Annotated in this window: 110 protein-coding genes, 2 tRNA genes and 4 pseudogenes (2 of these 116 running past the window's edge); 43 read left to right on the top strand and 73 right to left on the bottom strand. The window is 50.8% G+C overall.

What is annotated here, in order from left to right; genetic code table 11:
- The 4 genes in view from GUC46_RS12910 to GUC46_RS12895 are tightly spaced (at most 1 nt apart) and all read right to left on the bottom strand, a layout consistent with a single transcriptional unit that may run on beyond the window.
- Positions 1–612, bottom strand: partial view of an amino acid ABC transporter permease gene (locus tag GUC46_RS12910; RefSeq protein WP_119174180.1) — the 5' portion only. Its footprint begins 66 nt before the window's first position; the window shows 612 of its 678 coding nt (coding positions 1–612); the start codon lies at positions 610–612; its stop codon lies beyond the left edge, outside the window.
- Positions 602–1,387, bottom strand: a complete 786-nt coding sequence (locus tag GUC46_RS12905) for an amino acid ABC transporter permease (protein ID WP_160180258.1) — start codon at positions 1,385–1,387, stop codon at positions 602–604. The genes GUC46_RS12910 and GUC46_RS12905 overlap by 11 nt, the downstream gene beginning before the upstream one ends.
- Positions 1,387–2,205: an amino acid ABC transporter ATP-binding protein gene (locus tag GUC46_RS12900; protein ID WP_160180256.1), complete on the bottom strand. Its 819-nt coding sequence runs from the start codon at positions 2,203–2,205 to the stop codon at positions 1,387–1,389. Before GUC46_RS12900 ends, GUC46_RS12905 begins: the two co-directional genes overlap by 1 nt.
- A 1-nt stretch (position 2,206) precedes the next feature.
- Positions 2,207–3,040 (bottom strand): ABC transporter substrate-binding protein, encoded by an 834-nt coding sequence (locus GUC46_RS12895; RefSeq protein WP_003029319.1) that lies wholly within the window; start codon positions 3,038–3,040, stop codon positions 2,207–2,209.
- Positions 3,041–3,345: 305 nt separating this feature from the next.
- On the opposite strand from GUC46_RS12895, the gene GUC46_RS12890 reads away from it, so the two are divergent.
- Positions 3,346–4,239, top strand: coding sequence for a LysR family transcriptional regulator (locus GUC46_RS12890; RefSeq protein WP_160180254.1), 894 nt, complete (start codon positions 3,346–3,348; stop codon positions 4,237–4,239).
- 50 nt (positions 4,240–4,289) lie between these two features.
- Here GUC46_RS12890 and GUC46_RS12885 read toward each other — a convergent pair whose 3' ends face one another.
- On the bottom strand, positions 4,290–4,430 hold the full coding sequence (locus GUC46_RS12885) for a hypothetical protein (protein ID WP_160180792.1): 141 nt from the start codon (positions 4,428–4,430) through the stop codon (positions 4,290–4,292).
- Between the two features lie 93 nt (positions 4,431–4,523).
- Complete coding sequence (locus GUC46_RS12880; protein WP_130714698.1) at positions 4,524–5,255, bottom strand: FadR/GntR family transcriptional regulator; 732 nt, start codon at positions 5,253–5,255, stop codon at positions 4,524–4,526.
- A 193-nt stretch (positions 5,256–5,448) separates the two neighbouring features.
- Between GUC46_RS12880 and GUC46_RS12875 the strand changes: the two genes are divergently transcribed.
- The 6 genes from GUC46_RS12875 to GUC46_RS12850 all read left to right on the top strand — a co-directional run bounded on the left by GUC46_RS12875 (position 5,449) and on the right by GUC46_RS12850 (position 12,788).
- Positions 5,449–6,348 carry a 2-dehydro-3-deoxygalactonokinase gene (locus tag GUC46_RS12875; RefSeq protein WP_130714697.1) on the top strand — a complete coding sequence of 300 codons (900 nt, stop codon included), beginning with the start codon at positions 5,449–5,451 and terminating at the stop codon, positions 6,346–6,348.
- Positions 6,341–7,003 carry a 2-dehydro-3-deoxy-6-phosphogalactonate aldolase gene (locus tag GUC46_RS12870; RefSeq protein ID WP_130714696.1) on the top strand — a complete coding sequence of 221 codons (663 nt, stop codon included), beginning with the start codon at positions 6,341–6,343 and terminating at the stop codon, positions 7,001–7,003. The genes GUC46_RS12875 and GUC46_RS12870 overlap by 8 nt, the downstream gene beginning before the upstream one ends.
- A 19-nt stretch (positions 7,004–7,022) precedes the next feature.
- Positions 7,023–8,393 carry an MFS transporter gene (locus GUC46_RS12865; RefSeq protein WP_130714695.1) on the top strand — a complete coding sequence of 457 codons (1,371 nt, stop codon included), beginning with the start codon at positions 7,023–7,025 and terminating at the stop codon, positions 8,391–8,393.
- Complete coding sequence (gene ilvD / locus GUC46_RS12860) at positions 8,390–10,105, top strand: dihydroxy-acid dehydratase (protein WP_086504217.1); 1,716 nt, start codon at positions 8,390–8,392, stop codon at positions 10,103–10,105. The genes GUC46_RS12865 and ilvD overlap by 4 nt, the downstream gene beginning before the upstream one ends.
- Complete coding sequence (locus GUC46_RS12855) at positions 10,102–11,004, top strand: dihydrodipicolinate synthase family protein (protein WP_130714694.1); 903 nt, start codon at positions 10,102–10,104, stop codon at positions 11,002–11,004. The genes ilvD and GUC46_RS12855 overlap by 4 nt, the downstream gene beginning before the upstream one ends.
- A 302-nt stretch (positions 11,005–11,306) precedes the next feature.
- Positions 11,307–12,788: an APC family permease gene (locus tag GUC46_RS12850; protein ID WP_121571709.1), complete on the top strand. Its 1,482-nt coding sequence runs from the start codon at positions 11,307–11,309 to the stop codon at positions 12,786–12,788.
- A gap of 21 nt (positions 12,789–12,809) precedes the next feature.
- On the opposite strand, the gene GUC46_RS12845 is transcribed toward GUC46_RS12850, so the two are convergent.
- Entirely contained in the window at positions 12,810–13,508 is a 699-nt protein-coding gene (locus tag GUC46_RS12845; protein ID WP_003029308.1) for a cache domain-containing protein, read from the bottom strand.
- 24 nt (positions 13,509–13,532) lie between these two features.
- The gene (locus GUC46_RS12840) at positions 13,533–14,258 is read right to left on the bottom strand and encodes a FadR/GntR family transcriptional regulator (protein ID WP_003029304.1); all 726 of its coding nucleotides are present in this window, start codon (positions 14,256–14,258) and stop codon (positions 13,533–13,535) included.
- A 315-nt stretch (positions 14,259–14,573) separates the two neighbouring features.
- On the opposite strand from GUC46_RS12840, the gene GUC46_RS12835 reads away from it, so the two are divergent.
- From GUC46_RS12835 to GUC46_RS12820, 4 genes are all read left to right on the top strand, one after another.
- Positions 14,574–16,001, top strand: coding sequence for a gamma-aminobutyraldehyde dehydrogenase (locus tag GUC46_RS12835; protein WP_160180251.1), 1,428 nt, complete (start codon positions 14,574–14,576; stop codon positions 15,999–16,001).
- Positions 16,002–16,012: 11 nt separating this feature from the next.
- On the top strand, positions 16,013–16,486 hold the full coding sequence (locus tag GUC46_RS12830; protein WP_058842634.1) for an ester cyclase: 474 nt from the start codon (positions 16,013–16,015) through the stop codon (positions 16,484–16,486).
- 89 nt (positions 16,487–16,575) lie between these two features.
- Positions 16,576–18,468 (top strand): FAD/NAD(P)-binding protein, encoded by a 1,893-nt coding sequence (locus tag GUC46_RS12825; RefSeq protein ID WP_130714693.1) that lies wholly within the window; start codon positions 16,576–16,578, stop codon positions 18,466–18,468.
- A 3-nt stretch (positions 18,469–18,471) separates the two neighbouring features.
- Positions 18,472–19,680, top strand: coding sequence for a cytochrome c (locus GUC46_RS12820; RefSeq protein ID WP_160180249.1), 1,209 nt, complete (start codon positions 18,472–18,474; stop codon positions 19,678–19,680).
- 43 nt (positions 19,681–19,723) lie between these two features.
- Here GUC46_RS12820 and GUC46_RS12815 read toward each other — a convergent pair whose 3' ends face one another.
- Positions 19,724–21,199 (bottom strand): PLP-dependent aminotransferase family protein, encoded by a 1,476-nt coding sequence (locus GUC46_RS12815; RefSeq protein ID WP_058842637.1) that lies wholly within the window; start codon positions 21,197–21,199, stop codon positions 19,724–19,726.
- A gap of 106 nt (positions 21,200–21,305) precedes the next feature.
- Here GUC46_RS12815 and puuE point away from each other — a divergent pair, with 106 nt between their 5' ends.
- From puuE to GUC46_RS12795, 4 genes are all read left to right on the top strand, one after another.
- Positions 21,306–22,568, top strand: coding sequence for a 4-aminobutyrate transaminase (gene puuE / locus GUC46_RS12810; RefSeq protein ID WP_049002810.1), 1,263 nt, complete (start codon positions 21,306–21,308; stop codon positions 22,566–22,568).
- Positions 22,569–22,748: 180 nt separating this feature from the next.
- A complete protein-coding gene (locus GUC46_RS12805) occupies positions 22,749–23,804 on the top strand; it encodes an ABC transporter substrate-binding protein (protein WP_048233656.1) in 1,056 nt (351 codons plus the stop codon).
- Positions 23,791–24,795 carry an iron ABC transporter permease gene (locus GUC46_RS12800; protein ID WP_130714691.1) on the top strand — a complete coding sequence of 335 codons (1,005 nt, stop codon included), beginning with the start codon at positions 23,791–23,793 and terminating at the stop codon, positions 24,793–24,795. Before GUC46_RS12805 ends, GUC46_RS12800 begins: the two co-directional genes overlap by 14 nt.
- Entirely contained in the window at positions 24,792–25,544 is a 753-nt protein-coding gene (locus GUC46_RS12795; RefSeq protein WP_003836510.1) for an ABC transporter ATP-binding protein, read from the top strand. The genes GUC46_RS12800 and GUC46_RS12795 overlap by 4 nt, the downstream gene beginning before the upstream one ends.
- Here GUC46_RS12795 and GUC46_RS12790 read toward each other — a convergent pair.
- The 12 genes and pseudogenes from GUC46_RS12790 to GUC46_RS12735 all read right to left on the bottom strand — a co-directional run bounded on the left by GUC46_RS12790 (position 25,531) and on the right by GUC46_RS12735 (position 35,445).
- The gene (locus GUC46_RS12790; RefSeq protein WP_160180247.1) at positions 25,531–26,253 is read right to left on the bottom strand and encodes a substrate-binding domain-containing protein; all 723 of its coding nucleotides are present in this window, start codon (positions 26,251–26,253) and stop codon (positions 25,531–25,533) included. The two genes, GUC46_RS12795 and GUC46_RS12790, sit on opposite strands and share 14 nt — an antisense overlap.
- Before the next feature lie 170 nt (positions 26,254–26,423).
- Positions 26,424–26,500: transfer RNA gene (locus GUC46_RS12785), tRNA-Val, on the bottom strand.
- Between the two features lie 4 nt (positions 26,501–26,504).
- Positions 26,505–26,581 (bottom strand) — tRNA-Val (locus GUC46_RS12780).
- Between the two features lie 199 nt (positions 26,582–26,780).
- Positions 26,781–27,258: pseudogene (locus GUC46_RS12775) on the bottom strand (glutathione peroxidase).
- A gap of 212 nt (positions 27,259–27,470) precedes the next feature.
- Positions 27,471–28,481 (bottom strand): type I glyceraldehyde-3-phosphate dehydrogenase, encoded by a 1,011-nt coding sequence (gene gap / locus GUC46_RS12770; protein WP_016150174.1) that lies wholly within the window; start codon positions 28,479–28,481, stop codon positions 27,471–27,473.
- A 78-nt stretch (positions 28,482–28,559) separates the two neighbouring features.
- Positions 28,560–29,540, bottom strand: a complete 981-nt coding sequence (locus GUC46_RS12765; RefSeq protein ID WP_049002808.1) for a GlxA family transcriptional regulator — start codon at positions 29,538–29,540, stop codon at positions 28,560–28,562.
- 72 nt (positions 29,541–29,612) lie between these two features.
- Positions 29,613–30,395, bottom strand: a complete 783-nt coding sequence (locus GUC46_RS12760) for a DUF1120 domain-containing protein (RefSeq protein ID WP_032941311.1) — start codon at positions 30,393–30,395, stop codon at positions 29,613–29,615.
- A gap of 4 nt (positions 30,396–30,399) precedes the next feature.
- Positions 30,400–30,951 (bottom strand): hypothetical protein, encoded by a 552-nt coding sequence (locus GUC46_RS12755; protein ID WP_130714690.1) that lies wholly within the window; start codon positions 30,949–30,951, stop codon positions 30,400–30,402.
- Positions 30,948–33,281 (bottom strand): fimbrial biogenesis usher protein, encoded by a 2,334-nt coding sequence (locus GUC46_RS12750; RefSeq protein WP_229235663.1) that lies wholly within the window; start codon positions 33,279–33,281, stop codon positions 30,948–30,950. The genes GUC46_RS12755 and GUC46_RS12750 overlap by 4 nt, the downstream gene beginning before the upstream one ends.
- A gap of 202 nt (positions 33,282–33,483) precedes the next feature.
- Positions 33,484–34,188: a fimbria/pilus chaperone family protein gene (locus GUC46_RS12745; protein ID WP_130714689.1), complete on the bottom strand. Its 705-nt coding sequence runs from the start codon at positions 34,186–34,188 to the stop codon at positions 33,484–33,486.
- Positions 34,189–34,287: 99 nt separating this feature from the next.
- On the bottom strand, positions 34,288–34,992 hold the full coding sequence (locus tag GUC46_RS12740) for a DUF1120 domain-containing protein (RefSeq protein ID WP_003836491.1): 705 nt from the start codon (positions 34,990–34,992) through the stop codon (positions 34,288–34,290).
- A 225-nt stretch (positions 34,993–35,217) separates the two neighbouring features.
- Positions 35,218–35,445, bottom strand: coding sequence for a helix-turn-helix domain-containing protein (locus GUC46_RS12735; RefSeq protein ID WP_229235683.1), 228 nt, complete (start codon positions 35,443–35,445; stop codon positions 35,218–35,220).
- 736 nt (positions 35,446–36,181) lie between these two features.
- Here GUC46_RS12735 and GUC46_RS24250 point away from each other — a divergent pair.
- The 3 genes and pseudogenes from GUC46_RS24250 to GUC46_RS12725 all read left to right on the top strand — a co-directional run.
- A pseudogene (locus GUC46_RS24250) lies at positions 36,182–36,355 on the top strand (DNA methylase); the annotation flags it as partial.
- A gap of 134 nt (positions 36,356–36,489) precedes the next feature.
- On the top strand, positions 36,490–37,179 hold the full coding sequence (locus GUC46_RS12730; RefSeq protein WP_130714688.1) for a YafY family protein: 690 nt from the start codon (positions 36,490–36,492) through the stop codon (positions 37,177–37,179).
- Between the two features lie 70 nt (positions 37,180–37,249).
- On the top strand, positions 37,250–37,996 hold the full coding sequence (locus GUC46_RS12725; protein WP_003029256.1) for an SDR family NAD(P)-dependent oxidoreductase: 747 nt from the start codon (positions 37,250–37,252) through the stop codon (positions 37,994–37,996).
- A gap of 420 nt (positions 37,997–38,416) precedes the next feature.
- Here GUC46_RS12725 and trpS read toward each other — a convergent pair whose 3' ends face one another.
- The 11 genes from trpS to GUC46_RS12670 form a co-directional block, all read right to left on the bottom strand.
- Positions 38,417–39,421, bottom strand: a complete 1,005-nt coding sequence (gene trpS, locus GUC46_RS12720) for a tryptophan--tRNA ligase (protein WP_130714687.1) — start codon at positions 39,419–39,421, stop codon at positions 38,417–38,419.
- A gap of 201 nt (positions 39,422–39,622) precedes the next feature.
- Positions 39,623–41,407: a diguanylate cyclase gene (locus tag GUC46_RS12715; RefSeq protein WP_130714686.1), complete on the bottom strand. Its 1,785-nt coding sequence runs from the start codon at positions 41,405–41,407 to the stop codon at positions 39,623–39,625.
- A 119-nt stretch (positions 41,408–41,526) separates the two neighbouring features.
- On the bottom strand, positions 41,527–42,636 hold the full coding sequence (locus GUC46_RS12710) for an AI-2E family transporter (protein WP_130714685.1): 1,110 nt from the start codon (positions 42,634–42,636) through the stop codon (positions 41,527–41,529).
- 165 nt (positions 42,637–42,801) lie between these two features.
- On the bottom strand, positions 42,802–43,284 hold the full coding sequence (locus GUC46_RS12705; RefSeq protein ID WP_106107334.1) for a glutathione peroxidase: 483 nt from the start codon (positions 43,282–43,284) through the stop codon (positions 42,802–42,804).
- Positions 43,285–43,368: 84 nt separating this feature from the next.
- Entirely contained in the window at positions 43,369–45,333 is a 1,965-nt protein-coding gene (locus tag GUC46_RS12700) for a bifunctional diguanylate cyclase/phosphodiesterase (protein ID WP_130714684.1), read from the bottom strand.
- 17 nt (positions 45,334–45,350) lie between these two features.
- On the bottom strand, positions 45,351–45,845 hold the full coding sequence (locus GUC46_RS12695) for a molybdopterin-dependent oxidoreductase (protein ID WP_003029241.1): 495 nt from the start codon (positions 45,843–45,845) through the stop codon (positions 45,351–45,353).
- Between the two features lie 408 nt (positions 45,846–46,253).
- Positions 46,254–46,895, bottom strand: coding sequence for a transcriptional regulator (locus GUC46_RS12690; RefSeq protein WP_003029239.1), 642 nt, complete (start codon positions 46,893–46,895; stop codon positions 46,254–46,256).
- A gap of 127 nt (positions 46,896–47,022) precedes the next feature.
- The gene (locus GUC46_RS12685; protein ID WP_048233674.1) at positions 47,023–47,991 is read right to left on the bottom strand and encodes a threo-3-hydroxy-L-aspartate ammonia-lyase; all 969 of its coding nucleotides are present in this window, start codon (positions 47,989–47,991) and stop codon (positions 47,023–47,025) included.
- Between the two features lie 27 nt (positions 47,992–48,018).
- Positions 48,019–48,414, bottom strand: a complete 396-nt coding sequence (locus GUC46_RS12680; RefSeq protein ID WP_003029233.1) for a RidA family protein — start codon at positions 48,412–48,414, stop codon at positions 48,019–48,021.
- A gap of 222 nt (positions 48,415–48,636) precedes the next feature.
- The gene (locus GUC46_RS12675) at positions 48,637–48,945 is read right to left on the bottom strand and encodes a monooxygenase (protein WP_003836470.1); all 309 of its coding nucleotides are present in this window, start codon (positions 48,943–48,945) and stop codon (positions 48,637–48,639) included.
- A 36-nt stretch (positions 48,946–48,981) separates the two neighbouring features.
- Positions 48,982–49,773, bottom strand: coding sequence for a PhzF family phenazine biosynthesis protein (locus GUC46_RS12670; RefSeq protein ID WP_054528350.1), 792 nt, complete (start codon positions 49,771–49,773; stop codon positions 48,982–48,984).
- Positions 49,774–49,902: 129 nt separating this feature from the next.
- Here GUC46_RS12670 and GUC46_RS12665 point away from each other — a divergent pair, with 129 nt between their 5' ends.
- The gene (locus GUC46_RS12665) at positions 49,903–50,601 is read left to right on the top strand and encodes an RluA family pseudouridine synthase (RefSeq protein ID WP_130714683.1); all 699 of its coding nucleotides are present in this window, start codon (positions 49,903–49,905) and stop codon (positions 50,599–50,601) included.
- Positions 50,602–50,640: 39 nt separating this feature from the next.
- Here the strand turns inward: GUC46_RS12665 and mdtK are convergent, their stop codons facing one another.
- Positions 50,641–52,014 (bottom strand): multidrug efflux MATE transporter MdtK, encoded by a 1,374-nt coding sequence (gene mdtK, locus GUC46_RS12660; protein WP_003029224.1) that lies wholly within the window; start codon positions 52,012–52,014, stop codon positions 50,641–50,643.
- Positions 52,015–52,231: 217 nt separating this feature from the next.
- On the opposite strand from mdtK, the gene GUC46_RS12655 reads away from it, so the two are divergent.
- The gene (locus GUC46_RS12655) at positions 52,232–52,879 is read left to right on the top strand and encodes a riboflavin synthase subunit alpha (RefSeq protein WP_160180244.1); all 648 of its coding nucleotides are present in this window, start codon (positions 52,232–52,234) and stop codon (positions 52,877–52,879) included.
- A 41-nt stretch (positions 52,880–52,920) separates the two neighbouring features.
- Here GUC46_RS12655 and cfa read toward each other — a convergent pair whose 3' ends face one another.
- Positions 52,921–54,069: a cyclopropane fatty acyl phospholipid synthase gene (gene cfa / locus GUC46_RS12650; RefSeq protein ID WP_003836458.1), complete on the bottom strand. Its 1,149-nt coding sequence runs from the start codon at positions 54,067–54,069 to the stop codon at positions 52,921–52,923.
- A 290-nt stretch (positions 54,070–54,359) separates the two neighbouring features.
- Positions 54,360–55,565 (bottom strand): purine nucleoside transporter PunC, encoded by a 1,206-nt coding sequence (punC, locus tag GUC46_RS12645; RefSeq protein WP_003836456.1) that lies wholly within the window; start codon positions 55,563–55,565, stop codon positions 54,360–54,362.
- A 113-nt stretch (positions 55,566–55,678) separates the two neighbouring features.
- On the opposite strand from punC, the gene punR reads away from it, so the two are divergent.
- Positions 55,679–56,611, top strand: coding sequence for a DNA-binding transcriptional activator PunR (punR, locus tag GUC46_RS12640; RefSeq protein WP_003029215.1), 933 nt, complete (start codon positions 55,679–55,681; stop codon positions 56,609–56,611).
- Here the strand turns inward: punR and purR are convergent.
- Entirely contained in the window at positions 56,608–57,633 is a 1,026-nt protein-coding gene (gene purR, locus GUC46_RS12635; protein WP_003029211.1) for an HTH-type transcriptional repressor PurR, read from the bottom strand. The two genes, punR and purR, sit on opposite strands and share 4 nt — an antisense overlap.
- Positions 57,634–57,930: 297 nt before the next feature.
- Between purR and cydH the strand changes: the two genes are divergently transcribed.
- Together cydH and GUC46_RS12625 are read left to right on the top strand one after the other, a co-directional pair.
- Positions 57,931–58,020 (top strand): cytochrome bd-I accessory subunit CydH, encoded by a 90-nt coding sequence (gene cydH, locus GUC46_RS12630; protein ID WP_003029209.1) that lies wholly within the window; start codon positions 57,931–57,933, stop codon positions 58,018–58,020.
- A gap of 175 nt (positions 58,021–58,195) precedes the next feature.
- Positions 58,196–59,365 carry an MFS transporter gene (locus GUC46_RS12625; protein WP_130714681.1) on the top strand — a complete coding sequence of 390 codons (1,170 nt, stop codon included), beginning with the start codon at positions 58,196–58,198 and terminating at the stop codon, positions 59,363–59,365.
- 39 nt (positions 59,366–59,404) lie between these two features.
- Here the strand turns inward: GUC46_RS12625 and sodB are convergent, their stop codons facing one another.
- Together sodB and GUC46_RS12615 are read right to left on the bottom strand one after the other, a co-directional pair.
- Positions 59,405–59,986 carry a superoxide dismutase [Fe] gene (gene sodB, locus GUC46_RS12620; protein ID WP_003029205.1) on the bottom strand — a complete coding sequence of 194 codons (582 nt, stop codon included), beginning with the start codon at positions 59,984–59,986 and terminating at the stop codon, positions 59,405–59,407.
- Between the two features lie 127 nt (positions 59,987–60,113).
- Positions 60,114–60,944 carry a C40 family peptidase gene (locus tag GUC46_RS12615; protein WP_032935840.1) on the bottom strand — a complete coding sequence of 277 codons (831 nt, stop codon included), beginning with the start codon at positions 60,942–60,944 and terminating at the stop codon, positions 60,114–60,116.
- A 334-nt stretch (positions 60,945–61,278) separates the two neighbouring features.
- Between GUC46_RS12615 and grxD the strand changes: the two genes are divergently transcribed.
- Positions 61,279–61,626: a monothiol glutaredoxin 4 gene (gene grxD, locus GUC46_RS12610; protein ID WP_003832760.1), complete on the top strand. Its 348-nt coding sequence runs from the start codon at positions 61,279–61,281 to the stop codon at positions 61,624–61,626.
- Positions 61,627–61,679: 53 nt separating this feature from the next.
- On the opposite strand, the gene rnt is transcribed toward grxD, so the two are convergent.
- From rnt to GUC46_RS12590, 4 genes are all read right to left on the bottom strand, one after another.
- Positions 61,680–62,327 (bottom strand): ribonuclease T, encoded by a 648-nt coding sequence (gene rnt / locus GUC46_RS12605; RefSeq protein WP_003029200.1) that lies wholly within the window; start codon positions 62,325–62,327, stop codon positions 61,680–61,682.
- 95 nt (positions 62,328–62,422) lie between these two features.
- Positions 62,423–62,830 (bottom strand): lactoylglutathione lyase, encoded by a 408-nt coding sequence (gloA, locus tag GUC46_RS12600; RefSeq protein ID WP_003029198.1) that lies wholly within the window; start codon positions 62,828–62,830, stop codon positions 62,423–62,425.
- Positions 62,831–62,927: 97 nt separating this feature from the next.
- Positions 62,928–64,025 carry an alkene reductase gene (locus GUC46_RS12595; RefSeq protein ID WP_003029197.1) on the bottom strand — a complete coding sequence of 366 codons (1,098 nt, stop codon included), beginning with the start codon at positions 64,023–64,025 and terminating at the stop codon, positions 62,928–62,930.
- A 54-nt stretch (positions 64,026–64,079) separates the two neighbouring features.
- The gene (locus GUC46_RS12590) at positions 64,080–64,679 is read right to left on the bottom strand and encodes a TetR/AcrR family transcriptional regulator (protein WP_044712345.1); all 600 of its coding nucleotides are present in this window, start codon (positions 64,677–64,679) and stop codon (positions 64,080–64,082) included.
- Positions 64,680–64,780: 101 nt separating this feature from the next.
- Here GUC46_RS12590 and GUC46_RS12585 point away from each other — a divergent pair, with 101 nt between their 5' ends.
- The 3 genes from GUC46_RS12585 to sodC all read left to right on the top strand — a co-directional run bounded on the left by GUC46_RS12585 (position 64,781) and on the right by sodC (position 66,572).
- Positions 64,781–65,020, top strand: a complete 240-nt coding sequence (locus GUC46_RS12585; protein WP_160180242.1) for a DUF1289 domain-containing protein — start codon at positions 64,781–64,783, stop codon at positions 65,018–65,020.
- 49 nt (positions 65,021–65,069) lie between these two features.
- Complete coding sequence (locus GUC46_RS12580; protein ID WP_044712347.1) at positions 65,070–65,966, top strand: aldo/keto reductase family oxidoreductase; 897 nt, start codon at positions 65,070–65,072, stop codon at positions 65,964–65,966.
- 81 nt (positions 65,967–66,047) lie between these two features.
- Positions 66,048–66,572, top strand: coding sequence for a superoxide dismutase [Cu-Zn] SodC (gene sodC, locus GUC46_RS12575; RefSeq protein WP_003029187.1), 525 nt, complete (start codon positions 66,048–66,050; stop codon positions 66,570–66,572).
- On the opposite strand, the pseudogene GUC46_RS12570 reads toward sodC, so the two are convergent.
- The 3 genes and pseudogenes from GUC46_RS12570 to GUC46_RS12560 all read right to left on the bottom strand — a co-directional run bounded on the left by GUC46_RS12570 (position 66,548) and on the right by GUC46_RS12560 (position 69,687).
- Positions 66,548–68,588 (bottom strand): annotated as a pseudogene (locus GUC46_RS12570) (FUSC family protein). The gene sodC and the pseudogene GUC46_RS12570 sit on opposite strands and share 25 nt — an antisense overlap.
- On the bottom strand, positions 68,585–69,448 hold the full coding sequence (locus GUC46_RS12565) for an HlyD family secretion protein (RefSeq protein WP_003836440.1): 864 nt from the start codon (positions 69,446–69,448) through the stop codon (positions 68,585–68,587). The pseudogene GUC46_RS12570 and the gene GUC46_RS12565 overlap by 4 nt, the downstream one beginning before the upstream one ends.
- Positions 69,449–69,450: 2 nt before the next feature.
- Positions 69,451–69,687 carry a DUF1656 domain-containing protein gene (locus tag GUC46_RS12560; RefSeq protein ID WP_003029180.1) on the bottom strand — a complete coding sequence of 79 codons (237 nt, stop codon included), beginning with the start codon at positions 69,685–69,687 and terminating at the stop codon, positions 69,451–69,453.
- 192 nt (positions 69,688–69,879) lie between these two features.
- Between GUC46_RS12560 and slyA the strand changes: the two genes are divergently transcribed.
- Positions 69,880–70,320 carry a transcriptional regulator SlyA gene (gene slyA / locus GUC46_RS12555; protein WP_019076732.1) on the top strand — a complete coding sequence of 147 codons (441 nt, stop codon included), beginning with the start codon at positions 69,880–69,882 and terminating at the stop codon, positions 70,318–70,320.
- 46 nt (positions 70,321–70,366) lie between these two features.
- Here the strand turns inward: slyA and slyB are convergent, their stop codons facing one another.
- Complete coding sequence (slyB, locus tag GUC46_RS12550; protein WP_003029175.1) at positions 70,367–70,834, bottom strand: outer membrane lipoprotein SlyB; 468 nt, start codon at positions 70,832–70,834, stop codon at positions 70,367–70,369.
- A gap of 274 nt (positions 70,835–71,108) precedes the next feature.
- On the opposite strand from slyB, the gene anmK reads away from it, so the two are divergent.
- The 5 genes from anmK to pdxY all read left to right on the top strand — a co-directional run bounded on the left by anmK (position 71,109) and on the right by pdxY (position 75,689).
- Positions 71,109–72,230 carry an anhydro-N-acetylmuramic acid kinase gene (gene anmK, locus GUC46_RS12545; RefSeq protein WP_003029171.1) on the top strand — a complete coding sequence of 374 codons (1,122 nt, stop codon included), beginning with the start codon at positions 71,109–71,111 and terminating at the stop codon, positions 72,228–72,230.
- A gap of 87 nt (positions 72,231–72,317) precedes the next feature.
- The gene (mliC, locus tag GUC46_RS12540; protein ID WP_003836435.1) at positions 72,318–72,647 is read left to right on the top strand and encodes a C-type lysozyme inhibitor; all 330 of its coding nucleotides are present in this window, start codon (positions 72,318–72,320) and stop codon (positions 72,645–72,647) included.
- 59 nt (positions 72,648–72,706) lie between these two features.
- Entirely contained in the window at positions 72,707–73,363 is a 657-nt protein-coding gene (gene pdxH, locus GUC46_RS12535; RefSeq protein ID WP_003029169.1) for a pyridoxamine 5'-phosphate oxidase, read from the top strand.
- A 126-nt stretch (positions 73,364–73,489) separates the two neighbouring features.
- Positions 73,490–74,764, top strand: a complete 1,275-nt coding sequence (gene tyrS, locus GUC46_RS12530; protein WP_003029168.1) for a tyrosine--tRNA ligase — start codon at positions 73,490–73,492, stop codon at positions 74,762–74,764.
- A gap of 64 nt (positions 74,765–74,828) precedes the next feature.
- The gene (gene pdxY / locus GUC46_RS12525; RefSeq protein ID WP_003843540.1) at positions 74,829–75,689 is read left to right on the top strand and encodes a pyridoxal kinase PdxY; all 861 of its coding nucleotides are present in this window, start codon (positions 74,829–74,831) and stop codon (positions 75,687–75,689) included.
- A gap of 83 nt (positions 75,690–75,772) precedes the next feature.
- Here pdxY and gstA read toward each other — a convergent pair whose 3' ends face one another.
- The 12 genes from gstA to blr all read right to left on the bottom strand — a co-directional run bounded on the left by gstA (position 75,773) and on the right by blr (position 86,125).
- A complete protein-coding gene (gene gstA / locus GUC46_RS12520; RefSeq protein WP_003029164.1) occupies positions 75,773–76,378 on the bottom strand; it encodes a glutathione transferase GstA in 606 nt (201 codons plus the stop codon).
- A 104-nt stretch (positions 76,379–76,482) separates the two neighbouring features.
- Positions 76,483–77,988, bottom strand: a complete 1,506-nt coding sequence (gene dtpA, locus GUC46_RS12515; RefSeq protein WP_003843542.1) for a dipeptide/tripeptide permease DtpA — start codon at positions 77,986–77,988, stop codon at positions 76,483–76,485.
- A 613-nt stretch (positions 77,989–78,601) separates the two neighbouring features.
- Positions 78,602–79,237, bottom strand: coding sequence for an endonuclease III (gene nth, locus GUC46_RS12510; RefSeq protein ID WP_003029161.1), 636 nt, complete (start codon positions 79,235–79,237; stop codon positions 78,602–78,604).
- Positions 79,234–79,929 (bottom strand): electron transport complex subunit E, encoded by a 696-nt coding sequence (locus tag GUC46_RS12505; protein WP_003843545.1) that lies wholly within the window; start codon positions 79,927–79,929, stop codon positions 79,234–79,236. Before GUC46_RS12505 ends, nth begins: the two co-directional genes overlap by 4 nt.
- Before the next feature lie 3 nt (positions 79,930–79,932).
- Positions 79,933–80,553: an electron transport complex subunit RsxG gene (rsxG, locus tag GUC46_RS12500; protein ID WP_130714678.1), complete on the bottom strand. Its 621-nt coding sequence runs from the start codon at positions 80,551–80,553 to the stop codon at positions 79,933–79,935.
- 9 nt (positions 80,554–80,562) lie between these two features.
- Entirely contained in the window at positions 80,563–81,615 is a 1,053-nt protein-coding gene (gene rsxD / locus GUC46_RS12495; RefSeq protein WP_003029152.1) for an electron transport complex subunit RsxD, read from the bottom strand.
- Positions 81,616–83,733 carry an electron transport complex subunit RsxC gene (gene rsxC / locus GUC46_RS12490; RefSeq protein WP_160180240.1) on the bottom strand — a complete coding sequence of 706 codons (2,118 nt, stop codon included), beginning with the start codon at positions 83,731–83,733 and terminating at the stop codon, positions 81,616–81,618.
- Positions 83,726–84,304: an electron transport complex subunit RsxB gene (gene rsxB, locus GUC46_RS12485; protein WP_003029148.1), complete on the bottom strand. Its 579-nt coding sequence runs from the start codon at positions 84,302–84,304 to the stop codon at positions 83,726–83,728. The genes rsxC and rsxB overlap by 8 nt, the downstream gene beginning before the upstream one ends.
- Complete coding sequence (gene rsxA, locus GUC46_RS12480) at positions 84,304–84,885, bottom strand: electron transport complex subunit RsxA (RefSeq protein ID WP_003029144.1); 582 nt, start codon at positions 84,883–84,885, stop codon at positions 84,304–84,306. Before rsxA ends, rsxB begins: the two co-directional genes overlap by 1 nt.
- 76 nt (positions 84,886–84,961) lie before the next feature.
- Positions 84,962–85,402, bottom strand: coding sequence for a DUF2569 domain-containing protein (locus GUC46_RS12475; RefSeq protein ID WP_003832803.1), 441 nt, complete (start codon positions 85,400–85,402; stop codon positions 84,962–84,964).
- Positions 85,403–85,493: 91 nt separating this feature from the next.
- Positions 85,494–85,709 carry a transcription modulator YdgT gene (ydgT, locus tag GUC46_RS12470; protein ID WP_003029138.1) on the bottom strand — a complete coding sequence of 72 codons (216 nt, stop codon included), beginning with the start codon at positions 85,707–85,709 and terminating at the stop codon, positions 85,494–85,496.
- 290 nt (positions 85,710–85,999) lie between these two features.
- The gene (blr, locus tag GUC46_RS12465) at positions 86,000–86,125 is read right to left on the bottom strand and encodes a division septum protein Blr (protein WP_003029134.1); all 126 of its coding nucleotides are present in this window, start codon (positions 86,123–86,125) and stop codon (positions 86,000–86,002) included.
- Between the two features lie 240 nt (positions 86,126–86,365).
- Here blr and GUC46_RS12460 point away from each other — a divergent pair, with 240 nt between their 5' ends.
- Positions 86,366–87,406, top strand: coding sequence for an oxidoreductase (locus GUC46_RS12460; protein WP_003836419.1), 1,041 nt, complete (start codon positions 86,366–86,368; stop codon positions 87,404–87,406).
- Between the two features lie 101 nt (positions 87,407–87,507).
- On the opposite strand, the gene add is transcribed toward GUC46_RS12460, so the two are convergent.
- The 3 genes from add to malX form a co-directional block, all read right to left on the bottom strand.
- On the bottom strand, positions 87,508–88,509 hold the full coding sequence (gene add / locus GUC46_RS12455; protein ID WP_130714677.1) for an adenosine deaminase: 1,002 nt from the start codon (positions 88,507–88,509) through the stop codon (positions 87,508–87,510).
- Between the two features lie 100 nt (positions 88,510–88,609).
- The gene (locus tag GUC46_RS12450) at positions 88,610–89,782 is read right to left on the bottom strand and encodes a MalY/PatB family protein (RefSeq protein ID WP_160180238.1); all 1,173 of its coding nucleotides are present in this window, start codon (positions 89,780–89,782) and stop codon (positions 88,610–88,612) included.
- A 10-nt stretch (positions 89,783–89,792) separates the two neighbouring features.
- A complete protein-coding gene (gene malX, locus GUC46_RS12445; protein ID WP_003843555.1) occupies positions 89,793–91,385 on the bottom strand; it encodes a maltose/glucose-specific PTS transporter subunit IIBC in 1,593 nt (530 codons plus the stop codon).
- Between the two features lie 169 nt (positions 91,386–91,554).
- Between malX and GUC46_RS12440 the strand changes: the two genes are divergently transcribed.
- Entirely contained in the window at positions 91,555–92,583 is a 1,029-nt protein-coding gene (locus tag GUC46_RS12440; protein WP_003843556.1) for a Mal regulon transcriptional regulator MalI, read from the top strand.
- 47 nt (positions 92,584–92,630) lie between these two features.
- Here the strand turns inward: GUC46_RS12440 and GUC46_RS12435 are convergent, their stop codons facing one another.
- Together GUC46_RS12435 and manA are read right to left on the bottom strand one after the other, a co-directional pair.
- On the bottom strand, positions 92,631–94,139 hold the full coding sequence (locus tag GUC46_RS12435; RefSeq protein WP_160180236.1) for a YdgA family protein: 1,509 nt from the start codon (positions 94,137–94,139) through the stop codon (positions 92,631–92,633).
- 106 nt (positions 94,140–94,245) lie between these two features.
- A complete protein-coding gene (gene manA, locus GUC46_RS12430) occupies positions 94,246–95,421 on the bottom strand; it encodes a mannose-6-phosphate isomerase (RefSeq protein ID WP_160180233.1) in 1,176 nt (391 codons plus the stop codon).
- 262 nt (positions 95,422–95,683) lie between these two features.
- On the opposite strand from manA, the gene fumB reads away from it, so the two are divergent.
- Together fumB and fumC are read left to right on the top strand one after the other, a co-directional pair.
- Positions 95,684–97,330 (top strand): class I fumarate hydratase, encoded by a 1,647-nt coding sequence (gene fumB / locus GUC46_RS12425; RefSeq protein WP_003028969.1) that lies wholly within the window; start codon positions 95,684–95,686, stop codon positions 97,328–97,330.
- A 142-nt stretch (positions 97,331–97,472) separates the two neighbouring features.
- On the top strand, positions 97,473–98,876 hold the full coding sequence (gene fumC / locus GUC46_RS12420; RefSeq protein ID WP_057101511.1) for a class II fumarate hydratase: 1,404 nt from the start codon (positions 97,473–97,475) through the stop codon (positions 98,874–98,876).
- Here fumC and tus read toward each other — a convergent pair.
- The 3 genes from tus to GUC46_RS12405 all read right to left on the bottom strand — a co-directional run bounded on the left by tus (position 98,873) and on the right by GUC46_RS12405 (position 101,909).
- On the bottom strand, positions 98,873–99,802 hold the full coding sequence (gene tus, locus GUC46_RS12415; RefSeq protein ID WP_044699878.1) for a DNA replication terminus site-binding protein: 930 nt from the start codon (positions 99,800–99,802) through the stop codon (positions 98,873–98,875). The two genes, fumC and tus, sit on opposite strands and share 4 nt — an antisense overlap.
- A gap of 73 nt (positions 99,803–99,875) precedes the next feature.
- Complete coding sequence (gene rstB, locus GUC46_RS12410; RefSeq protein ID WP_048241640.1) at positions 99,876–101,177, bottom strand: two-component system sensor histidine kinase RstB; 1,302 nt, start codon at positions 101,175–101,177, stop codon at positions 99,876–99,878.
- A 213-nt stretch (positions 101,178–101,390) separates the two neighbouring features.
- A complete protein-coding gene (locus GUC46_RS12405) occupies positions 101,391–101,909 on the bottom strand; it encodes a membrane protein (protein ID WP_003028960.1) in 519 nt (172 codons plus the stop codon).
- A gap of 234 nt (positions 101,910–102,143) precedes the next feature.
- On the opposite strand from GUC46_RS12405, the gene GUC46_RS12400 reads away from it, so the two are divergent.
- A complete protein-coding gene (locus tag GUC46_RS12400) occupies positions 102,144–102,488 on the top strand; it encodes a DUF1294 domain-containing protein (protein ID WP_058842716.1) in 345 nt (114 codons plus the stop codon).
- Positions 102,489–102,514: 26 nt separating this feature from the next.
- On the opposite strand, the gene GUC46_RS12395 is transcribed toward GUC46_RS12400, so the two are convergent.
- Complete coding sequence (locus GUC46_RS12395; protein ID WP_003028958.1) at positions 102,515–103,306, bottom strand: MBL fold metallo-hydrolase; 792 nt, start codon at positions 103,304–103,306, stop codon at positions 102,515–102,517.
- Positions 103,307–103,496: 190 nt separating this feature from the next.
- On the opposite strand from GUC46_RS12395, the pseudogene GUC46_RS12390 reads away from it, so the two are divergent.
- Both GUC46_RS12390 and GUC46_RS12385 read left to right on the top strand, forming a co-directional pair.
- Positions 103,497–104,339: pseudogene (locus GUC46_RS12390) on the top strand (aminoglycoside phosphotransferase family protein).
- A gap of 115 nt (positions 104,340–104,454) precedes the next feature.
- Complete coding sequence (locus GUC46_RS12385; RefSeq protein ID WP_003836393.1) at positions 104,455–105,483, top strand: HoxN/HupN/NixA family nickel/cobalt transporter; 1,029 nt, start codon at positions 104,455–104,457, stop codon at positions 105,481–105,483.
- 52 nt (positions 105,484–105,535) lie between these two features.
- On the opposite strand, the gene GUC46_RS12380 is transcribed toward GUC46_RS12385, so the two are convergent.
- On the bottom strand, positions 105,536–106,876 hold the full coding sequence (locus GUC46_RS12380) for an L-cystine transporter (RefSeq protein ID WP_057101509.1): 1,341 nt from the start codon (positions 106,874–106,876) through the stop codon (positions 105,536–105,538).
- 246 nt (positions 106,877–107,122) lie between these two features.
- Positions 107,123–107,866 (bottom strand): two-component system response regulator RstA, encoded by a 744-nt coding sequence (rstA, locus tag GUC46_RS12375; protein WP_170926231.1) that lies wholly within the window; start codon positions 107,864–107,866, stop codon positions 107,123–107,125.
- Positions 107,867–107,983: 117 nt separating this feature from the next.
- On the opposite strand from rstA, the gene GUC46_RS12370 reads away from it, so the two are divergent.
- Complete coding sequence (locus GUC46_RS12370) at positions 107,984–108,319, top strand: GlpM family protein (RefSeq protein WP_003028950.1); 336 nt, start codon at positions 107,984–107,986, stop codon at positions 108,317–108,319.
- Here GUC46_RS12370 and folM read toward each other — a convergent pair.
- The 3 genes from folM to ydgH all read right to left on the bottom strand — a co-directional run bounded on the left by folM (position 108,316) and on the right by ydgH (position 111,647).
- Complete coding sequence (gene folM / locus GUC46_RS12365; RefSeq protein ID WP_054528360.1) at positions 108,316–109,038, bottom strand: dihydromonapterin reductase; 723 nt, start codon at positions 109,036–109,038, stop codon at positions 108,316–108,318. The two genes, GUC46_RS12370 and folM, sit on opposite strands and share 4 nt — an antisense overlap.
- A gap of 36 nt (positions 109,039–109,074) precedes the next feature.
- Complete coding sequence (locus GUC46_RS12360; protein ID WP_003843569.1) at positions 109,075–110,457, bottom strand: amino acid permease; 1,383 nt, start codon at positions 110,455–110,457, stop codon at positions 109,075–109,077.
- Between the two features lie 245 nt (positions 110,458–110,702).
- Complete coding sequence (ydgH, locus tag GUC46_RS12355; RefSeq protein ID WP_003028946.1) at positions 110,703–111,647, bottom strand: DUF1471 family protein YdgH; 945 nt, start codon at positions 111,645–111,647, stop codon at positions 110,703–110,705.
- Between the two features lie 525 nt (positions 111,648–112,172).
- Here ydgH and pntA point away from each other — a divergent pair.
- The gene (gene pntA / locus GUC46_RS12350; RefSeq protein ID WP_016150210.1) at positions 112,173–113,702 is read left to right on the top strand and encodes a Re/Si-specific NAD(P)(+) transhydrogenase subunit alpha; all 1,530 of its coding nucleotides are present in this window, start codon (positions 112,173–112,175) and stop codon (positions 113,700–113,702) included.
- 10 nt (positions 113,703–113,712) lie between these two features.
- Positions 113,713–115,101 (top strand): Re/Si-specific NAD(P)(+) transhydrogenase subunit beta, encoded by a 1,389-nt coding sequence (gene pntB, locus GUC46_RS12345; RefSeq protein ID WP_032935797.1) that lies wholly within the window; start codon positions 113,713–113,715, stop codon positions 115,099–115,101.
- Positions 115,102–115,147: 46 nt separating this feature from the next.
- Here pntB and GUC46_RS12340 read toward each other — a convergent pair whose 3' ends face one another.
- Positions 115,148–115,343 carry the end of an AI-2E family transporter gene (locus tag GUC46_RS12340; RefSeq protein WP_130714673.1) on the bottom strand. It continues 839 nt past the right edge of the window, so 196 of the gene's 1,035 nt are visible here — the last part of the coding sequence; its start codon lies beyond the right edge, outside the window — the gene reads right to left on this strand; it ends in the stop codon at positions 115,148–115,150.

Here is a 115,343-nt window from a genome sequence, read left to right as displayed (position 1 = left end):
TCCGGTAAAGATAAAAATGGCTGCCGGGTAGATTTGCACCCGGCTGTTAACCTGACCGGCAACCGTCGTGAGTTCCGGTACGTTAACGATAAATGCCAGTGACGTGTCCTTCAGTAGCCCAATGAAAATCCCCGTCAACGACGGCAGTACGTTACGCAGCACCTGCGGCAGCAAGATAAGCCACAGGGCCTGATCCCGGCGAAACCCCTGAACGACTGCCGCTTCATATTGCCCACCAGGCAGTGCGCTAATTCCAGCATACACCGAGTGCATCACCGAAGCGGTGGTGAACCATGCCAGCGCCAGCGTCACGGTAACGGCACCGGGCAGATCGCTTCCGGTCAGCATGGGTAGCAAATACCACATCCAGAAAATCACAAAGATGAGCGGAATGCCGCGAATAAATTCCGCCCAGATAAACAACCCGTTGCGAACCGCGCCAGGAAATCGCCAGGCGCAGCAGGCAAGAACGATCCCGCCAGGCAGCGCCAGCAAAGCCGCACCGATAGCCATCAGCAAAGTGAGCAGTACACCGCCGGGTTGCCCCTCAGCTACACGTCCCCACAGGAGATAGTCAAGATTGTCGGTAATGACCGAAATATTAGCGATCATGCAGTATGCTCCTGACGCTGAAGATGCGCATTCTTAGCTTTGACGATTTACCCGCCGCCGGCCGCGGGCCAAGACGCGTAAGCAACATACCCAGCACGATGCCGGTAAACAGATAGAGTGCGGTGCCAACGGCAAAGGCTTCCAGCGCGTGCGCGTTGTAGCTCTCAATTTGCCGTACCTGGTAGGTGAGCTCAGCAAATCCAATACCGCTGGCAAGCGAGGAAAGCTTCATCAGGTTGAGATATTGCCCAACAATGGGTTGCCAGGCGTTTGCCAGTCCCTGAGGCAGTAGAATGTGACGAAATATCGCCCAGGATGAAAACCCCTGCGCCACGGCAGCCTCGCGTTGTCCGGCAGAAACTGCCTGTAAACCTGAGGCGATCTCTTCGACCAAAAATGCTGAGGTAAATACGCCCAGTCCCCATGCTGAACAGATAAACTCCGGCGTTAACCACCAGACATCACCCGGCAGAATTGACCATGGATGATCAGCATTGATGAAGCTAATGACGTCACGGGGAAACCAGTTCCATGCGGCAAAATACCAGAACATCAGTTGCACCAGTAAAGGGGTATTGCGAAACACCGAGACCCACACCCCGACCATCGTTTTAGCGAGACGATTGCCCGTCAGTCGCAGGCTGAGCAGTGAGATGGCAATGAGCGTTGCGAGCACGATACCTGCCAGCGTCACCCAAAGCGTGGTAAGAAAACCAGAAATTATCCATTGCAGGGGTTGCCCGCTCAGCACTCCCTGCCAGTCCATTGCATGCATTATGATGATGACTCCTGGTGTAACGGGTCGAGCACTTTTTTCAGGAAACGCTGGGTTCTCGGGTGCTGTGGCTGGACGAAAAAATCCTCCGGCGGGGCCACTTCAAGAATATCGCCACCATCGATGAAAACCACACGATCGGCAATCTCGCGGGCGAAATGCATTTCGTGGGTCACGACGATCATGGTGATACCGCTGTGGGCGAGATTTTTCATCACCTGCAATACCTCGCCGATCATTTCAGGATCCAGCGCGGAGGTGGGCTCATCAAACAGAATAATTTGCGGTGATGAAGCCAGTGCGCGGGCGATGGCCACGCGCTGCTGCTGTCCACCGGACAACTGTGCGGCATAGGCATTGGCTTTTTCCGCCAGTCCCACCTTTTCCAGCAACTCAAGTGCCCGACGATCTGCTTCCGTCTTATTCCAGCCGTGAACATATTCCAGCGCCAGCGCGATGTTTTGCAGTGCAGTCAGATGCGAATAGAGATTGAATTGCTGAAATACGAAACCGATACGGCTGCGTAGCTGGCGTAATGCCGCCCCGCGCAACTGGCTAATCGGTTTACCATCAATGAAGATTTCGCCATCGCTGAGCGACTCCAACTGGTTGATAAGACGTATAAGAGTGGACTTTCCAGAACCGGAAGGTCCCAGAATGGTCACCACTTCACCGGGCTCAACTGCCAGGTTGACGCCGTTAAGTACAGTTTGAGCGCCATACTCTTTAACCACATTGCGTAGTTCGACGCTCGCCTGATGCAAATGGGTAAAATCCGCAGCCGAAGCTGCGGATCGATGAAAAAGGGCTGAGAGCATATTATTTGGCTTCTATTTTAAAGGCGCGGGCTTGTGGATTTTTGGTTTCAGGACCAAACCAGACATCATAAATTTTGGCCGCCTGCCCGGTAGATTCCAGCTTCAAAAGTTCATCGTTAACGGCTTTTAACAACGCTGGCTCACCTTTTTTCACCCCCACGCCAATCTCTTCTTTGCTCAACAGGTCCGGTAGAATTTTGAAATCTGCTTTATCCGGCGCACCGCCTAATAAACCGGCCAGAATCGTACTGTCCTGGGTGATGGCCTGAACATTGCCGTTGCGCAGTGCGGTTAACGCCAGCGGGATATCGTCATAGGCCAGTACGCGCGACTGCGGGAAGCGCTGATGCAGTGCCTGTTCACCAGTAGTGCCTTTTACCGCGCCGATGCGTGCTTTGCTGTATTGATCGAGCTTATCCGGAGATTTTGCTGGCACAAGGAACTGCTGGCCGGTAACAAAATAGGGGACGGAGAAATCTATTACCTGCGACCGCTCAGGCGTGATCGTGATATCCGCAACGATTAAATCGGCTTTACCAGATTGTAATAACGGAATTCGGTTTGCCGGATTGGTCGCCACCAGTTCCAGTTTTACACCAAGAGATTTGGCCAGCGCTTCGGCAAAATCGACGTCGTAGCCGACAATCTTATGCGTTTTGGCATCGATGGAGCCAAACGGCGGGTTCGCGTCAAATGTTGCGACTTTTACTACGCCTGCGGCTTTGATATCGGCCAGTTGGTCAGCCTGAGCCTGCGAGACGGTAAGTCCAGAGGCCAGCAGCACGCCGAATGCCAGCAGTGTTTTTTTAGCGCGGTAAGTTTTCGTAGCCATCATTGTATGAAATCCCTGTAGTTTTTGGTTTGTGCTTTTTACGCTCCCATAACTTACGGTTGGGACAAAATAAGAAAAAATTCTTATCTATATACAAAATGTTATTAGTGAAGGATGTGTTAATAGCGGGTAAAAATAATGCATGAGTGAAAGGTAAAATAGTGCATAAGCCTGATAATAATTTGCATTTTGTTTATGTTTGAGGGCACGCTTGAATAAGATTGAGTTGTGCTAATGTCCAGAAGGTTTACTGGAATACCCTCCAGACCTGTACCATATGTCACAACAGGTTTGGATTGGGGATAAGCATGCTGCGTGATAATTTTAACGATCTCTATTATCTCATTATCGTTGCGCGCGAGCGTAGTTTTACCCGGGCAGCGGCAAAACTTGGGGTTTCGCAATCCGCGCTAAGCCATGCGATTCGCGGGCTTGAAGAACGGCTGGATGTACGGCTTCTCACCCGCACCACGCGCAGCGTTGCGCCGACCGAAGCCGGAGAACGGCTTATCAACAGTATCAGCCCGCGTTTTGATGACATTGAAACAGAGCTGCTGGCATTAACCGATGTCCGTCAGCGGGTGGCTGGTAACATACGGCTGACGCTGGGCGAACATGCATTGCAATCTACCGTCTGGCCCGCGCTGGAGCCGTTTTTGCAGACATACCCTGATGTGAATGTGGAAATGACCATCGACAATAGTCTGACGGATATTGTGACTGGCCGCTATGACGCGGGTATTCGGCTTGGCGAGCAGGTAGAAAAAGACATGGTCGCCGTCAGAATTGGCCCGGACTGGCGCATGGTAGTGGTGGGGGCACCGACGTATTTTGCTCGCCATGGCAAACCGCAAACCCCTCACGACCTGCAAAACCACAGCTGTATTAACATGCGTATGCCGACGCTGGGCGGATTATACGCATGGGAGTTTGCTAAAGACGGACAAGATTTGCGCGTGCGGGTTGAAGGACAGCTTATTTTTAACAATCTACCCCCGCGAATTAGCGCAGCGATTGCCGGAAGGGGGCTGGCTTTTGTGCCGGAAGATACCGTCGAGCAGGCTGTTGCAGAGGGGACGTTGGAAAAAGTTTTGGAGGACTGGTGTGAACCTTTTCCTGGCTATTATTTGTACTATCCCAGCCGAAAACAGCATACCGCTGCCTTTGCGCAACTGATTGAGGCCTTACGGTATACGGGCTGAAGTGGGGGGGGAACAGGCAATAAAAAACCGGCATTGCGCCGGTTTGGAAATCAGATTTTGCAGGCGTCGCCGCAGTCATTATCAGCAATAATTTCCTGCGCTTTCTTGTCTGCATCTTTCAGACGTTCAGCGTTACGTTCTTGCGCTTCTTCCAGTCCATCAAAGACCAGATTATCGAGATCAATTTCCATCATTCACCTGCTCAGGTTCAGCGTTTAACATCGCGTTATTATATTGCAAAAATGTTGCTTAACAGCAGCGATTCTTGCTACTTAGCATCGTCCCTAAATCAGTTGCGTATATTTTTCCGGCAGCGTGGTCCACAAATGGCGGTTTGCCGCGCTAAGTATAATATCGCGCATGCATTCACGCGCCGTAACGCCCTGGCGTAGGCGTATTGCTTCCAGTAACAGGCGATGCTGCTCAACGGCGTGTTCTGTTTCCCGCACTGATGACTCCTGCGTCTGTTTAAACGACAGCATCATGGCTGCTGAAAGTGCGTTGCCAATCGACATCAAAAATGGGTTATGACAGGACTTGAGTAGTGCGGTGTGAAAGGCTAGATCGCCTTCCTCGAATAGCGCAATCTGATCCTGCTGCTGTCCGCGTAACATCAGGGTCCAGGCTTCTTCAATGGCAGCCAAATCGCGGGCTGTCGCGTTGGCGGCGGCCAGAAAGGCGGCGTTAGGCTCAAACATCAGGCGCGTGACCACCAGTTGCTCGGCGACATCAGGTGAAATACCCACTTCCTCCATCCAGCCCAGCACGTCCGTATCCAAAAAACTCCAGAGTTCGCGCGGATTGACCGTACTGCGCCGCTTAGCCTGAATGGACAGCAAACCTTTTGCTGACAGGACATGCAGCGCGTTTCGTACAGAGGTCCGAGATGCCGAATATTGCACGGCAAGCTCATTTTCGCCGGGGAGCATCTCCCCATCGCTCAAGGTTCCGCGGATGATTTTCATCGCCAGATCGCGGGTGATCGTTTCAGAGATGGTGGCCAGGGAGGTCGTCATAGTCAGCCTTGAAAATTTGAAAGTTCCTCATTGTACGCACAAAACAAAGCGTTACGAATACAAAACAACAATTCTTGTTCTTTCAGATTGCGAAATAAAACGTTTTGTTTCACTTCACGATCGCGCTCACAGATCGCTCAGGTAAAATTAACTACATTCTTGTCATACAAGATTTCATAATTGAGGTTACAAGATGAAAGGGGAGTGGATCGCAATCGACTGGGGAACGTCGAATTTCCGCGCATGGTTAATGGCAGGAGATGATGTGCTGGACAAACGCAATGCCAGCTACGGCCTTCTCCATGTCGAGCCGGGGCAGTTTGATGCGACGTTAAAAATGTTACTTGGTGAGTGGATTGCTGAGGGAACGCCAATGGTTGCAATGGCTGGGATGGTGGGTTCGCAGCAGGGCTGGTATCAAGTTGACTATTGTTCGGTACCCGCCAATGCCGATAGCCTGCTTGCGCACAGTAAAAGTTTCACGACTTCTTGGGGCAGCAAAGCATGGATTATTCCTGGATTGCGTAAATCCTCCCGTGGTGACATGCCTGATGTAATGCGCGGTGAAGAGGTTCAGCTACTGGGACTGTCTTTACTCGAAGGCATCGATAATTTCCAGGCGATTCTACCCGGCACACACAGTAAACACGCCCGGATGCAGCAGAGACAGATCGTTGATTTTTCGACTTATATGACCGGCGAGCTTTTTCAGGTGATGATTTCGCACTCGCTGCTTGGTCGTGGCCTTCCTGATGCGGCGGCTGATGACAGCGCATTTTTACTCGGGGTGGAAGCATCCCGACGCCACGCGGCGCTAAGCCAACTCCTTTTTTCTACCCGAACGTTGCGTCTATCGGGGGAATTATCTGCTGAATCAGTCAGTGACTATCTCTCCGGTTTGCTGATCGGATTGGAGTTTTCCACTGACAACATCAGTCCTGTCTGGCTGGTGGGTAGTGCGGCATTAACTCGTCGCTATCAGATGGCTGCCAACGCATTTGGTATTCAGACACGCTGCGTAGAGGGCGATCGCTGTTTTATCGCCGGAATGCAGTCTCTTCAACAACGTCTAACAGAGAAACGCTATGGATAGTTTTGACTTTGCCACGATGTGGCAGAAAACGCCGCTTCCGATGATCGCGATTTTACGCGGTCTGAGGCCAGGGGAAGCTGCGGAAATTGGTGATGTATTGCTGGAGGCAGGCTTTACCTGGCTGGAAGTACCGCTAAATTCACCGCGCGCGTTGGATTCTATCTCGCTGCTACGCGAACGCGTCGGCATGCGTGCTATCGTCGGAGCGGGTACGGTACTGACGACAGAGCAGGTTGATAGCGTCGTCGATGCGGGCGGGCAGGTAATTATCTCGCCAAATATGAATCCCTCAGTGATCCGCCGTAGCAGAGATCGAGGAGTTATCAGTTTACCGGGCGTCGCCACGCCGAGCGAAGCGTTTACTGCCCTGGAAGCTGGGGCCAGCGGTCTGAAATTTTATCCTGCGGAAATGATCTCCCCGGACATACTGCAGGCTATGTGCGTGGTATTGCCGCCTCACGTAGTTTGCATGCCGGTCGGTGGTGTTTCTGCCGAGGCACAACAATTACAAAGATGGTGCGAGGCGGGAGCGAAAGGTTTTGGTTGTGGCGGCGGCTTATACCGTGCGGGCACAGAGTGCGAACAGGTTCGGCATAACGCGTTGGCCTATGCTCAGGCATGGCAACAGGTTAATAGCAGAGCGCAGCGCCAATAACAACTTAAGAGGCTGAAAGATGAATACGCGTACCCTCGATATTGAAAATAAAAATGCGGTTTATCGTAAAGTGACCCGACGGCTGATCCCGTTTTTAATCCTGTGCTATTTTTTCGCATATCTCGATCGTGTAAACGTGGGCTTCGCCAAACTCCACATGCAGGATGCGCTTAATCTTAGCGATACAGTGTATGGAATTGGCGCAGGTATCTTTTTTATCGGTTACTTTATTTTTGAAGTACCAAGCAACTTGTTGATGCAGCGTTTTGGTCCCCGTTTCTGGATTGCGCGCATCATGGCCAGTTGGGCAGTGTTGTCGGCACTGACGATGTTCGTTACCACGCCAACACAGTTCTACGTTGTGCGTTTTTTACTTGGTGTAGCAGAGGCCGGTTTCTTCCCTGGTATTGTTTACTATTTAACCCTGTGGTTTCCCTCATGGCGTTCGGCGCGCACGCTCGGGCTGTTTATTCTGGTGACGCCGCTATCCACAATTATCGGTAGTCCGCTCTCAGGCCTGATCCTGAAAATGTTTGAAGGTGTAGGCCATCTGCATAACTGGCAGTGGTTATTCCTGGTAGAGGCAATCCCTTCATTCCTGTTGGCCTTCGTGGTGCTGCGTTATCTTGATAACGACGTGAAATCGGCGAAGTGGTTATCTGATGATGAAAAAGCGTTGATTGAGCAAGATCTGCAAAAAGATCAGCTTGATAAAGTCGCCGCTAACGCGGGAATGCCGCAGCATAGTTTGTCCGCCATGTTCCGTAATCGCTTCGTCTGGCTGCTGGCGCTGATTTTCTTCAGTTTCAACATTGGCTATTACGGTATTAATTTCTGGCTTCCGTCGATTATCAAAAGCTCTGGCGTACAGGATGATTTTGCTATCGGTCTGCTGGCAGCGGTGCCCTATATCTTCGGTGCGGTCTGTATGTTGTGGAATAGCCGTCACTCCGATCTGAAACAAGAACGCCGCTGGCACATTGCGATTCCGGCGATAGTCGGGGCCATTGGTCTGACGTTCAGCGCGCTAAATGAAGGCTCCACGTTCTGGATGATGGCATGGATTTGCGTAGCCATGTCCGGCACGTTATCGCTGATTCCCACCTATATAAGCCTGCCAGGTACATTGCTTTCCGGTACGGCAGCGGCGGCAGGTATCGCGTTAGTAAACTCTATTGGCAATCTGGCTGGCTTCTTTGGTCCAACCGTTCTTGGCTGGCTGAAAGACACTACCGGCAGCACCAGCAGCGGACTGTATATTCTGGCGGGATTTCTGGTGCTTTGCGCACCGCTTATTTTCCTCATTCCGGCACGATTGATTAACCCTCGCGATCGTCAAGCAACGAAACCGGCAGAAAACAACGTATTAACGAAAAGAGGTCATATATGAGCAGCTGTGGCAGCGGGTGTGCAGGTTGCGGTGGCGAACACTTCAATCCGATCCTCAGTGGTGATGACGGTGCTTTAAAGCGCGCCTTGTATAAATCGATGGGTCATACGGACGAGCAGTTGCGTCGTCCCGTAATTGCTGTAGTGAATAGCTATACCAATGCGACGGCAGGACACGCCAATTTGAATGAACTGACCGCACATGTGTTAAAAGGCATTGATGAAGCAGGTGGAGTGGGGATGGTGTTTGGCACCATTGCCCCTTGCGATGGCATTGCCGAAGGACACCTTGGTATGCGCTATATTCTGGCGGCACGCGAAATCATCGCCAGCTCGATCGAAGTAATGATGCGGGCCCACCGCTTCGATGGCATGGTGTTGCTGGGATCGTGCGACAAAATTGTCCCCGCTATGCTGATGGCTGCTGCGCGCCTTGATATTCCTGCTATTTTGGTAAACGGTGGGCCAATGTATCCCGCCGAATACAAAGGTAAACACTGGGACGGCAATATCGTCACCGAAGCAATTGGCTGGAAACGTCGCGGTGAAATTGATGAGGCCGAGTTCCGTCATATTGAAGATATTGCCGAACCGGGGCACGGCTCCTGCACGATGTACGGAACCGCCAATACGATGTGCTGTATTGCGGAAGTGCTGGGTATGAGCTTGCCTGGTAGTAGTATGCTGCCCGCAATTTCACGCGAACGCCGCGAGTGCGCCTTTGCGACAGGAATGACCGCGGTGGATCTGGTAAAGCGCGGTGTGAATGCGCGACAAATTATTACACGCGAATCAATCCGCAATGCGATGGCCTATCTGTTGGCGACAGGCGGCTCCACCAACGCCATTCTCCATCTGCAGGCTATTTATTATGAAGCCGAGCTGGGTCATCTGCCGCTGGCTGAATTTGATGAGCTGAGTCATCAGGTGCCACTGGTTGCTTCGCTCTATCCGGCATCTGAATACGATATGATCGATTTTTGGGAGGCAGGGGGTGTTGCGGCAGTTGAAAAAGAGATCGCTAATTTACTGGATCTCAATTGCCTGACGGTTAACGGACAGAAAAAAGGGGAATGGCTAATGAATGTTCCCTCTACTCGGCGCCCGGAAGTTATTCATACTCTGGCCATTCCTGTACGTAATGAGTCGGGGGTTGCTGTGCTACACGGCAACCTGTCACCGATGGGTTGTGTAGTGAAACCCGCTGCTGTTCCGGACCATTTAATGGTCTTTACCGGGCCTGCGGTGGTGTTCAACAGCGAAGATGAGGCCGTTGAGTCCATTCTCTCCGGTGATATTCAGTCGGGTAGTGTATTGGTTCTGCGCTATGAAGGACCAAAGGGCGGACCGGGTATGCCGGAGATGTACAAACCGATGAAATTCCTTGAAGGAATGAATCTCTCTGACTCCTGTGCGTTGATCACCGATGGGCGTTTTTCCGGTTCGAACCGCGGGTTGTTCGTGGGACATATTTCTCCAGAAGCCAGCGACGGCGGGGTACTGGCATTGGTGGAAACGGGTGACTCAATCAGTATTGATATTCCGCAGCGTACATTAACGTTGAATGTAGCGGATGCTGTGCTGGATGAGCGTCAAAAAAGCTGTCACCTGGTGCATAAAGAGGTACCTCGTGGATTCTTGCGACTTTATCGTCGTTGGGCGCTACCGGCGGCGCAAGGCGCGGTACTGGCGGACAGAGAGGATTTGTCATGACAACGGTTACAAAAATTCAGGGCGTTAATCCCATTGTAGCAATGCCGTTTACGCCACAGGGTGAAGTCGATTTTACGAGTTTTCGCCGTCTGCTGGCCCACCTTTCGGACGTGGGTGTTAACGGACTGACGCTGTTTGGTATTGCCAGTGAGTTTCCAAAGCTCGACGACAGCGAACGGTTGCAGTTGGCGGAAATTTTTATTGCTGAATTAGCGAATAAAAGAGTATTTCGTACGCTGTCGGTCACCGACCACAGCACCGATCTGGCTGTTCGCCGTGCGCGGCGGTATCAGAGTATGGGGGCCGACGCACTGATGCTGCTTCCGCCGTTCTTCCTTCAGCCGTCTCTTGCCAGCGTACAGGCGCATATCGCGGCAGTGCTGGAGGCCGTGACCATTCCTGTAATGGTGCAGTATGCGCCGGGAGAAACCGGATTTCCGGTCACCGCAGCTCAACTTGCTGAGATGGCTAAACGCTATCCACATGCAGTGTTTAAGATTGAATGCAATCCACCAGTGGATTACACCCGTGAGTTTCTGCAGCAGGCACCAGAGGCCCATGTGCTAAACGGTTATGCCGGTTTGTATATGCTTCAGATGCTTGAGGTAGGGGGCAAAGGTGTAATGCCTGGCTGCTCATTTAGCGAAATTTATGTGCGAATTTATCGTTACTGGCTGGCAGGGGAGCATCAACAGGCGGCGCAATTACATGAGGCACTATTACCGTACATTCAGCGCTGGATGCAGCACTGTGAGTATATTATCCAGGTTGAAAAGACAATATTACAACGACGCGGGATTATCGCTGATGATTATTGCCGAAAGCCGGGTTGGTCATTAACGAATGACGATGTAAACCACATCGATAACTTCATTTCACAGTTCAATTTATCGGCATGAGTAATACGAAATAGAGGTATGAGCAAAACGTTTTAACCATATGCTATGCACCGGATCTAAAATCTTGATCCGGTGCAACTGTACTATGCCTAAAAGCATCATTTCTGTGTCTTCACCACCTCTCACATCAAATCCAATTGTTAAATATATGTTTACGTTTTATCGCAAGCTCCAGATTTTGTAGCAATGTGATGCGCGATCATTTTTAACAAATCTGCGACAAAATCACTATACATATAACTTAATATCTTTTATACATTAATTGTTCAACCCTGCGACTATTCCACAAAAGAGAAAGCTATATGGAACAGATACCTGATAAGAAAAACGATAATTTTCAAAAAGATGGCAAAGAACAGTTCAATAGATCGATCGGTTTAATTTCAAACTTTGCGTTGGGTTTTACCTACCTGTCGCCGCTTACCGCCGTCTATTCGCTGTTTGCGCTGGCCGTAACGCTGGCGGGGCCGCCTGCAGTATGGTGGATTTTAATCGTCGCATGCGGGCAACTTTTGGTGGCGCTGGTGTTTGGTGAGGTCGCTTCCCAGTATCCGATAACCGGCGGACTTTACCCTTGGGCCAGAAGGTTGTGGGGCAAGAAATATGCGTGGATTGCCGCCTGGATCTACCTGTGGGCACTGGTGGTCACCATTACGTCGATCGCGGAATATACATCAACGTTTGTTGAATCACTCTTCCACTATGGTCAGACTCCAGCCACGATGTTGGTGACTTCCGTTCTGCTGCTGCTGTTGATGATGGCGGTTAATATGTCCGGGACTAAAAATCTGGCCCGGGTGGCGAAAATTGGTTTCTGGTGTGAAATTGTCAGCGTGATCGCGCTGGGGATTTATCTGCTGATTTTCCACCGTTCGCAGCCGTTCTCTGTAATTTTTGACTCGATGGGTGTGCTGGCTCATGACGGCAGCTATTCCACCGCATTTATGTCTGCTGCGCTGATGGGACTGTTTATGTTCTTTGGCTTTGAGGCCTGCGGTAACGTTGCGGAAGAGGTGCAGAATCCCAGTAAAAAGATCCCAGTGGCGATGATTTTAAGCATCGTATTCGGCGCGATTTCCGCCATTATTTCTGTTATGGGTTATCTGCTGGCTTCACCGAATCTGGTCAGCATCGTGAATGGTAAAACGTCCGATCCGATCCCGGCAATCCTTAATGAAGCTCTGGGCGAAACCGGCGCGACTGTCTTTATCGTCGTCGCGATTATCGCCATGTTGTCGTGCATTTTGTCTCTCCAGGCTGCGTTAAGCCGTCTTATCTTTTCTTTCTCCCGCGACAGAATGCTGCCGGGAAGTGAATGGATGGCCAAAATCTCTAAAAATGGTGTTCCGGATAATGCCATGGTCGTCAGTTGCCTGTTGCCAGTGATCATCTGTGTTTGGGTTTATTTCCAGCCAGATAACCTGTCACGTATCACCGCGTTTGCTGTTATCGGGATTTACATCTCGTTCCAGATGGTTGTGCTTGCCGCGTTGCGTCAGCGCCTGAAAGGCTGGAAACCGGCGGGGGAGTGGACCATTGGCGGTTGGGGGGTAATCGTGAATGTGCTGGCGTTAGCTTACGGATTGTGCGGGATCTGGTTACTGGCGCAACCGGCAGACAGCAGCGACTTCATTGACCGTTGGACGGTCCTGTTCGGCCTGGCGATTGTCGTTGGCTCGGGACTTATTTATATGTTCCTGACCCGTCCGTTTGGTCGTTCAGCGGCGCCGGAAAACGATGCCATTGCATACGCCAGTAAGCTCAATATGGGGCAGGATAACTAAAAACTAAGGGCCTTCGGGCCCTTAGTTTTGATAGTGATAAAGGATAAAGTAGTCGCTCTGATACACCACGGTACTATTTGCAGGTGACAGCAATTCACCCACGCGAAAACGTGGCCAACTGGAGAAAATGATCCTGTTTTCCAGATTGGTCAGAATCACATAATCAGGATGAGCGCAGGAGAGCAGTTCGGCTTCTATCTGACTGACCAGCAAATCGACCGCGGCAACACCGAGAAACTGGTCGTTGTAGTAGACCGGGACGGCTGACGTTAGGGTATAGGAAATATTGCAAATATAGTCGACGTAGGGACCGTGGATATAGGCTTTGCCAGCCGGAGGAGAATGCTTAAACCACTCAAAGGTTCTGAAATCCAGTCGTTGTTGCGTGGCCTGATCCAAATCCAGATGCGCCTGGCTCAAACCGTTATCTTTCTTATACCACCACTCCAGCAACCAGTACTCTTTTGTGTTTGCGGTGCTCTCAATATGGCTGGCGAATCCCGCCCCTGAACAGTAATGGTTGTCACTGAGCGTGCGCTTGATGTGCTGTTGAACGGTGGATCTTACTGATGGGTCGAGGACGACCTCGGCTGAGGCCTTTTGTACCCCTGAAATCGCCTCATGGATGCTCCTCGCTAGCGCAACGGTAGAATCTACGGTAGAAACAGTAATGTCATCAATTTTACGGATTAATGCGCTTAGGGATGTCGAAGAGCTCATTGTCTGTCCTGCCTTCACTGATTGTCAGTTCGAGTTATATTTCAGCTTTTTTTCAATAAGGTAGTAGGTAAACGTGTCGATGATCCGTGTGGCAAACTGTACTGACTCTGCCTCGTTGTGAGCAGCCAGTGCATCGGCCAGCGCTGAATAAAGCGCGATAATTTCCGCATGAATACTGTCTGTGCGATAAAGTATCGCCACAAGTGATGCCCATTCAGCCTGAACTTGCAGCTCCTGATTGGCCAGTCGCGCTGAATGCGAACTGGCAGCAATCGCCAGCAGACAACGCATATCGGCCTGGGTCATCAGCTCAGGTGAGTTTGCCTTTCTGAGTACCTCGACAAACTCGCGAAATTTGGCGATATCCGCACCGGTCATCCGTCGGGAAGCCAGCCTCGCGCTATGGCTAATAATGGCGCAATGCATTTCACCCAGATCAGACAGATAATCCGTACTGATCGCTTTGAACGGGTGCAGGGCGCTATTTTTGCCATCGATATTTTCGCAAACGAAGCTCCCGCCATTACGACCACGAACCGTATGGATAAGATTATTAGCCCGAAGCGTGTTTAGCGCTTCTCTGATAGTGATATGTGAGACACCCATCATTTTTGCCAAATCAGTTTCGTTGGGAAGCTGTTCTTTTGGCTCCAGCAACCCCGTGATAATGGCATTTGAAAGGCGCTGGACTATCTGGTCTGAACGACTGACCTGCCCGATAGGCGCAAATATGACCGCGTGAGTAATCATAATCTTTTCTGTACTCAATTCCCTGAAACAACGACCATTTTTAACACATGCCCGTCGGGCAAGGAAGGTAAGAATGGCCGAGTTATTTTACATGCCTGGGCGCAACGTCACTGCACAAGCGGATGTGTGTCCCGATAACCTCATGATGAGCTGAGCATAACGCGTCAGTTGGCAATGAAAAGCCTTACCATGCAAATGTGAAAATTAAGTTAAAAATGCGAGGCTTATCATAGTGTCAATGTTGCGCATTTGAAAAAATTTTACAATATATATATTACATAAGATTCTTTATGTATTAATTGGCAGGAGACAAACATGAAAACCCTGAAGCATTTTATTAATGGGCACTATGTAGCAGGCAGTAGCGAAGATAGCTTCGAACTGGTGAGTCCGGTTGATGGTGAAACATACGCAATTTCTCCCAACGCTAACGAGGCGGAGGTAGAGCAAGCCTACTCAGCAGCGGAGGCGGCGTTTAGCATCTGGAGAAAATCGACGCCAGCACAGCGGCAAAAGGCGTTATTGCTGCTAGCTGATGAGATTGAACGCAACGTTGAGCGACTGGTAACCGCGCAGAGTCAGGAAACCGGTCAGCTTCGCCATTTTATTGAGAAAGAGGAGATTGCGGCATCCTGCGATGCCATCCGTTTTTTTGCTGGCGCGGCGCGCTGTCTTGAAGGGAAGGCGGCCGGAGAATATTCCGCCGGGTTTACATCGACCATCCGTCGTGAACCGCTGGGTATCGTTGGGCAAGTTACGCCGTGGAACTACCCGTTCATGATGGCGGTGTGGAAGATTGCACCAGCGCTGGCGGCAGGCAACACGGTCGTGTTAAAGCCAAGCGACACCACACCAGTCAGTACGCTGCTGTTAGCTGAACTGGCAGCACCATTGTTCCCGAGAGGGGCGTTTAACGTCGTGTTGGGCAAAGCCAGCACCGGTTCGCTGGTGGTTTCAAACCCGAAGGCTTCACTGGTTTCGATTACCGGTTCGGTCCGCGCGGGTTTGCAGGTTGCGGCTTCGGCGGCGGCAAACCTGACCAGAGCACACCTGGAATTGGGTGGAAAAGCGCCTGCAGTCGTGTTCGCCGATGCGGATATGGATAAGGCGATTGCGACAATCACTACGGCAGGCTTTTTCAATGCCGGGCAGGATTGCACAGCGGCTACGCGGATCCTGGTAGAGCAATCCATCTATGCTGAGTTTCTGGAAAAACTGATCCAGAAAACAAAAAGTATCAAATTTGGGCCGCCAGAAGATCAGCATGCGCTGTACGGCGCATTGAATAGCCGGAATCAACTGGAGCAGGTGAAAGGTTTTATTGAGCGTTTACCGGCACATGCAAAAATTGAAACCGGTGGGCTCGCCGGGCCAGGTCCGGGCTTCTATTTTGAGCCGACGATTGTCTCCGGATTGCATCAAAATGATGAAGCTATTCAGCATGAAGTATTTGGTCCGGTAATGACCATTCAGTCGTTTTCTACTGACGAAGAGGCACTACACAAAGCGAATGATGTGGAGTATGGTCTTGCCGCCAGCGTCTGGACCCGTAACCATGGTCGCGCGCAGCGCTTCAGCATTGACCTCGATTTTGGCACGGTGTGGATTAACAATCACATTCCTCTGTGTGCCGAAATGCCGCACGGCGGGTTCAAAAAATCGGGTTATGGCAAAGATCTCTCATCCTATTCACTCGAAGAATATACTCGGGTGAAACATATCATGTGTGACATTTCTGAATAGAGAGGATTACGATGAAAACAGTAAAAATTGCGGTGCTTTCATTAGTGATGCTCTCGGGCTATAGCCTTGCAGAAAGTACATCACTGAATACCGTAAAAGAATATATGGCGGCGTGGAATGCGCATGATGCTTCGCGAGCCGCTCAATATCTTGCGGATGATGCGGTTTATTATGATGCCGCCGCGGGTGAACCGGTAAACGGGAGAGAAAAAGCGGAAAAAGAGGTTATCGGCGCTTTTATTAAGGCGGTGCCAGATCTGAACTGGAAAATGGTTGGCAAACCCGTCTACGACGAAGACACCGTGGCCTTTCGTTGGGAATTTTCAGGCAAAAATAGTGGTGAATGGGCAGGGAGTCCGCCGACAAATAATCCGATCAAATTTGAAGGCGTAAGCTATATTCATGTTAAAGCAGGAAAAATCACCTGGCAGGGTGATTATTATGATTCTAAAAAACTGGATGAAGAGTTAAAGCCAGTGAAGTAGTCGGTTGTACCCCTTTATAAATAAGAAGGGGGTATTTCTCTTATTTGTGTCGTATTAAAGGCAGTGTGTAGCAATAAGGAAAAAAGTTAATGGCAATTACCAGACGTGATTTTCTCAACGGCGTCGCGGTGACTATTGCGGCGGGACTTACCCCGCTGGAGTGGGTCAGGGCGACAGGAAAGGGAAACGCATTTATAGATGGAAATTATTATCCTCCTGCGCTGACAGGGCTGCGGGGTAATCATCCTGGATCATTTGAAATGGCGCATGCGCTAGGCCGCGAGCAGAAGCATTTTGATTTAAACGCTCTGCCCGTTGAGGAAGAGTACGATCTGGTGATTGTTGGGGGCGGGATTAGCGGGTTAGCTGCCGGTTGTTTTTGGCGTCAAGTTGCCGGGCAAAATAGCCGGATCCTGATCCTCGATAACCATGACGATTTTGGCGGACACGCCAAACGTAATGAATTTACCAGCTCGGGCAAGAAATTACTCGGTTATGGCGGCAGCGAAGCATTCCAGTCACCCGCGCATAATTTCAGCCCTGAAGTACAAAAACTGATGGAAACCGTGGGCGTCAGCGTCACGCGGTTAAAAGAGAGTTTTGACGTAAACTTCTACCCCGACTGGCAGCTCAGTCGCGGGGTTTTTTTCGACAAGAAGAATTTTGGCGTAACAAAAATCGTCAGCGGCGATCCGGGCCGCGCGGTATCTGATGATATTCCGCCGGACAGGCTCAATGGCCGTAAAATTGAAGACTTTATCAATGATTTTCCGCTAGGTGAGAACGACAGAAAAGCGCTGATCGACCTGCATGTACGCCCTGGCGATTACCTTCCGGGGATGACGGTCGATGAGAAAATGGAATGGCTGGATACCCACAGCTACAGTGAATTTTTAGCAACAAAAGTGGGTTTGAGCAAAATGGCGCTGCTCTATTTTCAGCAGCGTTCCAATGACTTCTTTGCCATCGGCATTGAAGGCATCTCCTGCAGCGATGCCAGGGCGTGCGCCTTACCCGGCATGGAAGGGATGGGGTTACCTCCGTTGGACGGAGAGTCGCTGGCCGACCTCGAAGAGCCGTATGTTTACCATTTCCCGGACGGTAACGCCGGTCTGGCCCGACTGTTAGTCAGGTATATGCTGCCGGATGCGCTACCGGGTAACACTATGGAAGACTCTGTTCTCGCCAGATTACATTATGAAAAGCTGGATCTACCAGAAAACACCACGCGCCTGCGCCTGAACAGCACAGTGATTAATGCGGCCAACGTGCAGGATGGCGTTGTGGTGACCTATCTGCGTGACGGTAAAATGCACCGTGTGCGCGGTAAGAACACCATCATGGCAGGTTATAACATGATGATCCCGTATCTGGTGCCTGAGATGCCGGAACAGCAGCAGGCCGATCTCAAACTGAACGTCAAGGCTCCGCTGGTGTACACCAACGTGATGGTCAAAAACTGGCAGGCGTTCAAACAGCTTGGCGTACATGAATTTTATTCTCCAGCTGCACCTTACAGCCGGGTTAAGCTCGACTATCCGGTCAGTATTGGTGGGTATCAACATCCGGCCTCCCCGGACGATCCGATGGTCATTCACATGGTCTATGTGCCGACCTATCCGGGCAGTAACCTATCGGCCAGAGAGCAGTTCCGCCTGGGACGAGCCTATTTGCTGGGGACCACTTTTGCGGCGCATGAGGAGATGATTCGCTCCCAGTTGCAGGAGATGTTTGGCTCAACAGGCTTTGATAATCAACGCGATATCTCCGCCATTACCGTTAACCGCTGGGCGCATGGCTATGCGTACTACGCCAATTCACTGTTCGATGATATGGATAAAATGCCAGAAATTATCGAGCGGGCGCGTCAGCCAGTCGGTCGCATTGCCATCGCTAACTCCGATTCTGACTGGAGTGCTTATGCCCACACAGCAATCGATCAGGCATGGCGTGCGGTTAATGAACTCAAGGATATGGGGTGATCTATGCGTAACGAAACCATTCTCGCCGCCTGTTTATTTACCGCTTCGGTAAGCGCTGCTGAATCTAACGGTGAATACATCGCGCGAATTTCAGACTGCGTCGCCTGTCATACCTCTGAAGGTGGTGCAGCGATGGCGGGGGGCAAAAAGTTTCCTACTCCGGTGGGGGATATTTATTCGACCAACATTACCCCGGACAAGGCACAGGGTATTGGTAATTACTCATACGAGGATTTTGAAAAGGCGGTACGCCAGGGAATTGCCAAAGACGGTCATCCGCTCTATCCGGCCATGCCTTATCCCTCTTATGCAAAACTTTCTGACGAGGATGTTCAGGCGCTGTATCGCTATTTTATGCATGATGTCACACCGTCTGCGCAACCCAATAAAGAGAATGCCATTCCGTGGCTACTCTCCGCCCGCTGGCCACTGCATATCTGGAACTGGCTGTTTACCGACGCGCCAGCGACGACAGTAGATAGCGCGAAACCAGATGACAACGCAGCCCTGGTAAAACGGGGCGCTTATCTGGTGGAAGGTCCCGGGCACTGCGGTTCTTGCCATACACCGAGAGGTATGGCGATGAATGAAAAAGCCTATACCCATGCAGATGCCGAGTACCTGAGCGGAGCGATGATTGACGGCTGGTATGCACCTTCGCTGCGGGGCAGCGGAATGTCTGAGCAGGCGTTAAAATCGCTGTTGCTGACCGGTAAGAGCAAGCATGCTGCGGTTTCAGGTTCGATGGCTGAAGTCGTCACGCAGAGTACACAGTATCTGACCGACGAAGATGCCACGGCGATCGCCCAATATCTGCTGAGTCTGAAAAGCGCGAAGCCTGAAACGGTGCGTGCTGCTGCGACTACAGCATCCTGGTCGAATTCACCTGAGGCGGGCAAAGTGACCTATAACCGTTACTGTTCGACTTGTCACGGTCTGGAAGGGAAAGGTACGGATGATAACGCACCTTCTTTGGTCAACAATCCGCTGGTCATGGTTGATGACCCGACGCCGCTGTTCAGAGTGATTGCCCACGGCGCAGAAACACCGACAACGCGCGGCAGCATCTCCTTCAAGATGCCCGCCTACGGAGGCATGTTAAGTGACAACGAAATGCGCGACGTGATTAATTACGTGCGTAAGACCTGGGGTGAAGGGAATGGCGAAGTAAGCCATGAAGATCTGGCTGGGATTAAAAAAGCATCACATTAAACAGTATGCCGGATAAGGTGCTTGCATCGCAATCCGGCAGTGCTTACACGGTGTTTACCCTGATAATATCCGCGAGTCGGGTAAACGCCGCCGTCATTTCATGCTCTTCAATACTTGCAAACCCCAGCAACAGGCCGCTGCGTTTCTCTTCATTCACGTAGTAGCGTGACAGCGGGCGCACCAACAACCCTTGCGCATTCGCCTGTTGGGCAATGACCGCGTCATCGCTCCCTGCGGGTAACTGTAAGATCATATGCAGCCCGGCGTTGCTGCTGAAGGAACCAAGATAATGTTCACCAAGCTGGCGGTTGATAAGCTCTACCAGCATCTGGCGACGACGACTGTATAGTTGGCGCATTTTCCGAATGTGCGCTGCGTAATAACCCTCGCGAATAAACTCCGCCAGCGCGGCCTGAATCAACAGATGTCCACCACGATAGAGGTCGTTATGAACCTTTTTCAGCGGAGCGGCTAACGATTTAGGTAGCACGACATACCCGAGTCGCAGTGCGGGATAGAGTGTTTTACTGAATGTCCCGATGTAGATGACCGGTGTCTCTTCTTCCAGCCCCTGCAAAGAGGGGATCGGCTGGCCGGAAAAGCGGAACTCACTGTCGTAATCATCTTCCACTATCCAACTTCGCGTTTCACGTGCGCGAAAGATAAGTTGCCGGCGGCGACTGAGGCTCATCACCGAACCGAGAGGGTATTGATGTGACGGTGTCACAAAAATAAGTTTTGGCGGTGTTTCGCCTGCATCCGGCGGGACCATACCTTGTTCATCAACAGGAATAGCCGAAAAATTTACCGCATTGATACGCAGAATATTTTTGATTCCCCAGTAGCCCGGCTCCTCAATCCAGGCGTGATCGCCCGGGTTGCATAACGTTCGGGTCACCAGATCCAGCGCCTGGTGAATACCTTCGGTAATCAGAATTTGCTCCGGCGAACACCGCACGCCGCGAGCGGTGCGCAGATAGTCTGCCAGCGCTTCTTTCAGCTCATTCACACCGCCTGCGGCATCGTAAGTGAGAAACTCCGGGCGCAATCGTCTTGCCAGCCTGTCCTGAATTTTTTTGAGCACCCGGTGCGGAAAATGCTCTACATCAGGTACGCCTGGAATAAACGCGCCCCACTGACGGGGACTGGCGCTGGCATTACCTAACAGCTCAAGGCAGCGGGCAGATAAGCGGGTGTGATCCTCCAGAGCGGCAGCAACAGGTTCTTTATTGGGACGCAGGTTGAGATTGTCCAGCACGCTGTCAGTGACAAATGTGCCGCTACTGGTACGCGCAGAAATATAACCTTCGGCCTGCAACTGCTCGTAAACCCGCAGGACGGTATTGCGCGATAGCGCCAGCTCTCCTGCCAGGTCACGCGACGGAGGCATTCGGGTAGCCGGTTTCAGGCTACCTTCGAGGATGCAACTACAAATGGCGGCATACAGGCGGCGATGTAGTTTTTCGTCAGTCTGCTGACTAAATGCATGCTTGATCACATCTCCGGCAAGTGAACGCATTTGGATCCTTAAAATAAAACGATTTGGCTCTCGATTAAAGTACCAGACGGCGTCTAAATTTAAAGGGTAATTCAACCGAAATGTATTAATGGACAAGGTGTAGAGAATGAACAATAAAAACCTGCAACAACGTCGTCTGGATGCCACCCCGCGTGGCGTGGGTGTGATGTGTGATTTTTATGCCCAGTCGGCAGAAAACAGCACGATTACCGATATCGAAGGCAATCAGTACATTGATTTTGCCGCCGGGATTGCCGTGCTGAACACCGGACACCGCCATCCTCGCCTGGTGCAGGCAGTCGAAGCGCAACTTCAGGCTTTTACCCATACGGCTTATCAGATTGTCCCGTACGAAAGCTATGTGTCTTTGGCTGAGAAAATCAACGCCGTCGCGCCAATCGATGGCAAGCGTAAAACCACATTCTTCACCACCGGGGCTGAAGCGGTAGAAAACGCGGTGAAAATTGCACGCGCACATACCGGGCGTCCTGGCGTTATCGCATTTGGCGGTGGTTTTCATGGTCGTACTTACATGACGATGGCGTTAACCGGCAAGGTGGCACCCTATAAAAAAGGTTTCGGTCCGTTCCCTGGCTCTGTTTACCATGCTCCATATCCTTCTGAATTGCATGGTATTTCCACGGAGGATTCCCTAAAAGCGATTGAGCGTCTGTTTAAAGCCGATATCGATCCAACCCAGGTTGCGGCGATTATCTTCGAACCCGTCCAGGGCGAAGGGGGCTTCGTGGTGGCACCGCCGGAATTTGTGGCTGCCATCCGCCGTATTTGCGACGAGCATGGCATCGTGATGATCGCCGATGAAGTACAAAGCGGGTTTGCCCGTACGGGCCAGCTGTTTGCGATGGATCATTACGCCGATAAAGCGGACCTGATGACCATGGCGAAAAGCCTCGCGGGCGGTATGCCGCTGTCTGGCGTCGTGGGCAAAGCCGAAATCATGGATGCACCTGCGCCGGGTGGTCTGGGTGGAACTTACGCCGGGAACCCGCTGTCGATCGCGGCGGCCCATGCAGTACTGGACATTATTCATGATGAACAGCTGTGCCAGCGTGCGGCGGCCCTCGGCGAACAGCTGCGCGCCGCTCTGACAGATGCGCAAGCAGGGTGTCCTGAACTGGCCGAAGTGCGTGGTTTAGGTTCTATGATTGCTGCTGAATTCTGTGATCCAGTGACAGGGGAACCCAACGCTTCCGCCGCACAACGCGTGCAGAAGAAAGCCCTTGAGCAAGGACTGCTGCTGCTGACCTGCGGTCAGTATGGCAACGTTATTCGTTTCCTTTACCCGCTGACGATTCCGCAGGATCAGTTCGCCAAAGCGCTTCAGATCATCAAAGCGGCGACGAAATAGTCCCGTATACCGCAGAAAAGACATAAAGCCGACGGTTGTCATCACCGTCGGCTTTATTATTGCCGGCATAAATTGATCTTCCTCGTGTGTAGTGCGGTATTTATCGCGAATGGGTTGCCAGTTATTGCGTTATATAATTTAATGCATATCGTTTTTACTCCTCTATTCAGATGGTATCCCATGTTAACTTTCCGCTCTTTTGTGCTGGTATGCGCCAGCATGTTGTTTGCGTTTTCTGCTCAGGCCGACCGTACGATCACCGATCAGCTTGGTCGTCAGGTCACGATCCCTGACCATGTGGACAAAGTCGTCGTGCTGCAACACCAGACGTTGAATATTCTGGTCCAGCTCAATGCCCAGCAGGACATTGTTGGCGTTATGTCGAGCTGGAAAAAACAGCTCGGGCCTGAATTTGCGCGCTTTATGCCGACGATTACTACATTGCCGACGCCGGGTGATCTCACCAGCGTGAACATCGAAAGCCTGCTGGCAATTCATCCACAGGTGGTGTTTGTCGCCAACTATGCGCCCGCGGAGATGATCCAGCAGATTCAGAACGCCGGTATTCCGGTCGTGGCTATCTCATTGCGCAAAGATGCCGGCGGGCAACAGAATAAAATGAACCCGACTATGGCCGATGAAGAGCAGGTCTACAACGAAGGGTTGAAGCAGGGTATTCGCCTGATTGCGGATGTCGTGGGGCGTAAACCGCAGGCTGAAACGTTAATCGACTACGTTTTTGCGGCACGAGCAAAATTCAATGCGCCGGTCGCAAACATCCCGGATGCGCAAAAAGTCCGTATTTATATGGCTAACCCCGACCTGATGACTTACGGCTCCGGGAAGTACACAGGACTGATGATGCAGCACGCGGGGGGATTAAACGTGGCGGCTGCCAGTGTGAAAGGGGCCCGTCAGGTTGCGCTGGAGCAGGTATTAGCGTGGAACCCGCAGGTGATTTTTGTCCAGGATCGCTATCCGCAGGTGGTAACTCAGATCCAAAACGATCCGAACTGGCAGGGGATTGATGCGGTGAAAAATCATCGTGTCTGGTTGATGCCTGAATACGCCAAAGCCTGGGGCTATCCGATGCCGGAGGCGTTGGCGATCGGTGAACTGTGGATGGCCAAAAAACTGTATCCGGATGCCTATAAAGATGTGGACGTTGATGCGCAGGCGCAAGATTACTATCAGCGTTTTTATCGTGTGAACTGGCAGTCTGATGCAGCTAAGTAACCGTTTTTTGCCCCAGCAACCGCTCTTAATCGTTATGGTCCTGTTGCTGGGCGTCAGTTCGCTATGCCTCGGACAATATCCGCTGTCGTTAAGCGAGGTGTTTTACCACCTGACGCACTATAGCGACGTTGGGGGAATAGCCAGCCAGGTGATCTGGACGGTCAGATTACCGCGTATTCTGATGGCACTGCTGGCGGGGGGCGCGCTGGGGTTATGCGGGGCGACGTTGCAAGGAGTATTTCATAATCCGCTGGTCGACCCGCATATTATCGGTGTGACGTCGGGGGCGGCCTTTGGAGGAACGCTGGCCATCCTGCTCGGTCTTTCACCCTTGCTGATGATGGGGTCAACGTTTTTCTTCGGTCTGACGGCATTGATCCTGGTGTATGTCATTGCTGCGTTACAGGGGCTGGAGAATACGCTGGTGTTGATCCTGTCAGGTATCATTTTGAGCGGCTTTTTTGCCGCGCTGGTGAGCCTGATCCAATATCAGGCTGATACCGAAGAGACGTTACCTAATATTGTGTTCTGGCTGCTGGGCAGCTTCGCGACGGCCAACTGGAATAAAGTACTGCTATTGGCGGTTCCGGTCGGTATCGCCGCGACGGTTTTGTTCCAGCTACGCTGGCGGATAAACCTGTTATCGCTCAATGACAAAGATGCCAGAGCACTGGGTGTGGCGGTAGTTCCTCTGCGACGCAGCGTTTTGGTGTGCTGCGCATTTTTGGTCGCCGCTCAGGTGGCGGTCAGCGGCAGTATTGCCTGGGTTGGGTTGGTTATTCCGCATCTGGCGCGTTTGCTGGTGGGCGTTGATCATCGTCGTCTACTGCCGTGTGCCTTCTGGTTGGGGGGCGGTTTTATGATTGTCGTGGATGATATTGCCCGCACCCTGATGCACGCGGAGATACCGCTGGGGATCATCACCGCATTGTTCGGTGCGCCGTTGTTTGCTTTCTTGCTCATTCGTACCAACTGTCGGGAGAATTCATGATACCTGCCGCACTGCGCGTAAATCAGCTTTCTTATGGGTATCGCGCGCCGCTATTTGAGCCGCTAACGTTCTGTTGCCAGAAAGGTGATATCTGGGCCGTGCTTGGACGTAACGGTCTGGGTAAAAGTACGCTGCTTGATACGCTAACCGGCACGCTGCCTGCTTTAGGCGGGAGTATTGAAAATAACGGTGGGATAGGAATTGTGGCACAGCATAGCCATCTACCGTTTCCTTATACGGTCAGCGACGTGGTATTGATGGGGCGGGCACAGCACGTGAAGCTTTTTGCGCAACCCAGCCAGCAGGATCAACAAAGAGCAATGCAGGCATTAGAGCAGTTGAGTATTGCGCATCTTGCCTCCAGCTCATTTGGCTCACTTTCTGGCGGGCAGCAACAGTTAGTGATGATTGCCCGGGCTCTGGTGACTGAGTGTCAAACGTTGTTACTTGATGAACCGTGTTCCGCGCTGGATCTCGCCAATCAGCAGGTGGTGCTCCAGCTCATCAGCGATTTGGCCCATCAACAGGGATGCAGCATTCTCTTTTCGACCCACGATCCGCTTCATGCGTTACAGGTTGCTTCCCATACTTTGCTGCTACTCCCTGAAGGTAAATGGCGGGCAGGGCCAACGGACAGCATTGTGACCGAAGAGAATCTGTTTCTGGCCTATGGCTTACCGCTGCGAAAACTTAGCGTGGAGAATCACCCTACGCCATTTATCGCACCGTTGTTTTCTATTCGTCGTTAAGCGGTAAGAATCCTGCGGCGGTAAGGAACGCCTGACCGCTGCGGGAAAGTATGAATTCAACCAGCGCCATGACTTCTTTGGAGGCTTCAAGCACCGCCAGTTGGTATTCGCAGCGAATATTGTGCTCGTCCGGAATAGCCACGTAATGTACGTCGGTCATCGCGTGCAGCGCGTGTGCGTAATGCGCGTAACCGATAAACAGATCGGCCAGCCCCTGGCGCAGGATCCAGGCGCTCGCCAGTTCTCCTTGCGGGATTTTTATCGTATCACGGCCACCAACCAGTGGGATAGCGCGCGCCCGAAGTTGCCGCCCGAGTCCTGGTTCCAGTACATCCATATTGTCGAAAAATGCCCAGGTATAGTCTCCGGAAGGGTCGCAGCCGGGCGTTGATGTACCTGGTCGCAGCGTTGGGTCGCGGAGTAAATCCAGCCAGGTTCCGATTCGGTTGCTGACAAGGCTCAGTTTGTTCCAGCAAAAGGTGTGCGTTGAGACGGCTTTATTACGTACCAGCAGGTTTTGCGGATGTTCCCGGTTGGCGGAGGCAAAGAGCGCACACGGTTCACCCGTTTCAATACGCTCGCGCAGTAAACCGGCCGGACCATATTCAATCTTGACGTCTATTCCACTCATGCGCGTTAACTGGCTTATCAGCGGGGTAAATGCTGGGCGTAAACTGCCCGCGGCGAACAGGAGGATGGAAGAGGGCATGGTATCCGGGCTCTGACGAAAGACATTATACGAAGAATATGAATGATACGCGTTGAGCATGGAATTTAGAATGATTTAACGCATTGCTATTGTAGCAACGTAGGAAATGATAAAACCGAAGATAAAACGATAGTTTTGAAGGGAAATAGCACCAAATCGAAGAGATGATTTGGTGCGTCCGAGTGGACTCGAACCACCGACCCCCACCATGTCAAGGTGGTGCTCTAACCAACTGAGCTACGGACGCAAGATGGTGCGTTCAATTGGACTCGAACCAACGACCCCCACCATGTCAAGGTGGTGCTCTAACCAACTGAGCTATGAACGCAACGTTGTAGGTGACAACGGGGACGAATATTAGCGGCACAGACCGAATGAGGCAAGAGGGAAATGGCATTTTTCTTCCTGATCTCACGCGATTGCAGAGTAATTAAGCAAGTTGATTATATTTTGTTGATTTTGCAGCGTGTTTTTTATTCATGCAGCAGGCAGGGGCATAATGGGAACGGTTTGAATGACATGAGCACTCAGTCTTTTAGCGTTGCAAGGATCGTGGCTTCTATTTTCTCTTGAGTCGTGTAGGGGGCAAAACGCTTAAGCGGCTTACCGTCGCGCCCGATCAGGAATTTAGTGAAGTTCCACTTGATCCACCCAGCACGCCGGGTAATTCATCTTTCAGGAAACGAAACACTGGATGCGTCCCAGCGCCGTTGACGTCCACTTTCTCAAACATCGGGAAGCTCACACCGTAGTCGATGTGACAGGTTTGTGCGATTTCATCGGCTCCACCAGGTTCCTGTTTACCGAACTGGTTGCAGGGGAAACCCAGCACCACCAGACCCTGTGCGGCGTACTTCTTATCGAGCACTTCGAGGCCTGCTATTGTGGCGTGAATCCACAATGACTGGCGGTATTAACCACCAGCACCAGTTTGCCAGCGTAATCGGCCATCGAGATGGGTTGGCCATTGAGACTGGTGGCAGTAAGTTGATGAAAGGTGGTCATACCGGAATCCTCAATTAAGTTCACATTACTCATATTGCCTGCGGGTTATAGGCTTCGCTTAGTGACTTTTTATTATGGTAGCAACCGTAAGATTAATAAAATGACTAAGTTGAGAGGAATTGCTCCGCCATCAAACTCACATTTAATCTGCCGTGGCAGAGTTAAAAAATCCACGCCAGGCGTGGATTTTAAGAGGGCGTGGGAAGCAGGAGTTAGCGCTCGTTTTTTGCCATTAACAGCGCCAGGTCGACGAGCCGATTGGAGAATCCCCATTCGTTATCGTACCAGGCGAGAATTTTGACCATATTGCCACCAATTACCAACGTTGACAGGCCGTCGATAATGGATGAACGCGGGTCACCCTGGTAGTCGCTTGAAACGAGCGGTTCATCGCTATAGCCCAGGATCCCTTTCAGCGGCCCCGTCGCGGCGGCGTTACGAAATGCATTATTGACTTCTTCTTCCGTTACATCCCGCTCAAGCGTGACGGTCAGGTCGACAATTGACACTACCGGAACTGGTACGCGCAGCGAATAACCGGTTAAGCGACCATCCAGCTCAGGGATGACTTTGCCAAGCGCCTTTGCAGCACCGCTTGAGTAGGGCACTATCGACAATGCAGCGGCGCGGGCGCCACGAAGATCTTTTTCCGGTTGGTCGTGCAGCGCCTGGCTGTTGGTGTAGGCATGGGTGGTGTTCATCAGACCATGCTTAATACCGAAATGTTGGTGCAAAACCTGCGCGGCAGGTGCCAGACCGTTGGTGGTGCAGCTACCGTTGCTGACGACAAAGTGTTTATCCGCCGAGTAGAGATGATCGTTAACGCCCATCACGATGGTTAAATCATCGTTTTTACCTGGAGCAGAGATAATTACGCGCTTTGCGCCACCGCTGTGGATATGTACTGCCGCCTTGTCTCGTTCAGTGAAGAAGCCGGTTGCTTCAATGACAATATCGACTTCACGTTGACGCCAGGGGATTTTGGCTGGGTCGCGTTCGCTAAAAACAGTAATGGAATTACCGTTAACGACCAGTTGCCCCTCACTGGCGGCGACGTCGGCATCGAGTTTACCCAGCAGCGAATCGTATTTCAGCAGGTGCGCCAATGTTTTACTGTCAGTCAGATCGTTGATTGCCACAATCTGAATATCCGAGTTACCCAGTGCAGCACGCAGTACGTTACGTCCGATACGGCCAAAACCGTTAATACCGACCTTTACCATGATCAACTCCTTATCTGTTGTCTCTGGCATAAATTTAGGCCGATCACTGCTTGGCGTAAACGACAAAAAAGGATCACTTTAGGCCATTTTACGACAATGAAAACGCTGGCGATATTCGCCCGGGGTCAGGTGAAGCTGTTTTTCGAATAGTCGTCGCAGGTTGATGCTGCTGCCGAATCCCGTTTGTTCGGCAATACGCTCCAGCGTCTCGTTGGTCAGCTCCAGACGCTGCCGGGCTGCGGCCAGACGAGCTTCAGCTACATAGCGCGCCGGTGAAGCTCCTGTTTCCCGGGTAAACACGCGGGTGAAATTACGTGGACTCATGGCGACTTTTTCCGCCAGTTTATCCACGCTGAGGTCGGCGGTGAGGTTCTCAAGCAGCCAGACCAGCAGATCGTTAATCGGGCCCAGAGTACTGGTATGCTGAAGGTTGTAGCGGCTAAACTGCAGCTGGCCCCCAGGACGGCGCAGGTACATGACGAAGTCTTGAGCGACGTCGCGTGCCAGACTGAAACCATAATCCTCTTCAACCAGCGCTAGCGTTAGATCAAAGCCGGAGCTCACGCCACCCGATGTCCAGATGTGTTCGTCCTGAATATAAAGCGGACCGCTTTCGACGCGCACCTGAGGGAATTCTGCCTGCATGGTTTCAAGTAGTTTCCAGTGGGTGGTGGCTCGTCTGCCGTCCAGCAGCCCGGTTTGTGCCAGCAGCATCGCACCGCCGCAAATGGATGCAATGCGGCGGGCATGGGGAGCGGCAAGGCGCAGCCAGTCAACCACAGCAATTCCTTCCTGCGGATTTTGACCTCTGCCGGTGATAATGATGGTATCGAGAGGTTCGCGAGGATCTATCTCATGCAGGCGATGATCTGCCAGTAGGTTCAGGCCGGACTGACCATGGATCACCTGATGTGGTTGCGTTGTGGCTAACTGAACCTGATAACAGGTTTCCGTAGCGCTTTTGGGATGCAGGCGGTTGGCCTGCATCATGATGTCGGCAATACCGGCGGATTCAAACAGCATGCCGCCATCGGGAACAATGATGAGTATCTTCTTCATGTCCTGAAAAGTAGTCTTTTTACAAAATAAGTCAACAGACATGTGTTGCGGGATACTATTCTTGTCCCAATATTACAAATAAATCAGGCTGATTGTGGCCTCGCCCTGTAACTCAGTCTCATCCTGTAAGCTCAGGCCATCGGAGGCAATAGCGGCAGAGATCCTGAGGGGGATTGTCAACTGACGAATTGCCACGGGATTATTTTTCGCATCCACCGGAGTCAGTCTCATGATGCCTGAAATCAGTGTTAGTGCTGTCCCGGCTGATTGCCACATGCTCCGTTCTTGTTCCCCCGTCTGATACCCCCATGACGCGATATCGCCTTCCACGGCGCTCTCCCCGGCTAATGCGGTTATCAGGTAGCCACCAATCGGTTTTTGACCTGAGGTAACACCCAGTCCAAAGAGGGTGTCAGATGAATGCCGACCAGATGTCTTATCATCGTGAGAGTCAATTATCAGGTTACGGACCCGGGTTTCCGCTTTTTCATCATTGACCATCCATGCCACCTGTCGCAGGCTCTCGCACTGTATATGCAAGCCGATAACACGTGGCGTCAACAGATAGGGAGATGAAGAACGGATCGATGAGAGACTCAGCGTACCGTAATCCACAGTGCCGCCATTATCCAGCGATACCCGGCATGCCGCCGGGATCATTTCAGCTGAAAAGCTCACATCCACCGTATTTTCCGCATACGCCTTCGTAATCAACAGGCAAAATATCCCCCCGGCACAACAAAGCCACCGATGTATCCGGCTTTTAATAAGCGAAATCAGGCGCATCTTTCCTGTAACACTTGACTGGTGGTATATAACACGCTGAAAAATTTCCTTGAACCAAAATGAAATCATCGAGTTATTCTCTCTCTGGTACGGTCATACGTAATGACAATGTTGACGCCTGCTGATCTGAAACCTGAAAGCTGCGGGCCTGTACACGGGGAATAACCGTAAGCAGGAAAGTGGCCGACATCCCGTTCACGGGCTGATGATGCTGCTGGAGCTCAACTGTGTCTCCGTTGAGAACAGCAATAGGGGTCTGCGACCGTGATTCAGACGATTTATTAAGCTCGTGGTGAATAACGAACTGGCTGCTCTTATTATCGACAAACGCTTCACTGAACATCACCGTTGCCCGTCCCTCCTCACCGAAACTGAAGTCGAGTCCTCGACGGTCATTGTCATCAAACCGGATGTGTATGGGTTGAGGAACATCACACCGCACCTGTACCTGTACCAGGCGGGCGGGCAACTGCTGCCATTGTACCTGCCCGGTGGGCTCAGTATCCTGAAACCGGACTTTGCCGTATTCGTGGCGCAACTGGCTGGCAATAATATTGCACTGCGCTTGAACGACCGGACTGACAATAAAATAGATGCCGCAACATAATGATATTAAACGAATCATTCGCATACTCCCGTTAACTCTTCATATAAACCATCCTGAGGTGGTGTTGGGGGCAGGGAATACTGTAGCTGGCACATGGGGCTACCGTTGTCATCCCCCACAAAGAACGACTCACCGGGCTGCAGGTTGCTAAAGAAAACCAGGCCTTTTTCCAGAGAATTCGTCACGTACTGCCCATCGCTGTCTACGATCCCTTTTCCTTTAGACAGAAGCTTTCCGTTAGTACGTCTGACTGTCATGAGTACCCTGCGGGTGTCTGATACCCTGAATTGTGTGAATGCGACGGCTCCTCGCGAAACGGTAAGCTCCGCGGCACCATTGGTTAAGTCGACATGTCTGGGCAACGTTTTAACATCAATATTGAGACGAGAGGGCTGCCACGGTGTTAAGCCGGGAACCAGCGCTTTGCCGCGATAATCAGTCCAGACAGGGCCCTGCGGGGTAGATACTTTGATCCCGGAAAGCGGAGAATTTAATGAAAGCGCGCCGTATGATTCCTGAATCGCATAAGGTGAAAAAAGTATCCCTTCCTGATTAACGGAAATCCCACCGCTTAGCGAACCGCCATACCCCCAATAATTGGCGGTCTGGCTGGCATACCCACTCATCTGGGCATAATGCAAATTCTGCCCAAAACTGCCGCTGATGGTATTTTGGGCATTTTGCCAGTCCCGTCCTGCCGATAGCGAATATGACATATCGTCCCATTGTCCGCTGGTCTGAACATCGTTATAAGTCCGGGAGCCCTGTCGACGAAGGGACAGATTTACGCGATCGTGTCCCAGAGGCAGCCCAAGTCGGATATAAAAAACATCATCGTCACGTTGCGTACTCGTCCGGGAGCCAGAAACACGTTGCCATGTGGCCGAAAGGTTAATCTGACCATGTCCAGCCCAGCGCCAGTTTTTTGACCATGAGGCATACCATGATTTCGGTGTGGCGGCATGGTCACGCGCGGAGGAGGTCGAGTAACTCAGCGAAAACAGACCTAAATGTTCATGAGCCCAGTTACCTCCCACATTGTAGTAACTGTTCGCTGTGGAAGTCGTATGATTTACAGCGTCGCTGAGCTCACGAAATCCCGCAGATGTTGTGGTCCAGGCCGCCTGAATACTGGCGGAAGGGTTAAGCTGGTAGCGGAGACTGAGGCTTTCCTTGCTGCCCGCATGATGCGTGTACTGTTCCTGTGCCATCGTGGTTTGCAGCGACAGTGACCATGCCGGTATCGGAATAAAACTCAGGGATGCCGCCGCGGATTGATACTGTGCTGAGGCCAGAGCGCTACCGCTTAGCGTTGCCTGTCGGGAAATCCGCATTCCCTGACTTCCGGTAATGAGCCAGGGGGCCGATTCATCGCTGGCAACTGTCTCGCGCACTTTACCGAGTGCCACAGAACCATAAAGGGGAGCGTCGGCCGGAGTTTGTAAGGCCGTGACAGGTACTGAAAACGTTGTTAACTGACCATCCTGTTCCGTCACTTTCACATCCAGCGGAAACTGCGTGCTGAGCATGGAAATGTTATCTAATGAAAACGGTCCTTCAGGAACCTGTGTTGCCTCGATTAACTGTCCGTTTTGATAAACCTCAACACGAGCCTGCGCGGAACGCGCTATTCCCTGAACAGAAACGCCGCTACGAGCAGGACGCAGTGCACTATCAGGAAACAGTTGAAGCCCCGTTAATCCAGGAATGGCGAGTAGCGTCTGACGAGCGTATATCTCTCCTGCCTGAAAGGTCTGTTGTAGCGACTGAAACGTCTTCTGGACATAAGTATATAGTCGCTGAGAACGACGTGTTCCGTCACTGTACGATACCGTATGACGACTGCGAAGCAGCCAGTCATTCAGATTCAGTCCTGATTCAAATAGTCCCAGTTGATAAGTTTCGTGCTTTCCGGACTGAACTGTGGTTGACGACTGCAGATTATAATTAAGCAGCCCCGATGTGCCTCCCTGAATAATATCCTTCCGTAATAAGATGCTTTCTGGCGTCAGCGCAGATGTCGGAACTGTAATACTAATCTGATTTTTATACGGGTCTGCCGTTAACTGTGCTGCGGGATAAAGCGTCTGATAATCCAGACATCCTTGATTAAACTCATACGCAAGTCCGAGATTTCGGGATGTTTCAGGGGTTATACAGGGTTCGCCCTGCGCATTAAATCGCGTCATAAGCTGACGTTTATTGCGCCCGTTAATCACCCAACTAACAGGATATTCGCCTGGTGAAAAACGTGCGGCGTGAGAAAAATAATGACTCAGACCAGCATCCAGTCCACGGTTTTTTAATCTTCCGTCATCAAATAGTAAAGGTTCGGCGGATAACATCATACTGTAACTACCAAGTAGACCGAGAAATAAATAATATGCATACCTGTGAACAGGCAATGTTCTGATTAAATTAAAGGGCATTTATTAACCTTATAGCTATCCTTGCAGGAGCTCGGATATAAATCGTTCTGATGCGAAATAGGTTTTTATAATAAATATTCAGCGTTGAAACCTGACATCCGGTCTGGCGCTAAAGTTTCTTTCAATTTAGCGAAGCAATAAACTCCGACATCTGAACACCGTAACGGCTGACTGGAACAAAACGTACTTCGTTATCAGCCGTAAGCGAGGATGCTGATGATAAGGTTATATGCTGGCCCGGCAGTAAATACGTTCTCCCGAGGTCAAATTGTGTCTTCGACGGTAGTGTGACAAACTGCTGGGCCAGGCGGACGACATAGGGGCCTGGATTAGTAACTTTCAGCTGATTGCCTTCTTTATGCCATGTAAGTAACGTCCAGGGATCTTTTCGTTCCGGTAATCCTTCTGGATGAATAAGTACGGGTAAATTCTGACGTATGGTAATACCAATTTTGTTACTACCGGGAATTTTTGGGGGGATACCTTCGAAAATGACACGTTTAAGATGCTCAGTAATTAGCGGCTTTTCCGTTTTAAGAATAAATCGAACTTGCTGAGTCTTACCTCCTTCAACCCGGACTACCGGCTGAGTCGGCAGGAGTTTAATCGTGTCATCCTCACCGTCAACATTAATGACCTGTGTGTAAAGCAGGGAAGGGATATTGTCTGTATTGGTGACATTCATGCTGCCTCCGCTTTCCTTTTCCTGGATCAGTAAAAGGGAACTGTCAGGCTGCATTCCGGTGGCCATACTAACCTGTGGGACGCATATCAGGAAAAGTGAAAGAATGAAAAGAACTTTCCAGAAGAAAAATGGCTGACGCATTGTAGTTATTCCAGTATATTTACCGGGCCATTAGAACATGGCCCGGTAATAAACAGAGTCGATAAAATTGATTTTATCGTATTAATTTACGGGAGATTATCAGAGATAAACCAGAGAAATCGTTGCCTCACCGTCGAGATTCGTTTCATCCGTAATCTTAAGGTCTTCCCCTTTGCGAAGAACTCCTTTAATAGATAATGGAATTTTCAATTCAGAGAAAGCTGCCGGGGTTAATGTATCAGGATTTCCTAAGGTGTGTAATCTGGCCGCAACATCCACGCCGTTTACGGTGCTGCCAGAAGTCGTGCGTGACCAGTCGTCGCTGTTACCTTTACTTCCGATAAACACCAGATTGTCAGCGCTACCCGAATAAGTCATATCAGGGAACCAGTTAATAACAGTATATGCCCCCAGTCTTGCTTCACCGTCGTTCGTAAGCCCCAGACCAAATTGATTGCTGCTTGCGGGTATATCGCTGCCATCAACGGTGGCATTTTTAATCACACCATTATAAAGAGAATCTCTACGTTCATCATGAAGGGTATACGCAACAAGTCGTTCGGAATTGCATTTAATACCCATATTAATACGTTTTTCCGGCAGTTGATTGTCTTCAGTTGCAGACAGGTTCGTCATTAACATTGTTCCGTAGTCAACAATACCGGCGTTATCCAGATTGACGGCGCATGCGCCCGGCACTAATTTTCCTGTGACTTTAAGCGTGGCCGTGTCTCCACCTGCCGCAAGGACTGAGCCGGAAATAAAAGTAAGTGATAAAGCAACCAGTAGTTTATTTAATTTCATTTAAGTAATATTCCTAATTATGGATTTAAAAATACAACGCCTGTGCAGCGCCATGTTCACTTTATTCAAGTAAACATGGCGATGCGGAGCATGACTTTCTTCACGTAGCAGGTTTTAGATATTCACACCTGGTAAAAATTAGAGAAATACAAAAGCAATATGTTGTATTTAGTTTCTCTTGAAGAATATTGTCCAGTAAATGCTGTTTTTAAAAAATCAAGCTCGTTAATTAATGGTCTTAGTCATTGAATTGTTTTGGATAATGTTTCTGGCCTTGCTAAATACCTGTGAATCCTCATAGAAAACTTCACTGACAAGATGACTCAGTCTTATGTTAAAAACGTTCAGAATTCGCAGAATAAACTCTAACGTAAAAGCGCACTGCCCCCGTTCAAACCGTGATACATGCTGCTGACATATATTTAACTCAACAGCTAACTCTTCTGCGCTCATATTCATTTTTTGTCGGTTGCTACGAACGAATCGACCGATTCTGGCGTTAACGTTAGATATATTGTATTTCAAGTGCATTAGCGACTCCGTTTACTATTTGTTTATGTTGATTTATTTGTTGACATATATTTCGACCATAAAAGTATTGCAAACATCCTTTACTCTTAAAACAAGTTAATATCGATCGGTCAGTAAATCATCAATAGAATAAAGCTATCAAAACAGGTTAAACGATTGTTTCAATAAATTAAATGAATTTGAGGTTTGATTGTATCTTCATGAAATATAAAGATAATATATGATAACGATCTACTTATCTCACAGTCATGAATACACTAATAGTTTCACGCGCAATCATAATTGCTATTATTTAGTTACTCCGTGAAATATATAGTTACACGTTACACCAATAAGGAGTAAATTACAGATGTGTTCTATAAATATCAGAGGGTATCTGGTGCTGAAAATTAGAAATAAAGCCTGTAATGACCATTGTCAGGTCTCAACAATAATATTGATGATTAAAGGGGACTCATAATTTATAGTTCAGAGTAAAAATTGCGGTGATATCTGCCCGTTGCCTGAATTCACTCACACCCACAGCACGATATACTATCCGAAAAGCTTTACGAATGTTTTGTAATGACGCCTTGCGGTTCCATGTCCATATCGCGTGATGCGTAAGGATATCCATTGTTGGCTCCAGTGTACCGCGCCTGAGTGGACACAGGACGGGCTGCTTTTCCGCTTCTTTCCGGATCGTGCCGTTGATTTCATCCCCCACAGATCCCCCGCAGTTGGTCGGAGTCCGTGGCCTTTCCGACACAGTATTGCCGGCGACAAAAGCGATGAATGGCTACAACCCACCTGCAATGAGATGAAATGTGTCCTCAAAACAGACGCACTGATGAACGCATTACGAACTTAGCGCGGTATCAGACCTTGGGGCAGTTCAACTTAGCCATCTACACTTGCTTTGTACTAAGATGCTTATCTAATAGATGCTTTAAGAAATCGTCTCAGGATCATGATGGATTTATCACTATGACTAGAACAGAAAGGCTTCTCGAATTACTACAGATATTAAGGGCACAAAGATATCCGATCACTGCATCCACACTCTCAGAAAGATTAGGGATAAGTGTGCGTTCCCTTTACAGAGATATAAAAACGCTACAGCATCAAGGGGTATGCATTGAAGGTGGTGCTGGAATTGGTTATATCGTTAAATCTGATTTTCATTTGCCACCCTTAAACCTGTCTCATGAAGAAGTCAATGCTATTACGCTTGGATTGAATTGGGTCTCTCATAATACGGACCATGATTTCAAAATTATCGCTAAGAATGCACTTGCCAAAATACATACCGTCATTTCCGGTGAGTTGAAAAATCTTATTGAAAGTCAATCCTATCTGATTGGTCCTTCAGAAAAAAATGAGATGTTTTTTGAAGATATTCGCAATGCTATTAAAAAGCGAAAGAGAATCAAAATAAAGTATTGTGATAAGAAAGACTCTTACTCTTCTCGAGTCATATGGCCCATTGGGTTGGTATACATGGAGTCATGTTGGCTTTTGGTTGCATGGTGTGAGATGAGAAATGATTTTCGCCACTTTAGGACTGACAAAATTAAGGGAATTGAGCAACTGGATTCCTTTTATAGTGAAAGCAGGGCGGTTTTATTGAAAAAATGGAGAGTAAAAGAAGGGATTAGCGAGGAGAAAGAGTACTGACAAAAACTGTCACAGCTCATTTGTATACTAACCCAGATGAAAGGTTCAATTCTACATCTTTGGGGGGAGTATGAATTTCCAAAATAAAATTGCTGTGATAACAGGAAGCACTACAGGAATAGGTGAGGCCGTCGCAAAGCAATTACACATACATGGTGCTAAGGTCATTATTGTCGCCCGTTCGTCAGAGCAGGCTAAACAAAAAGCGAAACAATTATCTTCACAGGGTCAACAAGCGATGGGGATCGGATGTGATGTATCACAGCCCGAACAAGTACGACAAATGATCGATGAGGTTATCGAACGCTTCGGCAGACTTGATTATGCTGTAAATAATGCAGGCTTAACAGGTGATCATGGTAAAAACATAACAGAGCAAACAGTTGAGAACTGGGATAAGGTTATTGCCACCTCATTGAGCGGAGTTTTTTACTGCCTAAAATATGAAATACCTCAGATGATGAAGTTTGGTGGCTCAATAGTGAATTTATCTGCTGTAAATGGCCTGGTTGGCATTCCTGGATTAGCGCCTTACACCGTGGCTAAGCATGGTATAATTGGTTTAACCCAAACCGCAGCGCTAGAATTTGCATGTCAAGGAATTCGAGTAAATGCAGTCGCTCCTGGTTATGTCCAGACCCCGCGAATGAGTGCACTTCCTGAAAATATCGTACATAGCTTCGCCAATAGCCACCCTATGAAAAGGATGGCAAAAATGCAAGAAATAGCAGACTTCATCTTGTTTTTGCTATCAGACAAATCCGCATTCTGTACCGGAGGAGTTTATCCAATTGATGGTGGATATTTAGCCGAGTAAATTTCTCTAACGTTTTAAACTATAAGCATTACCTAACCAAAGCGGTAGGTTCAATAGGAGCGTTATAATATATTTAATGCTCCTATTATAGGGGTAATGATAACAGCATCTCCAGTTTGAACTAATATGAGAATAAATGATCGACTTTCCATTGGTTTAACTCACATTGAAAAACGGGCATCTTTGTCTGTAGATACAGATGAAATGCTTCCTTTTGCCACTCGTTGAGTAGCATAGTCTCTTCGGCGACAATCCATGCCTTTTCTCAGAGGGGCCATCGCCTGAAATGAGGTTTTGATTTCGAAATAAAACATTAGTGCATTTTTCTGATAAAACGTGGGGAAGATTCTGAAAGCTCCCGGCGAAGGTAACTCGTTGGGAGCTGTCTTTATTTATTGGGCCGACTGTAATAGGTCGAGTTCAGAACACCGGCAAACCCAGCCCTTGCTTCACTTCTCTTAATGTCTGCTGCGTGATCTCGTGCGCCTGTTCGCTGCCTTTTTTGAGCATTGCCATCAGCATGCCTTTATCCTGAATGTAGGTGGCCCGCAGCTCGCGCATTGGGGCGATGAGTTCCTGCAAGCACACCTCCAGCTCGTTTTTGCATGTCCGGTCACCCAGTCCACCCCGTTGGTAATGCGCTTTCATTTCCGCCACTTTTGCTTTATCCGGATGAAAAGCGTCGAGGTAAGTGAATACCATATTGCCGTCGATTTGCCCCGCGTCGGATACTTTCAGATGATTGGGGTCGGTGTACATTGCACTGACCGCGTGATGAATGGTTTCTTCGCTGGCTGACAGGAGCAATGTGTTACCAAGCGATTTTGACATTTTGGCATTCCCGTCAATCCCTGGTAGGCGGCTGGTTTCACTCAGCAGCGCTTTGCAGTGCGATAAGACGGGGGCCGGTAACAGGCTATTCATCTTGTGCACGATTTCATTAGTCTGTTCAATCATTGGCAACTGATCGTCGCCGACGGGAACCACTTCGGCTTTGAAGGCCGTAATATCTGCCGCCTGACTGATGGGATAAACCAGAAAACCAACCGGTAACAAGCGGGCAAACCCTTTCTGCGCAATTTCGTTTTTAACCGTAGGATTACGCTCTACGCGAGCCACGGTGACGATATTCATATAAAGCGCGGTCAGTTCCGCAAGGGCAGGCAGGGCCGATTGCAAACAAATAGTGGTCAGTGAAGGATCTATTCCTGCGGCAAGATAGTCGGCAAGTACCTCGGGAATATTGTTGCGGATCTTTTGCGGTGTGCTGCCGTTATCGGTTAGCCCTTGCAGGTCAGCCACCAATATAAACTGCTGATAATCATGTTGCAGCGCGGCGCGCTGGCGCAATGACCCCACATAATGGCCAAGATGCAGCGGGCCGGTGGGACGATCGCCAGTGAGGATGATGGTTTTATTGTTCATGTAAGACTCCTTAGTCATAAAACCGAAAGGGGTCTCTAAATGCAAATAACCGCCTTTCGGCGGTTATCTAAAAATGGTAAAAACACATTTTGACCGCCTTTAAGAAGGCAGCCACCACAGGTTGTAATTAAAAGCGGTGATATCGTGTTTTGTGTTCATTGAATTAACATATCACCGCCTGGCGTTGAGGTAAAGCCATGTTCAACTGGCCTCCAGCATGCCAAAGCTCACGATGCGCGAACGTCCCAGCTCTTTAGCGCGATACAGTGCCACGTCTGCAGCACGCAGCAGGTTGTCGCTCTGGGCGTGCTGCGGATAGCTGGCTACGCCAATAGAAACATCGACGTGACCAATTTCAGAGACGCCAAAGCGCAGCGACAGTTCGCGTACGCCGTTATAAATATCCGTCGCAAGGCGGTTGGCGGCCTGTTCATCCGTATTGGCCAGCAGCACCAGAAACTCCTCACCGCCATAGCGGAAGGCCATGCCGCTGTCGTGAACCACGCGCTGAATGGTGGCGGCGATACTTTTTATCACGCTGTCTCCCGCCTCGTGACCAAAGCGATCGTTAATATTTTTAAAATGGTCAATATCGATCATCAGGCAACTGATCGGCTCCTTGTTGCGTACGGCCTGGCTCATCTGAGTGCGTAAGGTATCTTCCAGATGATGACGGTTGCGTAGACCAGTTAGCGGATCGTAGAGCGCTTTCTCCAGCAGGGCGTCACGCAGACGCTGGTTGGCTAATGCGAGGCCGAGTGCTTCTGCCATTAGCTCCAGATACGCACGAGAGGGGGCGGAATCATCGCTAAGGTTCTGGAATGAGAGCAGACCGATGGCTTCTCCCTGGGCAATCAGTGGAACGCACAGGGTATGCTGCTGGCATGAATCCGGCAGATGGTAGCAGGCGATATCGGGTTCACCTTGTACCGGAGGGTGGCTCTGGCCGCGGCGCACAGCCCAGCATTCGTCCGGGTGGAACGCATCCGCTTTACCCTGCGGTGAGAGCCATTGTGCAACGCAGCGCATTTGCCAGGGTTCCCGGTCCAGTATGTAAAGCCGCCCGGCAATACCTGGGGCAATATTCGGTGCAAACAGTTCCGCCACATTGATGACATCGGCAAAATTCTCGCAACCCTGCAGGCGCTGCGTCATACGTGCCAGCAGATCGCGGATTGCCCAGTCGGCATCTCGCTCCTTCTCCAGTCTCTGACGAGCCAGACCGTTCTCGCGGAAGATCCGGATCGCCTGTGCCATGTCGCCTATTTCGTCTATCTGGTTAAAGCTGGGCGTCTCAACGGCATAATCCTGCGATGCGAGACGGTTTACGACATCGCTCAAACGCACGACGGGGCGCAGGACACGACGCTTTAAAATGAAACCGAGAACGAATAAAAACAGCAGCGCCGTCAGACCGACCATCACTTCGGAAGCCGTCCGCAGCATGCGGGATGACTGGGTTGCATCTTCAATCGTGTTGCGTACGCGGCTATCGAGTAACTGGCGGAAATGATCTATACGGTCCTGGGCTCGCTCCAGTTCCTGTTCATAGGCTTTCCCGTACAGCAGGGTGATGGCCTGCGACTCTTCTCCACGCGCGACGCTGGTAAGCGCCTCGGCCTGCTCATCCTGCAGAGCATCCACAATCTGCAGCCCTTCGTGCAATAGCGCCAGCTCTTCATCCGTTGCACCAAGGTCTTTGAGCTTCGACAGACGATGCTCAACGGCTTTCATCGACGCTTCTTTCTGACGGTAGGCGTTGAGCACCTCAGGATCTTTTGCAATAACATAGTCGCGCGCCAGGTCGGACAGAGACCAGGCGTCAAGCTCCACTTCTTCGGTCAACTGATCGAATTGATAACGCTGCTCTACCACCTGGCGTTCGGTGTTATCGGCGCTGGATGCCATCAGCATGACAATACCGGAGGCGATGGTCAGACATACCGTCGCGCTATAGGCCCAGTTGGTGATTGTGGCAATTCGCACTGATTAGTTCCTTCTGCGACGATTAATGAATACGCATGATTGAAATTATAGAAAACGTATGATTTTGCGTGAAAATAAAAAAGGCGGTACGAAGACCGCCTTTTGTTATCGTCCGGCCATCACAGATCTGGAGGATTTTTTCCTTCTTCCATAAAGGCTTCGTCAATTCCTTCCACGTTACCTTCATGGTCACGCCCGGAAAACAGGTTCCAGCAGGTAATGAATAGCGCGGCAATCAGTGGGCCAATCACAAAGCCGTTAATACCGTAGATCTCCATTCCACCGAGGGTGCTTATCAGGATCAGGTAATCAGGCATTTTGGTGTCTTTACCTACCAGCAGCGGGCGCAGGATATTGTCCACCAGCCCAACGATAATCACAAAGAAGCCAACGATAAACAGCGCTTGCCATAGCTGATGGGTGGCGAACAGAAATATTGCTGCTGGTACCCAGACGATCGCTGAACCGACGGCGGGCACGAGGGAGAGAAACGCCATCAACGCGCCCCACAGAACGCTACCGTCGATATCTACAATCGCAAACGCGATGCCGCCAAGAATACCCTGAACCAAAGCGACGACCGCCGTGCCCTTGACCGTTGCCCGCGTCACGCCGACGAATTTTGCAAACAGGTGCTGTTTGGCAAAATCAGAAAGCGGTAATGAGTCCAGAATCTGGCGCACCAGGTACGGTCCGTCCTTCAGTAAGAAGAACAGTAGATACAGCATGATGCCAAAGCTAATAGCAAAGCCGAATGTTCCTTTACCAATCAGGAACGCGCTGCCGGCGAGGTACTGTCCACCCTGCAGCACGACATCGGACAGTTTTTTCTGGATCTGCGCGACATCATCCAGATTGTGTTCTGCCAGAAAACCTCTGGCCCAGTCAGGAAGATACGAAAGAACAGAAGCGACGACCTCCGGGAACTGCGTGTCATTCTGTTGCAGTTTGGTGTACACCACGTTCAGTTCAATGGCCAGCGATGACAGGATTACCATCAGCGGGATAAAGACAATCAGACAGATAATGACGATGGTAATCAACGATGCCAGTCCGTTGCGTTCGCCAAGCGCGCTGCGCAGTCTGTTTTTTATCGGGTTAAAGATAGTCGTTAATATCGCGGCCCACAAAATGGCGGAAAAGTAGGGGGACAGCACATCGAAGAACGCCCAGGTCACGAGGGCAAGTATGAAAATGAAGAAACCTTTAGTCAGTCCGTTAAATCGCATTAGTGAACCCTGTAATGAAAAGCAGTCCAGACTATAGAACCGTTCAGGGGATTTACCAACTTTAGCTGAAGATTGCCGCTTATTTTGGCTAAAACGGTGACTTACTGAAGATAAAAACCAATGAATATCCACAGTATTAATGTGATATTCGAATGACAGCAACCATTAGATTTTTAGTGCATCAAAGATGACGGTTTCTATTTTTTCTGGAGTGGTGAAGGGGGCAAAACGCTTAAGCGGTTTTCCGTCGCGTCCGACCAGGAATTTAGTGAAGTTCCACTTGATCCTCCCACCCAGTATGCCGGGTAATTCATCTTTCAGGTAACGAAATACCGGGTGTGTAGCGGCACCGTTAACCTCCACTTTCTCAAACATTGGAAAACTCACGCCGTAGTTGACGTAGCAGGTCTGCGCGATTTCGTCCGCCCCACCGGGTTCCTGCTTACCAAACTGGTTGCAGGGGAAACCAAGCACCACCAGGCCCTGTGTGTCGTATTTCTTATACAGTGCTTCAAGGCCCGCATATTGTGGCGTAAAGCCACAATGGCTGGCGGTATTAACCACCAGTACCAGTTTGCCTGCATAGTCGGCCATTGAAATAAGCTGACCATTCAGGCTGGTGGCGGTAAGTTGATGAAAAGTGCTCATTTTTTAAACCTCAGGTTAGGGTGAGTTTAGCGTCGACATTGCCACTCAGCGCGTTACGGGCAGTTGAAGCCTGATAGAAAATCTTCATGGCATCGTTTTTCTGTTGTTTATTGGCACAACTTGACCATTTCTGATTTCCTCATTGACACAAGGTTGAGGTTTACCAAACAGATATCCTTGGGCGAAATCGCAGCCCAGCGCCTGAAGGCTTTTTAGTTGCTCCTGCGTTTCAACACCTTCAGCAACAGCCTTCATATTGAGGGATTTCGCCATGCCCGTGATCAGTTTGATGATATTAAGCGCATCTTCATGTGTGGATATTGAATGCACAAAAGACTTGTCTATTTTAATTTTATCGAAGGCAAGCTTGCTCAGGCGCGAAAGAGAAGAATATCCGGTACCAAAATCATCGATGGAGATTTTTACGCCCAGGGCTCTGAGCTTATTAAGCGTATTCATCGGCGTCGTACTCTCAGTGAAGAGAGAGGACTCTGTTACTTCCAGTTCAAGACGATCGGCTGGGAGTCCAGTTTCTTTCAGAATAGACAGTACGATACCGACAAAGGCTTTGCTGCTTAGCTGGACAGGAGAGACATTTACTGAAATTTTAGCAGGAACCGCCCAACAAGCAGCTTCCCTGCAGGCAATTTCAAGCACTGCTTTCCCCATCTCATTAATCATTCCGGTTTTTTCAGCAACAGGAATAAAGTTATCCGGCGACAGGATGCCCTTTAGAGGATGGAGCCAACGAATTAGGGCTTCATAGCTATAAATTTCTTGGCTGAAGGAGTCAACAATGGGCTGATAATAAACCACGAATTCTTTGTTCACTATTGCCAAAGCCATATCATGCTCAAGCGTTCTGCTTTCTTGTAGCTTTTCTAACATTCGTTGTCGGAAGACTTTTATCTTACCTGAGCCTTCACCTTTGGCTTCATAAAGGGCCAGATCAGCAAATTTATAAAGATAGTCGGAACGACGTTCAGTGTCTGAGATAACAATGCCAACACAGGTGGTTATGTTGATAATCGTGTTATAAATAGTGTAGGGCTGGCTGATAAATTCACATATTTTCTGGGCCCGCGAAACGGCGTGGCTTTCTGTCAGGCCACTTGAGAGAAACGCAAATTCATCTCCACCCAGGCGATACAGCGTATCCGAAGTAAGACTCATTGAAACCAGTCGGTCTGATATCTGGCGTAGCAACATATCACCGGCATCATGACCATACGTATCATTTACCTCTTTGAATCGATCTAAATCAAACAACATCACAGTCACAGAATCGTGATTTTTTTCTGCTATCTCAATTGTTTTATTTAAATCGCTCCAGAATAGTTGACGATTATTCATCTCGGTAAGAGAGTCATGGTAGACGTCATATTCCAGTTTAGCATTCTGGATTTGCAGCTTTTCTTTAGATTTCTGCAGTTCTTCGGCAAGACTCTTGACCTGCAGGTGCGCCCGCAGAATATTTCTGTTTTGATAGAAAATGAGCACTCCCAGAATCGCACTCAGTATTATCAGCAGCACCGAGGTTGCTGAGTAAATATAGTACAGCGTTTGAATTTTTTGGTTGGCGTTATTGATCGAGTTAACATCTTTGTTTAACGCACCAGATGAAAGACGACCCAGTGGCGCATCCAGAGTATGCATTTTTTTCAGATAAGCCTGGAGTGCTGAACGGTTCATTTTCTCTAGATTAACATCCAGAAAACTAAGGGTGTTTTCAAGTTTTACCGCCAGCTCACGGTGGGCTATATTGCTTTCTATGTAGCGCCCCAGGTCACCTTCTTTTATTAAATCACTCTGGCTGAGCATAATGTCGAGGCGCATGCGTACATCATCGAGATTCATCGTATCATCGATAGTGTAAAGACCCAGCAATGACTCGAATCGGTAATATTGTGATACCAGCTGAGCAGCAGACCAGGAATCGGTGTAATGAGTCAGTTTCTGTAACTCTTGTTGCCGTTCATGCACGAGGAAAGAGATATATCCGGTAGATATAAAAAGAAAAAAGATGATGCCAGCCAGTATTCTGTTCATGATGTTCCTCTGAACGCTTACTCAATATCCATACTACTGACCTGCCATGCAGACCTTGAATAATAAATCTGATTATTCAGTTCCGGCATGCTGTCATAGGGGTACACAATGAATAAAGGACCTTTATCACGGATGCGCATATATTTTCCGTTGATTTTTAACGCAAGGATGGCATTGTATTTTTTGAAATCACTGAGAGGGATTACGGTGGTGTAGTCATTGAGCGCAGTGACCTTTACAACCGAGCCGCTCGCGCCGACGTAATCCATGAGCTTTTGTAGTGGAATACCCGTAAAAGTAGTGCGTCCATTATACCAGGGGGAGGTGGTCTGGAAACTGACCATGCCCAGCTTCTCAAGGCTGGCGGTATCAAAAACGGCTTTCCCGTCTGCATTTGTATTTTCAATATTACCGGACAGCGTTAAAAGAACTGTACCGGAAGGCTGGGGAAGTTCACCTGCCCAGAGCTGGGTGGTGAGCACAAAGCTTACTAACATTACGATTAACCGCATTCTTACCTCACCAATCAGCCGGATGTAAAAGAATTATAATTTAGATATCACTCTATTTATATATATTGCATAGGTATTATTGATGCAATAAATTCAGCTTTATTTTTATTCCTCTAAATCAATGGGTTAGATTTTGTCTGTTTTATTATGATGTTTAATCAATGCTGATGGTGTTATTTGAGGAAAACGTAATCTCACTATGTATGTACAAAAATAAATCATTTATTGACTCAGTGCCAATAAATGCCTACGAAAATAAAGGTTTATTTTTCCCAGCGGCGGGGCGTTGTTTACTGGTTGGTGGCTATATCGGATACGAAGCGGGCCAAAGTATAGCGGGAGCGCTTCGTGTCGGTAATCAAAATCAGACTTTTTATGCTGCGGCTGGTGCAGTTCAACTGAACCCGTTTATTCACCCGCCTGAACTGACTGGCGGGCATACAGGTAGGCGGTGGCCCTTGATACGCCCAGATGCTGTGCCACCGTATCCATAGATTTGCGTACGTTCAGCAAACCGTCCTGGCGTAATTGTTGAATCAGCAGCTTACGGTCTTGAGGTTTAAGGGCTCGGGCCGTCGTAGCGCGTTTAGCGGCAAAGTCATCAATACGCTGGCGGATGACTTCGTTACTGCCGGGATCGATATGTTCCTTAATGGGGGAGTTTTCGGTTTCAGTAAAACGCGCAAGAGCACTCTGCATGCCACGAAACAGCGTCATATCTACATTCAGACAGAGAGCTGCTACGTATCTGCCTTCTTCATCCTTGATGCCAATTGAGGTACTTTTCACCGGGCGACCATCGGCAAACTGATTACTGTAGTTCGCAATGATGCTGGGAAAGTCAGGCGATGCGATTCTCGCCAGGCCAAGCTCGGTTGCTGGCTGGCCGGGTTGACGTCCGGACAGATTATTATGGATGGATAAAATGGCATGTTCAGGATTTTTGAGGTCATGAACCACCACTTCGCAAAACGGAGAGAAGGTCTCACTCAATCCCCTGGCGATAGTATCAATTTGGCTGAGAAGCGAGTTATTGTCGGTTTTTGGCATGCCAGTCTCCTGCGGTGATGCCTGTTGCCATGATTGCGAGCAGTTTACAGTGACCTGGGATCGTTTTTCCAGACGGCAATGTACAGACAGTAACATTAGGGTATCTGCATGACAGATACCCTGTTTATCATCTGGCCAGAAATTCACTGTAGCGGCTGATATCCACGTTTCCGCCGCTGATGATAATGCCGACTTTCTTGCCGCGAAGTTCAGCTTTGCGCGCTCTGGCCGCAGCAAAACCCAGACACCCGGTCGGCTCAACGACGATTTTCATGCGTTCAGCGATAAATTTCATTGAGGTGATTAACTCAGCGTCTGAAACCGTCAGAATATCGTTCACGTTTTGCTGGATAATCTGAAACGTATAGTTCCCGAGATGTTGGGTCTGAGCACCGTCAGCAATGGTTTTGGGCGTATCGATATGAACAATTTTTCCGCTACGAAACGACTGTTGACCATCGTTACCCGCTTCAGGTTCGACACCATAGACGATGCAGTCAGGAGACAGATGTCTGGCCGCCAGAGCGGATCCTGAGAGCAGGCCGCCACCGCCCAGACAAACGAAAAGGGCGTCTAACTGACCCACTTCTTCAATCAGCTCTTTTGTGGCGGTGCCCTGGCCTGCAATCACGTGCGGATGGTCGTAAGGGGGGATCAGCGTTAACCCCTGTTTCTCTGCCAGGTCCCGACCAATTTTTTCACGATCTTCAGTATAGCGATCGTAAGTTACCACCTTTCCGCCATAGCCTTTTGTTGCTGCAACTTTAGCTACCGGAGCATCATGCGGCATGATAATTGTTGCTGGAATCCCCAATAATTTTGCCGACAGTGCAATGGCCTGCGCATGGTTACCGGAAGAAAACGTCACGACACCCGCAGCACGTTGTTGTGGTGTGAACTGGCGTAGCGCATTCATAGCGCCGCGAAATTTGAAGGCGCCCATTCTCTGGAAATTTTCGCACTTAAAGAAGACTTCCGCGCCAAATTCTTCATTAACCGTTCGGGATGTCATCACCGGCGTTTTGTTAGCATAATCTGCGATGCGCGCTGCCGCAGCGGCAACATCGTTATAATCAGGCAGTGTCATTTCAGTCATTGTTGTTCACCTGTATGTTGTTAAATGTCACGCTTGCGGGGCCAACGCCATAGCTTCAACTTCCAGCGCAAAACCATAATGAAGTTCCGCAACACCGGCTACAGCACGGGATGGACGGAAATCACCGATCCACTCCCCATAGATTTTGTTAAACGTCGGCCACTGATTCATATCCGTCACATAGACGCGAACTGACACCAGATGCTGGCGGGAAACTCCAGCACCCGCCAGACAAGCATCAATATTCTGTAGCACCAGCCGGGTTTGATCTTCAAAAGAGGCATCCGCTTTTTTCTCGCCGTCGAAAGTGACCGGCAATTGCCCAGAAATGAATACGAAACCGCCAGCCGTTGTACTGTGCGAGTAATGACCTGCTGGCGGGAAGCTTCCAGCAGATGAGTTCAGTGTAATGTCCGCGGACATAATAAACCTCCTGTAGCTAATGATTCACTTTGTATAAAATAATACAATTTGTATTATTTTATACGCCTATATGCCACTTTCGGCTAGAGATAATTTTCGCGGGTGATGATTTTGTGAACTATTGCAAATGTGGCTAACGTAAATCGCTAACCTGGGTAGGAACGAAGAGGGGAAGGCAGGAGAGTGAAGAAACGCCCCGGGCGGGGCGTCTAAGGCAAAATACTAGCCGATGTGACCGTGGTTAATTTTAGTTAACGGTTCATTGATATCGAAGATTTTGAACGTCACGTCTTCCACACCCAGATGCTTCAGACGGGCGGTATGCTTTTTGATATAGGCCTGAGCGGTGTCTTCGTCCCGGAACAGGTAGATGCCACCCGCTTCGTGATTTGCTTCGTTCTCGGTCCAGATTTTCCAGATGAACCCTGGCTCCTGGTTGATTGATTCGGCCAGTTCAACGAGCTGACTCGACATCTCAGCCCCAAACGGACCATGAAAATCAAAGTGTATCTGCACGAGTTTGTTCGACATAAATCCTCCATGGATTGGTTATTTCGGGTAAGGCTGCTAGCGCAGCAGCACTTTACCGGTCAGATAAGTTATTGCCTGTCCACTGATATAAACACGCGTTCCTGCTAACTGACAGCGTAAATCCCCGCCGCGCTCAGAGACCTGGCGCGCCAGCATCTGTGTTTTATTCAGTTTTGCAGCCCAGTAAGGGATCAGCATGCTATGTGCCGAGCCTGTGACCGGGTCTTCCGCGACGGCTTCACCCGGGCAGAAGAAACGGCTGACAAAATCGTATTCCCCGTCACCCGGCGCGGTGATGCACACCATTTTCCCCAGCGGAAGCATGGCGTGGATGTTTGGGCGAACAGCCTCAACCTGCTGTTGATTTTCCAACACCACCATGTAATCGCGTGCCACGCGCATCTCTTTGTATTCGGTGATGCCTAATGTTTCCAGCAGTAAAGCGGGCGGCACGGCAGATTCGCTTTGCCAGGCAGGAAAATCGAGCGTCAGCCATTCACCGCTGCGCGTGACCGTCAGCGGTCCCACAAAGCGGGTAGCAAAATGGATTTTTGTATCCGGGTAATCCAGATGTTCAAAGATGACATGCGCGGCGGCAAGCGTGGCATGCCCACACAGATTGATTTCACCCTGAGTGGTAAACCAACGCAGCTCAAAACCATTCTCATTGGCGACAAAAAAAGCGGTTTCTGACTGATTATGCTGCTGCGCCATCTTTAATAATGTTTCATCGGGTAACCAGTCCGTGAGCGGACAGACTGCTGCGGCATTACCGCCAAACGTCGTGGTGGTAAAGGCATCCACCATGTAAAAATCGATTTGTTGCACAGAATAACCCTCTCATCGCACTCAGGATAAATCACACTCTACCATGCCAGCCATTGGGTCAACGCTCCGATTCGCCACTGCGGTGAAAATTCGTTATCATCCGTCCCCACACCTCATTCTGGCCGCCTGATGTCTACGATCCTCGATACCTTTATTGCCCCGCCTTGTCATGACGAGATAGAGACCCTCTATCGGGACGAGCATCTGGTGCTAATCAATAAACCCAGCGGGTTGCTTAGCTTGTCGGGCAAAAATCCGCAGAATCTCGATTCGGTACATCACCGGCTGGTACAGATTTACCCTGGCTGCACGCTGGTACATCGGCTTGATTTCGGCACTTCTGGACTGATGGTGGTCGCCCGTAACAAGGCTATCAACGCTGCGCTTTGCCAGCAGTTCAGCCAGCGTACGGTCACTAAGGTGTACAGCGCGCTGTTATGCGGCCATCTGGAAAACGACGAAGGAGTTATCGATGCAGCGATTGCCAAAGACCCGGCGCTGTTTCCATTAATGTCAATTTGTGCTCTCAACGGCAAACCCGCACGCTCGCGCTATCAGGTTGTCGAGCGCTTTTATCATCGTCAGGAAAAGGGGGCGTTGCTCCCCTTGACGCGGGTACAACTGATGCCTGAAAGCGGGCGGACCCACCAACTGCGGATCCACTGTCAGCTGTTGGGACATCCGATTTTAGGCTGTGATTTGTATGGCGGGCGTCTGCTGCCTGGCACTGAAAGGGTGCCGCGACTGATGCTGCATGCCAGTGAACTGCATTTCAGGCATCCCATTAGTGAAGCGTGGATGAACGCCCAAAACGCCAGCCCGTTCTGAGGATGTAAAAAAAGCCGCCAGACGGCGGCTATCTGGGCATTATCGTGCAGCTCGTTGCAATATAACCGCTGACGGCTGGCGTTGCAGAAAGCGCATCCGCAGCATCATCAGCACCGCCGCAGAGGTCAGGCCGATAATAAAGCCCATCCAGAATCCTGCTGGCCCCATGCGGTCAACCACCAGATCGGTCAGCGCCAGAATATAACCGCTCGGCAGACCCAGCACCCAGTAGGCGGTAAAGGTTATAAAGAAAATGGAACGCGTATCTTTATAACCACGCAGGATCCCGCTGCCAATAACCTGGATAGAGTCCGATATTTGATACACCGCGGCCAGTAACATGAGCTGCGCGGCCAGGGTGACGACTTCCGGATTATTGTTGTAGAGCAGGGCAATATGCTCGCGGAATGTCACGGTGAAAAGCGCCGTTACGACCGCCATGCAGACACCGACACCCAGACCCGTTCTGGCTGCAGTTTGTGCATCCAGCGTGGAGCCCTGGCCCAGACGATAACCGACACGAATGGTGACGGCAGCAGCCAGAGACATCGGCAGGACGAACATTAACGAACTGAAGTTCAGTGCGATCTGGTGTCCGGCCACGTCGACAATCCCCAGCGGGGAAACCAGCAGAGCGACCACCGCAAATAGCGTTACCTCGAAAAATAACGCCAGCGCGATAGGTAAACCCAGTTGCACCAGACGCTTCATTACTGCGGTGTCAGGTTTCTGGAAACCACGCTCATTACGGATATCGCGCATCGAGCGCGCACGTTTGATGTAAGAGAGCATGGCGATAAACATCACCCAGTAAACAGCCGCCGTAGCCACGCCGCAGCCTACGCCACCCAGTTCCGGCATGCCTAAATGTCCATAAATGAAAACGTAGTTCACCGGAATGTTCACCAGCAGGCCGAGAAAGCCCATCACCATCGCTGGTTTAGTTTTGGCTAATCCTTCGCACTGGTTACGGGCTACCTGGAAGAACAAATACCCCGGTGCGCCCCACAGTAAGGCACGCAGGTAGCCAACGGCTTTATCCGCCAGCGCCGGGTCAATGTTATGCATGGAGCGAATAATGTACCCAGCGTTCCATAGCACAACCATAATCAGCACGGAGACGCTGCCCGCCAGCCAGAATCCCTGACGTATTTGATGGGCGATACGGTCGCGGCGTCCGGAACCATTGAGTTGCGCAATGACCGGCGTCAAAGCCAGCAGTAGTCCATGACCAAACAGAATGGCAGGTAACCAGATAGAGGTACCAATGGCGACTGCCGCCATATCAGTAGCGCTGTATCCGCCCGCCATGACGGTATCAACGAATCCCATTGCGGTTTGAGCGATTTGCGCAAGAATCACCGGTATTGCCAGAGCTAATAACTGACGCGCTTCACTTACATACTTTTGCACGTGTACACCACTATATTGTTGTTATTTGAGAGACTAAAAAAGCCGCCTTATATGGCAGCAAGGAGAAAAAGCAGGGGAAATTTCAGTCTATTGTAGCGAGGAATACGTAATTCTCCAGTGAAAAAACAGGCGCTGGTGGCGCATTGCTGGCAACCTGAATTTCCACCTGCTATTGTGCTGTGCAGAGATGTCTTAATTGAGTTCAGGAGTAGGAAGTATGTTTACGGGTATTGTGCAGGGCACCGCAAAATTGGTGTCCATTGATGAAAAACCAAATTTTCGTACGCATGTTGTGGAGTTGCCTGAATATATGCTGGATGCGCTGGAGACCGGCGCATCGGTTGCCCACAATGGGTGCTGCCTGACGGTCACCGAAATTAACGGTAACCAGATAAGCTTTGACCTGATGAAAGAAACGCTGCGTATCACCAATCTGGGCGAACTGAAGGTCGGTGATTTGGTTAACGTTGAGCGTGCGGCAAAATTCAGTGATGAGATTGGCGGACATTTAATGTCGGGCCATATTATGACCACTGCCGAAGTGTCGAAAATTCTGACCTCGGAGAATAACCGCCAGGTGTGGTTTAAAGTCCAGGACCCGCAGCTGATGAAATATATCCTGTACAAAGGATTTATTGGTATTGACGGTATCAGTCTGACGGTCGGTGAAGTGACGCCGACGCGTTTCTGTGTGCACTTGATCCCGGAAACGCTGGAGCGTACGACGCTTGGCAAGAAAAAGCTGGGCGCAAGGGTTAATATCGAAATCGATCCCCAAACGCAGGCGGTGGTTGATACTGTTGAGCGTGTACTGGCGGCGCGTGAAAGCGCCATCAGCAACATAACGGGCGAAGCGGGAGCCTAAGCCTGAGAGTTAAGCCCTCGTTGATACGGGGGCGATAACGATTAACGGGGAACGCGCAGGCCGTGTTCAACGCCGCGAGAAAATACCACCTGCCATAACTGAATATCGCGAGCTCGAAACGCTCCGGCACAAGCGTTCAGATAATAGCTGAACATCCGTTTGAAACGTTCGGTATAGTTATCGGCGATTTCAGGCCAGGAGTTAATGAAACGTTCGTGCCAGGCCATCAGCGTCGTGTCGTAATCCGCGCCAAAATTATGCCAGTCTTCCATTACAAAATGTGGCTCGCTGGCGTTGGCAATCTGGCGAACTGATGGTAAACAGCCGTTCGGGAAGATATATTTATTGATCCACGGATCAACATTATTGTCGGTCTTTTTGGAGCCGATGCTATGCAGTAAAAAGAGACCATCCGGTTTTAAATTGCGATCGACCACGTCAAAATAGGTGGCGTAGTTTTTCGGCCCTACATGCTCAAACATGCCGACGGAAACAATACGATCGAATTTGTCATTCAGGTCACGATAATCCTGCAGCAAAATTGTGACATCAAGCCCCGCACACCGTGACTGCGCCATTTTCTGCTGTTCTGCCGAAATGGTTACACCCACCACGCTGACGCCATATTCTGATGCCATAAACTGGGATAAGCCGCCCCAGCCGCAGCCTATATCGAGCACCCGCATCCCTGGCTTCAACTGCAGCTTTTCAGCAATCATTTTTAGCTTCGCCTGCTGGGCAGACTCCAGGGTGTCGGCATCTTTCCAGTAGGCGCAGGAATACTGCATATAGGGGTCCAACATGCGAGTAAAGAGATCGTTGCCTAAATCGTAATGTTCTTTGCCGACAACCCATGCACGTTTTTTGGTCTGCAAATTGAACAAGCGAGCAGCGGCAATTCGTAACGTATCTTTGAAGTGGCGGGGGAGTTGGTTTTCAAGACCGGCGCGTAGGACTTTACTAAAAAACATGTCCAGCCGGTCGCATTCCCACCAGCCATCCATATAACTTTCACCCAACCCTAACGATCCTTCCTGCAATACTCGTTTGAAAAAATCGGGGTTCTTTACGCGAATATCCGCCGGTGCCGGGCCATTAATGGTAATGCCTGCACGGCTCAATAATTCATTGGTGATGCGGTACCAGTCATCATCCGGTACTCTGACGTCTTCTATACACGATGAACTCATAGCTTCTCCATCACTGGTCGGTGATCAGAACCTTAAAACAGCGTAGACGCTTTTTTGGGCTTTGTGAGAAATCTCACGGAATTAATCCGTGAATCTATAATCCGACGTAGAACAGAGGAAGGGAGGAACCCTTGCCGAAAAGACCATCCGTGGGAATACGGGAACATTCTTGTTCCCGCTAACACATAAAAATTATCGTTTTTTTAACATCCGGAAATCAGTATAGGCCTGAACTTTTGACGATTCAACCGATAATTCTTAGCGGGCTAATTAATTGCCCGCGACAATTATTAGTGAGACTCTCCATGGGCAATTTGCGCGCGGTCATCTGTTTGCGGGGCGTCAGTTTTCTGCGATTGCATTTTGTAACCTACAGCAGCCAGCAATACCGTGGTCAGCATAACGCTGGTAGTGGTGAGCAGCGGGGTAGCAATCAACCAGGAAACGACAAGGCTTGCCAGGAAGCATAAACCCAGTTGTAGCGTATTCTGCAATGCGGCAGCGCGTCCAGTGGCCTGTGGGAAAGGGCGTAATGCCTGGGCGACAACGATAGGGTAGATTGCGCCGTTCGCAATCGCCATAACGCAGAATGGGATCAGGATTTCAGCCAATGCGACATGATGAATAAAGCCGGTCGCCCAGGTGCCTACAACGCTGAAGGCATACAGAATGAGTAACCAGGGCAGCAGCTGACGACCCTGCCATTTTTGCAGCGCAGCACGACAGCCGTAACCACCGATTAAAAAGGCGATAGTTTGCGGAACATAGCTCAGACCAATTACCGCTGGGCTATAACCCATTTCGCTAAGGATGAACGGGGAACCCGTCAGCCATGCAAAAAAGCTCGCGGAACAGGCGGCATAAATCAGCACGTTTCCACGGTAAGTTTTCGAGCGCAGCAAGGTGGTGAAAGTCAGTTTATCCTGGCTGTCATCGCGTGCTTTAGCTGTAGGCTTTAAACGCAGCGCCGGAAGCATCAGAATCAGAGTAATGGCGAACAGGGTGGCAAAAATGGCCTGCCAGGAAAAATGTACCAGGATCCAACTACCTAATAACGGGGCGAGGGCAGGTGATAACCCGACCAGCGGCATAATGGTGGCAAAGATGCGGTTTACTTTTTGTGAAGGATAATAGTCGGTAACCAGCGCTTGCCAGATAACCGATGCTGCACAGACGCCAACGGCCTGAACAAATCGCAGTACCAGCAGGCCTGTGGCGTTTTCAACCCACAGCATGCCCAGACTGCCCAGTGCGAAGATAGATAAACCCAGCAGCAAAATAGGCTTGCGACCATAGTGGTCAGAGAGCGGTCCCCACAGCAGTTGTGCGACGGCAAAACCGGCTAAGAACAAGCTCAGGCTAGCGCTGACGGCAGATGCAGGCGTTTGCAGATCGGACTGAATTGCGGCGAAGGCGGGCAGATACATATCTGTTGCCAGAAAGCCGAGCACGCTAAGGCCCGCCAGCCAGACTAAAAACCCTTTCCCAGGTTGCATCATCATTTCTCTTTTTTTAGCAGTAGAACAATGCCGCTGAGTGTAGTGAGTGTAATTCTCGCTGTGAAACGCTAATATTTGCTTACTGATTTCAAAATTTTTGCAGGCAGAATATGTGGTCGGAATATTCACTTGAAGTGGTTGATGCGGTTGCGCGTAACGGTAGCTTTAGTTCGGCCGCGCAGGAGTTACACCGTGTACCTTCGGCGGTAAGCTACACTGTGCGCCAACTGGAAGAGTGGCTGGCGGTACCACTTTTTGAGCGACGCCATCGGGATGTGGAATTAACGCCTGCCGGGGCATGGTTTTTAAAAGAAGGTCGCTCTGTTATCAAAAAAATGCAGATCACGCGCCAGCAATGCCAGCAAATTGCCAACGGCTGGCGCGGGCAGCTGGCGATCGCAGTCGATAACATTGTCCGCCCGGATCGTACCCGACAGATGATCGTGGATTTTTACCGTCACTTTGATGATGTGGAGTTGTTAGTTTTTCAGGAAGTGTTTAACGGCGTATGGGACGCGCTGTCCGATGGACGCGTGGAGCTGGCCATCGGTGCCACACAGGCGATTCCGGTAGGGGGGCGCTATACCTTCCGCGATATGGGAATGCTGAGCTGGAGCTGCGTGGTAGCCAGCCATCATCCACTGGCGTCAATGCCCGGACCGCTAAGTGATGATACGTTGCGCAACTGGCCGTCACTGGTACGCGAAGATACCTCCCGTACGCTGCCAAAGCGTATTACCTGGCTGCTGGATAACCAAAAACGCGTCGTCGTGCCCGACTGGGAATCATCCGCTACCTGCTTATCAGCAGGGCTGTGTGTTGGCATGGTACCGACGCATTTTGCCAAGCCGTGGATCGATAGCGGCAAGTGGGTTGCGCTGCAACTGGAGAACCCCTTTCCTGATGCCGCATGCTGTCTGACATGGCAGCAGAACGATACGTCACCGGCATTGAGTTGGCTGCTGGACTATTTAGGGGATAGTGAAACGTTGAACAAGGAATGGCTGCGGGAGCCAGATGAGACTCCCGCACAACAGGCTTAACGGCGGTAATCGCGGAACGGACCGTCGGCAACGGAGCGACGCTCAACCAGACGTGGATGCACCTCGATAGACTGTGACTCCTCACGTTTATTCACGATACGGTCTAACAGCATGTTGAAGGCCGTTTCACCTAGTGAATCCTTCGGCTGGTGAATGGTCGTTAAGGCCGGCGTGAAGAAGCGGGCGTTGCGCACGTTGTCGTAGCCGATGAGTGAGACATCCTGTGGTACGCGCAGACCCATTTCGTCAGCGGCGCACAGCGCACCCATCGCCATAATATCGCCACCGCAGAAGACAGCGGTCGGACGATGCGACTGCGACAGAATTTGCTGCATGGCGCGATAGCCGGACTCAGGCTCGAAATCGCCCTGGACAATCCAGTTATCAGGCACTTTAATCAGCGCTTCTTCCATCGCTTTCATAAAGCCCGCCAGACGCCCGGCCCCGGTGTTACGTTCCATTGGACCTGGGATCACGCCAATTTCACGATGACCGCGTTCTACCAGATACCGACCCGCCATATAACCGCCTTCGAAGGCGTTATCAATGACCGTATCGGTAAAGTCGGCTTTAGCTTCGCCCCAGTCCATGACGACCATCGGAATATGGCGATACTCTTCGAGCATCGAAAGCAGTGACTCCGGATACTCAGAACACATCACCAGCAGACCATCAACGCGCTTTTGCGCCATCATCGACAGATAGGCCTGCTGCTTTTCGAGACTGTTCCATGCGTTACCCAGAATCAGCGTATAGCCTTTCTGGAAACAGTTTTTCTCCACGGCTTCGATAATTTCTGCGAAATAGGCCGCTTCGCTGCTGGTCGCCAGCAAGCCAATAGACTTGGTGTGATTCACCTTCAGGCTGCGGGCAACTGCGCTCGGAGAATAGTGCAGTTCTTTGATCGCTGCCCAGACAGCATTACGCGTTTCTTCCGCGACAAAGCGCGTCTTGTTAATTACGTGTGATACGGTTGTAGTGGAAACGTTTGCTCGCTTCGCTACATCTTTAATTGTTGCCATTACATCTCACTCCAGACCATATCCTAAGCTCCTGAGAATACTCCAGGTAAACGTTTGCCTTTACACACCCTTAGCGCAACGTAAGGGTTGCGGCACGCCGGGAAAACGACACGGAACGTCAGGAAGGGGTCAATGGCCGGTACGCTAATCAAGTAAGCGTGGAATTTTGTCTGATCTTAACGAAAAGGGGAAGAGTTAAAAGCAGTTATCAATATAAATCGTGAGAGATTTTTGCTTTCAAGTGTGTAAAAATGCGCAATATCACTTTTTGTGTGGGAATAAAAAGGAGAAAACTTGATGAGCACCGATCTGAAATTTTCGTTAGTGACTACCATTATTGTTCTGGGTTTGATCGTCGCGGGTGGCCTGACCGCAGCGCTGCATTGATTTCCCCGAGGGAGTTAGCTCTCCCTCACTCTTTCCGCTCGTCTATCTCTTCTATTGTTTGCGAATAAGCAAAAGTCTTTTGCAATTTTGTTAACTTTATTAATTTTGCGATCAATGTCATGCTTTTGACTCTTATTTTATGTCGCGCCACGGCTCGACGTTACGGAGTCGCAATATGAAACTCAATTATCCTTTACTGGCGCTGGCGATCGGAGCGTTTGGCATTGGCACCACCGAATTTTCGCCAATGGGATTATTGCCCGTCATAGCCAAAGGTGTGGATGTCTCGATTCCGGCGGCCGGCATGCTGATCAGCGCCTATGCGGTAGGTGTGATGATAGGTGCACCGCTGATGACATTGCTGCTGTCTCATCGCGCGCGACGTAATGCTTTGATATTCCTGATGGCGATTTTCACGCTGGGTAATGTGCTTTCGGCTATCTCGCCGGATTACACCACGCTAATGCTATCGCGTATTTTGACCAGTCTTAACCATGGGGCCTTTTTTGGTCTCGGTTCAGTGGTTGCTGCCAGTGTTGTACCCAAACATAAGCAGGCCAGCGCCGTAGCAACGATGTTTATGGGGTTAACCATCGCCAATATTGGTGGCGTTCCGGCGGCGACATGGCTTGGTGAAACCATCGGTTGGCGCATGTCATTTATGGCCACTGCGGGTCTGGGCGTCATTGCTATGGTCAGCCTGTTCTTCTCCTTACCCAAGGGTGGAGCCGGAGAGCGCCCGGATGTTCGCAGCGAACTGGGGGTACTTATGCGCCCACAGGTGTTGTCGGCATTACTGACTACCGTACTGGGTGCTGGGGCGATGTTCACGCTTTATACCTACATCTCGCCAGTTCTGCATACTATCACTCATGCCACTCCGGCATTTGTTACCGGGATGCTGGTGTTGATAGGCATTGGTTTCTCGATCGGTAACTACTTTGGTGGCAAGTTTGCTGACCGTTCAGTCAACGGTACGTTGAAAGGCTTTTTACTGCTGCTGATGGTTATTATGCTGGCCATTCCTTTCCTTGCGCGTAATGAGCTGGGTGCGTCGATCAGTATGGTGGTCTGGGGCGCGGCGACGTTCGCGGTCGTTCCACCGTTGCAGATGCGTGTGATGCGCGTTGCCAGTGAAGCGCCAGGATTATCATCGTCAGTCAATATTGGCGCGTTTAATCTGGGGAACGCTCTGGGTGCAGCGGCCGGTGGGGCGGTGATATCAGGCGGCCTGGGCTACAGTTTTGTGCCAGTGATGGGGGCGATTGTGGCGGGTCTTGCGCTGCTGCTGGTGTTTATTTCCGCAAGAAGACAGCCAGAAGAGGCTTTCACGACCGCGAATTAATGCAAAAACGCAGAAGGAAGCCCTTCTGCGTTATCTTTTTTATGCTGCGAAGTTCTTCGCAACAAATTCCCAGTTCACCAGCGCCCAGAAATGTTCCAGGTAGCCAGGACGGGCATTGCGATAGTCGATGTAGTAGGCGTGTTCCCATACGTCAACGGTCATCAGCGGCGTCGCGTCGGTGGTCAGCGGAGTACCTGCGTTGGAGGTGGAGACGATAGCCAGTTTGCCATCAGTTCCTTTAACCAGCCAGGTCCAGCCAGAACCGAAGTTTTTGATAGCGGCATCGGTAAACTGCGCTTTGAAATCTGCAAAGCTGCCAAAGGAGGCGGCAATAGCATCGGCCAGTTTACCGGTTGGTTCGCCACCTGCGTTCGGTGCCAGGCAGTTCCAGTAGAACGTGTGGTTCCATACTTGTGCTGCGTTATTGAATACACCGCCTTCAGAGCTACGAACGATCTCTTCCAGTGATTTGCCTTCAAACGCCGTGCCTTTAATCAGATTGTTCAGATTGGTCACGTAGGTTTGATGGTGTTTGCCATAGTGATATTCCAGCGTTTCGGCAGAAATGTGCGGTGCCAGAGCATCTTTGGCATACGGTAATGCAGGTAATTCAAACGACATTGCTTCTCTCCTTATTATTTATATTGAGTACACACAATAGCCTCATTGTGAGTAAGGATAGGGTAGCAAATTGAAAGGTTATGCAAAAGAAGAACTTACCCTACAGCATGTTCTGTAGGGTAAGTTTTTAGCGAATTGTTTTTGGCGTCATTACCCGACGAGCGCCCACATAGTGGCGCTGCCAGTAATCTTCGCTCAGAGAGGTGATTTGAATTTCCTGCCCGCTACGCGGTGACTGAATAAACTTACCGTTTCCGACGTAGACGCCGACGTGATCGGCTGTTCCACGACCTTGGGTACGAAAGAAGACAAGATCGCCATTTTTCAGTTCGCCACGTTCAATCGGTGCGGCATCACGCAGATGATACATTTCGTTCGCGGTACGCGGAATGCGAAACTTCACCAGATCTTTATAGGCGTAATAAACCAGACCGCTGCAGTCAAACCCGGTTCTTGGCGAGGAGCCGCCCCAACGATAAGGTTTACCGATTTGGTTCATCAAGGTGGACATAGCGGTTTTAGTCGCTTTCTGAACTTTCACTTTATGGGCGTCAGCAAGCGTAGTTGGTGCAGTGGTTTTCACCTTCACACAGCGTGGTTTATGGCCTTTGCGCGGTGTGCATTTTTCAGTCCAGGTAACGGCTGCGGTTTGTGCTACGGCAGTTTTACCACGACGATTTGCAGTTTTAGTCGACTTTGCCGGAGTGGCAGTGCGTTTTTTAGAAGAGGAAGCGGTTTTGGTGCTGGTTTTACTGGTGGTTTTTGTCGCCGTTTTCTTGCTGGTCTTTGTTGTTTTTTGGCTGGTTGTTGCGCTTTTCTTTTTATCTACCGTTTTGATGGTGTGAGAATTGGTAGGTGTCGTCCTGGCCTGCTTGGAAGCATGAGCCATAGGCGTAAAGGGCAGTGTAGTAAAAAGTAAAGCACAGAGCGTGATCGAGATTCGGTTTATCCGCGCCACTGAGCAGTCCTCTGGTAAGGCAGGTCTATCGTGCCTGCGTGTGATTTTCAAAACTTGACGATTCTAATCTATAGAAAGAGGGAAAGTTAATAGCTTTTTTTGTTTAAAACTATGTTTCGTAACCGACCGCAAAAAAAAACATCAATTAACGTTGGAGTTGGTGAACAGATAATCAAATCCACATGTTTGAAGGGGATAAATGAGATTATGAATGCAACTTTTAGCGTCAGGGGATAAAATAATAACGCGTAATGAAAATGTTATTTTCCGTTGCCTGTCTGACCCGTTACAATGTCAGACTACTGCCGTAAAAGAAGTTTAAGGAAGCAAGATAATGAGCACCACTATCGAAAAAATCCAGCGCCAGATCGCTGAAAACCCGATTCTCCTGTACATGAAAGGTTCTCCTAAACTGCCAAGCTGCGGTTTCTCCGCTCAGGCTGTGCAGGCGCTGTCAGCCTGTGGTGAACGCTTTGCTTACGTTGATATTCTGCAGAACCCGGATATTCGCGCCGAACTGCCGAAATATGCAAACTGGCCAACTTTCCCACAACTGTGGGTTGATGGTGAGCTGGTTGGCGGTTGTGACATTTTGATCGAAATGTACCAGCGCGGTGAGTTGCAGCAGCTGATTAAAGAAACAGCTGCGAAATACAAAACCGAAGAGCCGGACGCTGAGTAATATCAGCAGAAGTAAAAAAGCGACCTGAAATGGTCGCTTTTTTTATGTCGCCGTTACGCTTCTTCAGGCACGGGAAGAGGCCAACCACCGAGACGTTTCCATCGGTTAACGATTTCGCAAAACAGCACGGCCGTACGTTCGGTGTCATACAGTGCCGAGTGTGCCTGATTCCCGTCAAACTCCATTCCCGCCGCCAGGCACGCTTTTGACAACACCGTTTGCCCCAATGACAGACCGCTTAATGCCGCCGTATCAAAGGTAACAAACGGATGAAACGGATTCCGTTTCAGCGAGGCGCGTTCTGCCGCTGCCATCATGAAACTGTGGTCGAACGTAGCGTTATGCGCCACCATGATTGCCCGATTGCAGCCGCTGTCTTTAATGCCTTTACGCACCATTTTGAAGATGGCATGCAGAGCGTCATATTCGCTGACCGCGCCGCGTAGCGGATTGTTCGGATCAATACCGTTAAAGGCGAGGGCCTCCGGCTGCAGATTCGCGCCTTCAAACGGCTCTACGTGGAAATGTAACGTCGTGTCCGGCATCAGCCAGCCTTGTTCATCCATTTTCAGTGTGATGGCTGCAATCTCAAGCAGCGCATCGGTTTTGGCATTGAACCCTGCGGTTTCGACATCAATGACGACAGGATAAAAACCACGAAAACGGTCACACAGACCGGAAAGTTGAGCGTTATCGGACATCTGGGTCTCTTAATACGGGAAAATTGCAGCGCGTATTATGGCAAAATGATGAGTATAAAACTACGGGCACAGACGATCTGCGCCCGAGGGGAGGTTTAGTCGCCCAGGCCGCGCCCGGCGTCTTTCTCTTCGATCAGCTCAATTTTATAGCCGTCCGGATCTTCAACGAACGCAATCACTGTGGTGCCGCCTTTTACCGGACCCGCTTCACGCGTTACGTTACCGCCATTCTGGCGAATACGTTCACAGGCTTCAGCCGCGTTGTCTACGCTCAGGGCGATATGGCCATAGGCAGTACCCAGCTCATACTTGTCGACACCCCAGTTATAGGTCAGTTCGATTACGGCTTCACTGGTTTCAGGACCGTAGCCGACAAAAGCCAGAGAGTACTTGTATTCAGGGTTTTCGCTGGTACGCAGCAGCTTCATGCCCAGCACGTTGGTATAAAACTCGATGGAACGCTGCAGGTCACCCACGCGCAGCATGGTATGGAGTAAACGCATCTTTTTCCCCTTCGAAAATGGCTAATACATTCAAAATGTTGTTTTAGTATAGCGGCGTTGTTACGCCGCTATCAATGGCAGAACGGAGATTGTGACGTTAGAGGGTAGGATAGTCGGTGTAACCTTCCGCGCCGCCGCCGTAGAAGCTCTCAGCACGTTGTGGATTCAGCTCCGCTTTGCGTTGCAGACGCGCCACCAGATCCGGGTTAGCAATATAGGCACGACCAAAAGCAACGGCGTCGATCAGACCTTTCTCGATCAGCGCTTCTGCCTTTTCAGGGGTGTAGGCACCAGCACCAATGATAGGACCGTGGAAGCGCGCGCGAACTTTTTCGCGGAACGCATCGGAATACGGCTCGCCACCGGCCCAGTCCGGCTCAGACATGTGCAGGTAAGCGATTCCACGCTTGCCCAATTGTTCAATCAGATACAGCGCATCGGCTTCTTCGTTCGGACCGTTGTCAACGTTCTGGAATGAGCCAATCGGGGAGACGCGAATACCAATACGATCGGCACCCCATTCTTTAATACCGGCATCAACCACTTCCAGCACAAGACGCGCACGATTTTCGACGCTACCGCCGTACTGATCGGTACGCTGATTAGAGGTTGGCGACAGGAACTGGTGCAGCAGGTAGCCGTGGGCAGAGTGCAGTTCAACCATGTCGAAACCCGCTTCGCGCGCGTTGGCTATCGCCTGACGGAAGTCATTAACGATGCCCGGAATCTCTTCGGTTTCCAGCGCACGTGGCATTGAGGTATCGGCACGCGTTGCCAGGCCGTTTTCATCGCGCAGCGAGGTGCGGGTTCCAGCACTAATCGCGGAAGGTGCAACTGGAGCTTGACCATTTGGCTGCAGACTGGCGTGAGAGATGCGTCCGGTGTGCCACAACTGGACAGCAATATGACCTTGCTCAGCGTGTACGGCAGCGGTGATTTTCTTCCATGCGGCAATTTGCGCTTCGCTGTGTAAGCCGGGTGCTCCGGCATAACCTTTCGCCTGTGCGGAAATCTGCGTCGCTTCGCTGATAATAAGACCCGCGCTGGCGCGTTGACGGTAATACTCGGCCATCAGCGGAGTAGGGATGTCGCCAGGCTCAATACTGCGCAGACGCGTCAGTGGCGCCATGAATACGCGGTTTGCTGCCGTAATGGCACCCACTTTCAGTGGGGAAAACAGTTTTTCAGATGACATGTGGTACTCCTGAATAGACCGGTCGTCTAGTAATAAGGGAAATAAAAACGCCTGTTAAACGGCAGGCGTTGTGATGATGTTTTTAACGTGCGCCAGCGCATTTTCCAGCGGAGTGGCGCTACGAGAAATCTTGGCCTGCAGGTTGGCGCCAAGCCACAGCGCATACAGTACCTGCGCCTGCTGTAACGGCTCGCCAACAAAAGACAGGCAATGGTTGGCCTGACCTTTCTCCAGCGCCTGCGCTAACAGCACAATAATGTGCCGCGCGCCTTTATCCATCGCTGTGCGCATATCTTCTGACAGATCGCACACTTCGGCAGACAGTTTTACAGTTAAACAGCCGCTAATAATGCCGTGCTGGCTAAACTGGTTCAGGGTTTCCTGATAGTAGGCCAGAATGCGGTCGCGGTAGTTTCCCGCTCCCGTATCAAAGTGCGTAGCCAGTCGCCGATGATAGGCCGCATAGTGGCGTTCCAGCATCGCGACACCGAACGCTTCTTTAGAGCGAAAGTAATGATAAAACGAACCTTTGGGTACTTCAGCGGTTTTCAGTAGTTCGCTTAAACCCATGCCGGTGAAGCCGCGCTGCATACACAGCAGTTCGCCAGTCGCCAGCAGATGTTCGCGTGTATCGTGTTCAGTGATTTTGTTCATGAAAAGGAGTGTAATAGACCAGTCGGTCTAATGCAATAGCGCTTGCGAGAAATTCAGTTAACGTCTTCAATAAGTATATCAATCTTACTAAAGGAGGGGATGTGGCCGAACAGCTGGAGTTTTTCCCCGTCCAGAGCCCATGCCGTGGAATATGTCAGTCTGATGAACGCGGATTTTGCCGTGGCTGTTTTCGCAGTCGGGATGAGCGTTTTAACTGGCAAAAGATGAGCGATGCCCAAAAGCAGGAAGTGATACGGCTTTGTCGTCAGCGCCTGATGCGTAAATTACGTGCGAACAAAGCCAACCCTTCGGAAGAACCGCAACAACCTTCACTCTTTTAAAAGCGTAATTGCGTATACTCGAGGCACATTCACTTAAAAGGAAGCTGCTATGGTTCAGCGTATTACTATTGCGCCGCAAGGCCCGGAATTTTCTCGCTTTGTGATGGGGTACTGGCGCCTGATGGACTGGAATATGTCCGTGCGCCAGCTAGTCAGCTTTATTGAAGAGCATCTGGATCTGGGCGTGACCACCGTCGATCACGCCGATATCTACGGTGGATACCAGTGTGAAGCGGCGTTTGGTGAGGCTATGAAACTGGCTCCGCATTTGCGTGAAAAAATGCAGATTGTGACCAAATGCGGGATCGCGACGACGGCGCGCGCGGAAAATGCGCTGGGCCATTACATTACCGACAGCGCGCATATTATTGCCAGTGCGGAAGAATCGCTGAAGCTGCTGGCGACCGATCATATTGATCTGTTGCTGATCCACCGCCCCGATCCGCTTATGGATGCTGACGACGTCGCCGACGCTTTCAAAAAATTGCACCACAGTGGCAAAGTGCGTCACTTTGGTGTCTCTAATTTCACCCCGGCACAGTTCTCATTGTTGCAATCGCGTCTGCCGTTTACGCTGGCGACCAACCAGGTTGAAATCTCTCCGGTACATCAGCCGCTCCTGCTGGATGGCACTTTAGATCAACTGCAGCAGTTGCGTATTCGTCCAATGGCCTGGTCCTGCCTCGGCGGCGGTCGCTTGTTTAATGACGATGCGTTCCAGCCATTACGAAATGAACTTGCCGCGATCGCAGAAGAGCTAAACGCGCAGTCTATTGAACAGGTGGTGTACGCCTGGATTTTACGTTTGCCGTCTCAGCCGCTGCCGATTATAGGCTCAGGAAAAATAGAGCGCGTACGCGCCGCCATTGAGTCTGAGACGCTGAACATGTCTCGCCAGCAATGGTTCCGCATTCGTAAAGCGGCACTGGGTTACGACGTACCTTAATCGCGTTTTTGGTGCATCTCCGTTCAAAATTGTGTCACTGGTTTACACTTAACAATCAGACACCTTTTGGACGGAGGTCTTATGAAGCGTTTGAGTTTGGCCATCATCACTCTACTCGCCTGTGCAGGTGCGCAGGCTGCCATTGAAGAAAAAGTGACGATGAATCTGGTCACGTCGCAAGGCGTTGGCCAGGCGATTGGTACGGTCACTATTGCTGAAACTGCAAAGGGGCTGGAGTTTTCGCCCGATCTGAAAGCGTTGCCGCCGGGAGAACATGGCTTCCATGTGCATATGAACGGCAGCTGCCAACCGGCGATTAAAGAAGGGAAAGCCTCAGCCGCGGAATCGGCTGGAGGCCATTATGATCCGCACCAAACCGGCAAACACGAAGGCCCGGAAGGCGCAGGTCATATGGGTGACCTGCCGCTGCTGGTGGTGAATAACGACGGAAACGCCACAACACCGGTCATTGCGCCGCGCCTCAAAACGCTCGATGAGGTTAAAGGCAAAGCGCTGATGATCCATGTGGGCGGCGATAATATGTCCGATCAACCGAAACCGCTTGGCGGTGGCGGAGCGCGCTACGCCTGTGGTGTTATCAAATAATCAACTACTGAGAGTGCCCGGCGGTGGCGCCTGTTCGAGTTGTGAAAGCGAGCAGTGTAGCCGCCAGACCAATGCCGATAACTCCTGTGCAGCAGGTTGATGATGGTGGGCAAGCGTATCGCAGATGCGTTGTAGCTCACTCAGCGTGGCATTCAGTGGTCGTTGCTGGACGCCACGTTCGCTCATTACATCGCGCAGCAGAGAGATACACACGTCCCTGACGCGAGCCAGCGGATCCGAACGCGCCTCCCAGGTGCGCAGTTGCCACACCACGTGCGAGCAGTTCAGCAATACGACCCCCCAACGTAATAACCAGCGTCGAGCCAGCGCATCCTGACTGCTGCTGAGCTGGCTGACGTGATGATAGGTCAGCGATTCAAATTCGTTTTCACTGAGTGATGGGTGTCGGCTGAGCTGATCGACAAAATCCCGGCGCAGGGCGCGAATATGGCGGCGACTTTTCCGTGCATCCGAACCGGGCCGCAGAATGGCGAAGGCCAGCCATGACAGCGCCACACCAGTGATTTTCGCCATATTGTCATTCAGGAAATCAGCAAAATCATATACCGGCGGATTGGTCACCGCGATAAACGAACCCATAAATACAATCAGTTGCCCCCAAAGACCTGCCAGCGCTGGCATTTGCAGCTTTAACAGTTGCATGGTGGCGAGTAGCGGGAAGAGAAAGAGAATGAATTGCCAGAGGTCGGAAATTTGCACCATCAGGCCAAACTTAACCACAAAGCTAAACAGCGACAGCAAAACCAGCGTGCGCATCAGCAAAGAAAGCGACTTGAACGGCGTGGCAACGGCGGAATACAGCACACTGCTGATGGCGGCGAGCGTGAGGGCGCCAGAGCCTGATTCCCATTGTGCGCCAATGCTCCATGCGCCGATAAGCATCAAAGTACAGAACGTACGTAACCCGCTCCAGATAGCTTCCGCATTATCGGTATGACGGGCAAGCCCCGGCGTGCGGACGATATTAATACGCTCGGCGGTAACGCCATTTTCCAGTAAATGCAGATAATGACTGCTGCGCAGGTAGAGCCGACAAAAATAACGCAGTCGTTGCCAGAAGGCGACGTGTCGATAGTCGCGTGCATCGACGGGTCGCAGTGGGGCAATAATACGTGCAACGGTGTAGCTATTAGCATTGGATTTTATCAGTTCGCTGAGCAACTGCTCGATAATTTCCCGGGTATTGGAAGGGGGATTAGGCCAGTTCAACAGCATCCTGCGCAGACTGGAAATCACGCTGGTCATCCTTAACTGTTGATGCAACAGCGAATTGAGCAAAGCATTTTGTCGGCGAAAACGGTAGTGGCTCCAGAACGCCTGAATACGCAGCAGGTTCATGGTAAGAATCTGACCGATAACACCTTCATGGGCTGTGCGAATGGCGTCCGTGGTTTCTGGTTGCCAGAGTAGGCTGGCATGTTCCAGTAAACGTGAATGCATGTTTTTCAATGCAGTCAGTAACGTGATGCCATCGGAGGTGCTGGGCAGGATCATCATCATCACACCGCCACACAAGATACCGACGATGACTTCACACACGCGTGCCTGCGCGATATCCCATAACTGCGTAATTTCCACGGTATTGACCATGGGAAACGCAATGATCGCCGCCGTATAACCCGCCAGTTGAAAGGCGTAGGCAACGTTATTGGTGAAATGCGCACAGGCCCAGGTACAAAAACCGATCCACACCGACATGCTCAGCAAGAACAACCACGGCTCATTAAGGGTATGACCGGCAATAATCAATGCGGCGGTGGCACCCAGTAAGCTACCCGCCACGCGACCCAGACTTTTGCTGATAACCCCTCCAACGGTGGGAAAACTGACTACCGCCGCTGAGGTCATCGCCCAATAGGGTTCGTCCAGATTCAGATAATAAGCAAAAGTTAACGCCAGACACATCGCAATGGTGTTACGCAGCGCATAACGCCACTGTGCCGCCGTGGCTTTAAACCACGGCAAATTGCCAGGTGTCAGGCGAGGTAGTTTCATTTACGCTGGCCGATGGATACGCTGCAGGTTGTACCTGATACCAGCGTGACATCCCGCGGCAGGGCGTCGAATTCGATGCGTACCGGGATACGCTGCGCCAGACGCACCCACGGCACGTTGGGCTTGATATCTGGAATCAGGCCGGAATCACTTTCCACACTTTGATCGTAGATAGCACGACCAATACTGGAAACGTGACCCTGTAACTTTATATCACCGCTGTAGAGCGTGATGAGGGCTGGTGCACCTTCGCGAATGTGGCGCAACTTAGTTTCTTCAAAATACCCCATTACATAAAAAGAGTGACTGTCGACGAGAGCAAACAGAGGTTTCCCGGTTGAAGCGTAGTCTCCGGGACGGGTTGAAAGATTGGTGACCCAGCCCGCTACGGGGGCTTTGACCACCGTTTGCGTCAATTGCCACTGTGCCTGACGCAGACTGGCCTCTGCTGCTTCAACACTCGCCTGCATGGCTTTCACGTTGAGATTTGCGGTATCCAGATCCTCGGCTGAGATGTAATTTTGCGATAAATGACGGCGGCGGTTGGCTTCGTTATTGGCTTTCGCCAGGTCAGACTGCGCTTTTGCAAGTTGCGCTTGCGCATTCAGTTCAGCAATGTGAAATGGTGTCTTGTCGATAATAAAAAGGACATCGCCTTTATTCACAAACTGGTTATCTTTTATATAGAGTTCGCTAATGCTACCTGACACCTGTGGCGTAATGCTGACCTGCTCAGCTCGCACTTTGCCATCACGTGTCCAGGGCGATTGCATATAGTAATTCCACATCCACCATCCGGCGAAAACTGCGATTGCAGCGACTATAATAGTGGAGAAGTATTTAACGGTTTTAAGCGACATAATCACCACGCTATCAGCATAACAAAGGCCAGACATACGCAAAGCGTAAAGAGTGACAGATCCATTAACAAGGGATGCCAGATTTCGCCAGAGTAAATCCAGTCGCGCAGTAGGCGATGAACAACCAACCAGAGAATAAAGCCTGCTACAATCGCCTTGAAAACAGGAGGGAAGTAGACAGATGCGCCGATCATTAAATCTTGTAGGGGCAATCCTGTTGCATTAAACATAAACTTCACGGGCAAAATCCTTGGCGGAAGAGAGCATTGCTGTAGGTTTAGCAAAAAAGAGACAATGAGTCTCCGTAACGCATGATGTCTGAAAAAATGTCAGCCGGTAAGCAAATTTGGCAATACATTTGTTTTGGGAATACAAATGCTGCACACTATTCTAAAATCAGCACAATAACTTAGCAAGCTAATTATAAGGAGATGAAATTGGAATCGCCATTAGGTTCTGATCTGGCACGGTTGGTGCGCATTTGGCGTGCTCTGATTGACCATCGCCTGAAACCTCTGGAGTTGACGCAGACGCATTGGGTTACGCTGCACAACATTCATCAGTTGCCGCCGGATCAATCGCAGATTCAGTTGGCTAAAGCGATTGGCATCGAGCAGCCTTCGTTGGTACGTACGCTTGACCAGTTAGAGGAAAAGGGACTCATTTCACGACAGACTTGCGCCAGCGATCGTCGGGCAAAGAGAATTAAACTGACAGAAAAAGCAGAGCCGTTGATCGCTGATATGGAAGCGGTTATCAACAAGACGCGTGGAGAAATTTTGGAAGGGATTTCAGCTGAGGAAATTGATCTGCTGATTAAACTGGTCGCCAGGCTGGAACACAATATTATTGAGCTGCAGTCACAGGGCTGAAGCAAAAAATGACGTGTGGCCAGGGTCTGACCACACGTGAATTTGATTAGCGTGGAGACACGGTAACCTGGCTGCCGTTGTTAGCCATAACAACGCGCTGGCCGGCTGAAAACTTGGTCGCACCCTGTTTCTGAACCACCATGATGGTATTACCATCATCCTTACGGATTTCCAGTTCCACACCCTGGGTTTTATTCATCGCACCTTGTACGCCTTGACCCGCTACGCCACCGGCAACTGCGCCTGCAGCCGTCGCTAATGAACGACCCGTACCGCCGCCGACGGTGTTACCGAGGAACCCGCCGAGTACCGCACCACCAATAGCACCAATCACGTTTGCGTCATCGCCACCCTGGATTTGCACCGGACGAACATGAACAATCGTACCGTAGGTAACGTTCTGAACTTGTTTCGCTTCGGATGCGGTATACACGTCACCTGAAAGGCTATCATTGTTAACGCAACCCGCTAAAGATACGCCCATTAATGAAACAATCAGCACACGTTTAATCATTTACAAATCTCCTTTGTCACCACGAAACGCTAATAAAGCACCCTTCATGGTTAAATTATATGGCATTTGTGAGCCTAAGATCACATGTTCTACTGGAACAATATGAAAATCTTAACCGAAATCGGATCAACCGAGTATAAACGAATCATTCATGTAATTGATGTAATTAAACGATCATTGTAATGATTAGCCACCAAAAATCATTAAGGAAGCATGGCATTAGTCGACACTTTATGGTTGAGTGTCAAGGCTAATTTGCTTAAAAGGATGACCTATGAAATCGGGCCGTTTTATCGGTGTAATGTCTGGAACCAGCCTTGATGGCGTCGATGTTGTGCTGGCGACAATAGATGAAACGATGGTTGCGCAGCAGGCGAGTCTGACCTGGCCCATCCCCATTCATGTTAAACAAGCGATTCTGGATATCTGCCAGGGGCAGCAGCTTACACTTTCTCAGTTTGGTCAGTTGGACGCACAGCTCGGTTATTTATTTGCTGAGGCAGTGAATGCGTTATTGGCGCAAGAAAAATTGAAACCGCAGGATATCGTTGCGATTGGTTGCCATGGGCAAACCGTGTGGCATGAACCGAACGGTGCTGCGCCACACACGCTGCAAATTGGCGATAACAACCAGATTGTTGCGCGTACAGGGATAACCGTAGTCGGCGATTTTCGTCGACGTGATATTGCCCTTGGCGGGCAGGGTGCACCGCTCGTTCCCGCGTTTCATCAGGCACTGCTGGCACATCCAACGGAACGGCGGATGGTGTTAAACATCGGCGGGATTGCCAATCTCTCTCTGCTTATTCCGCAACAACCCGTTCGCGGATACGACACCGGGCCGGGCAATATGCTGATGGATGCCTGGATCTGGCGGCAATGCGGTCAACCTTACGACAAAGATGCGCAGTGGGCCATTTCGGGAATGGTTATCCTGCCGTTACTGCAAAATATGCTTAACGACCCTTATTTCTCCGCGCCTGCGCCGAAAAGCACTGGTCGTGAGTATTTTAATTATGGCTGGATAGAACGTCATCTGGTGCAGTTCCCGGGGATTAGTCCGCGGGATGTGCAGGCGACGCTTGCCGAACTGACCGCGGTGACCATTTCAGAGCAGGTCTTGCTAAGCGGCGGTTGTGAACGGCTCATGGTCTGCGGTGGAGGAAGCCGTAATCCGCTGCTGATGATGCGTCTGGCGGCACTATTGCCGGGAACAGAGGTCACCTCAACTGATGAAGCCGGGATCAGCGGCGATGATATGGAAGCGTTAGCCTTTGCCTGGCTGGCGTGGCGGACACTGGCTGGATTACCTGGAAATCTGCCTTCTGTGACTGGCGCATCAGAGCCGAGCGTTTTAGGGGCGATTTATCCTGCTAACCCACGAACTCAGAGTTAACTGAAATTATTCAGCACCGTATGCCGGTAAACTAGGGATATTAGGGAGGGTGCCATTACCCTCCGGGACCAGGAAAGTCTTCAGGATATGGCTATGAAAAAACTATTGTTAGTGTGTCTGCCGGTACTGCTTAGCGGGTGTAGCGTGTACAACCAATTTGTTGAGCGTATGCAAACGGATACGCTCGAATACCGCTGCGACGAAAAACCACTTACCGTCAAGCTGAACAACACCCGCCAGACGGCAAGCTTTGTTTATGATAATCAGCTATTGAACCTCAAACAGGGCATGTCGGCATCAGGTGCGCGCTATACCGATGGGATCTACGTTTTCTGGTCTAAAGGCGACGAGGCAACGGTCTATAAACGAGACAGAATTGTGCTAAATAACTGTCAGTTACAGAACCCGAAGCGTTGAGATTTTCACCTGGGCGGCGCACAATAGCGTCACCCACTGACAATCCGTAGCCCAACATCATGTCTGATAACGACGAATTGCAGCAAATCGCGCATCTGCGCCGTGAATACACGAAAGGCGGTCTTCGCCGCCGCGATCTTCCCGCCGAACCCCTTGCGCTGTTTGAGCGCTGGCTGGGGCAAGCCTGTGACGCCAAACTGGCCGATCCCACCGCGATGGTCGTTGCGACCGTCGATGAAAATGGCCAGCCGTATCAGCGTATCGTGTTACTCAAACATTATGATGACAAAGGGCTGGTGTTCTATACCAACCTTGGCAGCCGAAAGGCGCATCAGATCGAGAAAAATCCACGCATCAGCCTTTTATTTCCCTGGCATACGCTGGAACGGCAGGTGATGGTGATCGGCAAGGCTGAGCGTCTCTCCACGTTAGAAGTAGTGAAATACTTCCACAGTCGCCCACGTGACAGCCAGATTGGCGCCTGGGTCTCTAAGCAATCCAGCCGGATCTCAGCTCGTGGTATTCTTGAAAGTAAATTTCTCGAACTGAAGCAGAAGTTTCAGCAAGGAGAAGTTCCGCTGCCCAGTTTCTGGGGCGGCTTTCGCGTGAGTATTGAGCAAATGGAGTTCTGGCAAGGTGGTGAAAACCGCTTACACGATCGTTTTTTATACCAACGCGAAGATAACGCGTGGAAAATTGATCGCCTGGCCCCCTAAAGATGCAAATTTCTTGTTTTAAGCGCTGGTGCTGATCAATCCGGCGCTTTATTCTATGTTTCTTTCGCATCAGGCGAAAAGTCGTGTACCGGCAAAGGTGCAGTCGTTTTATACATGGAGATTTTGATGGCAAGCAGTAACTTGATTAAACAATTGCAAGAGCGGGGGCTGGTGGCCCAGGTGACGGACGAGGAAGCGTTAGCAGAGCGACTGGCGCAAGGCCCGATCGCGCTCTATTGCGGCTTCGATCCTACCGCTGACAGCTTGCATTTGGGGCATCTGGTTCCATTGTTATGCCTGAAACGCTTCCAGCAGGCAGGCCATAAGCCTGTCGCACTGGTAGGTGGCGCAACCGGTCTGATTGGTGACCCGAGCTTTAAAGCCGCCGAGCGTAAACTGAATACCGAAGACACTGTGCAGGAGTGGGTGGATAAAATCCGCAAACAGGTTGCACCGTTCCTCGATTTCGACTGTGGCGACAACTCGGCGATTGCTGCGAACAACTACGACTGGTTTGGCGGTATGAACGTACTGACTTTCCTGCGTGATATCGGCAAACACTTCTCCGTTAACCAGATGATCAACAAAGAAGCGGTTAAGCAGCGTCTGAACCGTGACGATCAGGGGATCTCCTTTACCGAGTTTTCTTACAACCTGCTGCAGGGTTATGACTTTGCCTGCCTGAATAAGCTGCACGGCGTGGCACTGCAGATTGGTGGTTCTGACCAGTGGGGTAACATTACTTCGGGTATCGATTTGACCCGTCGTCTGCACCAGAATCAGGTGTTTGGTCTGACCGTACCACTTATTACTAAAGCTGATGGCACCAAATTCGGTAAGACGGAAGGCGGCGCAGTGTGGCTGGATCCGAAGAAAACCAGTCCGTACAAATTCTACCAGTTCTGGATCAACACCGCCGATGCGGACGTTTATCGCTTCCTGAAATTCTTCACTTTCATGGATATTGAAGAGATCAATGCGCTGGAAGAAGAAGATAAAAACAGCGGTAAAGCGCCGCGTGCCCAGTATGTTCTGGCCGAACAGGTTACGCGTCTGGTTCACGGTGAAGAAGGTCTGGTCGCGGCAAAACGCATTACCGAAAGCTTGTTCAATGGCAATCTCAGCGATTTGAGTGAAGCAGATTTCGAACAGCTGGCGCAGGATGGCGTGCCGATGATCGAGATGGATAAAGGTGCCGATTTGATGCAGGCGCTGGTAGACTCCGAGCTGCAACCTTCTCGCGGTCAGGCCCGTAAGACCATTGCGTCTAACGCGGTGACCATCAACGGTGAGAAGCAGTCCGATCCGGAATATTTCTTCCAGGAGAGTGATATCCTGTTCGGGCGCTATACCTTACTGCGCCGTGGCAAGAAGAACTATTGTCTGATTTGCTGGAAGTAAGATTGCGTTAGCAGGGGCGTGGGAAACTACGCCCCTTTATTTTTTCAGGGTTGTGATAAGTAAAATGAAGAATATCCTCGCCATCCAGTCCCACGTTGTTTTTGGCCATGCGGGCAACAGTGCAGCAGAATTTCCGATGCGTCGTCTTGGCGCAAACGTCTGGCCGTTGAATACCGTCCAGTTTTCAAACCACACGCAGTATGGCAAATGGACCGGTTGCGTTATGCCGCCGAGCCACCTGACTGAAATTGTCCAGGGCATTGCTGATATTGATAAACTCCAGACCTGTGACGCAGTACTGAGCGGCTATCTTGGCTCAGCTGAACAGGGCGAGCATATTCTGGGTATTGTACGTAAAGTAAAAGCGGCCAACCCGCAGGCAAAGTACTTTTGCGATCCGGTGATGGGACACCCTGAAAAGGGATGTATCGTAGCTCCGGGTGTGGCGGAATTTCATGTTCGTCATGCGCTTCCAGCTAGTGACATTATTGCCCCGAATTTGGTTGAGCTCGAAATTCTGTGTGAGCATGCGGTGAACAATGTTGATGAGGCTGTTGCGGCGGCGCGTGAACTGATCGCTCAGGGACCTGAAATTGTACTGGTGAAGCATCTGGCACGCGCAGGTATTAGCACCGACCGTTTCGAGATGCTGTTGGTCACCGCTGAACAGGCGTGGCATATCAGTCGCCCGCTGGTCGATTTTGGCGCACGTCAACCGGTTGGTGTGGGTGATGTTACCAGTGGCTTGTTGCTGGTGAAACTGTTGCAGGGCGCGTCTTTACAGCAGGCGCTTGAGCATGTGACTGCGGCAGTGTACGAAGTGATGATCGCCACTAAAGAGATGCACGAGTATGAGCTGCAGGTGGTGGCCGCGCAGGATCGCATCGCCAAGCCTGAACACTACTTCAGCGCAACGCAGCTGTAATAAATGCCCGATGGCGTTCACGCTTATCGGGCATATTTTTAGCTGTAGGCCGGGCAAGCGCAAGCACCACCCGGCAACAACAATTAATTTAACCCTTCTGCTTTAAGCGCCGCGGCAACCGCCGGGCGTTCAGCCATACGCGCCATATACGCGTCGATATGGCTTAATCCTGCCATATTCAGCTTAACCGCATAGGCCCAACGCAGTACGGTAAACAGGTAGGCATCGGCGATGCTGAAGCGCGGGCCGCAGATCCATTGGTTATCTTTTAGCGAGTCGTTCACATACTGCATTTTTTTCTCCAGCAGCGCGCGAACGGTTGGCTTGAAGTCTTCCGGCGTATCGGGACGGAACAGTGGCGTAAAGCCTTTATGCAGTTCTGTCGCAATGTAGTTAAGCCATTCGATGGTTTTGTAACGGGAGAGGCTGCTGGTAGGGGCAAGGAGCTGACGGTCTGGCACGCTGTCCGCCAGATATTGCATGATGGCGACACCTTCGGTAAGTAGCGTACCGTCATCCAGCAGCAGTGCGGGAACTTGCCCTTTTGGGTTTACCGCGAAAAAATCATCGCCATTTTCCAGACGTTTCTTCATCAGATCAACACCATCCAGCGTGAAATCTTTACCGCTCTCACGAAGTGTGATGTGGGAAGCGAGAGAACAAGCGCCCGGTTTGTAGAACAGTTTCATCGGTAACTCCTTTTGGCTGAGGTATATCGTATGGTAGTGCTACCTCATGCAAAAAAAAAGCCGCTAACAACAGTTAGCGGCCTGAAAATGAGTTTCCCTGAGAATTACGCTGTCGCGGCCTTAGAGGCTTTCTCATCGGCTTCGTCATCCTGAGTCATACGGTTCAGTTTCGGAGCCGTCAGCAGCATCAGAACAGCGATAACAGCCGTCGCAACACCAATCTGCAGGAACACACGACCGTAGACTTCAAGGGACATCAGCGGGTCAGTCACATTCTCTGGTACAGCCATCATGTTAGCGACGTAGCCACCGATGATGTTTGCACCGGCAGTGGTCAGGAACCAGCTACCCATGATGAAGCCCATCAGGCGTTGCGGAACCAACTGTGCCACCATTGCCAGACCCAGACCGGAGATCATCAGCTCACCGATACTTTGCAGGCCATAGCAGATAATCAGCCAGTTAACGGAAACGATGCCCGCATCGGTAGCGAATTTCGCGCCCAACGGCAGGATCAGGAATGCACCAGAACACAGCACCATACCAATCGCAAACTTGGTCGGCATCGGCAGGGTATCGCCCATCTTGTTATAGATAGCGGCGAGGATTGGGCTACCAATGATGATCCAGAACGGGTTCAGTGCCTGGTACTGTTCAGGTTCGAAAGCAATGCCAAGAATAGAGTGCTCAACGTTACGAATCGCAAAGAAGTTCAGCGAGGTCGGCATCTGGCTGTACAGCACGAAGAAGATAATCGCTTCCAGCATCAGAATGAAGGCGACGATCATTTTACGACGCGCAGCACCTTTCATGGTGAAGGCTTCTTTACCGAAGATAAACACGATACCGATAGCAATTACACCCAGAACCATACGTGCGATCTGCTGGTTGTGCAGCAGCCAGGTCGCAATCGCGATCAGAACCACAACGCCAACGATAGTCAGCAGCAGGTTACGGAAGTTGATTGGTTCAAAGTCAGGTTTAGAACCGTATTGTTTAACCCAGCGCTGACAGAATGCGAAGTTAACAACGGTAATCAGCATACCCACGACGCTCAGCGCGAACGCAGTGCTCCAGCCGTAACGCGCAGCTAACCATGGCGTTGCCAGCATAGAGAAGAATGAACCGATGTTGACGGACATGTAGTACATGGTAAATGCACCATCAAGACGCGGGTCATCTTTGGCATAGCAGGTAGAGAGCAGGGAGGATGGGTTTGCTTTAAACAGGCCGTTACCGACCGCGATAGCCGCCATGCCCATATAAACGATACCCGCATCGTGACCGGACCATGCTACCAGCGCATAACCAATGGCCAGGACAACGGCACCCAGCATAATGACGCGTTTTGTACCCAGAACTTTATCACCTAACCAGCCGCCAATCGCAACCAGGCCATATACCAGGGCGCTAAAGGACGAGAAAAGGGTGATGGAATCCGCTTCTGACATGCCCAGTTGTTTAACCAGGTAGACGGCCATGATCCCTTGCAGGCCGTAATAACCAAAACGTTCCCACAGCTCAATAGAGAAAATGAGATAGAACGCTTTTGGTTGTTTGAAGGCGTTTAAACTTACGCTTTCTGTTGGTTTATTGTTTGCAGTAGACACTTTTACCTCTTTTTTTACATCCCATATCAACGGGGGTGTTCAGGTACGTGATGAGTCAAGTTCATCCGTCCGATTGTTATAGTGGGAGGGGAAACGGCAAGTAATGTTCACTATCTTGACCATTCAGACAAGTGGTTTGTAATAATCTGTTACATATATCATGACTGGTGAAATCGTCGGGGCTGCGAAATGTTATCTAGCGTTAAATTTCTTCATTTGTAAAATGGCAGATTTTTACACTGTTTAATCACCGCTAAAACCGGAATGTGGCGATATGTTCTGCTATTTAAGGTTGAATCCAGTGATATAGGCCATTATCTGAAAAATAGGCAGTGTAATGTTTTGTTTATAAACTGTGCAGTTAGGTCATCTAATTGTCACCTTAACTAAAAAATAAAAACTTATTAACATTGTGTTAGCTGGATGATCTGGATCACGTATAGATAGAAATTTCTTTTGCTAAAAAAACGATTAACCTGCTCAGGTGTTAATTAACAAGAATATTGCATTAGATTTGAGCAATTGAATGGCATCATTGTCGGGAAAAGAAACATTGGGGAGTGCATAACTAAACGTTATGTATGTATGGGGCAAAGAGGATGCCCCGGCAGCATTAGATATCGACTTTCTCTTTGAATTCGCAGAGATCTTCGATGATACAGGAACCACAACGTGGCTTTCTGGCTATACAGGTGTAGCGGCCATGAAGAATTAACCAGTGGTGGCAATCGACTTTAAATTCACTGGGTACGACTTTCAGTAGCTTTTCTTCTACCTGCTCGACGTTTTTACCTGGGGCGAATTGTGTCCGGTTACATACCCGGAAAATGTGGGTATCTACGGCAATAGTGGGCCAGCCAAAGGCGGTATTTAACACCACATTAGCCGTCTTGCGCCCAACGCCGGGGAGAGCTTCTAACGCAGCACGGTCTTCAGGCACTTCACCATTATGTTGTTCCAGCAGAATGCGGCAGGTTTTAATTACGTTTTCCGCTTTGCTGTTAAACAAACCGATTGTCTTGATGTAGGACTTAACACCTTCAACTCCGAGCTCCAGCATCGCAGCAGGCGTATTGGCGACGGGGTATAGTTTAGCCGTCGCTTTATTGACGCTGACATCGGTGGCCTGAGCGGATAGCAAGACCGAAATCAGCAGTTCAAACGGCGATGTAAAATTAAGCTCGGTTGTCGGATGCGGGTTGTTATCCCGCAGGCGAGTCAGTATTTCCAGACGTTTTGCTTTGTTCATGAGACATTCCCTGTTTCACCAGTTGGACTGTCCGCGACAGCCGCTTCGGCACGACGTTTCTTCATTCTCTCATCAATCAGGTACTTAACTGCCAGCATCAAGCCCAGACCAATAAACGCGCCTGGTGGCAGCATGGCCAGCAGAAACGGCGTATCAGTATGGAAGATCTCAACGCGCAATACTTTGGCCCAGCTACCCAACAAACCGTCTGCGCCATCAAACAGTGTACCGTTACCAATTATTTCGCGCAGCGAGCCCAGAACAAACATGGCGCCGGTCGCCCCCATACCGATGGAAAAACCATCGAGTGCGGATAATGCAGGGCCTTTTTTGGCGGCGAAGGCCTCTGCGCGGCCAACAACAATACAGTTGGTCACAATCAGTGGGATAAAGATGCCCAGAGACTGATACAGGCCAAAGGCATAGGCATTGATCAGCATCTGCACCGCACTCACCACGGAGGCGATGATCATGACATAAATTGGAATACGGATTTCAGGCGGAGTCCAGCGACGAAGGGCCGAAATCGTCAGGTTGGTCAGCGTCAGAACGAGCGTCGTCGCGAGCCCCAGCCCCAGCGCGTTAGTGGCGGTAGAGGTAACGGCCAACAGCGGACACATCCCGAGTAACTGCACAAGCGCGGAGTTATTTTTCCATAACCCCTGGACAATAACGTCTTTAATTTCGCTCATGGTTTATTCTCCACAGGCGCTAAGTTGAGGAAGCTGCGCGGGTAGCGTCTGCGCATACAAACCGGCGCGTTTTACTGCGTTCACTACCGCCCGCGGCGTAATGGTTGCGCCAGTAAACTGGTCAAAGTCGCCGCCGTCTTTTTTCACAGCCCAGTGGGCATCGTTACCCGTAGCGATCGTTTTGCCGCTAAAGTGGGTGATCCAGTCGGACAGTCGCAGTTCGATTTTATCGCCCAGTCCCGGGGTTTCATGATGCTCAGTTACCCGCGTACCCAACATGGTACCCGTAAAATCGACACCGACCAGCAGTTGAATCGCCCCGGAATACCCATCGGGCGCCGTAGCTTCAAGAATTGCTGCAACGGGACGGTCATCCTGGCGGGCAATATACACGCGGTGAGTACCTTTGCCCAATGCCTGCGCATTGACCAGATAACAGCTCTCAGACAAGTTATTATTGTAGCGATCGCCAGGTAGCACCTGATCGAACAGTGCTTTTTGCTGCAGCGCGGCCTGTTCATCAATGGTGGACTTGGTTAATTGATTGATTGCCGCGGTTAATCCCGTTGAACCAGCAGCAAACAGCGCCAGCGTAATACCGTGTTTACGAATCGTTTTCAGCATTGGGAGTCCTTAGCGATGTCCGTACACGCGAGGGCGGGTGTAATAATCAATCAGGGGAACCGTGATATTTGCCAGTAATACGGCAAAAGCCACACCGTCAGGATAACCGCCAAAACTGCGAATCAACCATACTAACAACCCCGCAAGTGCGCCAAAAATCAGGCGGCCGCGGTTAGTTGTCGAGGCCGTAACGGGGTCGGTAAGAATAAAGAATGCACCCAGCATGGTTGCGCCGGAAAGCAGGTGTAACTGAGGAGACGCGAGTGACTCAGGTGAGAACAACCATCCCAGAGTGGCGCAAACGGCGAGCGACAGCAGGAAGCTAACCGGGATATGCCAGCGAATCGCCCCCTGCCATAACAGAACGATACCACCCGCCAGCCAGGCAAGATTAACCCACTGCCAGCCCGCGCCTGCCAGCACACCGCTGTAAATCGGGTATTGCATCACCTGTTCAACGGTATGCCCGGCATGCAGTGATGTCTTAAAGGTATCGAGAGGCGTTGCCTGGCTGATACCATCAATGCCCATACGCAGTGTATTCATATCCCCACCGCTGACGGTATGACCGCTAAAGATAACGTTCAGCGCGTCAAAGAACCCAGGCACTGTAGCCGCAATTTCGTGCGGCGGCAGCCAACTGGTCATCTGTACTGGAAATGAGATTAGCAGCACGACGTAACCAATCATGGCAGGATTAAACGGGTTCTGACCGAGACCGCCATACAGTTGTTTCGCAATGATAACCGCGAATACCGTGCCCAATACCACCATCCACCAGGGGGCGAGCGGGGGAATACTCACGGCCAGCAGCAACCCGGTGAGTAACGCAGAGTTGTCTTTTAAAATCGGCACAATGGGTTGTTTACGCAGTTTAAGCACGCCCGCTTCGGCTGCGATAGCGCTGATGGCGGCCAGAATTATCTGGAACAACGTACCCCAGCCGAAGAACCACAGCTGTGCGGCGATTCCCGGCAATGCCGCAAGTAACACCAACATCATGATACGTGATGTCTGGCGCTGGTTATGGGTATAAGGGGAGCTTGCTATTCTGAATACCATTTATTCCTCGTTAACAACCTGCTGCTGTGCGGCTTTCTTTGCCTGAGCGCGTGCGATAGCGGCCGCGACGGCGGCTTTGCGTGGATCAACCGGCTCGGCTGTTTCCGGTACCGCCTGCTGTTCGAGCTTGCGGGCCTTGGCGCGGGCGATGGCCGCTTCCACGGCGGCTTTACGCGGATCAACCGATTCGGCTGTTTCCGGTACCTCCTGCTGCTCGAGCTTGCGGGCCTTGGCGCGGGCGATGGCCGCTTCCACGGCGGCTTTACGCGGATCAACCGATTCGGCTGTTTCCGGTACCACCTGCTGCTCGAGCTTGCGGGCCTTAGCGCGGGCGATGGCCGCTTCCACGGCGGCTTTGCGTGGATCAACCGGTTCGGATGTTTCCGGTACCGCCTGCTGCTCGAGCTTGCGGGCTTTGGCGCGAGCAATTGCCGCTTCGACGGCAGCTTTACGCGGATCTGTACCCGTGCTGCTGCCTTCACTTTGCGGCGAATTTTCCTTACGGGAAGCACGAGCTTGCGCCTTACGCGCCTCGCGTGCGGCAATCACTGCGCTATTGTCAGGTTTTTCACCTGCCTGAATTACTACCGGCTGCAGCGCCTGAGCCTGTTTTTCTTTTACGCGAGCCAGCGCGGCGGCAATAGCATCATGGTCTTTGGCCGCCGGTTGAGCAGCGGCGCTCTTATGGCGTTCAAGACGCGCTGCTTTTTCACGTTCAAGGCGCGCCTGTCGGGCTTCAAACCGTGCTTTCGCTTCAGCGGCTCGTTTTTCTTCCTGGCTAATGGCGTAAATCTCGGCTTTTTCCTGGCGGAAATACTGCACCAGCGGAATATTGCTTGGGCATACCCAGGCGCAGGCACCGCATTCAATGCAGTCGGCGATATTGTGGGCCGTTGCTTTGTCGTGCTGTTGCCCTTTACTGAACCAATAAAGCTGTTGTGGCAGGAGATCCGCCGGACAGGCATCGGCGCATGCGCTACAGCGAATGCAGCCTTTCTCTTCCGGCGTTTCACCCATTTCACTGGCAGAGGGGGCCAGAAGACAGTTGGTAATCTTCACCACCGGGACATCCAGCCATGGCAGCGTAAACCCCATCAACGGTCCGCCCATAATCACCATTTGGTCGGCGGAAGGGCAGAAGCCCGCGTCGTTGAGCAGATGACGAACCGGCGTGCCCAAACGCGCCCAGACGTTGCCCGGACGGCTGACGGCTTCACCGGTAAGCGTCACGACACGTTCGGTGATTGGCTCACCGTCAATTACTGCACGTTTAATTGCATAGGCGGTTCCGACGTTTTGCATCAATACGCCGATATCTGAGGAGCGTCCACCGTGGGGAACCTGCTTGCCAGTCAGGATTTGTGTTAACTGTTTAGCCCCGCCGGAAGGGTACTTGGTGGGGATCACGCGCAAACTGATGTCGTGTGAATCAGCCAGCACCGCGCGCAGCATAGATATTGCCTGCGGCTTGTTATCTTCTATGCCGAGGAGGATCTCGCGTGGCTGAAGAATGTGCGCCAGGATGCGGATTCCTTCGACGACCTGCGCCGCACAGTCCTGCATCAGGCGGTCATCTGCTGTAATGTACGGCTCGCATTCAGCGGCGTTAATGATCAGCGTTTCAATTTTATCTCCGCCGCCCTGCAGTTTAACGCCGGTGGGAAAACCTGCGCCACCCAGCCCGGCGACGCCGAACTGATGAATACGCGCAATCAGCTCTTCCCGGCTGTGGGAGCGGTAATCGGTCCAGCCGTCTCGCTCAATCCAGCGGTCTTCGCCATCGGCGTCTATGATAACGCTCAACTCAGCCAGTGCCGAAGGATGTGCGGTGGAGTGCGGGGCAATGGCAACCACGGTACCTGATGTTGGCGCATGGACTGGAAGCATTTTGCCACGCCCGCGGGTTAATGCCTGACCACGCAGCACGGTGTCACCCACGTTTACGCACAGTTCACCCTCCGCACCAATATGTTGTTTCAGCGGAATAACGAAACGCGGTGCCAGCGGAACCTGTCGCAACGGTGTTCCGTTTGACTGGGTTTTCATTTCTGGTGGATGAATGCCACCATCAAAGTCCCAGATTTTATTTTTTCTGAATGCAGAGAATAACTTAAACATGTTGTTCCACGGGAATGATGCGCACAGGGATGGTGTTTAAATCCCATTTCCAGCTATCGGGGGTCTCGGCTACCGGGCGTAATTCAATGCATTGCGTCGGGCACGGGTCAACACACAGGTTGCACCCAGTGCAGAGATCGCTCATTACCGTGTGCATGGCGCGGGTCGCGCCCACGATCGCATCGACCGGGCAGGCCTGAATACACTTAGTGCACCCGATACAGTTATTTTCATCAATGACCGCCAGCATACGCACCGGCGTAACGTCTTGTTCATCACCATCAATAGGCTGCGGATCGACGTTCAGCAGGGCGGCAATTTTTAACATCACTGCTTCGCCACCGGGGGCGCAACGGTTAATTTTTTCACCCTGAGAGCCGATCGCTTCAGCGTAAGGATGACAGCCCGGATAGCCGCACTGCCCACACTGGCTTTGCGGGAGAATTTCATCAATTTTCTCCACGACCGGATCATCTTCAACGGCAAAACGTCGTGAGGCGTACCCCAAAATAGCGCCGAACGCCAGACCCAGTACACTCACTGCGGCAACGGCAATCCAGATAGCATTCATTACAACTTCACCAAACCACTAAAGCCCATAAAGGCCAATGACATTAAACCAGCGGTAATCAGCGCAATCGCATTCCCGCGAAACGGCGCCGGGACGTCCGCCACGGCGAGGCGTTCGCGGATCGCGGCGAACAGTACCATCACCAGCGAGAAGCCGACGGCGGCGGAAAAACCGTATAGCGCCGACTGTAAAAAGTTATGGCCGAGGTTGATGTTCAGCAGCGCCACACCTAACACTGCGCAGTTAGTCGTGATCAGCGGTAGGAAGATCCCCAGCAGGCGGTACAGCGCAGGGCTGGTTTTGCGCACAACCATTTCGGTAAACTGCACGACGACGGCGATAACCAGAATAAAAGCCAGCGTGCGCAGATAGATGAGATTGAGCGGGATTAGGATCCAGGTATCAATCAGCCATGCGCAGATGGATGCCAGTGTCATGACAAACGTCGTGGCAAGGCCCATACCCATTGCGGTTTCCAGTTTTTTGGAAACGCCCATAAACGGGCAGAGGCCCAGAAACTTGACCAGTACAAAGTTATTGACCAGTACAGTTCCGACAAACAGCAGCAGGTAATCAGTCATTTTTCGGCCTGAAATAAAAAAGCCGCCTATTATCTGACAATCTACAACAGGCGACAACAGGTTAACTGTAGGGTTATTACGGGTTCACAAACGTCGATTTAACGCGCTGCGATCGCTTGAAGTAGGGCACCAACAGTGCTGCGGCCAGTAATGGGAACAGCAGTTGGCGCACGGCAAAAGCGTCTGGGACAGGTGAAAACGCAAACGCTTTAATCGCCAGCAACACGGAGATCAGCAGCCACAGAATGTAATGCTTGGGCACACAGGCTCTGCGTTTGAAAAACGCAATTGTCAGCCACAGTGTGTAATACCACATGGCGATCGCGGTAACAAAGGAGACGCCCCATAACAGCAAATTTGCTGTACTTTGCTCACCCAGCGTTTTGAAGGTTTGCGGTGTTGCCAGCGCAGTGACATAAAGTAATAACGCCAGCGAAGCGCTCAACAACGCGACTAACAGCCAGGCCAGTGGCCCAAGTAGCCAGCCTCCGATACGTTGTGCCGGTGTGGTAGTCATCTCTTCTCCAGTTTTACGCGCGCAATCAATCATGCCATTCATTTTGGGGCGATTATTATAAAGCTTTTAACGTTGAGCGCTACTTTCTTCTCTATTGCACGTAATGCCAGACTGATTTAGGTACCTGACCAACATCAAACAGACGGCCTCCGGATATAAGCTCCGCACGGCGATGGTCTGCGGCACGGTACATATTGATCATGTCGCTATCGTCGGTGAGCGTGTAGTTTAAATGGTCGAAAAGTTTTTCCAGACTTTCGAGTGAACTGATTTTGCGGAATTTTAATAAGTAATCCTGAACAGTCATAAATGCAGATCCATATTAATAAAATAATACCAACGGAGTAGAAAATATAAAAATAAACAACGTGCACAGGTAAAAGCGCATTTACGTGCAAATGTAAAAGAGTGTTCATACCTGTGAAAAAGCAGGCGCTATGCGCGTCTTCGGCAAGGGTAACGCGCATAGCGATCGCTGGCAATATGCAGCGGAACGGGATGCGGCATAATTCGCTTTTTTTGACAGAAAGCGATCTTTTACCGGCAAACCCTGCAACTACCAATGTTAATTGCCGGGCAATAAAAGGTTGCGGATGCTTATTTCTTCTGCACTGCCGCAACGGGCTCTGGTGGCTGGTAATTGTCAATATGATTGGCAACACCCAGCAGGATCACGGAGACGGCGAGAACAATCCAACCTGTTAATTCAATAAGACGATTCATTACTGATGACATTTGCTTTGATTTATCCATAAACACAGGCTGCAAATGTTACTAATCTCTCATTAATACAGCAAGATGGTTGGGAACGATTTCTCCCTCTTTTTCGCTGCAAGTTAAGCATAAGTGGCATATGTTTGACTTAAGTTAAAAACAACCTTTGTAGCGCGAAGGTTATTAAACTATTGAGACGTTGCAAGGTATGGTGTGAAATAGGTCAGTCCTGAATTGAGAGGCAATAACATGAGTGACAACATCCGCGTTGGGCTAATTGGCTATGGTTATGCCAGTAAAACCTTCCATGCCCCCCTGATTGTGGGCACACCGGGCCTGGAACTGGCTGCAGTTTCCAGTAGTGATGAAGCAAAAGTGAAGGCAGACTGGCCTACGGTGGCGGTTGTTGCTGAGCCTAAGCATCTTTTTAACGATCCAAATATCGACCTGATTGTGATCCCCACGCCTAATGACACACACTTTCCATTAGCGAAAGCTGCGCTGGAAGCGGGCAAACATGTGGTTGTTGATAAGCCTTTTACTGTGACACTGTCACAAGCTCGTGAGCTGGATACGCTGGCGCGCAGCCTCGGGCGCGTGCTGTCTGTGTTCCATAACCGTCGCTGGGACAGTGATTTTCTGACGCTGAAAGCTCTGCTGGCGGATGGTGTTTTGGGAGAGGTGGCGTATTTCGAATCCCATTTCGATCGTTTCCGCCCGCAGGTTCGTGACCGTTGGCGTGAACAGGGCGGTCCGGGAAGCGGTATCTGGTACGATTTAGCACCGCATCTTTTGGATCAGGCGATTAATCTGTTTGGTTTGCCCGTCAGCCTGACGGTAGACCTGGCCCAGTTGCGTCCAGGCGCGCAGGCGACGGATTACTTCCATGCCATCCTGACGTATCCGCAGCGTCGTGTGATCCTGCATGGCACCATGCTCGCTGCCGCAGAATCGGCCCGTTATATTGTGCACGGATCGCGTGGCAGCTATGTGAAGTATGGTCTTGACCCGCAGGAAGAGCGTCTGAAAAATGGCGAGCGACTACCACAGGAAGACTGGGGTTATGATATGCGCGATGGCGTTTTGACGCGAGTAGAAGGCGAAGAGCAGGTTGAAGAAACCTGGCTTACTGTACCAGGCAACTATCCGGCGTACTATGCTGGCATTCGTGATGCGCTAAACGGTAACGGTGAAAACCCGGTACCGGCGAGACAGGCTATCCAAATTATGGAGCTGATTGAGCTGGGTATCGAATCTGCGAAACATCGTTCGACGCTGTGCCTTGCTTGATTGGACTAATGCCGGATGGAGATGCTCAGGCATTTTATCCGGCCTACAATGAAAACCAACGTAGGCCGGATAAGCGTTAGCGCCATTCAGCACTTTACCCGTTACGCTGCGGCGACTTTCTCGCGCAAGGCTTGTTTTTCTTCGTTACTCAGGAATGCCATTTCCAGACCGTTGATTTGCGCCTGGCGGATCTGTTCGCACGTTAGGCCTGCAGCTGGTGCGGCAATGGTGTACTCGTGAATAATATCCACACCCTGAACAGCCGGGTCGTCCGTATTCAAACTAGCAATAACGCCATGCTCAAGGAACGTTTTCAGCGGATGGTTCGCTAGTGAGGCAACGGTGCTGGTCTGAATGTTTGATGTCAGGCAGGATTCGATGCCGATACGATGCTCGGCGAGGTAATCCATCAACGCACGATCTTCAACGGCTTTAACGCCGTGACCAATACGCTCAGCGCCCAGCTCTTTAATGGCCTGCCAGATGCTTTCTGGTCCCGCGGCTTCGCCCGCATGCACGGTAATATGCCAGCCGGCGTCGCGTGCCTGGTTGAAATGGGACAGGAACAGACTGCCAGGGAATCCCAGTTCGTCACCGGCTAGATCCAGTGCCGTAATATGATCCCGGTGGGCTAACAGCGCATCCAGTTCCTGCAGACAGGCGACTTCGCCGAAAGTACGGCTCATAATGCCAATTAAGCGTGCTTCGACGCCAAAGGTCTTGCAGCCCTCGCGCACGCCTGCGATGACGGCTTCAACCACACCTGCCACCGGGAGTTGATGCGCCATCGCCATATAGCCAGGTGAAAAACGTAATTCTACATAGTGCAGACCGTTACGTGCTGCATCCTCAATATTTTCAAATGCTACGCGGCGACAGGCATCCAGCGAGGCCAGTACCTTCACGCCCCAGTCGAGCTTGGATAAAAAACTCACTAAATCTGGCTCAGTGGATGTCACTTGCACATGAGGGATCAGCGTTTCCAACGTTTGTGCCGGGAGCGTTAAATTGAACTGACGACCCAGATCCAGAATCGTTTGGGCACGGATGTTACCATCAAGGTGGCGATGGACGTCGGTCAATGGGAGGGAAGTATCAATCATGGTCGCACTCGTGTATTTAGGTAAAGTGCGTCGTATTATAAGAAAAAATCGGGATAAAAATCTATGTTGCGCAATGAATAATTTCATTGCGCAAACTTTATTAGCGTACAGAACGTATGCCGTTAATCAACCCCTGAACGCCTTTTTCAAGTTTGGATCGTGGACATCCGGCATTCAGGCGCACAAAACCGCGTCCTTCTTCGCCGTATGTGTATCCGGGCATGATGGCGACTTTCTGCTGGTGGATGAGCGCTTCCTGCAATGCGTGGTCATCAATGTTGAGCGGACGCAGGTCAATCCATGCCAGATAGGTGGATTGCGGAACCCGCCAGTTCAGTTCGGGGAATGCGGCATTAAGCTCGCGGGCGACGTAATGCAGATTGCTGGTAAGGTAATCCCGCAGCGCATCAAGCCAGCTTGCGCCCTGATGATAGGCGGCAATATGTGCGCTCAGCGCGAGTACTGCTGGTGAGGAAAGGCCATCGCGACCTTTTAATGCGCTGAGATAATCGTTACGGCTTTGAGCGTCTTCAATAATTCCGTAAGCCCCGGTCAGTGCCGGAATATTAAAACTTTTTGATCCGGAAGTGAGCAGCGCCCAGCTGTCACGCGCGACGTTACTCCAGGGGATATGTGGGTGATCCCCCCATGCCATATCCATATGGATCTCATCGGAAATAACTTTTACACCATGGCGCTGACACAGTTCTGCCATGGTTTCCAGCTCATCACGCGTCCACACTTTGCCCGTCGGATTTTGTGGGCTACAGAGCAGAAGAATTTTGCTCTCTGGACGAGACAGGGCATTCTCGAGCGAGGCCATGTCGCAGTACCAACCGTCAGTGCGTTTTTCCAGTTCGACAGCGCGCACCACGCGTTGATTACCTTCAATTGCTTTGAAAAACGCGTCGTACGCCGGCGTATGAATCACCACCGCATCACCCGCAGAAGACCACTGGCGGATCAGCTCCGATACCATATAGATGACCGAGGGGCCATAAACCAGCGACTGAGGATCGATTTGGGTATTATGACGCGATAGAAACCAGTGACTAATTGCCGCAAGAAATTCATCATTTTTCCAGCGACTGTAACCCAACACGCCATGTGACAGGCGCTGAGTCAGCGCCTCCAGAATACAGGGTGCGGTGGCAAAATCCATATCGGAGATGGTGAATGGCAGCAGGTCGGCTGAACCAAAACGGTCGGCAACGTAATCCCACTGAGTACACCAGGTACCATGCCTGTCCACAACCTTTGAAAAATCAAACATATCATTGTCCTTAAGCTTGTACGGTGTTCATCAGAACTGCGATCTCGTCTTTCACTGACTGGACCTGTGGGCCAATAACGACCTGAAGATTATGCTGATTGAGTTGCACTACGCCAATGGCGCGATTGTCCTTCAGTGCCTGTACATTCACAAGAGACATATCCTTCACTGACAAACGCAGACGGGTAATGCAGTTATCCAGGCTGACGATGTTTTCCGCACCGCCAAGCGCCGCCAGAATGGCAGGGACGTTGTAACCGGATTTACCCGGCGCTCCAGCCATTACTTTTTCGATATTGCTGGCAATTTCGACGTCCCGACCTGGTGTCTTCAAATTGAAGCGTGTGATGGCGAAACGGAAGATGACGTAGTACACCGCGAACCAGATCGCCGCCACAACAGGGACCAGATACCACTTGGTAGAGAGTCCATGCAGGATGCCGAACACCACGAAGTCAATCAGGTTACCGTCGGTGTTACCGATGGTGACGCCAAGCACTGCCATCACTGTGAAGCCAAGACCGGTCAGCAGGGCGTGGATCACATACAGAACTGGGGCAACGAACAGGAATAAGAACTCAAGGGGCTCGGTGGTACCGCCGATCACACAGGCAATAAGACCGGAAATTAATAACCCTTTAATTTTATGACGATTTTCAGGGCGAGCACAGTGGTACATAGCGAGCGCTGCCCCCGGTAAACCACCAAGGAACGCAGGCATTTTGCCCTGCGACAGGAAGCGGGTTGCGCTTTCAGAGAAACCTTGTGTTGTCGGGCAGCTCAGTTGGGCCTGGAAAATAGTCAGTGCGCCGCTCACGCTGTGACCGCAGACTTCTTGCGTGCCGCCAGCCTCGGTGAAGCGAATGAGCGCCACCAGAATATGATGCAGACCAAACGGCAGCAGCAGACGTTCACCGGTACCAAACAGCATTGGGCCAAATTCTCCCGCGCTGTTGATGATGTGGCCGAGCCCGGTAATGCCCATAGCGAAAACCGGCCAGATCAGGGGAATTACCAGCCCGACCAGCCCCATCACCACCGAGGAGATGATAGGCACAAAGCGGGTGCCGCCGAAGAAAGCCAGCGCATCCGGCAGACGAATGTTGTGGAAACGTTCATGCAGCATCCAGACGATGATCCCGGCAATAACAGCACCGAGGATCCCAGTGTCGATCGACTGGATCCCCAGGATATTCTGCACGTTGTTGGCTTTCAGGATCGCGGCATCCGTGGTTGGTAAGATACCTTTCGCGGTTAACCAGAAGTTGACGGCAAGGTTCATGACCGCATAACCAACAAAACCGGCAAATGCCGCTACGCCTTTGTTCTCGCGAGCAAGGCCGAGAGGTATGGCAATACAGAACATCACCGGTAAGAAACTAAACGCAAATGAGCCTACTTTGCTCATCCAGGTAAAGATGGCCTGCAGTACCGGATTACCCAATGCCGGGATCAGTGTTAAGACATCATGGCTGCTTAACGAGCTGCCGATCCCCAACATGATCCCGCAAAATGAGAGTAGCGCTACGGGGAGCATAAAGGTTTTGCCCAACTGCTGGAAAAATTCCCATAACGTTATTTTTGGTGTAGTTCTCGTCGTCATCAAACGACTCCTCGTAAAAGCTAGCTGACTAATGATGGCGAGAAGATAAAACGTTTTACCTAATTTTAGTGCGGTATAAATCACATTATCGAACGATAATAGGGCGTATAAATAGAAGTGATTGATAAAACGTTTTATCCGTCACGTTATCAGGGAGTTTTCCGTTTTTATGGCTATAGCCAAAAAAATAACCATCCATGATGTTGCGCTGGCCGCGGGCGTTTCGGTCAGTACTGTCTCATTGGTGCTTAGTGGAAAAGGTCGTATTTCATCCGCGACAGGCGAACGCGTGAATGCCGCTATTGAGCAACTCGGGTTTGTGCGTAATCGCCAGGCATCGGCGCTGCGTGGCGGGCAGAGCGGGGTAATTGGTTTGATTGTGCGCGATCTTTCTACGCCGTTTTACGCCGAGTTGACAGCGGGTCTGACGGAAGCATTAGAAACGCAGGGGCGCATGGTCTTTTTATTACATGGTGGCAAAGATGGCGAACAGCTCGCGCAGCGTTTCGCTATGTTGCTAAATCAAGGGGTTGATGGTGTGGTGATCGCCGGGGCTGCCGGCAGTAGCGACGACCTACAACAACTGGCCGCCGATAAGGGGATACCGGTGGTGTTTGCTTCTCGGGCAAGCTACCTGGATGATGTCGACACCGTCAGACCTGACAACATGCAGGCTTCGCAATTGCTGGTTGAACATCTTATCCGCCACGGGCATCAGCGAATAGCGTGGTTGGGGGGGCAGAGTTCCTCATTGACTCGCGCAGAGCGTGTCGGCGGCTATTGTACGACGTTGCTAAAGTATGGTTTACCGTTTCATAGCGACTGGGTGCTGGAGTGTTCATCCAGCCAGAAGCAGGCCGCAGAGGAGGTAACCGCGCTGTTACGTCGTAACCCAACGATCAGCGCAGTGGTGTGCTACAACGAAACCATTGCCGTTGGCGCCTGGTTTGGCCTGATGAGAGCGGGGCGTCAGAGTGGTGAAATTGGCGTAGATCGCTATTTCGAACAGCAGATCTCCTTAGCGGGATTTGCCGATGTAGCGGAAAATGCACTGGACGATATCCCCATTATTTGGGCCTGCACGCCTGCGCGTGAAATGGGATATACCCTTGCTGAGCGCATGCTGCAGCGCATTGGGCACGATGATGGTCATTCGCGTAACCTGACGCTTTCCGCCCGTCTGGTGGTGGCCAAATAAAAAAGGCCCGAAAAACACATGGTTATCGGGCCTGTTGTCACGCGTATTTACTGTTGCGGGATAGCCGGGGCATCCGGTTCGCCGAGAGAAGGCACACCGAACATGCCAACAAACTCATCCAGCGGCATTTTTTGTCCGTTTAACGAAACCTGTCCGTTTGCGTATTGCAGGCTGGAGCCGATGACGTTGTCCTGCATCGTTGTAATACGGAACATCTGACCCATTGCTGCCAGGCCATTCACCTGTTGCTTCGCAAGATCGGCCGCTTGCTCCTGCTGATAGCCTTCAATTTTGGCGATCTGCGTCATGAACTCAGTCGCCATATCGACCGGAATCGTCAGCTTGGCATCCAGTGATTTGACCGAACGATCCACTTCCTGAGCCAGCGTTTGTGGTTCCTCAGTATTTGCTGTCGGATCTTTTAGCAGCAGTGACAGATTAAATGCGGTTTCACCTTTCGCATTTTTCCAGCTCAGCGGGGCAATGGTGATAACCGGCTCGCCTTTCATCAGTATCGGCAGCGCATTGAAGAAAGCTTCGGTGACTTTTTGCTGATAAAGCTCAGGATTTTGTACCACATCGATCTGCGCCATCAGCGCCTTGGTTTGGGCGCTATACTGCTGACTGAACTGATGCAGGGCTTCACCGTCAATCTGGGCAACTTTCAGCGTCAGCTTACCGCTACCCATATCCTGGCCCTGTAATTTAAGGCTGTTCAGCGTGTAATCCAGCTGACTGTTGACAGTTTTACCGTCGTTAACCAGATCTGATTTGCCATCGATACCCATGCCTTCCAGAACCGCCAACTCTTTACCCTCGACTGAGATCGACAGTTTTTCGAGTGACAATTTCTGGTCGCCGATGCGCTCACCAAAGCTGGCAATACTGCTGGAACCCTCAGTCTTCAGATTATTGAAAGTCATTTGTACTTTCTGGTCATACTCGTTGACCGCATTGACCACGCCGCTTTGCGCATTGCCTGTCAGCGAGACAGCGTTACCTTCTTTATCTGCTGTAAACTGGAATTCCCCGCCGCTGAAGGCTACTTTTTCGTCGCCTTTCTCGTAGTTCAGTGGTTTAAGGGAAAGATCGGAACGGGTATCGCCGCTGTAGCTGATACGGGAGTTAATGACAAATGGCGACTCACCCTTGGCAATATCAAACAGCGGTTTGGTAACGTCGTTATTCACCAGCGTCGTTTTCACGGAGGCCATAGCCGGAACCAGATTCAGTGACTTCAGTTGGGCCAGTGGGAAGGGACCGTGATCCACCGTTTCATCCAGGACAATACTTTGCCCCGGTTTCAGCCAGGAATCTGCCTGCCCGGCTATTGGTTTCACCACCAATTGCAGTTGGCTATTGAACACCCCGCGCTGGTAGTTTTGATAACTCAGTTCAATACCCGCCTCAGGGGAGAAACGTTTTAACTGATCGTTTGCCTGCGTCACCATCTCGGCGAGATGCGTTTCGAGTTTCTTTCCTGTGTACCAGGCGCCGCCCGTCCAGACGATACCCAGCGCAACCACCACACCCGCAGCTACCAGCGATTTTTTCATTTTGATATCCATAAAATAAAACCAGGCGTTTGAAGACGCCTGGAGGAGTGACATGTCTTTAACTTACTACAGCTTAGCAAGAGTTGTTAAAAATATCAGTATCTTGCTAAAGCTTGTTATAAACCCGGGCTAAACGACCTTCGCCACTGATGTTAACCGGAGATTCATTCGCGCCAATAAAGGCCGATTCACCCGGTCGCAGAACCAGACGTTGCTCGCCTTTGCTCAGTACAGCTTCACCTTCTATGCAGAACAAAATGGCCGCACTTTGCTGGCTGATATCTGCGCCACTGGTAGTAAGCTCATGCAGGGAGAACGCAAAATCGTCAACCGGGATCGGGAAGTCCAGTTCGCCATCAGACTTAACCGGCGTGGTCAGTAACTGGTTTGCTGGCTTGGCGACAAACTGTACGTTGGCGACCAGTTCCGGGATATCAATATATTTTGGCGTCAGTCCGGCACGCAGCACGTTGTCCGAGTTAGCCATCACCTCAAGCGCCACACCTTGCAGGTAAGCGTGCGGGGTTTCGGCAAATAAGAACATAGCTTCGCCGGGATTGAGTTTCACCACATTGAGCAGCAGCGGGGAGAAGAGCCCACTGTCGTTCGGGTAGACGTCGGCGATCAGACGGATGGTTTGCCAGGGTTCACCCTGCTGGCTGTTCAGCGCTGATTTCAGGATCGCCAACGCTTGGGATTTCTCCTCATCCTGCATATTCAGCAAGCTGGCGAAAAGATAGCTCAGACGTTCTGCACTCGGCTCTTCCAGGAAATGCGCAATAGCCGGATGTGCGGCGGAGACGGGGTGTAACAATGCAACAATGTCAGAGAACTCGCGGAATGCGTTCATCGCCAGGAAAGGCGTCAAAGCAAAAACCAGTTCCGGTTTGTGGTTAGGATCTTTGTAGTTGCGCTCAGCCGCATCCATCGGGATCCCTGCGGCGTTTTCTTTGGCAAATCCAATTTCAGAGTTGTGCTTGTTAGGATGAACCTGAATCGAAAGCGGTTGTGCAGCGCAGAGCACTTTAAACAGGAAGGGCAGCTCACCAAAACGCTGCGCAACGGCATCGCCCAGCAGTGCGGATTTATCGTGCTCGATAACGTCGCGCAGAGCAACCGTCTGGCCGTCAGCGCCCAGAACCTGCGAACTGCTTTTCGGATGCGCACCCATCCACAGCTCAGCCATCGGTTGCTGAGAGGGGTTGGCAATGCCATAGAGTTCCGTTAACGCCGTTTTACTTCCCCAGGCGTAGTTTTGCACTGAGTTGATGAGTTTTTGCATTATCAAGCCCTGTTTCAATGTGGAATTTTCTACGGCTATTAAACCAAGAAACCCTGAGGGAAGTAACCTGCACATGTAAAAAGTCGTACTTGTCTCAGTTTTTGTTAAAAAAATGTGTAGGATATGGAGACTCGCTTTTAATACCCTGAGTGATTCCGGTTGCAGACAGCCCTTCCTTCTACAACCGGATCTGCGGCAGGGAAGCAGGGCAACGGAACATCTGCCCAGAGAATAACCAGACCGAGCAGTAAGTGAGAGCACAATGTCAAACAAACCCTTTCATTATCAGCATCCTTTCCCCCTCAAAAAGGATGATACCGAATACTATCTGCTGACCAGCGACTATGTCTCTGTTGCCGAATTTGAAGGGCAGGAGATTGTTAAAGTCGCGCCACAAGCTTTAACCCTGCTGGCTCGTCAGGCCTTTCATGATGCGTCGTTTATGCTGCGTCCCGCACATCAACAGCAGGTAGCCGATATTCTGCGCGACCCGGAGGCCAGCGAAAACGACAAGTATGTGGCCCTGCAATTTCTGCGTAACTCTGACATCGCGGCAAAAGGCATTTTGCCGACCTGTCAGGACACCGGAACCGCGATTATCGTGGGTAAAAAAGGTCAGCGTGTCTGGACCGGTGGTGGCGATGAGGAGGCGCTGGCTCGAGGCGTCTATAACACCTACATCGAAGACAACCTGCGCTATTCACAAAACGCAGCGCTGGATATGTATAAAGAGGTGAACACCGGCACCAACCTGCCAGCACAGATTGATTTGTATACCGTCGACGGCGATGAATACAAATTCCTGTGTATTGCCAAAGGTGGCGGTTCGGCGAACAAAACCTATCTGTACCAGGAAACCAAAGCGCTGCTCACGCCGGGCAAATTAAAAAATTACCTGGTTGAAAAGATGCGTACGCTGGGTACTGCGGCTTGTCCGCCGTATCACATTGCGTTTGTGATCGGCGGAACGTCAGCGGAAGCTACGCTGAAAACGGTGAAACTGGCTTCGGCTAAATACTACGATGAGCTGCCGACCGAAGGTAACGAGCATGGGCAGGCATTCCGTGATGTGGAGCTGGAAAAAGAGCTGCTGATTGAAGCGCAGAATTTGGGGCTGGGCGCGCAGTTTGGCGGGAAGTACTTCGCGCATGATATCCGCGTAATCCGCCTGCCGCGTCACGGCGCGTCGTGTCCGGTTGGTATGGGCGTCTCTTGCTCAGCCGATCGAAATATCAAAGCCAAGATCAACCGTGAAGGTATCTGGATCGAAAAACTGGAACATAATCCAGGTAAGTACATTCCAGAAGAGTTGCGTCAGGCGGGAGAGGGCGAAGCGGTGCGCGTTGATCTCAATCGTCCGATGAAAGAGATCCTGGCCCAGCTGTCGCAGTATCCGGTCTCTACGCGTTTGTCACTCAACGGTACAATTATTGTTGGCCGTGATATTGCGCATGCGAAACTGAAAGAACGTCTGGATAACGGTGAAAGTTTGCCGCAGTATGTTAAAGATCACCCGATCTATTACGCCGGTCCGGCAAAAACGCCGGAAGGCTACGCCTCTGGTTCGCTTGGCCCAACCACGGCCGGGCGTATGGACTCGTATGTTGACCAGCTTCAGGCCGCTGGTGGGAGCATGATTATGCTGGCGAAAGGCAACCGTAGCCAGCAGGTGACCGATGCTTGCCATAAACATGGCGGCTTCTATTTAGGCAGTATTGGCGGCCCTGCCGCGGTGCTGGCCCAGGGCAGTATCAAGAGTCTGGAGTGCGTGGAATACCCGGAACTCGGGATGGAAGCCATCTGGAAAATTGAAGTGGAAGATTTCCCGGCGTTTATCCTGGTGGATGACAAAGGCAATGATTTCTTCCAGCAAATTCAGACGTCGCAGTGCGCACGCTGCGTTAAGTAACGTCAACCGCCCTTCGGGGCGGTTTTTTTTTACCGCACGAACCACCAAACGACAGTTTTATCCTCGTTAATACTCATAAGACCAACGCAAGTGGGCAATGTCGAAACATAACCTAATCAACTGTTAATGTAAGGAGCAGGTAATGGTAACGGTACGCCGCGAGAATGATTCAATGGGGGCGATTGATGTTCCTGCCGATAAGCTTTGGGGCGCGCAAACCCAACGTTCACTGGAGCATTTTCGTATCTCTACGGAGAAAATGCCGGTCTCGTTGATCCATGCGCTGGCGCTGACTAAACGCGCCGCGGCAAAGGTTAACCAGGATCTTGGGCTGCTGGCGGAGGATAAAGCCAGGGCTATTATGCAGGCTGCAGATGAGGTGTTGGCAGATAAACACCGCGATGAGTTCCCGCTAGCCATCTGGCAAACTGGGTCCGGCACGCAAAGCAATATGAACATGAACGAGGTGTTGGCAAACCGGGCCAGCGAGTTGCTGGGCGGCGTGCGGGGGATGGAGCGAAAAGTACATCCCAACGATGATGTCAATAAAAGCCAAAGCTCGAACGATGTCTTCCCGACTGCAATGCACGTTGCCGCACTGCTGGCGCTGCGTAAATCACTGATCCCTCAATTAAATGTATTGACCAAAACGCTCAGTGATAAGTCCCACGCTTTCGCCGATATCGTTAAAATTGGTCGTACACATCTGCAAGATGCAACTCCACTTACGCTTGGCCAGGAGATTTCCGGCTGGGTAGCAATGCTAGAACATAACCTCAGACACATTGAAAACAGCTTACCGCACGTGGCAGAGCTGGCGTTGGGGGGAACCGCGGTAGGTACCGGACTGAACACTCATCCCGAATACGCCCGCCGGGTTGCTGATGAACTGCGGGTCATTACCTGTGCGCCGTTCGTTACCGCTCCGAATAAATTTGAAGCACTCGCCACCTGCGATGCCCTGGTTCATGCCCACGGAGCGCTAAAAGGACTGGCAGCGTCGCTGATGAAAATCGCCAACGATGTACGCTGGCTGGCATCCGGTCCACGGTGTGGTATTGGGGAAATTTCAATTCCGGAAAACGAACCGGGCAGCTCAATCATGCCAGGCAAGGTCAATCCAACCCAGTGTGAAGCGCTGACTATGCTTTGCTGCCAGGTGATGGGCAACGATGTCGCCATCAACATGGGCGGGGCGTCAGGTAACTTTGAGCTCAACGTCTATCGACCGATGGTCATCCACAACTTCCTGCAGTCGGTACGCCTGCTGGCGGACGGTATGGAAAGCTTCAATGAACATTGCGCGACGGGGATTGAGCCTAATCGTGAGCGAATCGATCAACTGCTCAACGAGTCGCTAATGCTGGTGACCGCGCTCAATACCCATATCGGTTACGATAAAGCGGCTGAAATTGCCAAAAAAGCCCATAAAGAAGGGTTGACCTTAAAAGCCTCTGCTCTGGCGCTGGGATATCTAACCGAAGCGGAGTTCGACAACTGGGTACGCCCGGAGCTGATGGTTGGCAGCATGCGGCCAGGCAGTTAATCCGCAACGTACAGGTGCAGCCGGGGAATAATCAATCTCAACGGCTGCGCCTGAGGTTTAAAACGATGCTGAACGTTTTCGGCATCGTAATTCAGTAACTCACCGATATCCGGTACGGTCATACCGTTGTCGTTATTAAGCAAAGCAATCAGCGGCGTCGGGCAGGCATATTGCACCTGTTTTTGCTCTCCTTTGTACCAGACGCGGGCAATAGGCTGCACTTTTACCGGTCTTTTGATCTTCAGGCGGGCCTGCTGTGGTAAGGCAGCGATATCCTGATATTCGCGTTCAAGCTTCGCCTGCCATTCTTCACGTGTCCAGGGATGTACGCTGCGCGGTGACGTCAGGCTTTTTTCCAGTTGCTGCAGTACTTCATCGCGTTTCAGGTTTTTAATGATGTGCTTATTAGCCCAGCCAAATCGTAGGGTGGCCGGATCGCGGACTACGGTTAGCGTGCGATAGGCATTCAGAGTAATCAGCCCTGGCAGATGACGATGCACCCATTCGAAACGTGCTGCCGGCGCCAGCCCTGATTCCACTGTAACAATGCGCTCGAAGGTGGTTTTCAACTGGTTTATACGCTGGATTTGTTCTTCCAGAGTACATTGCGCCGCGTTATCAACCTGATAGCACAATACACCCGGTAGGCGGACGGCTGCTTTGCTGCTGCGGTTTTCGGACTGCTGCTGAATAAACAGGTGACGGTAATGGAGCAGTGCCAGCGCTTCAGCCTCTTTGCCTAAATGCTGCTTAACATTAATGCTCTGCAGAGGGGCATGCTCTGCCTCTTTAACCACTTCCGGTAACGAGAATACGCGCGCAATCAGCAGCGTCTGCTGCAACAGGTTTTCGTTCAAAAGTGCCAGTTCTTGTTCCATCTGGCGAAAGGTGCCGTTCAGGCGGTCAACAAGATCGTAACGGGCCATAGGTTTACCATTTTAGTTACAACATACTTTTTTATAGCACAACCTCCGCCGCCTGACCACCGAGCAGAAAAGGTCAGGCAGCTGAGATTTCGGGAATGTTATGCCAGACGGGCCAACGGAAAGTAAACCGGGCGCCGCCAAGTTCACTTTCATCACAGACGACCGTCCCCCCCATAGCCAAAGCAATTGAGTGGACGATGGCTAACCCAAGCCCACAACCCCCGGTTGCCCGGTCACGGCTGGGGTCAAGGCGTACAAACGGTTCAAAAACCTGTTCACGAGCGTCTGGTGCAATACCGGGACCGTCGTCTTCCACTACCAGCGTGGCTTGATTGCCGTTCAGCAGCAGACTGGCTTGCACTGTAGACTGGCAATAGCGCAGGGCATTGTTCAGCAAATTATCCAGGACCCGCTCCATCAGGCGCATATCCAACGCGCCGTAGTCGCCAGTTTCGAGATGACGTAAGTGCACCGCACGGCCAGGATTCACGCTTTGCACATCCTCCAGATGGGTTGTCAACCAAACAGGCAGGTCAGGTACGCTGAGCTTCAGTTCATTTTGCGGGCGATCCAGGCGGGCGTAGGTCAGTAACTCTTCGATCAACGCTTCCAGTTGGCCGATATCACGATTAAGCGCCTGAGATTCCTGCCCGGTGAGGTTATCACTCATTTCCAGCCGGTAACGTAAACGTACCAGCGGAGTACGAAGCTCATGGGCAATACCATCGATGAGCTGTTTTTTACTGGCGATCAGCGCATTGATATTGTCGGCCATTTGGTTAAACGCTACGCCCAGGCGCTCAAAGCTGGAACCGTTGTCAAAATGAAGGCGTTCACTCAGATGTCCTTCACCAAAACGTTGTGCGGCGGATTCGAGTCTTAGCATTTCTTGCCAGTGTGGACGCATCCAGATCAGTACCGGGAAGGCCAGTGAAATAGCAATAAACGCCATCAGCGCGATATCCAGCAGGCGCATTTGATGAAGAAAATAGAGGTAAGGAACCGGGCCGACGGCCAGCACATAATGGCTGCGAGGAATGCGTTGAATAAAGGTGTATTGATCGTCAAGTGCCACAATATCGCCTTCGCGCAAACGCTGCATGGTTGGGGCATCTAGTGTGTACTTATTCAGCGGTTCAACACGCAGGTCAAATGAGAGGTTTAAGTCCATCTCCTTCAGCGTCTTACCCCAATCGCGTGGCGGGATTTCGCGTAGTTCACTGCGCATCAGGTACAACGAGCTTTTCATCAAATCGTCGAGCGACTGTCTGCCTGCGCGTTCTGCGGTGAATTTGTATACCAGGCCGACCAACAGGGTCATCACCAAAAAGCAGACAAACAGCAGGAGGTAAAACTGCACAAACAGTTTCTTCATAAAAATCACCGAACGCTCAATAAGTTAGCGAGTTCTCGTGTCCCTCAGGGGAAAAGGGGCACAGCAATATCCGCCGATGCGTGGGAGCAGAAAGGTTATCTGACCACCATCTGGCGTGTTTATCCAGGCAGAGTACACTGTATAACTCTTTTCTGCATTCTTATGGCCCCTACGGGGGCGAAATGACCTTTCGCTTTGTACGCGGTAAGTTAATCAAAATCGGGATGGTGTTGTTCTGGCGTATGTTACGACCGCACCTAAAAGGTTACTTCGTTTCTCAACATAGATTGTGTTGTTATATTCGTAGTTACCTTCGGGATAGCAAATTCTGATATTAGTCCCGAGATCCGGATCGTCAACATCAGCCCCCGAACAGCTTTTAGAACTTCCTGTAGAGTAGGTGTATGGAGCGGTATAGGACGAGGGGACACCTGGAATGAACCAGGTTATCGCCATAATTGTGATCACTGAAAACAGCACCATGGCAATGCTGATGCTACCAAATAATTTCAGATAAGTTTGGAAGGGACTTTTTTTCATTATCCCATTACCTACCAGAAATAGGGTGATTAAAAATGACACTGCCAGAGAAATAAGCATGAGGTATTTTGATGTGAGCGGATAGAGAAAAGTTGCTCTGTATATCGTTACCTTCCACCAGTAAAAAAGAAAAATTGCGCCGAGAGATAATACGGTGACAAAAAACAAATATGGATATGAGTATTTTCTCATCCCTGCGACTCCAGAACAATTTCTCCATTTGGATTTAATAAATTACCATTTGTTCTGAATAATGAAAATGATTCTCTTGTTTGAATTGTTAGGTACGCCGCAGACCAGAGAATTTCCGCTATTTCTGGGGATATAGGCATAAAAATAAAAGGGGTATTCTCACCCATGGCAGGGATGACTGACCTTGCGTATAATGGGTGACGAAATTTCCTGAAAAGTGCTGTGACTGAAAATATGAACCTCAATCGCTGTTGTTATTCGCTACTCATTTTTTCAGCGATCGGCTGCATTTTCACCGCTCACCCTCTTGTCATATGGTTTCTACTCGCCAACATACTGACGTTGCTGTTATACGGCGTGGACAAAATGGCGGCACGCAAGGACTGGCGTAGAGTGCCGGAATCCACATTGCTGGTGTTTGGCGTTGTGGGCGGATGGGGTGGCGCGATAGCGGGTCAACAAATCTTTCGCCATAAAACACAAAAGCAGCCTTTCAAAACCTACTTCATTATCAGTGTGATAGTGAGTATTTCTGTGATGGGCGTGGTTTATCAGTTCTATCCATTTTTACCTTCCTGAGTCTGGTTGGTGAATAAACTGCCGGTTTATCTGAGGCAGGAAATATACTTTTCACCTGAACGCCGCACAATTTCATCGGCATTTTGCGTAATATCTTTTCCTGCAAATGCGCCGTAAAGTTGCTTAAATTTCACTGTACTCAGTCTCTGGGTAATGTTGCTGACCGTTGCAGCTGGCAACGGTAGCATATTAGGGTAGCTCCACATAAAGGAGACGGCATGCGCACCTGGCGTAACCTGGACGATGTCGCCGGAAAGCACCACGCCTTCGTCACGCGCCCAGTGCAGGACGCAGCCTCCAGCAAAGTGTCCGCCGAGACGTATCACCGTGACGTCACGGGTTAACTCAATGGTGTCGCCATCCCAGAATCTAATCCACGGGCTGTCGCGCATTACCCACCTTCTGTCGCTGGCATGAAGGTAAATAGGCGCGTTAAATTCTGCAGCCCAGTCCTGCATGGTGGTGTAGTAATGAGGATGCGATATCGCGATAGCCTTAAGCCCGCCAAGGGACGTTATTAGCGTTTTTGTGGCATCGTCGAGCGAGGCAATGCAGTCCCATAAAATATTGCCTTCAGAGGTACGCAGAATAAACGCGCGCTGATCAATTGCAAAATCAGGAACGGTGCGGATGCTGAGGAGAGTACTGTCGTGTTGCTTCCACTTATTTGTATGCGATGCACACAGGGCGGTAAAATCGACCCATTCCTGTCCGCTCGCAGGGACATACTGGCGTTCATCCTGGCAGATATCGCACTGTTCCGGATGGGCACCAGTTACCTCATAGGATGTTCCACAGGTTTTGCATAACGTGATCATCGTGTCCTCCTTATTTACCGAACACAGTCAGCATGGCACACAGATACACAAGGATGTGCCTGTTAGTGCTCTACCCGTTAAGTCAGTGATGACGGATGTGGGAGGTTGTAGCTCAACCAAAAGAAAACAGGAATAATGCCGACACGGATCCTTTTGGTTACCATCTTCCAGAGAAAAATGAGGATATTGTTTGGAAAGTCGCCTGTTCAACACCTGGCTCAACCGTTGGGGACTCACTCCAGATGGTGAACCGGTTGAAACGCACACATCACAGCTTTTGCCTGTAGTGGTCATCAGGGATGGTCAGAAAGCCATACTTAAAATCACCGACGATGACAGTGAACGGATCGGCTGTGAACTCATGGTCTGGTGGAACGGAAATGGCGCAGCGAAAGTACTTGCTCATGCAGCAGGGGTGATTCTGCTGGAACGTGCGACAGGGACAGGGTCTTTAGCGGACATGTCCTGGACTGGTAACGATGCACAGGCTTGTCGCATTATTTGCCATGCTGCCAGTAGACTCCATTTCTCCCGGAATGCATCTACGCCAGCGTTAACACCTCTGCACCATTGGTTTAGCGATCTGGCTCCTGCTGCGAAAAAGCATGGCGGTATCCTGACGCGTTGTGCAGCGGTGGCAAATGTACTGCTATCTTCACCCCAAGATGAAGTCGTATTACACGGCGACCTACACCACGGCAATATTCTTGATTTCGGAACGAGAGGATGGCTTGCTATCGATCCCAAAGGGCTGCTAGGCGAGCGTGGCTTTGATTACGCCAATATTTTTACTAACCCTGATCTTGCCGAACCCACCAGACCTGTTGCCATTGAGCCGGAAACATTCACACAACGAGTCAACATTGTGTCTGAAATCGCATGAATTGAACGGCAACGTTTGCTGATGTGGATTGTTGCCTGGTGTGGGTTGTCGTCCGTCTGGTTTCTGCAAGAGGGGGACAGCGCAACGGTACCTCTGCGTATCGCGGAGCTAGCGATGGCGGAACTTGCTTCAGGTGATAATCAACTTTGATCTACGACACTGGGTTAGTAATTCTTAAGAGTTATCATTAGCCTGATCAACGTTATATTAATTAATCAGTGAGTGGTGGTGTGTTGTTTAGCTCAAATTTAATTGGCGGGAAACAATGAACGCATTGTTTTCATTATTTAAAAAACGCCCGAATATTCTTTTGTTGATGGTTTTACTCATCGGGGCAAACATCGTGGCGTGGCTGTGGGCTTTCACCGCGTTTAGCAACAACACGTCATTGCTTGCACTGAGTCTGATTGCGTGGTGCTACGGTTTACGCCATGCTGTCGATGCCGATCATATCGCCGCGATAGACAGCGCTACACGTAAACTCATGCAGCAGAAAAAACGCGCCCTGACGACGGGAGCCTGGTTTTCTTTGGGGCACTCCACCATTGTGGTACTGGCAAGCATTGGCATTGCACTGACCACCAGCGTGTTTAAGCAACATATGGCATGGTTTCAGAATGTCGGCGGTCTGATAGGAACTACGGTTTCTGCCGTGTTTTTGCTGATTCTGGCTACCATTAATCTCATTATTTTCTGCCAGGTCTGGAAGGCATTCCGCCATCTTAAACGCACCGGTACTTACGATGGCACCACGGAAGATATTACAGTTTCAGGTCCTTTGAACTGGCTTTTCCGCTCAGCGTTTCGGTTGGTAGGCAAAGACTGGCATATGTATTTTGTCGGTTTTCTTTTTGGTCTGGGTTTTGATACCGCCACTGAAATTTCTTTGCTGGGAATTTCTGCTTCAAGCGCGTCCAGTGGCATGTCGGTTTGGTCAATTCTCGTGTTCCCGGCGCTGTTTACCTGCGGTATGGCGTTAATTGATTGTCTCGACAGTATTCTGATGGTTGAGGCCTACGGATGGGCGTTCAATAAGCCGCAACGCAAGCTCTATTACAATATGACCATTACCGGGACTTCCGTGATTGTAGCGCTATTTATTGGCGGACTGGAGGCACTGGGGCTTCTCTCTGACGCGTTTTCGCTCCAGGGTGGTTTGTGGGATACCGTCAGCAATTTAAGTGACCATATGGGGAATGTCGGTTTTGCGATTATTGGCGTCTTTATCGGCTGCTGGATTATCTCTGCCGTAAATTACCGTTGGAAAAAATACGACGGGCTGACGTTTAGTTGACACAAAAGAAAGCCTTCCAGCAACAGGAAGGCTTTGAGCTTTTTAGGACTGACTAATTCGCGTTCACGGGTTGTGGTTTTTCAGCACTCTTTTTCAGGAGCCTGTTAGCCAGCACGCCAGACATCATCGAACCGTTCACGTTTAATGCCGTTCTGGCCATATCGACGACAGGCTCGATAGCAATGAAAATCCCCACCAGCGCGACCGGGAAGTTCAGTGTTGAAAGGACGATCAGCGCAGCAAATGTTCCGCCACCGCCTACACCCGCCACCCCAATAGAACCCAGCGCAATCGCAGGTAGCATGGCGAGCAAAAAATGTACTGATAGCGGATCAATCCCAATTGTTGGAGCAATCATCGCCACCATAATAGCTGGATAGATCCCGGCACAGCCATTTTGACCCATGCTGGAGCCGAATGAAGCCGCAATGTTGGCAATGGTGTTTTGCACGCCAAATTTTTCTTGTGCGGAAATAGCCAGTGGAATAGATGCTGCACTGCTGCGTGAAACAAATGCAAAGGTTAAAACTGGCCAGACAGTTTTAAAATAGTGAACGGGATTATTACCGCTCAGAACCAGTATCAGTGCGTGGACGATAAACATCATCAGAATCGCAAGGTAACAGGCAGCAATAAAGCCTAACAGACTGGCAAATTGTTCAAATCGATACGCGGAAAATACGCCTGCCATTAATGCCATCACACCATAAGGGGTGAGAGCAATAACGATACGCACCATTTTCATCACCCAAATCTGGATAGCGTTAATGCCAGCACTTAATTTTTCACCTTCTTGCGGGGCGTCCTGTTTGACCTTTAATAATGCCACGCCGGCAAGTAGGGTGAAGATAACAATGCCAATGACGGAAACGCTTCTGGCCCCTGTTAGATCGAGGAAGATATTCGTGGGGATCAGAGATGTAACCAGTTTAGGCAGTGAAATGGCGGCTGTTTTATTTACATCGTCTGCCGTCAGCGTGGACTGCATATGAACAAACGCACTGGCGTCCAGGCCTAATACATGCGCAGTCAACAGCCCAATAAAACCGGCAACCATTACCAGACAGAGCATGCATCCGACGATGGTTAACGACATTTTCCCAATGCCAGCGCTGTTTTCGAGCTTATTAATGGCTGAGAGAATAGAGATGAAAATCAGCGGTACCGCAACCAGCTTCAGTAAATTCACATAGCCGTTGCCGATAACATTGTACCACTCGATAACTGTTTTTCTTTCGTCAGCAGCAATGAGATGCAGGGATAAACCGATAACGGCACCCGTAAAAATAGCGATGAAGACGCTTTTTGAAAGAGAGTGACTTTTTTGGTTGATTCTGAAAATTGCCCATGAACAAACCAAAAAGAACGCGATATACGCGAGCGAAACGAACATATTGTAGCCTCTTGCCTCATTCAGCACCTGAAATGCCGGAAAGAGTTTTGTTAGTGCGAAAAAAAATGATGAACCATAAGGGTTCAGGACCGCGACGGATTATAGGGAGGGGGGAGGGTAACAGCCACACAAAAAGTGTGGAACGGCGTCGGATGGTGTTTGTATGCCTGTTCTGTAGACGATTTTAAGTGACAGTGTAACGTATTGTGAATAATCCAGCCGATCAATGAGATCGGCCCGATGGCATTACTTCTGTGGCTCGTCGTCCCAGGCGTGAGGTGCAAAGAGATAACCTTTGTTGCGCACTGTTTTGATTCGATAAGGTTCAGTCGCATTATCGAGCAGTTTTTTGCGTAACCGGGAAATCGCGACATCTACGCTGCGATCCATGCCGTCATAGCTTACGCCACGTAGGTTCTTAAGCAACGCATCGCGGTCCATAATCTGCCCGGCATGGGTTGCCAACTCCCACAGTAATTCAAAATCAGCGGTGGAAAGAGAAACTTGCTCGCCGCCGAGCAGCACGGAGCGGTTGGTTGGGTCGATAGTGAGTGTGCCGAAGCGCAGCGTTGTGTGCGGTGTGATGGTCGCCGATTGAATGCCTTTAGACTGGGTTGAGTGCTCATTCTGACGCAGGTGCAGACGCAGGCGAGCCAGCAGCACCGCTGGCGGCGTGGTTTTCAGAATATAGTCACAGGCGCCCATTTCCAGTGCCAGGATATGGTTCATGTCGCTATCCAGCGAGGTGAGCAGGACAATCGGGCCTTGCCAGCGTCCGCGTAAATCTCGGCAGATAGTCATCCCGTCTTTGCCCGGCAGCATGATATCTAATAACACCAGATCGGGTTGAACGTGCAGGATTTTCTCCTCGGCCAAATCACCACGAGGTTCAAGGATAACCTCAATATCATGCCGGGCCAAATAGGCTGCAATCAGTGAGCCAACTTCGGGATCATCTTCAACAAATACGATGGTGTTCATATCATTAATTTTGAATATAAAACGTCAACATACACCGCCCTGATTTTTCCTTCCATTAATCTTTTCTAAACAAGAACGCTTCCGTTATGCTAGGGGCTGATGTTATTGATGTGTTAAGGCAGAGTGATGGGACTCGTTATAAAAGCGGCGCTCGGTGCGCTGGTGGTGGTGTTGATTGGCTTGCTGGCGAAAACAAAGAATTACTATATTGCCGGATTAATTCCGTTATTCCCGACGTTTGCGTTGATTGCCCACTATATCGTGGCCAGTGAACGCGGGATCGAGGCGTTACGTACAACCATCATATTCAGCATGTGGTCGATTATTCCCTATTTTGTCTACCTCGTTTCACTGTGGTATTTCACCGGATTTATGCGCTTACCCGTTGCGCTCGGCGGATCAGTGGTGTGCTGGGGCCTGAGCGCGTGGTTGCTGATCTTTTGTTGGATCAAACTGCACTAACGCAGATGACGCCCACCATCAAGGGCAAAACTACGTCCGGTGACAAAACAGCTGGTTAACAGATAGTCAATTAAATCAATGACCTCTTTTTCACCTGGCGCGGTTTTCATCAGTGATTTGTTCAGTGCCTGCTGGCGATACTCTGCATCATCACCCTCGTTAAACAGGATAAGTGAAGGGGCAATCGCGTTCACTTTCACTTCCGGTGCCAGTTTGCGCGCGAACGAGCGGGTCATATTATCCAGCGCCGCTTTGCTGGCAGCATAAGCAATGTGCTTGTCGCTGCCGCGCTCCACAACATAATCAGTAAAATGGATTATATCGCTGGCCGCGTGTCCATGACCGCGTAGTAATCTTTCCAGTGCGTGGTTGAGCAGGTAGGGCGTATTGACATGAATCTGCATCATGGCTGACAGCACATCGGTCAGCGGTGTACCAGGCTTTTCTGCAAGCCAGGCACTGGCATTATGCACAATGGCGCGCAAGCCATCCGTCTGAGCTTTGACCTCATCAGCAAAGGCCAGCACACCTTCATCCGTGGAAAAGTCAGCAGGAATACAAATTGCGCCCGCTTCTCGCAGGCCGTCAATGGCAGGATAGTGCGTACGGTAGCTGACGATAACTGGCTGTTTTTGGTTCAGAAAGTGCCATGCGACGGCGAGGCCGATACGACGACCACCTCCGGTGATAAGAATTGGCAAAGGGTTTTTTTTACCCATCGTAATCTCCATATGTCGCGAACGATGGGTATAACGTTACCCCATCAGCATCCAGGTAGCCGGCACAGCAGCAACAAGCAGCAGGCCGATCAGCGCCATCTCCTGGCGTTTTAATACGTTTTCATGCGCGTGCGTTTTACGGGCATAAAGAAAAACCAGCAGTCCTGGCGCATACAGCACTACGGACAGCAGCAGGTGCATCGGACCTGACGCATACAATAACCATATGCCATAAATACTCGCCCCGATACCGACAGCCTTATGAATCGGACGGGTTGCAATTTTTAACAGAAATGCGCCGACCAGCAAATAGGGCACCAGAATCATCTCTGAGGCGATAGTCAATAACGTATTGTAGTCGGAACCAGTAAGCCAGATCAGCACCAGGCAGAGCTGTACGCAGATGTTGGTCAGCCATAGCGACGCCGATGGCGCGCCTTGCGCGTTCTGTCGCGCAAAAATGCGCGGAAAAGCTTTGTGCGTGGAGGCGAGGAACGGCACTTCCGCCGCCATAATCGTCCAGCTTAGATAGGCGCCGCACACGGAAACAATCAGACCTGCGGCAATAATAATTTCGCCCCATGGTCCCATCATTTTAACCATCAGACCGGCCATTGACGGGTTACGGATCTCCGCCAATTCGGGACGTGCGACAACGCCCAGAGACAACAGGGTGACCAGCAGGTAAACGCCCAGCGCGGCAAGTACTGCCAGCAGCGTGGCGCGTCCGACATCGCGTTTGTTTCTGGCACGGGCAGAAACTACCACCGCGCCTTCCACACCGATGAATACCCACAAGGTGATGAGCATGGTGTTTTTGACCTGCTCCCAGACGGGAACGCCCAATGCTACGCCGGTAAAATCGAGAGTAAAGGTGTCGAGCTTAAACAGCATGAATGCCAGCACGATAAACAGACCCAGCGGCAGTAATTTCGCCAGCGTCGCGACCAGGTTAATACTGGCTGCCGTTTGCACACCGCGCAGCACAAGGAAGTGTACGATCCACAGCAGCATCGATGCGCCCACAATCGACTGCCAGGTATTACCGTCGCCAAACAGACGTAACTCAGGCGTGTCGGTAAAGAAGCTGAGTGCAGAGAAGACAATGACCAGATACGAAACGTTAGCGATAACGGCACACAGCCAGTATCCCCACGCGGAGCAGAAGCCAATCAGCTCGCCAAAACCTTCACGCGCATAGGTAAAAATACCGCCATCCAGTTCAGGACGGATACGCGTCAGGATCAGCATGGCAAAGGCGAGCAAAAGAATACCCGCACCGGTAATCGCCCAACCAATCAGTAATGCAGCCGGGCTGGCTACTGCCGCCATGTTTTGTGGCAGGCTGAAAACGCCAGCGCCGAGCATTGAGCTTAAAACCAGCGCGGTCAGTGCGCTCAGACCCAATTTCTTTTCCATTTGTATCCAGTTACAAAAACGAGAGTGAGAGAATAATTATTTTGGCAAACCGCATAAAAATGGTGAAAGCCACTAAGGCGCGGGATTTTACGGAGAGAAGAGAATGCATGCAATGGGGATAGAGAGATTTGTGACTAATAGTGTGAAAAGTCGTCTTAATACTGCTGTTTTTGTTTTGTCTGGGAGCAGAACTGCGCGAAATTATCAGGTCTACAAGGACTGTAGACCTGATAATACATTGGGTATTACTTATACAGATCGGCGCTGATCGTCACGTTGTTACCACGTTCTGACCACTGGCGGGTGATGTGATAATACTTCGCGCCTTTTTTCGCTGCGCGTTTTGCTACCTGATAAGAAACTTCCGTCATGTTGCCGTAGTTACCGGTGAACTTGATGCTGTCGAACGGTACCATCATGGCGGCGGTCGCTTTGTTTAGTTCTTCAACTTTGGTTCCATCCGGTAGCGTGACAGTGTAACGTCCGCCTTTGGTGGATTGCGTTTCGAAGAAGCGACCGACTTCAGCACTCGGAGAAGCGGTAGTCGCAACGCCTGGAATCTCAACTTTCTTCGCGGCTTCGCCACCTGCTGCTAATGCGGCGCGTCCGGCATCAGAATCTGCTGGGATCGCATCAGGGCTTTGCACTACGCGTTTTTTCGCATCAGCTTTGTAGATGAATGCGGTAATACGCTGGTTGCCGCCCTGGTTGGCATCGACCTGGCGCACGATATAGAAGGAATATGCACCTTTCTCTCTCGCAGCTTTGGTGATTGCATCGTTTACTTCAGGCTGGCTACGGTAGAAACCCTGTACCGTAACGGTATCGTAAGGTTCAATCAGAACGGCCTGATCTTTAGGCAATTCCATAACGCCGTTAATGATACGGTTTTTTGACGCTTCCGCTTTTTCAGCGTCAGCTTTATAGACGTCGGCAACAACGCGCCAGTTACCGCCGCTGCCAAAATCTGAAGTATCAACAACATAAAAGGAGGCTGCACCGTCTTTATCTGCACGGCGTGATACGGCAGCAACTGCATCACCGATAGCATTAAAACGACCGGTGACCACAATGCGGTCATAGGGTTTCAGGGCAGCCGCTTGCTCCGGCGTCAATTCTGTCGCTGCATTGACAGAAAAAGCAGTCGCAGAAATAAGTGCGGACGCCAGGAGAGTGTTCTTAAGCTTCATAAAAATAATCCTTCGCCTTGCGCAAACCAGGTACTGGTATTGTTATTGACTAGAAACGTCGCTGATTATTGCATTTAAATTGCGTCAGTGTCTGCGTCATTTTTCACTCATCGTGCCACCTGGCTTAACAACATCGATAACATTTTGTGATATGCCGAAAAATTCGGCGTTTGGTGACCAAAACTGATAAAGCAGTTGAATTTCATAAGTTAATTTAATGTTAATTAATTGTTTTTGGCAGGTACGTAATCATGTTTTGCCGCTTCGCTTAAGCGAATTATCAGCCTTTGTGGGCTATTTTTAGGGCATTTTATCTGTCTGAGGTTCGATTCATCTCTATTTTGCGAATTTCATAATAAATACTGTTTTTTGGCGCTAGATCACAGGCGTCATTTTCAGTAGGTTATACAGAGTTTGTTACTGTTTTATTTTATTGAGGTAACACTGACCTCTCTCGAGAGTGCGCGCATGCCTCGTGCGAACATTGATAAACCATCATCATAATTACAGATGGAAGGGAACATTATGCGAATTGGCATACCAAGAGAACGGTTAACCAATGAAACCCGCGTTGCAGCCACGCCGAAGACGGTTGAGCAGCTGCTTAAGTTAGGTTTCAGCGTCGCGGTTGAAAGCGGTGCAGGTCAACTGGCGAGTTTTGACGATAAGGCGTTTGTACAAGCAGGCGCAGAAATTGTTGATGGAAATGCAGTCTGGCAGTCAGAGATCATCCTGAAGGTCAATGCGCCGGAGGAGGCGGAAATTCCGTTACTCAATCCGGGCACGACGCTGGTGAGCTTTCTTTGGCCCGCGCAAAACCCTGAACTGTTGCAAAAGCTTGCAGAGCGAAACGTGACAGTTATGGCGATGGACTCCGTGCCGCGTATTTCGCGCGCACAGTCGCTGGATGCTTTGAGCTCAATGGCGAACATCGCCGGGTATCGCGCTATTGTTGAAGCTGCACATGAATTCGGTCGCTTCTTCACCGGCCAGATCACCGCCGCAGGCAAGGTTCCACCTGCCAAGGTCATGGTGATTGGTGCGGGTGTGGCAGGTCTTGCGGCGATCGGTGCGGCAAACAGCCTGGGCGCTATCGTGCGTGCTTTTGATACCCGTCCGGAAGTGAAGGAACAAGTGCAGAGTATGGGCGCCGAGTTCCTTGAACTGGACTTTAAAGAAGAAGCGGGCAGCGGTGATGGCTATGCCAAAGTGATGTCCGAGGCGTTCATCAAAGCCGAAATGGAACTCTTCGCTGCACAGGCGAAAGACGTCGACATTATTGTTACCACTGCGCTGATCCCGGGCAAACCGGCCCCGAAACTGATCACCCGTGAAATGGTCGATTCGATGAAAGCGGGCAGCGTAATTGTCGATCTTGCCGCGCAAAACGGCGGTAACTGCGAATATACCGTGCCTAATCAGGTGACAACCACCGAGAACGGGGTGAAGGTTATCGGCTATACCGACCTGCCTGGCCGTTTGCCAACGCAATCTTCCCAGCTTTACGGCACCAACCTCGTCAACCTGCTCAAACTGTTGTGCAAAGAGAAAGACGGCAATATCACCGTCGATTTTGACGACGTGGTTGTTCGCGGTGTCACGGTGGTTCGCGAGGGTGAAATCACCTGGCCTGCGCCACCTATCCAGGTTTCTGCTCAGCCGCAGGCTGCGCAAAAAGCCGCACCTGCACCGAAAGAAGAGAAAAAACCTGTCTCTCCGTGGCGCAAATATGCACTGATGGCGCTGGTGGTGATTTTGTTTGGCTGGCTCGCCGACGTTGCGCCGAAAGAGTTCCTTGGTCACTTTACGGTGTTCGCGCTTTCCTGCGTGGTGGGTTACTACGTGGTCTGGAATGTGTCACATGCGTTGCATACTCCGCTGATGTCTGTGACTAACGCTATCTCAGGGATTATCGTGGTTGGGGCGTTATTGCAAATTGGCCAGGGTGGCTGGGTGAGTTTCCTGAGCTTTATCGCGGTGCTTATTGCCAGCATTAATATTTTCGGTGGCTTCACCGTGACTCAGCGCATGCTGAAAATGTTCCGGAAAAACTAAGGGGTAACATATGTCTGGAGGATTAGTTACAGCTGCATACATTGTTGCCGCTATCCTGTTTATTTTTAGTCTGGCGGGGCTTTCGAAACACGAAACCTCTCAGCAGGGTAACAACTACGGTATCGCCGGGATGGCGATTGCGCTGATTGCCACGATTTTTGGCCCGGATACCGGCAACGTTGCGTGGATCCTGGTGGCGATGATCATCGGCGGCGCGATTGGTATTCGTCTGGCGAAGAAAGTTGAGATGACCGAGATGCCGGAGCTGGTGGCAATTCTGCACAGCTTCGTTGGTCTGGCAGCGGTACTGGTGGGCTTCAACAGCTACCTGTATCACGACACGGGCCTGGAGCCGATTCTGGTGAACATTCACCTGACGGAAGTGTTCCTCGGTATCTTCATCGGTGCGGTAACCTTTACTGGTTCTGTGGTGGCCTTTGGCAAACTGCGCGGCAAGATCTCCTCTAAACCGCTGATGCTGCCGAATCGTCACAAAATGAATCTGGCGGCGCTGGTTGTTTCTTTCCTGCTGCTGGTGGTATTTGTCCGTACCGAAAGCGTGGGCCTGCAGGTTCTGGCGCTGCTGGTGATGACCATAATTGCACTGGCTTTTGGCTGGCATCTGGTGGCCTCCATCGGTGGTGCGGATATGCCGGTGGTCGTTTCAATGCTCAACTCCTATTCAGGATGGGCTGCGGCGGCGGCGGGCTTTATGCTGAGCAATGATCTGCTGATCGTTACCGGTGCGCTGGTCGGTTCTTCTGGTGCGATCCTGTCTTACATTATGTGTAAGGCGATGAACCGTTCATTTTTCAGCGTTATTGCAGGTGGCTTTGGTTCTGACGGTTCTTCTACTGGATCAGATGAAGAAGTCGGTGAGCACCGTGAGATTACTGCGGAAGACACAGCAGAAATGCTGAAGAACTCGCACTCCGTGATCATCACCCCGGGCTATGGCATGGCAGTGGCTCAGGCACAGTATCCGGTCGCGGAAATCACTGAGAAACTGCGCGCGCGTGGCATCAAAGTGCGCTTCGGTATTCACCCGGTAGCAGGGCGTTTGCCCGGTCATATGAACGTACTGCTGGCGGAAGCCAAAGTCCCTTATGACATCGTGCTGGAAATGGACGAGATCAATGATGATTTCGCTGATACCGATACCGTGCTGGTGATTGGTGCCAACGATACGGTAAACCCGGCGGCACAGGATGACCCGAACAGCCCGATCGCCGGTATGCCGGTGCTCGAAGTATGGAAAGCGCAGAACGTCATCGTGTTCAAACGTTCGATGAACACGGGCTATGCTGGTGTGCAGAACCCGCTGTTCTTTAAAGAAAACACTCATATGCTGTTTGGCGATGCCAAAGCCAGCGTGGATGCGATTCTGAAAGCGTTGTAATCGTCAGTGAAAACTAAGACGGCCTCTGCGGAGGCCGTTTTGCATTTTACTCTTTGTTGAGATCGCTCAGTAACCCCGCAATGCTTTGACCGCCATTGGTTTGCTCTAGCGCGATTTTCACAATGATGGTTAGCGGAACAGAAAGCAGCATCCCAACAGGGCCGAGCAGCCAGCCCCAGAAGATTAACGACAAAAAAACCACCAGCGTAGATAGTCCAAGTCCACGCCCCATGATCCGCGGC

This window comes from Citrobacter sp. LUTT5, assembly GCF_009905315.1.
Lineage (GTDB): Bacteria > Pseudomonadota > Gammaproteobacteria > Enterobacterales > Enterobacteriaceae > Citrobacter > Citrobacter freundii.
This window is presented reverse-complemented; position numbering and strand designations above follow the sequence as displayed.

Coding starts and splice junctions, on each gene's coding strand:
- GUC46_RS12905 (WP_160180258.1), bottom strand. CDS start 1,387: ATGCATGCAATGGACTGGCAGGGAGTGCTGAGCGGGCAACCCCTGCAA.
- GUC46_RS12900 (WP_160180256.1), bottom strand. CDS start 2,205: ATGCTCTCAGCCCTTTTTCATCGATCCGCAGCTTCGGCTGCGGATTTT.
- GUC46_RS12895 (WP_003029319.1), bottom strand. CDS start 3,040: ATGATGGCTACGAAAACTTACCGCGCTAAAAAAACACTGCTGGCATTC.
- GUC46_RS12890 (WP_160180254.1), top strand. CDS start 3,346: ATGCTGCGTGATAATTTTAACGATCTCTATTATCTCATTATCGTTGCG.
- GUC46_RS12885 (WP_160180792.1), bottom strand. CDS start 4,430: ATGGAAATTGATCTCGATAATCTGGTCTTTGATGGACTGGAAGAAGCG.
- GUC46_RS12880 (WP_130714698.1), bottom strand. CDS start 5,255: ATGACGACCTCCCTGGCCACCATCTCTGAAACGATCACCCGCGATCTG.
- GUC46_RS12875 (WP_130714697.1), top strand. CDS start 5,449: ATGAAAGGGGAGTGGATCGCAATCGACTGGGGAACGTCGAATTTCCGC.
- GUC46_RS12870 (WP_130714696.1), top strand. CDS start 6,341: ATGGATAGTTTTGACTTTGCCACGATGTGGCAGAAAACGCCGCTTCCG.
- GUC46_RS12865 (WP_130714695.1), top strand. CDS start 7,023: ATGAATACGCGTACCCTCGATATTGAAAATAAAAATGCGGTTTATCGT.
- ilvD (WP_086504217.1), top strand. CDS start 8,390: ATGAGCAGCTGTGGCAGCGGGTGTGCAGGTTGCGGTGGCGAACACTTC.
- GUC46_RS12855 (WP_130714694.1), top strand. CDS start 10,102: ATGACAACGGTTACAAAAATTCAGGGCGTTAATCCCATTGTAGCAATG.
- GUC46_RS12850 (WP_121571709.1), top strand. CDS start 11,307: ATGGAACAGATACCTGATAAGAAAAACGATAATTTTCAAAAAGATGGC.
- GUC46_RS12845 (WP_003029308.1), bottom strand. CDS start 13,508: ATGAGCTCTTCGACATCCCTAAGCGCATTAATCCGTAAAATTGATGAC.
- GUC46_RS12840 (WP_003029304.1), bottom strand. CDS start 14,258: ATGATTACTCACGCGGTCATATTTGCGCCTATCGGGCAGGTCAGTCGT.
- GUC46_RS12835 (WP_160180251.1), top strand. CDS start 14,574: ATGAAAACCCTGAAGCATTTTATTAATGGGCACTATGTAGCAGGCAGT.
- GUC46_RS12830 (WP_058842634.1), top strand. CDS start 16,013: ATGAAAACAGTAAAAATTGCGGTGCTTTCATTAGTGATGCTCTCGGGC.
- GUC46_RS12825 (WP_130714693.1), top strand. CDS start 16,576: ATGGCAATTACCAGACGTGATTTTCTCAACGGCGTCGCGGTGACTATT.
- GUC46_RS12820 (WP_160180249.1), top strand. CDS start 18,472: ATGCGTAACGAAACCATTCTCGCCGCCTGTTTATTTACCGCTTCGGTA.
- GUC46_RS12815 (WP_058842637.1), bottom strand. CDS start 21,199: ATGCGTTCACTTGCCGGAGATGTGATCAAGCATGCATTTAGTCAGCAG.
- puuE (WP_049002810.1), top strand. CDS start 21,306: ATGAACAATAAAAACCTGCAACAACGTCGTCTGGATGCCACCCCGCGT.
- GUC46_RS12805 (WP_048233656.1), top strand. CDS start 22,749: ATGTTAACTTTCCGCTCTTTTGTGCTGGTATGCGCCAGCATGTTGTTT.
- GUC46_RS12800 (WP_130714691.1), top strand. CDS start 23,791: ATGCAGCTAAGTAACCGTTTTTTGCCCCAGCAACCGCTCTTAATCGTT.
- GUC46_RS12795 (WP_003836510.1), top strand. CDS start 24,792: ATGATACCTGCCGCACTGCGCGTAAATCAGCTTTCTTATGGGTATCGC.
- GUC46_RS12790 (WP_160180247.1), bottom strand. CDS start 26,253: ATGCCCTCTTCCATCCTCCTGTTCGCCGCGGGCAGTTTACGCCCAGCA.
- gap (WP_016150174.1), bottom strand. CDS start 28,481: ATGGTAAAGGTCGGTATTAACGGTTTTGGCCGTATCGGACGTAACGTA.
- GUC46_RS12765 (WP_049002808.1), bottom strand. CDS start 29,540: ATGAAGAAGATACTCATCATTGTTCCCGATGGCGGCATGCTGTTTGAA.
- GUC46_RS12760 (WP_032941311.1), bottom strand. CDS start 30,395: ATGATTTCATTTTGGTTCAAGGAAATTTTTCAGCGTGTTATATACCAC.
- GUC46_RS12755 (WP_130714690.1), bottom strand. CDS start 30,951: ATGATTCGTTTAATATCATTATGTTGCGGCATCTATTTTATTGTCAGT.
- GUC46_RS12750 (WP_229235663.1), bottom strand. CDS start 33,281: ATGATGTTATCCGCCGAACCTTTACTATTTGATGACGGAAGATTAAAA.
- GUC46_RS12745 (WP_130714689.1), bottom strand. CDS start 34,188: ATGCGTCAGCCATTTTTCTTCTGGAAAGTTCTTTTCATTCTTTCACTT.
- GUC46_RS12740 (WP_003836491.1), bottom strand. CDS start 34,992: ATGAAATTAAATAAACTACTGGTTGCTTTATCACTTACTTTTATTTCC.
- GUC46_RS12735 (WP_229235683.1), bottom strand. CDS start 35,445: ATGAGCGCAGAAGAGTTAGCTGTTGAGTTAAATATATGTCAGCAGCAT.
- GUC46_RS12730 (WP_130714688.1), top strand. CDS start 36,490: ATGACTAGAACAGAAAGGCTTCTCGAATTACTACAGATATTAAGGGCA.
- GUC46_RS12725 (WP_003029256.1), top strand. CDS start 37,250: ATGAATTTCCAAAATAAAATTGCTGTGATAACAGGAAGCACTACAGGA.
- trpS (WP_130714687.1), bottom strand. CDS start 39,421: ATGAACAATAAAACCATCATCCTCACTGGCGATCGTCCCACCGGCCCG.
- GUC46_RS12710 (WP_130714685.1), bottom strand. CDS start 42,636: ATGCGATTTAACGGACTGACTAAAGGTTTCTTCATTTTCATACTTGCC.
- GUC46_RS12705 (WP_106107334.1), bottom strand. CDS start 43,284: ATGAGCACTTTTCATCAACTTACCGCCACCAGCCTGAATGGTCAGCTT.
- GUC46_RS12700 (WP_130714684.1), bottom strand. CDS start 45,333: ATGAACAGAATACTGGCTGGCATCATCTTTTTTCTTTTTATATCTACC.
- GUC46_RS12695 (WP_003029241.1), bottom strand. CDS start 45,845: ATGCGGTTAATCGTAATGTTAGTAAGCTTTGTGCTCACCACCCAGCTC.
- GUC46_RS12690 (WP_003029239.1), bottom strand. CDS start 46,895: ATGCCAAAAACCGACAATAACTCGCTTCTCAGCCAAATTGATACTATC.
- GUC46_RS12685 (WP_048233674.1), bottom strand. CDS start 47,991: ATGACTGAAATGACACTGCCTGATTATAACGATGTTGCCGCTGCGGCA.
- GUC46_RS12680 (WP_003029233.1), bottom strand. CDS start 48,414: ATGTCCGCGGACATTACACTGAACTCATCTGCTGGAAGCTTCCCGCCA.
- GUC46_RS12675 (WP_003836470.1), bottom strand. CDS start 48,945: ATGTCGAACAAACTCGTGCAGATACACTTTGATTTTCATGGTCCGTTT.
- GUC46_RS12665 (WP_130714683.1), top strand. CDS start 49,903: ATGTCTACGATCCTCGATACCTTTATTGCCCCGCCTTGTCATGACGAG.
- GUC46_RS12655 (WP_160180244.1), top strand. CDS start 52,232: ATGTTTACGGGTATTGTGCAGGGCACCGCAAAATTGGTGTCCATTGAT.
- cfa (WP_003836458.1), bottom strand. CDS start 54,069: ATGAGTTCATCGTGTATAGAAGACGTCAGAGTACCGGATGATGACTGG.
- punC (WP_003836456.1), bottom strand. CDS start 55,565: ATGCAACCTGGGAAAGGGTTTTTAGTCTGGCTGGCGGGCCTTAGCGTG.
- punR (WP_003029215.1), top strand. CDS start 55,679: ATGTGGTCGGAATATTCACTTGAAGTGGTTGATGCGGTTGCGCGTAAC.
- purR (WP_003029211.1), bottom strand. CDS start 57,633: ATGGCAACAATTAAAGATGTAGCGAAGCGAGCAAACGTTTCCACTACA.
- cydH (WP_003029209.1), top strand. CDS start 57,931: ATGAGCACCGATCTGAAATTTTCGTTAGTGACTACCATTATTGTTCTG.
- GUC46_RS12625 (WP_130714681.1), top strand. CDS start 58,196: ATGAAACTCAATTATCCTTTACTGGCGCTGGCGATCGGAGCGTTTGGC.
- sodB (WP_003029205.1), bottom strand. CDS start 59,986: ATGTCGTTTGAATTACCTGCATTACCGTATGCCAAAGATGCTCTGGCA.
- grxD (WP_003832760.1), top strand. CDS start 61,279: ATGAGCACCACTATCGAAAAAATCCAGCGCCAGATCGCTGAAAACCCG.
- rnt (WP_003029200.1), bottom strand. CDS start 62,327: ATGTCCGATAACGCTCAACTTTCCGGTCTGTGTGACCGTTTTCGTGGT.
- gloA (WP_003029198.1), bottom strand. CDS start 62,830: ATGCGTTTACTCCATACCATGCTGCGCGTGGGTGACCTGCAGCGTTCC.
- GUC46_RS12595 (WP_003029197.1), bottom strand. CDS start 64,025: ATGTCATCTGAAAAACTGTTTTCCCCACTGAAAGTGGGTGCCATTACG.
- GUC46_RS12590 (WP_044712345.1), bottom strand. CDS start 64,679: ATGAACAAAATCACTGAACACGATACACGCGAACATCTGCTGGCGACT.
- GUC46_RS12580 (WP_044712347.1), top strand. CDS start 65,070: ATGGTTCAGCGTATTACTATTGCGCCGCAAGGCCCGGAATTTTCTCGC.
- sodC (WP_003029187.1), top strand. CDS start 66,048: ATGAAGCGTTTGAGTTTGGCCATCATCACTCTACTCGCCTGTGCAGGT.
- GUC46_RS12565 (WP_003836440.1), bottom strand. CDS start 69,448: ATGTCGCTTAAAACCGTTAAATACTTCTCCACTATTATAGTCGCTGCA.
- slyA (WP_019076732.1), top strand. CDS start 69,880: ATGAAATTGGAATCGCCATTAGGTTCTGATCTGGCACGGTTGGTGCGC.
- slyB (WP_003029175.1), bottom strand. CDS start 70,834: ATGATTAAACGTGTGCTGATTGTTTCATTAATGGGCGTATCTTTAGCG.
- anmK (WP_003029171.1), top strand. CDS start 71,109: ATGAAATCGGGCCGTTTTATCGGTGTAATGTCTGGAACCAGCCTTGAT.
- mliC (WP_003836435.1), top strand. CDS start 72,318: ATGGCTATGAAAAAACTATTGTTAGTGTGTCTGCCGGTACTGCTTAGC.
- pdxH (WP_003029169.1), top strand. CDS start 72,707: ATGTCTGATAACGACGAATTGCAGCAAATCGCGCATCTGCGCCGTGAA.
- tyrS (WP_003029168.1), top strand. CDS start 73,490: ATGGCAAGCAGTAACTTGATTAAACAATTGCAAGAGCGGGGGCTGGTG.
- pdxY (WP_003843540.1), top strand. CDS start 74,829: ATGAAGAATATCCTCGCCATCCAGTCCCACGTTGTTTTTGGCCATGCG.
- gstA (WP_003029164.1), bottom strand. CDS start 76,378: ATGAAACTGTTCTACAAACCGGGCGCTTGTTCTCTCGCTTCCCACATC.
- nth (WP_003029161.1), bottom strand. CDS start 79,237: ATGAACAAAGCAAAACGTCTGGAAATACTGACTCGCCTGCGGGATAAC.
- GUC46_RS12505 (WP_003843545.1), bottom strand. CDS start 79,929: ATGAGCGAAATTAAAGACGTTATTGTCCAGGGGTTATGGAAAAATAAC.
- rsxG (WP_130714678.1), bottom strand. CDS start 80,553: ATGCTGAAAACGATTCGTAAACACGGTATTACGCTGGCGCTGTTTGCT.
- rsxD (WP_003029152.1), bottom strand. CDS start 81,615: ATGGTATTCAGAATAGCAAGCTCCCCTTATACCCATAACCAGCGCCAG.
- rsxC (WP_160180240.1), bottom strand. CDS start 83,733: ATGTTTAAGTTATTCTCTGCATTCAGAAAAAATAAAATCTGGGACTTT.
- rsxB (WP_003029148.1), bottom strand. CDS start 84,304: ATGAATGCTATCTGGATTGCCGTTGCCGCAGTGAGTGTACTGGGTCTG.
- rsxA (WP_003029144.1), bottom strand. CDS start 84,885: ATGACTGATTACCTGCTGCTGTTTGTCGGAACTGTACTGGTCAATAAC.
- GUC46_RS12475 (WP_003832803.1), bottom strand. CDS start 85,402: ATGACTACCACACCGGCACAACGTATCGGAGGCTGGCTACTTGGGCCA.
- ydgT (WP_003029138.1), bottom strand. CDS start 85,709: ATGACTGTTCAGGATTACTTATTAAAATTCCGCAAAATCAGTTCACTC.
- blr (WP_003029134.1), bottom strand. CDS start 86,125: ATGAATCGTCTTATTGAATTAACAGGTTGGATTGTTCTCGCCGTCTCC.
- GUC46_RS12460 (WP_003836419.1), top strand. CDS start 86,366: ATGAGTGACAACATCCGCGTTGGGCTAATTGGCTATGGTTATGCCAGT.
- add (WP_130714677.1), bottom strand. CDS start 88,509: ATGATTGATACTTCCCTCCCATTGACCGACGTCCATCGCCACCTTGAT.
- GUC46_RS12450 (WP_160180238.1), bottom strand. CDS start 89,782: ATGTTTGATTTTTCAAAGGTTGTGGACAGGCATGGTACCTGGTGTACT.
- malX (WP_003843555.1), bottom strand. CDS start 91,385: ATGACGACGAGAACTACACCAAAAATAACGTTATGGGAATTTTTCCAG.
- GUC46_RS12440 (WP_003843556.1), top strand. CDS start 91,555: ATGGCTATAGCCAAAAAAATAACCATCCATGATGTTGCGCTGGCCGCG.
- GUC46_RS12435 (WP_160180236.1), bottom strand. CDS start 94,139: ATGAAAAAATCGCTGGTAGCTGCGGGTGTGGTGGTTGCGCTGGGTATC.
- manA (WP_160180233.1), bottom strand. CDS start 95,421: ATGCAAAAACTCATCAACTCAGTGCAAAACTACGCCTGGGGAAGTAAA.
- fumB (WP_003028969.1), top strand. CDS start 95,684: ATGTCAAACAAACCCTTTCATTATCAGCATCCTTTCCCCCTCAAAAAG.
- fumC (WP_057101511.1), top strand. CDS start 97,473: ATGGTAACGGTACGCCGCGAGAATGATTCAATGGGGGCGATTGATGTT.
- tus (WP_044699878.1), bottom strand. CDS start 99,802: ATGGCCCGTTACGATCTTGTTGACCGCCTGAACGGCACCTTTCGCCAG.
- rstB (WP_048241640.1), bottom strand. CDS start 101,177: ATGAAGAAACTGTTTGTGCAGTTTTACCTCCTGCTGTTTGTCTGCTTT.
- GUC46_RS12405 (WP_003028960.1), bottom strand. CDS start 101,909: ATGAGAAAATACTCATATCCATATTTGTTTTTTGTCACCGTATTATCT.
- GUC46_RS12400 (WP_058842716.1), top strand. CDS start 102,144: ATGAACCTCAATCGCTGTTGTTATTCGCTACTCATTTTTTCAGCGATC.
- GUC46_RS12395 (WP_003028958.1), bottom strand. CDS start 103,306: ATGATCACGTTATGCAAAACCTGTGGAACATCCTATGAGGTAACTGGT.
- GUC46_RS12385 (WP_003836393.1), top strand. CDS start 104,455: ATGAACGCATTGTTTTCATTATTTAAAAAACGCCCGAATATTCTTTTG.
- GUC46_RS12380 (WP_057101509.1), bottom strand. CDS start 106,876: ATGTTCGTTTCGCTCGCGTATATCGCGTTCTTTTTGGTTTGTTCATGG.
- GUC46_RS12370 (WP_003028950.1), top strand. CDS start 107,984: ATGGGACTCGTTATAAAAGCGGCGCTCGGTGCGCTGGTGGTGGTGTTG.
- folM (WP_054528360.1), bottom strand. CDS start 109,038: ATGGGTAAAAAAAACCCTTTGCCAATTCTTATCACCGGAGGTGGTCGT.
- GUC46_RS12360 (WP_003843569.1), bottom strand. CDS start 110,457: ATGGAAAAGAAATTGGGTCTGAGCGCACTGACCGCGCTGGTTTTAAGC.
- ydgH (WP_003028946.1), bottom strand. CDS start 111,647: ATGAAGCTTAAGAACACTCTCCTGGCGTCCGCACTTATTTCTGCGACT.
- pntA (WP_016150210.1), top strand. CDS start 112,173: ATGCGAATTGGCATACCAAGAGAACGGTTAACCAATGAAACCCGCGTT.
- pntB (WP_032935797.1), top strand. CDS start 113,713: ATGTCTGGAGGATTAGTTACAGCTGCATACATTGTTGCCGCTATCCTG.